The organism is Streptomyces sp. NPDC052016 (assembly GCF_044548445.1).
Lineage (GTDB): Bacteria > Actinomycetota > Actinomycetes > Streptomycetales > Streptomycetaceae > Streptomyces.
Window position 1 is genome coordinate 115,344 of sequence record NZ_JBIUBX010000007.1, and the last position, 113,127, is coordinate 228,470.

At 71.4% G+C, this 113,127-nt stretch carries 105 protein-coding genes, 5 tRNA genes and 2 pseudogenes (2 of these 112 running past the window's edge); 80 read left to right on the forward strand and 32 right to left on the reverse strand.

Annotated elements, in window-relative coordinates:
• Positions 1 to 127, reverse strand: partial view of a PucR family transcriptional regulator gene (locus ACIHAR_RS11245; protein ID WP_400018862.1) — the 5' end (the start) only. It extends 1,064 nt beyond the left edge of the window; the window shows 127 of its 1,191 coding nt (coding positions 1-127); it begins with the start codon at positions 125 to 127; its stop codon lies beyond the left edge, outside the window.
• Between the two features lie 163 nt (positions 128 to 290).
• Here ACIHAR_RS11245 and ACIHAR_RS11250 point away from each other — a divergent pair, with 163 nt between their 5' ends.
• The 3 genes from ACIHAR_RS11250 to ACIHAR_RS11260 all read left to right on the forward strand — a co-directional run bounded on the left by ACIHAR_RS11250 (position 291) and on the right by ACIHAR_RS11260 (position 3,831).
• Positions 291 to 1,217 (forward strand): proline dehydrogenase family protein, encoded by a 927-nt coding sequence (locus ACIHAR_RS11250; RefSeq protein ID WP_365460330.1) that lies wholly within the window; start codon positions 291 to 293, stop codon positions 1,215 to 1,217.
• Positions 1,218 to 1,255: 38 nt separating this feature from the next.
• On the forward strand, positions 1,256 to 2,887 hold the full coding sequence (pruA, locus tag ACIHAR_RS11255) for an L-glutamate gamma-semialdehyde dehydrogenase (protein ID WP_365460333.1): 1,632 nt from the start codon (positions 1,256 to 1,258) through the stop codon (positions 2,885 to 2,887).
• An 83-nt stretch (positions 2,888 to 2,970) separates the two neighbouring features.
• Complete coding sequence (locus ACIHAR_RS11260) at positions 2,971 to 3,831, forward strand: alpha/beta fold hydrolase (protein WP_400018720.1); 861 nt, start codon at positions 2,971 to 2,973, stop codon at positions 3,829 to 3,831.
• Between the two features lie 31 nt (positions 3,832 to 3,862).
• On the opposite strand, the gene ACIHAR_RS11265 is transcribed toward ACIHAR_RS11260, so the two are convergent.
• Complete coding sequence (locus ACIHAR_RS11265) at positions 3,863 to 4,069, reverse strand: DUF5988 family protein (RefSeq protein WP_365460339.1); 207 nt, start codon at positions 4,067 to 4,069, stop codon at positions 3,863 to 3,865.
• Positions 4,070 to 4,494: 425 nt separating this feature from the next.
• On the opposite strand from ACIHAR_RS11265, the gene ACIHAR_RS11270 reads away from it, so the two are divergent.
• From ACIHAR_RS11270 to ACIHAR_RS11280, 3 genes are all read left to right on the forward strand, one after another.
• Positions 4,495 to 4,629 carry a hypothetical protein gene (locus ACIHAR_RS11270; protein WP_365460342.1) on the forward strand — a complete coding sequence of 45 codons (135 nt, stop codon included), beginning with the start codon at positions 4,495 to 4,497 and terminating at the stop codon, positions 4,627 to 4,629.
• A 188-nt stretch (positions 4,630 to 4,817) separates the two neighbouring features.
• Complete coding sequence (locus tag ACIHAR_RS11275) at positions 4,818 to 5,861, forward strand: 3-isopropylmalate dehydrogenase (RefSeq protein WP_365460345.1); 1,044 nt, start codon at positions 4,818 to 4,820, stop codon at positions 5,859 to 5,861.
• Positions 5,862 to 6,239: 378 nt separating this feature from the next.
• Positions 6,240 to 7,328 (forward strand): branched-chain amino acid aminotransferase, encoded by a 1,089-nt coding sequence (locus tag ACIHAR_RS11280; protein WP_400018723.1) that lies wholly within the window; start codon positions 6,240 to 6,242, stop codon positions 7,326 to 7,328.
• Positions 7,329 to 7,509: 181 nt separating this feature from the next.
• Here the strand turns inward: ACIHAR_RS11280 and ACIHAR_RS11285 are convergent, their stop codons facing one another.
• Positions 7,510 to 8,949 carry a cytosine permease gene (locus ACIHAR_RS11285; protein ID WP_365460350.1) on the reverse strand — a complete coding sequence of 480 codons (1,440 nt, stop codon included), beginning with the start codon at positions 8,947 to 8,949 and terminating at the stop codon, positions 7,510 to 7,512.
• A gap of 160 nt (positions 8,950 to 9,109) precedes the next feature.
• On the opposite strand from ACIHAR_RS11285, the gene ureA reads away from it, so the two are divergent.
• The 7 genes from ureA (at position 9,110) to ACIHAR_RS11320 (ending at position 16,807) form a co-directional block, all read left to right on the forward strand.
• The gene (gene ureA, locus ACIHAR_RS11290; protein ID WP_400018726.1) at positions 9,110 to 9,820 is read left to right on the forward strand and encodes an urease subunit gamma; all 711 of its coding nucleotides are present in this window, start codon (positions 9,110 to 9,112) and stop codon (positions 9,818 to 9,820) included.
• Complete coding sequence (locus ACIHAR_RS11295; protein WP_365460356.1) at positions 9,817 to 11,487, forward strand: urease subunit alpha; 1,671 nt, start codon at positions 9,817 to 9,819, stop codon at positions 11,485 to 11,487. The genes ureA and ACIHAR_RS11295 overlap by 4 nt, the downstream gene beginning before the upstream one ends.
• Positions 11,488 to 11,498: 11 nt before the next feature.
• Complete coding sequence (locus ACIHAR_RS11300; RefSeq protein ID WP_365460359.1) at positions 11,499 to 12,548, forward strand: agmatine deiminase family protein; 1,050 nt, start codon at positions 11,499 to 11,501, stop codon at positions 12,546 to 12,548.
• A 9-nt stretch (positions 12,549 to 12,557) separates the two neighbouring features.
• Positions 12,558 to 12,788, forward strand: a complete 231-nt coding sequence (locus tag ACIHAR_RS11305; protein ID WP_400018728.1) for a hypothetical protein — start codon at positions 12,558 to 12,560, stop codon at positions 12,786 to 12,788.
• Positions 12,785 to 13,384, forward strand: coding sequence for a TetR/AcrR family transcriptional regulator (locus ACIHAR_RS11310; protein WP_365460364.1), 600 nt, complete (start codon positions 12,785 to 12,787; stop codon positions 13,382 to 13,384). Before ACIHAR_RS11305 ends, ACIHAR_RS11310 begins: the two co-directional genes overlap by 4 nt.
• Before the next feature lie 286 nt (positions 13,385 to 13,670).
• The gene (gene cimA, locus ACIHAR_RS11315; RefSeq protein ID WP_365460367.1) at positions 13,671 to 15,284 is read left to right on the forward strand and encodes a citramalate synthase; all 1,614 of its coding nucleotides are present in this window, start codon (positions 13,671 to 13,673) and stop codon (positions 15,282 to 15,284) included.
• A 152-nt stretch (positions 15,285 to 15,436) separates the two neighbouring features.
• A complete protein-coding gene (locus tag ACIHAR_RS11320) occupies positions 15,437 to 16,807 on the forward strand; it encodes a hypothetical protein (RefSeq protein ID WP_365460370.1) in 1,371 nt (456 codons plus the stop codon).
• A gap of 122 nt (positions 16,808 to 16,929) precedes the next feature.
• On the opposite strand, the gene ACIHAR_RS11325 is transcribed toward ACIHAR_RS11320, so the two are convergent.
• Both ACIHAR_RS11325 and ACIHAR_RS11330 read right to left on the reverse strand, forming a co-directional pair.
• Positions 16,930 to 17,712, reverse strand: coding sequence for a serine protease (locus tag ACIHAR_RS11325; protein WP_400018732.1), 783 nt, complete (start codon positions 17,710 to 17,712; stop codon positions 16,930 to 16,932).
• 223 nt (positions 17,713 to 17,935) lie between these two features.
• Positions 17,936 to 18,466, reverse strand: coding sequence for a GNAT family N-acetyltransferase (locus ACIHAR_RS11330; RefSeq protein ID WP_400018734.1), 531 nt, complete (start codon positions 18,464 to 18,466; stop codon positions 17,936 to 17,938).
• Between the two features lie 114 nt (positions 18,467 to 18,580).
• On the opposite strand from ACIHAR_RS11330, the gene ACIHAR_RS11335 reads away from it, so the two are divergent.
• On the forward strand, positions 18,581 to 19,165 hold the full coding sequence (locus tag ACIHAR_RS11335) for a YdeI family protein (RefSeq protein WP_400018736.1): 585 nt from the start codon (positions 18,581 to 18,583) through the stop codon (positions 19,163 to 19,165).
• Positions 19,166 to 19,172: 7 nt separating this feature from the next.
• On the opposite strand, the gene ACIHAR_RS11340 is transcribed toward ACIHAR_RS11335, so the two are convergent.
• Positions 19,173 to 19,799: a hypothetical protein gene (locus ACIHAR_RS11340; RefSeq protein ID WP_365460382.1), complete on the reverse strand. Its 627-nt coding sequence runs from the start codon at positions 19,797 to 19,799 to the stop codon at positions 19,173 to 19,175.
• Between the two features lie 205 nt (positions 19,800 to 20,004).
• Positions 20,005 to 20,616 (reverse strand): YceI family protein, encoded by a 612-nt coding sequence (locus ACIHAR_RS11345; protein WP_400018738.1) that lies wholly within the window; start codon positions 20,614 to 20,616, stop codon positions 20,005 to 20,007.
• Between the two features lie 386 nt (positions 20,617 to 21,002).
• Here ACIHAR_RS11345 and ACIHAR_RS11350 point away from each other — a divergent pair, with 386 nt between their 5' ends.
• Complete coding sequence (locus ACIHAR_RS11350; protein ID WP_400018741.1) at positions 21,003 to 22,607, forward strand: acyl-CoA carboxylase subunit beta; 1,605 nt, start codon at positions 21,003 to 21,005, stop codon at positions 22,605 to 22,607.
• A gap of 57 nt (positions 22,608 to 22,664) precedes the next feature.
• Positions 22,665 to 22,859, forward strand: coding sequence for an acyl-CoA carboxylase subunit epsilon (locus ACIHAR_RS11355; RefSeq protein ID WP_365460388.1), 195 nt, complete (start codon positions 22,665 to 22,667; stop codon positions 22,857 to 22,859).
• 209 nt (positions 22,860 to 23,068) lie between these two features.
• Here the strand turns inward: ACIHAR_RS11355 and ACIHAR_RS11360 are convergent, their stop codons facing one another.
• From ACIHAR_RS11360 to ACIHAR_RS11395, 8 genes are all read right to left on the reverse strand, one after another.
• Positions 23,069 to 23,650 (reverse strand): ATP/GTP-binding protein, encoded by a 582-nt coding sequence (locus tag ACIHAR_RS11360; RefSeq protein WP_071369867.1) that lies wholly within the window; start codon positions 23,648 to 23,650, stop codon positions 23,069 to 23,071.
• Entirely contained in the window at positions 23,631 to 24,218 is a 588-nt protein-coding gene (locus ACIHAR_RS11365; protein ID WP_365460391.1) for a DUF742 domain-containing protein, read from the reverse strand. The genes ACIHAR_RS11360 and ACIHAR_RS11365 overlap by 20 nt, the downstream gene beginning before the upstream one ends.
• A 96-nt stretch (positions 24,219 to 24,314) precedes the next feature.
• The gene (locus ACIHAR_RS11370; protein ID WP_004983065.1) at positions 24,315 to 24,728 is read right to left on the reverse strand and encodes a roadblock/LC7 domain-containing protein; all 414 of its coding nucleotides are present in this window, start codon (positions 24,726 to 24,728) and stop codon (positions 24,315 to 24,317) included.
• Between the two features lie 10 nt (positions 24,729 to 24,738).
• On the reverse strand, positions 24,739 to 28,002 hold the full coding sequence (locus ACIHAR_RS11375) for a nitrate- and nitrite sensing domain-containing protein (RefSeq protein WP_365460393.1): 3,264 nt from the start codon (positions 28,000 to 28,002) through the stop codon (positions 24,739 to 24,741).
• A 376-nt stretch (positions 28,003 to 28,378) separates the two neighbouring features.
• A complete protein-coding gene (locus ACIHAR_RS11380) occupies positions 28,379 to 28,954 on the reverse strand; it encodes an ATP/GTP-binding protein (protein WP_132855910.1) in 576 nt (191 codons plus the stop codon).
• Positions 28,935 to 29,333, reverse strand: coding sequence for a DUF742 domain-containing protein (locus tag ACIHAR_RS11385; protein ID WP_019058642.1), 399 nt, complete (start codon positions 29,331 to 29,333; stop codon positions 28,935 to 28,937). Before ACIHAR_RS11385 ends, ACIHAR_RS11380 begins: the two co-directional genes overlap by 20 nt.
• A 114-nt stretch (positions 29,334 to 29,447) precedes the next feature.
• Complete coding sequence (locus ACIHAR_RS11390) at positions 29,448 to 29,861, reverse strand: roadblock/LC7 domain-containing protein (RefSeq protein ID WP_365460581.1); 414 nt, start codon at positions 29,859 to 29,861, stop codon at positions 29,448 to 29,450.
• 9 nt (positions 29,862 to 29,870) lie between these two features.
• Positions 29,871 to 33,611 carry a nitrate- and nitrite sensing domain-containing protein gene (locus ACIHAR_RS11395; protein ID WP_400018745.1) on the reverse strand — a complete coding sequence of 1,247 codons (3,741 nt, stop codon included), beginning with the start codon at positions 33,609 to 33,611 and terminating at the stop codon, positions 29,871 to 29,873.
• Positions 33,612 to 34,212: 601 nt separating this feature from the next.
• Between ACIHAR_RS11395 and ACIHAR_RS11400 the strand changes: the two genes are divergently transcribed.
• The 9 genes from ACIHAR_RS11400 (at position 34,213) to ACIHAR_RS11440 (ending at position 38,309) form a co-directional block, all read left to right on the forward strand.
• Positions 34,213 to 34,407 (forward strand): hypothetical protein, encoded by a 195-nt coding sequence (locus ACIHAR_RS11400; RefSeq protein WP_365460399.1) that lies wholly within the window; start codon positions 34,213 to 34,215, stop codon positions 34,405 to 34,407.
• Between the two features lie 130 nt (positions 34,408 to 34,537).
• Entirely contained in the window at positions 34,538 to 35,314 is a 777-nt protein-coding gene (locus ACIHAR_RS11405) for a fumarylacetoacetate hydrolase family protein (protein WP_365460402.1), read from the forward strand.
• Positions 35,307 to 36,791: a glutamate--tRNA ligase gene (gene gltX / locus ACIHAR_RS11410; protein WP_365460405.1), complete on the forward strand. Its 1,485-nt coding sequence runs from the start codon at positions 35,307 to 35,309 to the stop codon at positions 36,789 to 36,791. Before ACIHAR_RS11405 ends, gltX begins: the two co-directional genes overlap by 8 nt.
• A 212-nt stretch (positions 36,792 to 37,003) precedes the next feature.
• Complete coding sequence (locus tag ACIHAR_RS11415) at positions 37,004 to 37,738, forward strand: HAD family hydrolase (protein ID WP_400018748.1); 735 nt, start codon at positions 37,004 to 37,006, stop codon at positions 37,736 to 37,738.
• A gap of 92 nt (positions 37,739 to 37,830) precedes the next feature.
• Positions 37,831 to 37,902: transfer RNA gene (locus ACIHAR_RS11420), tRNA-Gln, on the forward strand.
• Positions 37,903 to 37,941: 39 nt separating this feature from the next.
• Positions 37,942 to 38,014, forward strand: a tRNA-Glu gene (locus ACIHAR_RS11425).
• A 29-nt stretch (positions 38,015 to 38,043) separates the two neighbouring features.
• Positions 38,044 to 38,116: transfer RNA gene (locus ACIHAR_RS11430), tRNA-Glu, on the forward strand.
• Positions 38,117 to 38,136: 20 nt separating this feature from the next.
• Positions 38,137 to 38,208 (forward strand) — tRNA-Gln (locus tag ACIHAR_RS11435).
• A gap of 28 nt (positions 38,209 to 38,236) precedes the next feature.
• A tRNA-Glu gene (locus ACIHAR_RS11440) sits at positions 38,237 to 38,309 on the forward strand.
• Between the two features lie 77 nt (positions 38,310 to 38,386).
• Here ACIHAR_RS11440 and ACIHAR_RS11445 read toward each other — a convergent pair.
• Positions 38,387 to 39,031 carry a MerR family transcriptional regulator gene (locus tag ACIHAR_RS11445; RefSeq protein WP_400018750.1) on the reverse strand — a complete coding sequence of 215 codons (645 nt, stop codon included), beginning with the start codon at positions 39,029 to 39,031 and terminating at the stop codon, positions 38,387 to 38,389.
• Between the two features lie 83 nt (positions 39,032 to 39,114).
• Between ACIHAR_RS11445 and ACIHAR_RS11450 the strand changes: the two are divergent.
• Positions 39,115 to 39,624, forward strand: a pseudogene (locus ACIHAR_RS11450) (DUF4188 domain-containing protein); the annotation flags it as partial.
• A gap of 206 nt (positions 39,625 to 39,830) precedes the next feature.
• Here the strand turns inward: ACIHAR_RS11450 and ndgR are convergent.
• The gene (gene ndgR, locus ACIHAR_RS11455; RefSeq protein ID WP_015036427.1) at positions 39,831 to 40,547 is read right to left on the reverse strand and encodes an IclR family transcriptional regulator NdgR; all 717 of its coding nucleotides are present in this window, start codon (positions 40,545 to 40,547) and stop codon (positions 39,831 to 39,833) included.
• Positions 40,548 to 40,733: 186 nt separating this feature from the next.
• On the opposite strand from ndgR, the gene leuC reads away from it, so the two are divergent.
• From leuC to ACIHAR_RS11475, 4 genes are all read left to right on the forward strand, one after another.
• Positions 40,734 to 42,164: a 3-isopropylmalate dehydratase large subunit gene (gene leuC, locus ACIHAR_RS11460; protein ID WP_400018752.1), complete on the forward strand. Its 1,431-nt coding sequence runs from the start codon at positions 40,734 to 40,736 to the stop codon at positions 42,162 to 42,164.
• Between the two features lie 6 nt (positions 42,165 to 42,170).
• Positions 42,171 to 42,764 (forward strand): 3-isopropylmalate dehydratase small subunit, encoded by a 594-nt coding sequence (leuD, locus tag ACIHAR_RS11465; protein WP_400018753.1) that lies wholly within the window; start codon positions 42,171 to 42,173, stop codon positions 42,762 to 42,764.
• A 305-nt stretch (positions 42,765 to 43,069) separates the two neighbouring features.
• Entirely contained in the window at positions 43,070 to 43,300 is a 231-nt protein-coding gene (locus tag ACIHAR_RS11470) for a hypothetical protein (protein ID WP_365460421.1), read from the forward strand.
• A gap of 137 nt (positions 43,301 to 43,437) precedes the next feature.
• Positions 43,438 to 44,088, forward strand: coding sequence for an HU family DNA-binding protein (locus ACIHAR_RS11475; RefSeq protein ID WP_365460424.1), 651 nt, complete (start codon positions 43,438 to 43,440; stop codon positions 44,086 to 44,088).
• 86 nt (positions 44,089 to 44,174) lie between these two features.
• On the opposite strand, the gene ACIHAR_RS11480 is transcribed toward ACIHAR_RS11475, so the two are convergent.
• Both ACIHAR_RS11480 and cofC read right to left on the reverse strand, forming a co-directional pair.
• Entirely contained in the window at positions 44,175 to 44,378 is a 204-nt protein-coding gene (locus tag ACIHAR_RS11480; RefSeq protein WP_365460427.1) for a hypothetical protein, read from the reverse strand.
• Positions 44,379 to 44,388: 10 nt separating this feature from the next.
• Positions 44,389 to 45,027 (reverse strand): 2-phospho-L-lactate guanylyltransferase, encoded by a 639-nt coding sequence (cofC, locus tag ACIHAR_RS11485; protein WP_400018757.1) that lies wholly within the window; start codon positions 45,025 to 45,027, stop codon positions 44,389 to 44,391.
• 155 nt (positions 45,028 to 45,182) lie between these two features.
• On the opposite strand from cofC, the gene ACIHAR_RS11490 reads away from it, so the two are divergent.
• From ACIHAR_RS11490 to ACIHAR_RS11500, 3 genes are read left to right on the forward strand one after another with little or no spacing between them, the layout of a single operon-like run.
• Positions 45,183 to 45,989 carry a lysophospholipid acyltransferase family protein gene (locus tag ACIHAR_RS11490; protein WP_365460433.1) on the forward strand — a complete coding sequence of 269 codons (807 nt, stop codon included), beginning with the start codon at positions 45,183 to 45,185 and terminating at the stop codon, positions 45,987 to 45,989.
• Positions 45,986 to 46,996, forward strand: a complete 1,011-nt coding sequence (locus tag ACIHAR_RS11495) for an NAD(P)H-dependent glycerol-3-phosphate dehydrogenase (protein ID WP_365460436.1) — start codon at positions 45,986 to 45,988, stop codon at positions 46,994 to 46,996. The genes ACIHAR_RS11490 and ACIHAR_RS11495 overlap by 4 nt, the downstream gene beginning before the upstream one ends.
• A 58-nt stretch (positions 46,997 to 47,054) precedes the next feature.
• A complete protein-coding gene (locus tag ACIHAR_RS11500) occupies positions 47,055 to 48,212 on the forward strand; it encodes a D-alanine--D-alanine ligase family protein (protein WP_400018760.1) in 1,158 nt (385 codons plus the stop codon).
• A 190-nt stretch (positions 48,213 to 48,402) separates the two neighbouring features.
• Here the strand turns inward: ACIHAR_RS11500 and ACIHAR_RS11505 are convergent, their stop codons facing one another.
• Positions 48,403 to 48,885: a DUF3515 domain-containing protein gene (locus ACIHAR_RS11505; RefSeq protein WP_365460442.1), complete on the reverse strand. Its 483-nt coding sequence runs from the start codon at positions 48,883 to 48,885 to the stop codon at positions 48,403 to 48,405.
• Positions 48,886 to 48,905: 20 nt separating this feature from the next.
• Positions 48,906 to 49,139: an Lrp/AsnC family transcriptional regulator gene (locus ACIHAR_RS11510; RefSeq protein WP_037677600.1), complete on the reverse strand. Its 234-nt coding sequence runs from the start codon at positions 49,137 to 49,139 to the stop codon at positions 48,906 to 48,908.
• 206 nt (positions 49,140 to 49,345) lie between these two features.
• Between ACIHAR_RS11510 and ACIHAR_RS11515 the strand changes: the two genes are divergently transcribed.
• Together ACIHAR_RS11515 and thiD are read left to right on the forward strand one after the other, a co-directional pair.
• Entirely contained in the window at positions 49,346 to 50,311 is a 966-nt protein-coding gene (locus tag ACIHAR_RS11515; RefSeq protein WP_365460445.1) for a thiamine-phosphate kinase, read from the forward strand.
• Positions 50,308 to 51,117 (forward strand): bifunctional hydroxymethylpyrimidine kinase/phosphomethylpyrimidine kinase, encoded by an 810-nt coding sequence (thiD, locus tag ACIHAR_RS11520; protein WP_365460448.1) that lies wholly within the window; start codon positions 50,308 to 50,310, stop codon positions 51,115 to 51,117. The genes ACIHAR_RS11515 and thiD overlap by 4 nt, the downstream gene beginning before the upstream one ends.
• A 135-nt stretch (positions 51,118 to 51,252) precedes the next feature.
• Here thiD and rpmB read toward each other — a convergent pair whose 3' ends face one another.
• Complete coding sequence (gene rpmB, locus ACIHAR_RS11525) at positions 51,253 to 51,438, reverse strand: 50S ribosomal protein L28 (RefSeq protein WP_003993230.1); 186 nt, start codon at positions 51,436 to 51,438, stop codon at positions 51,253 to 51,255.
• Positions 51,439 to 51,694: 256 nt separating this feature from the next.
• Between rpmB and ACIHAR_RS11530 the strand changes: the two genes are divergently transcribed.
• Positions 51,695 to 53,392, forward strand: coding sequence for a DAK2 domain-containing protein (locus tag ACIHAR_RS11530; protein ID WP_400018765.1), 1,698 nt, complete (start codon positions 51,695 to 51,697; stop codon positions 53,390 to 53,392).
• A gap of 8 nt (positions 53,393 to 53,400) precedes the next feature.
• On the opposite strand, the gene ACIHAR_RS11535 is transcribed toward ACIHAR_RS11530, so the two are convergent.
• On the reverse strand, positions 53,401 to 56,340 hold the full coding sequence (locus ACIHAR_RS11535) for a tetratricopeptide repeat protein (RefSeq protein WP_400018767.1): 2,940 nt from the start codon (positions 56,338 to 56,340) through the stop codon (positions 53,401 to 53,403).
• Positions 56,340 to 58,211, reverse strand: a complete 1,872-nt coding sequence (locus tag ACIHAR_RS11540) for an HSP90 family protein (protein ID WP_400018769.1) — start codon at positions 58,209 to 58,211, stop codon at positions 56,340 to 56,342. Before ACIHAR_RS11540 ends, ACIHAR_RS11535 begins: the two co-directional genes overlap by 1 nt.
• A 166-nt stretch (positions 58,212 to 58,377) precedes the next feature.
• On the opposite strand from ACIHAR_RS11540, the gene recG reads away from it, so the two are divergent.
• From recG to mutM, 8 genes are all read left to right on the forward strand, one after another.
• Positions 58,378 to 60,594 carry an ATP-dependent DNA helicase RecG gene (gene recG / locus ACIHAR_RS11545; RefSeq protein ID WP_365460460.1) on the forward strand — a complete coding sequence of 739 codons (2,217 nt, stop codon included), beginning with the start codon at positions 58,378 to 58,380 and terminating at the stop codon, positions 60,592 to 60,594.
• Between the two features lie 175 nt (positions 60,595 to 60,769).
• On the forward strand, positions 60,770 to 61,399 hold the full coding sequence (gene rsmD, locus ACIHAR_RS11550) for a 16S rRNA (guanine(966)-N(2))-methyltransferase RsmD (RefSeq protein ID WP_365460584.1): 630 nt from the start codon (positions 60,770 to 60,772) through the stop codon (positions 61,397 to 61,399).
• 26 nt (positions 61,400 to 61,425) lie between these two features.
• Positions 61,426 to 61,905, forward strand: a complete 480-nt coding sequence (coaD, locus tag ACIHAR_RS11555; protein WP_365460587.1) for a pantetheine-phosphate adenylyltransferase — start codon at positions 61,426 to 61,428, stop codon at positions 61,903 to 61,905.
• Positions 61,906 to 62,004: 99 nt separating this feature from the next.
• Positions 62,005 to 63,096 carry a cell division initiation protein gene (locus tag ACIHAR_RS11560; protein WP_365460463.1) on the forward strand — a complete coding sequence of 364 codons (1,092 nt, stop codon included), beginning with the start codon at positions 62,005 to 62,007 and terminating at the stop codon, positions 63,094 to 63,096.
• 149 nt (positions 63,097 to 63,245) lie between these two features.
• Positions 63,246 to 63,890: a YceD family protein gene (locus tag ACIHAR_RS11565; protein WP_365460466.1), complete on the forward strand. Its 645-nt coding sequence runs from the start codon at positions 63,246 to 63,248 to the stop codon at positions 63,888 to 63,890.
• Positions 63,891 to 63,892: 2 nt separating this feature from the next.
• The gene (rpmF, locus tag ACIHAR_RS11570; protein ID WP_003951102.1) at positions 63,893 to 64,066 is read left to right on the forward strand and encodes a 50S ribosomal protein L32; all 174 of its coding nucleotides are present in this window, start codon (positions 63,893 to 63,895) and stop codon (positions 64,064 to 64,066) included.
• Positions 64,067 to 64,085: 19 nt separating this feature from the next.
• Positions 64,086 to 64,895, forward strand: coding sequence for a ribonuclease III (rnc, locus tag ACIHAR_RS11575; protein WP_400018773.1), 810 nt, complete (start codon positions 64,086 to 64,088; stop codon positions 64,893 to 64,895).
• Positions 64,896 to 64,974: 79 nt separating this feature from the next.
• Positions 64,975 to 65,835: a bifunctional DNA-formamidopyrimidine glycosylase/DNA-(apurinic or apyrimidinic site) lyase gene (gene mutM, locus ACIHAR_RS11580; RefSeq protein WP_365460472.1), complete on the forward strand. Its 861-nt coding sequence runs from the start codon at positions 64,975 to 64,977 to the stop codon at positions 65,833 to 65,835.
• Here mutM and ACIHAR_RS11585 read toward each other — a convergent pair.
• Positions 65,808 to 66,206 carry a winged helix-turn-helix transcriptional regulator gene (locus ACIHAR_RS11585; RefSeq protein WP_400018865.1) on the reverse strand — a complete coding sequence of 133 codons (399 nt, stop codon included), beginning with the start codon at positions 66,204 to 66,206 and terminating at the stop codon, positions 65,808 to 65,810. The genes mutM and ACIHAR_RS11585 overlap by 28 nt on opposite strands.
• A 146-nt stretch (positions 66,207 to 66,352) precedes the next feature.
• Between ACIHAR_RS11585 and ACIHAR_RS11590 the strand changes: the two genes are divergently transcribed.
• A complete protein-coding gene (locus ACIHAR_RS11590; RefSeq protein ID WP_400018776.1) occupies positions 66,353 to 66,940 on the forward strand; it encodes a flavodoxin family protein in 588 nt (195 codons plus the stop codon).
• A 941-nt stretch (positions 66,941 to 67,881) separates the two neighbouring features.
• On the opposite strand, the gene ACIHAR_RS11595 is transcribed toward ACIHAR_RS11590, so the two are convergent.
• Positions 67,882 to 68,070 carry a hypothetical protein gene (locus ACIHAR_RS11595; protein WP_400018778.1) on the reverse strand — a complete coding sequence of 63 codons (189 nt, stop codon included), beginning with the start codon at positions 68,068 to 68,070 and terminating at the stop codon, positions 67,882 to 67,884.
• Between the two features lie 233 nt (positions 68,071 to 68,303).
• Complete coding sequence (locus ACIHAR_RS11600; RefSeq protein ID WP_400018780.1) at positions 68,304 to 68,600, reverse strand: hypothetical protein; 297 nt, start codon at positions 68,598 to 68,600, stop codon at positions 68,304 to 68,306.
• Between the two features lie 511 nt (positions 68,601 to 69,111).
• Here ACIHAR_RS11600 and repSA point away from each other — a divergent pair.
• From repSA to ACIHAR_RS11615, 3 genes and pseudogenes are all read left to right on the forward strand, one after another.
• Positions 69,112 to 70,433: pseudogene (gene repSA / locus ACIHAR_RS11605) on the forward strand (replication initiator protein RepSA).
• Complete coding sequence (locus ACIHAR_RS11610; protein WP_109202797.1) at positions 70,430 to 70,624, forward strand: AlpA family transcriptional regulator; 195 nt, start codon at positions 70,430 to 70,432, stop codon at positions 70,622 to 70,624. The pseudogene repSA and the gene ACIHAR_RS11610 overlap by 4 nt, the downstream one beginning before the upstream one ends.
• A 58-nt stretch (positions 70,625 to 70,682) precedes the next feature.
• A complete protein-coding gene (locus ACIHAR_RS11615; RefSeq protein ID WP_400018782.1) occupies positions 70,683 to 71,837 on the forward strand; it encodes a tyrosine-type recombinase/integrase in 1,155 nt (384 codons plus the stop codon).
• A gap of 20 nt (positions 71,838 to 71,857) precedes the next feature.
• Here the strand turns inward: ACIHAR_RS11615 and ACIHAR_RS11620 are convergent, their stop codons facing one another.
• Positions 71,858 to 73,000, reverse strand: a complete 1,143-nt coding sequence (locus tag ACIHAR_RS11620) for a CAP domain-containing protein (protein ID WP_400018784.1) — start codon at positions 72,998 to 73,000, stop codon at positions 71,858 to 71,860.
• A 331-nt stretch (positions 73,001 to 73,331) separates the two neighbouring features.
• On the opposite strand from ACIHAR_RS11620, the gene ACIHAR_RS11625 reads away from it, so the two are divergent.
• The 4 genes from ACIHAR_RS11625 (at position 73,332) to ACIHAR_RS11640 (ending at position 79,624) form a co-directional block, all read left to right on the forward strand.
• Complete coding sequence (locus tag ACIHAR_RS11625; protein ID WP_365460484.1) at positions 73,332 to 73,613, forward strand: acylphosphatase; 282 nt, start codon at positions 73,332 to 73,334, stop codon at positions 73,611 to 73,613.
• A gap of 381 nt (positions 73,614 to 73,994) precedes the next feature.
• Positions 73,995 to 74,198 carry a hypothetical protein gene (locus tag ACIHAR_RS11630; RefSeq protein ID WP_058922942.1) on the forward strand — a complete coding sequence of 68 codons (204 nt, stop codon included), beginning with the start codon at positions 73,995 to 73,997 and terminating at the stop codon, positions 74,196 to 74,198.
• Positions 74,199 to 74,439: 241 nt separating this feature from the next.
• Positions 74,440 to 77,997: a chromosome segregation protein SMC gene (gene smc / locus ACIHAR_RS11635; RefSeq protein WP_365460487.1), complete on the forward strand. Its 3,558-nt coding sequence runs from the start codon at positions 74,440 to 74,442 to the stop codon at positions 77,995 to 77,997.
• A 208-nt stretch (positions 77,998 to 78,205) separates the two neighbouring features.
• Positions 78,206 to 79,624: a sugar porter family MFS transporter gene (locus tag ACIHAR_RS11640; protein WP_400018787.1), complete on the forward strand. Its 1,419-nt coding sequence runs from the start codon at positions 78,206 to 78,208 to the stop codon at positions 79,622 to 79,624.
• 79 nt (positions 79,625 to 79,703) lie between these two features.
• On the opposite strand, the gene ACIHAR_RS11645 is transcribed toward ACIHAR_RS11640, so the two are convergent.
• The gene (locus ACIHAR_RS11645) at positions 79,704 to 80,675 is read right to left on the reverse strand and encodes an LLM class flavin-dependent oxidoreductase (protein ID WP_365460493.1); all 972 of its coding nucleotides are present in this window, start codon (positions 80,673 to 80,675) and stop codon (positions 79,704 to 79,706) included.
• 260 nt (positions 80,676 to 80,935) lie between these two features.
• Between ACIHAR_RS11645 and ftsY the strand changes: the two genes are divergently transcribed.
• Positions 80,936 to 82,138: a signal recognition particle-docking protein FtsY gene (gene ftsY, locus ACIHAR_RS11650; RefSeq protein ID WP_365460496.1), complete on the forward strand. Its 1,203-nt coding sequence runs from the start codon at positions 80,936 to 80,938 to the stop codon at positions 82,136 to 82,138.
• A 97-nt stretch (positions 82,139 to 82,235) separates the two neighbouring features.
• Here ftsY and ACIHAR_RS11655 read toward each other — a convergent pair whose 3' ends face one another.
• A complete protein-coding gene (locus ACIHAR_RS11655; RefSeq protein WP_365460499.1) occupies positions 82,236 to 82,898 on the reverse strand; it encodes a bifunctional DNA primase/polymerase in 663 nt (220 codons plus the stop codon).
• Positions 82,899 to 83,345: 447 nt separating this feature from the next.
• Here ACIHAR_RS11655 and ACIHAR_RS11660 point away from each other — a divergent pair, with 447 nt between their 5' ends.
• The 6 genes from ACIHAR_RS11660 (at position 83,346) to ftsH (ending at position 93,477) form a co-directional block, all read left to right on the forward strand.
• Entirely contained in the window at positions 83,346 to 84,839 is a 1,494-nt protein-coding gene (locus ACIHAR_RS11660; RefSeq protein ID WP_400018790.1) for a hypothetical protein, read from the forward strand.
• A 324-nt stretch (positions 84,840 to 85,163) separates the two neighbouring features.
• Complete coding sequence (locus ACIHAR_RS11665) at positions 85,164 to 86,507, forward strand: ammonium transporter (RefSeq protein ID WP_365460505.1); 1,344 nt, start codon at positions 85,164 to 85,166, stop codon at positions 86,505 to 86,507.
• Positions 86,504 to 86,842 (forward strand): P-II family nitrogen regulator, encoded by a 339-nt coding sequence (locus ACIHAR_RS11670; RefSeq protein WP_003997576.1) that lies wholly within the window; start codon positions 86,504 to 86,506, stop codon positions 86,840 to 86,842. The genes ACIHAR_RS11665 and ACIHAR_RS11670 overlap by 4 nt, the downstream gene beginning before the upstream one ends.
• A gap of 26 nt (positions 86,843 to 86,868) precedes the next feature.
• Positions 86,869 to 89,325, forward strand: coding sequence for a [protein-PII] uridylyltransferase (locus ACIHAR_RS11675; RefSeq protein ID WP_400018793.1), 2,457 nt, complete (start codon positions 86,869 to 86,871; stop codon positions 89,323 to 89,325).
• A 553-nt stretch (positions 89,326 to 89,878) separates the two neighbouring features.
• Complete coding sequence (ffh, locus tag ACIHAR_RS11680; RefSeq protein ID WP_365460511.1) at positions 89,879 to 91,441, forward strand: signal recognition particle protein; 1,563 nt, start codon at positions 89,879 to 89,881, stop codon at positions 91,439 to 91,441.
• A 95-nt stretch (positions 91,442 to 91,536) separates the two neighbouring features.
• On the forward strand, positions 91,537 to 93,477 hold the full coding sequence (ftsH, locus tag ACIHAR_RS11685) for an ATP-dependent zinc metalloprotease FtsH (protein WP_365460514.1): 1,941 nt from the start codon (positions 91,537 to 91,539) through the stop codon (positions 93,475 to 93,477).
• A gap of 10 nt (positions 93,478 to 93,487) precedes the next feature.
• Here the strand turns inward: ftsH and ACIHAR_RS11690 are convergent, their stop codons facing one another.
• Positions 93,488 to 94,345 (reverse strand): SAM-dependent methyltransferase, encoded by an 858-nt coding sequence (locus ACIHAR_RS11690; protein WP_400018795.1) that lies wholly within the window; start codon positions 94,343 to 94,345, stop codon positions 93,488 to 93,490.
• 197 nt (positions 94,346 to 94,542) lie between these two features.
• On the opposite strand from ACIHAR_RS11690, the gene proS reads away from it, so the two are divergent.
• The 18 genes from proS to ACIHAR_RS11780 all read left to right on the forward strand — a co-directional run bounded on the left by proS (position 94,543) and on the right by ACIHAR_RS11780 (position 109,858).
• Complete coding sequence (proS, locus tag ACIHAR_RS11695; protein ID WP_400018797.1) at positions 94,543 to 95,958, forward strand: proline--tRNA ligase; 1,416 nt, start codon at positions 94,543 to 94,545, stop codon at positions 95,956 to 95,958.
• 312 nt (positions 95,959 to 96,270) lie between these two features.
• Positions 96,271 to 96,867, forward strand: a complete 597-nt coding sequence (locus ACIHAR_RS11700; RefSeq protein WP_365460523.1) for a hypothetical protein — start codon at positions 96,271 to 96,273, stop codon at positions 96,865 to 96,867.
• Positions 96,868 to 97,648: 781 nt separating this feature from the next.
• A complete protein-coding gene (gene rpsP / locus ACIHAR_RS11705; protein ID WP_365460526.1) occupies positions 97,649 to 98,071 on the forward strand; it encodes a 30S ribosomal protein S16 in 423 nt (140 codons plus the stop codon).
• Positions 98,072 to 98,076: 5 nt separating this feature from the next.
• On the forward strand, positions 98,077 to 98,316 hold the full coding sequence (locus tag ACIHAR_RS11710) for an RNA-binding protein (RefSeq protein WP_003973401.1): 240 nt from the start codon (positions 98,077 to 98,079) through the stop codon (positions 98,314 to 98,316).
• A gap of 103 nt (positions 98,317 to 98,419) precedes the next feature.
• Positions 98,420 to 98,965: a ribosome maturation factor RimM gene (rimM, locus tag ACIHAR_RS11715; RefSeq protein WP_400018800.1), complete on the forward strand. Its 546-nt coding sequence runs from the start codon at positions 98,420 to 98,422 to the stop codon at positions 98,963 to 98,965.
• Positions 98,962 to 99,795: a tRNA (guanosine(37)-N1)-methyltransferase TrmD gene (gene trmD, locus ACIHAR_RS11720; RefSeq protein ID WP_388753272.1), complete on the forward strand. Its 834-nt coding sequence runs from the start codon at positions 98,962 to 98,964 to the stop codon at positions 99,793 to 99,795. The genes rimM and trmD overlap by 4 nt, the downstream gene beginning before the upstream one ends.
• 133 nt (positions 99,796 to 99,928) lie before the next feature.
• Positions 99,929 to 100,279 (forward strand): 50S ribosomal protein L19, encoded by a 351-nt coding sequence (gene rplS / locus ACIHAR_RS11725; protein ID WP_020128707.1) that lies wholly within the window; start codon positions 99,929 to 99,931, stop codon positions 100,277 to 100,279.
• A 45-nt stretch (positions 100,280 to 100,324) separates the two neighbouring features.
• Positions 100,325 to 101,080 (forward strand): signal peptidase I, encoded by a 756-nt coding sequence (gene lepB, locus ACIHAR_RS11730; protein ID WP_400018803.1) that lies wholly within the window; start codon positions 100,325 to 100,327, stop codon positions 101,078 to 101,080.
• Entirely contained in the window at positions 101,073 to 102,167 is a 1,095-nt protein-coding gene (gene lepB / locus ACIHAR_RS11735; RefSeq protein ID WP_365460541.1) for a signal peptidase I, read from the forward strand. Before lepB (ACIHAR_RS11730) ends, lepB (ACIHAR_RS11735) begins: the two co-directional genes overlap by 8 nt.
• Complete coding sequence (lepB, locus tag ACIHAR_RS11740; protein ID WP_365460544.1) at positions 102,055 to 103,035, forward strand: signal peptidase I; 981 nt, start codon at positions 102,055 to 102,057, stop codon at positions 103,033 to 103,035. The genes lepB (ACIHAR_RS11735) and lepB (ACIHAR_RS11740) overlap by 113 nt, the downstream gene beginning before the upstream one ends.
• 97 nt (positions 103,036 to 103,132) lie before the next feature.
• On the forward strand, positions 103,133 to 103,903 hold the full coding sequence (gene lepB, locus ACIHAR_RS11745) for a signal peptidase I (RefSeq protein ID WP_365460547.1): 771 nt from the start codon (positions 103,133 to 103,135) through the stop codon (positions 103,901 to 103,903).
• Positions 103,893 to 104,417, forward strand: a complete 525-nt coding sequence (locus ACIHAR_RS11750; RefSeq protein ID WP_365460550.1) for an NUDIX hydrolase — start codon at positions 103,893 to 103,895, stop codon at positions 104,415 to 104,417. The genes lepB (ACIHAR_RS11745) and ACIHAR_RS11750 overlap by 11 nt, the downstream gene beginning before the upstream one ends.
• A 56-nt stretch (positions 104,418 to 104,473) precedes the next feature.
• On the forward strand, positions 104,474 to 104,782 hold the full coding sequence (locus ACIHAR_RS11755) for a DUF2469 domain-containing protein (protein WP_003965949.1): 309 nt from the start codon (positions 104,474 to 104,476) through the stop codon (positions 104,780 to 104,782).
• 77 nt (positions 104,783 to 104,859) lie between these two features.
• The gene (locus ACIHAR_RS11760) at positions 104,860 to 105,261 is read left to right on the forward strand and encodes a YraN family protein (RefSeq protein WP_365460553.1); all 402 of its coding nucleotides are present in this window, start codon (positions 104,860 to 104,862) and stop codon (positions 105,259 to 105,261) included.
• Between the two features lies 1 nt (position 105,262).
• Complete coding sequence (locus ACIHAR_RS11765; RefSeq protein WP_365460556.1) at positions 105,263 to 106,888, forward strand: YifB family Mg chelatase-like AAA ATPase; 1,626 nt, start codon at positions 105,263 to 105,265, stop codon at positions 106,886 to 106,888.
• Positions 106,885 to 108,045 (forward strand): DNA-processing protein DprA, encoded by a 1,161-nt coding sequence (dprA, locus tag ACIHAR_RS11770; RefSeq protein ID WP_365460559.1) that lies wholly within the window; start codon positions 106,885 to 106,887, stop codon positions 108,043 to 108,045. The genes ACIHAR_RS11765 and dprA overlap by 4 nt, the downstream gene beginning before the upstream one ends.
• Before the next feature lie 321 nt (positions 108,046 to 108,366).
• On the forward strand, positions 108,367 to 109,209 hold the full coding sequence (gene whiG, locus ACIHAR_RS11775; RefSeq protein WP_365460562.1) for an RNA polymerase sigma factor WhiG: 843 nt from the start codon (positions 108,367 to 108,369) through the stop codon (positions 109,207 to 109,209).
• A 94-nt stretch (positions 109,210 to 109,303) separates the two neighbouring features.
• Positions 109,304 to 109,858: a helix-turn-helix domain-containing protein gene (locus ACIHAR_RS11780; RefSeq protein ID WP_365460590.1), complete on the forward strand. Its 555-nt coding sequence runs from the start codon at positions 109,304 to 109,306 to the stop codon at positions 109,856 to 109,858.
• 289 nt (positions 109,859 to 110,147) lie between these two features.
• On the opposite strand, the gene ACIHAR_RS11785 is transcribed toward ACIHAR_RS11780, so the two are convergent.
• The gene (locus ACIHAR_RS11785; protein ID WP_400018809.1) at positions 110,148 to 110,714 is read right to left on the reverse strand and encodes a murein hydrolase activator EnvC family protein; all 567 of its coding nucleotides are present in this window, start codon (positions 110,712 to 110,714) and stop codon (positions 110,148 to 110,150) included.
• Between the two features lie 278 nt (positions 110,715 to 110,992).
• Here ACIHAR_RS11785 and rpsB point away from each other — a divergent pair, with 278 nt between their 5' ends.
• The 3 genes from rpsB to pyrH all read left to right on the forward strand — a co-directional run.
• Positions 110,993 to 111,865 (forward strand): 30S ribosomal protein S2, encoded by an 873-nt coding sequence (rpsB, locus tag ACIHAR_RS11790; RefSeq protein ID WP_365460567.1) that lies wholly within the window; start codon positions 110,993 to 110,995, stop codon positions 111,863 to 111,865.
• Positions 111,866 to 112,022: 157 nt separating this feature from the next.
• Entirely contained in the window at positions 112,023 to 112,859 is an 837-nt protein-coding gene (gene tsf / locus ACIHAR_RS11795) for a translation elongation factor Ts (RefSeq protein WP_400018812.1), read from the forward strand.
• A gap of 190 nt (positions 112,860 to 113,049) precedes the next feature.
• Positions 113,050 to 113,127 carry the 5' portion of a UMP kinase gene (gene pyrH, locus ACIHAR_RS11800; protein ID WP_264936854.1) on the forward strand. 681 nt of this gene lie beyond the right edge of the window, so only the first 78 of its 759 coding nucleotides appear in the window; it begins with the start codon at positions 113,050 to 113,052; the stop codon falls past the right edge of the window.

Here is a 113,127-nt window from a genome sequence, read left to right on the forward strand (position 1 = left end):
CGAAGGCAATCAGCTCGAAGTCGCGGTTCTCCAGGGTCGCGGGGGCGCCGAGCAGCTCCGAGATCTCGTCGACGAGCTCCTGGTAGTCACCCGCGTGTTCCGTTGCCACCTGGGCATTGTCCCGCAGTCCGGGCTCCCTTCATACATCTGTCTGAGATCTTCGGCACGGATGCGTGACAGCTGTCGATGGCCGCCGAACGGAGGGATCCTTAGGTTTCACGGTGGTTCCCCGTGCCGTTCCCGGATCGCCGGGCAGCGGCCTTGTATGGGTTGGTATATGGAGGTGCCCCGTGCTGGGTCCCGTGATTCTCGCCGCGTCACGCAGCGACCGGATGCGACGTCTGATCTCGGCGGCCCCGGTGACCAAGCAGGTCGTCGACCGCTTCATCCCCGGTGAGACCGTCGACGACATCGTGCCGATCATCCGGGACCTCACCGCCAGGGGCCTGGAGCTGACGATGGACGTCGTCGGCGAGGACATCACCCGGCCTGAGCAGGCCGCCGCCGCCCGGGACGCCTACCTGGAGCTCGTCGACCGGCTGAAGGACCTGCGGCTCGGCCCCCGGGTCGAGATGTCCGTCAAGCTGTCGATGTTCGGCCAGGCGCTGGAGGGCGGCCACGAGCTGGCCCTCGCCAACGTCCGCCCGGTCGTCGAGGCCGCCGCCGCCATCGGCACCACCGTCACCCTCGACGCCGAGGACCACACCACCCTCGACTCGATGTTCGCCATCCACGACGAACTGCGGAAGGACTTCCCGCAGACCGGCTGCGTCATCCAGGCCTACCTCTTCCGCACCGAGGCCGACGCCCGCCGCCTCGCCGCGAACGGCAGCCGCGTACGGCTCGTGAAGGGCGCCTACAAGGAGCCCGCCGAGGTCGCGTACCAGCAGAAGCACGAGATCGACAAGGCGTACGTCCGCGTCCTGCGGACGCTGATGGAGGGCGAGGGTTACCCGATGATCGGGTCGCACGACCCGCGCCTGATCTCCGTCGCCCAGGAGCTGGCCCGGCGCGCCGGGCGCAAGCTCGACGAGTACGAGTTCCAGATGCTGTACGGCATCCGCGGCGAGGAGCACCTGCGGCTGGCCGCCGAGGGCCACCGCATGCGCGTCTACACCGCCTACGGCACCGACTGGTACGGCTATTTCATGCGCCGTCTCGCGGAGAAGCCGGCGAACCTGCGCTTCTTCCTGCGCTCGATGGTCAGCAAGGGCTGAGCCCGAACACCCGCTCAAGTCAAGGAGTCACGGAACCCATGGACGCTGTCACCCAGGTCCCCACCCCCGTCAACGAGCCGGTGCACGGCTACGCCCCCGGCTCGCCCGAGCGCGCCCGCCTGGAGGTCAAGCTCAAGGAGCTGGCCGAGAACCCCATCGACCTGCCCTGCACCATCGGCGGCGAGAAGCGGATGGGCGGCGGCGAGCGGTTCGACGTCGTGCAGCCGCACAACCACAAGGCCCGCCTCGGCACCTACGCCAACGCCACCCGGCAGGACGCCCAGGACGCCATCGACGCGGCTCTCGCCGCCGCGCCCGCCTGGCGCGCGATGTCCTTCGACGACCGCGCCGCGATCATCCTGCGCGCCGCGGAGCTGCTGGCCGGCCCCTGGCGCGAGACCCTGGCCGCCTCCACCATGCTCGGCCAGTCCAAGACCGCCCAGCAGGCCGAGATCGACACCCCCTGCGAGCTGGTCGACTTCTGGCGGTTCAACGTCCACTACGCCCGCCAGATCCTGGCCGAGCAGCCCCCGGCCAACTCCCCGGGCGTCTGGAACCGTCTGGACCACCGCCCGCTGGAGGGCTTCGTCTACGCGATCACGCCGTTCAACTTCACGGCGATCGCGGGCAACCTGCCGACCGCTCCGGCGCTGATGGGCAACGTCGTGGTGTGGAAGCCGTCCCCGACGCAGACCCACGCCGCCGTGCTGCTCATGCAGCTCCTGGAGGAGGCCGGCCTGCCCAAGGGCGTCATCAACCTCGTCACCGGCGACGGCCTGGAGGTCTCCGAGGTCGCCCTGACCCACCGCGACCTCGCCGGCATCCACTTCACCGGCTCGACCAAGACCTTCCAGTACCTGTGGAAGACGGTCGGCGCCAACATCGAGAACTACCGCGCCTACCCGCGCCTGGTCGGCGAGACCGGCGGCAAGGACTTCGTCGTCGCCCACCCGAGCGCGGACCGCGCGGTCCTGAAGACCGCCCTGACCCGCGGTGCCTTCGAGTACCAGGGCCAGAAGTGCTCCGCGACCTCCCGCGCGTACATCCCGGCGTCCATCTGGAACGACGGCTTCCGTGAGGAGTTCGCCGCCGAGGTCGACTACATCACCATGGGTGACGTCACCGACCTGTCCAACTTCATCGGCGCCGTCATCGACGAGCGCTCCTTCGCCAAGAACAAGGCCGCGATCGACCGCGCCAAGTCGGACCCGTCCTGCACGATCGTCGCGGGCGGTTCCTACGACGACTCGGTCGGCTGGTTCGTCCGCCCGACCGTCATCGAGTGCACCGACCCGGAGAACGAGGTCTTCACCACCGAGTACTTCGGCCCGATCCTCGCCGTGCACGTCTACGAGGACGACAAGTACGACGAGATGCTGACCCAGATGGAGTCGGTGTCCGACTACGCGCTCACCGGCTCGGTCATCGCGGGCGACCGCGCGGCGGCCGCGTACACGATGGAGAAGCTGCGCTACGCGGCCGGCAACTTCTACATCAACGACAAGTCGACCGGCGCCGTCGTCGGCCAGCAGCCCTTCGGCGGCGGCCGTGCCTCCGGCACCAACGACAAGGCCGGCGCCCCGCAGAACCTGACGCGCTGGACCCTGACCCGCGCCATCAAGGAGACGCTGGTCCCGCCGACCGACTACACCTACCCGCACATGGGCTGACCTCCGGTCACCGGACGGGCCAGGTCGTCGCCGACCTGGCCCGTCCGCCTTTGTGGGCCCGGGCGGGCGGGCAGACTGCCCCCATGACGTGGACCGAGGAGTGGGCGACCGCCGACGACGGCGTGCGGCTGTGGACGGCGCGATCGGGCGAGGGCGAGCCGCTGGTGCTGTGCCACGGCGGGCCGGGACTGTGGGACATGTTCGAGGACATGGCCGAGCCGCTGACCGGCCGGGCCACGGTCGTCCGCTGGGACCAGCGCGGCTGCGGGCGCTCGCAGCCCTGCGCCGGCCCGTGGACCGGCGAGCGGTTCACGGCCGACCTGGACGCCGTGCGCGAGCACTTCGGGTTCCACCGGATCGCCCTGCTCGGACACTCCTGGGGCGCCCAACTGGCGTTGAGCTACGCGCTCTCCCGTCCCGAGCGGGTGAGCGCGCTGATCTACGTGAGCGGTACGGGCATCGGACCGGACGCCGACTGGCACCCCGCGCACCGCGAGAACTTCCTCGCCCGGCTCGGCGAGCGGCCCGAACTCCTCGCCCGGTGGCGGTACTTGGGCGCTCGTCAGCACCCGACGCCCGAGGAGGAGCGGGAGCGGGCGGTGCTCCAGTGGTCGGCCGAGTTCGAGGACCGTGCGCGGGCCCTGGAGCACGCCGGGCGCATGGCGGACCCCTGGTTCCCGGTCAACGACGCGTGCAACAAGGCCCTCGACGAGGAGCGGAGACGCGGGTGGGCCACTCCTGAGCGGTACGCCGCCTGCCAGGCCCTCGAGGTGCCCGTCCTGATCGTCGACGGCGCCCGGGACATCCGCCCGCGCTCGGCGGTGGACTCCCTGGAGCGCGCCCTGCCGAAGGTGCGCCGGGTGATCCTGCCGGGGGCCGGGCACATGCCGTGGACGGAGGACCCCGACGGGTTCCGGGTCGCGGTGGTGCCGGCGCTGCCGTGAACCGCCGTCACCGGCGCCCCCGGACCGGGCGCTAGCCGGGCATCTCCGTCCGCTCCCACCACTCGTACACCGGCAGCTTGCCCTCCGGCGTGTCCGAGTGGCGGTCGGTCGGCCTGAAGTGCTCGTAGCCGTTCCGGAGTTCGATCTTCACGTCGTCTCCCGGGGCCGGGACCGGGACGATCCGTTCGGGCAGATCCTGCGGGCCGCCCTCGAGAAGTGCCTTGGCCGTGTCGCTCATGACCTCACCGTTCCCTGCGCCGGAACCCGATGCCACAGGCCGCGTGGAGGATCAGTCGTGTGGACGATCACGGCGGGACCGACCGCCGCACCCTTCGCGGTGTTCCCGCCCGGTCCCCGTGGTGGCCGACCAAGGTGTCCTTCGACGCGCACCCTTGTCCAAGAGGTGTGCGCCTCGGCGAAACCGCAGCTCAGCACCGTGTGACCCGGTGCACCGTCTCAGATAGTAGGAAGTCCGAGTAATTGTGGAGACAGGCGCGTGCTCCTCGCTTAGCTTTGTAGGAGCCGAACGTCTCGCTCGATCCAGCGAATGGCGGTCGTGAGCCGGGCCCTGTGCAGGCAACCCCTGCGGCACCGCGCTCCCCGCCCCTCCGGCGTCTCGCAACCCCATCCGCGCTCCCTGGTTCTCGAAGGAGTCGATTTCCCATGGCCGAGACGACCGTCCGCCGCCGAGTCCGTCACGTTTCCCGTACGAGCGAGTCCGACCGCAGGAACGCCGCAGCCGCTCTCCAGCGCGCCCTCGACCGCCGCGACAACGGCGGCGAGACCGGCCACCTGTAGGCCGCGCCACAGTCCGGGAGCCGCACCCGCACGGGGTGCGGCGCGGACCCCGAACGGGACTTCGGGCTCCGCGCCGTACCTCGAACCCCCTTACCCGCGCTCCGGAACACCTCTCCCCGCGGGACTCGCCCTGTCCGTATGCCGGACGGTCCGTGTCATTCCATGGGACGAGGAGTAGGGTGCCGGGCATGTCTCGCAGCCTCAATCTCGCAGTGATCCCCGGTGACGGCATCGGCCAGGAGGTCGTGGCCGAAGGCCTGAAGGTCCTCTCCGCCGTCCTTCCGCAGGATGTGAAGCTGGAGACCAAGGAGTACGACTTCGGCGCAAAGCGCTACCACGCCACCGGTGAGACCCTCACCGACGCCGACCTCGAGGCGCTGAAGCAGCACGACGCCATCCTGCTCGGCGCGATCGGCGACCCGAGCGTGCCCTCCGGCGTCCTGGAGCGCGGCTTCCTGCTCAAGCTCCGCTTCGCCTTCGACCACCACGTCAACCTGCGCCCGTCGAAGCTGCTCCCGGGTGTCGCCACCCCGCTCGCCGGCGAGCCGCAGATCGACTTCGTCGTCGTCCGCGAGGGCACCGAGGGCCCGTACACCGGCAACGGCGGCACCATCCGCAAGGGCACCGAGCACGAGGTCGCCACCGAGGTCTCCGTCAACACGGCCTTCGGTGTCGAGCGCGTGGTCCGTGACGCCTTCGCCCGCGCCCAGGCCCGCCCGCGCAAGAAGCTCGCGCTGATCCACAAGAACAACGTGCTGACCTTCGCCGGTCATCTGTGGACGAACGTCTTCAACAAGGTGGCTCAGGAGTTCCCCGAGGTCACCACCGAGTACATGCACGTGGACGCGGCGACCATCTACCTGGTCACCCAGCCCGAGCGCTTCGACGTGATCGTCACCGACAACCTCTTCGGCGACATCATCACCGACCTCGCCGCGGCCGTCTCCGGCGGCATCGGCGTCGCCGCGAGCGGCAACATCAACCCCTCCGGCGAGTTCCCGTCCATGTTCGAGCCGGTCCACGGCTCGGCCCCGGACATCGCCGGCCAGGGCAAGGCCGACCCCACCGCCACCGTCCTGTCCGTCGCCCTGCTCCTGCGCCACCTCGGCTTCGACGCCGAGGCCACGCGCATCGAGGACGCCGTCTCCGCCGACCTCGGCGAGCGCACCGGCAAGCCCGCCCGCTCCACCTCGGAGATCGGCGACGCGCTCGCCGTACGAGTAGCCGGCTGAGCCTCCCCCACAGCCCGGAAGGCCTGGGGGTCACCCCGGAGCCCGAAAGGTCTGGGTGACCCTCAGCCGTGCGCAGGATTCGAAGCCGCCGGGCCGCATTCGCACCCGGCGGCTTCTCGTATGCGGTCGGCGGGTGCCACCATCGAGCCTGGGCCGCATTCACCCCGTTTTCTTCCGCCGTACGCCCCGCGAGATAATCGAACGCGGAGCCGCGGATTGAGGGAATGCTCGGACGTCCTAGCACTGGCCGCCAGCCGTGCGGGGTGAGCGCGGCCCGTCACCACCACCGGTGCTGCATCTTCCGGGGACACCCCCGGACCCCCGGCCGAAGGCCGGACGCCGCCCAGACGTTCGCCAGGAAGCGAAGGACCCCTACCGATGACGACGCCCACGATCGAGCTCAAGCCATCCGCCAGCCCGCTCTCCGACGCCGAGCGCGAGGCGATCCTGGCCGACCCCGGGTTCGGCCGGCACTTCACCGACCACATGGTGACGATCAAGTGGACGGAAGGCCGCGGCTGGCATGACGGACAGCTCGTTCCGTACGCGCCGATCCCCCTCGACCCGGCGACGAACGTCCTGCACTACGCACAGGAGATCTTCGAGGGCCTGAAGGCCTACCGCCGCCCCGACGGGTCCGTCGCCACCTTCCGCCCGGACCAGAACGCCAAGCGCTTCCAGCGGTCCGCCCGCCGCCTCGCCATGCCCGAGCTTCCGGTCGAGACGTTCGTCGAGGCGTGCGACGTGCTGGTGCAGCAGGACAAGGCGTGGGTGCCGGCCCACGGCGGCGAGGAGTCCCTCTACCTTCGCCCCTTCATGATCGCGACCGAGGTCGGCCTGGGCGTGAAGCCCGCCAACGAGTACCTCTTCATCGTGATCGCCTCCCCGGCGGGCGCGTACTTCGCCGGTGGCGTGAAGCCGGTCTCCATCTGGGTGTCCGAGGACCGCGTCCGCGCCGTCCCCGGCGGCATGGGCGACGCCAAGACGGGCGGCAACTACGCGGCTTCCCTCCTCGCCCAGGCCGAGGCCGCCGCCAAGGGCTGCGACCAGGTCTGCTACCTCGACGCGGTCGAGCACCAGTGGGTCGAGGAACTCGGCGGCATGAACCTCTACTTCGTGTACGGCAACCGGATCGTCACGCCGTCCCTCACCGGCTCCATCCTCGAGGGCGTCACCCGCGACTCCCTCCTCACCGTCGCCCGCGACCTCGGCTACGAGGCCGAGGAGGGCCGCGTCTCCGTCGAGCAGTGGCAGCGCGACTCCGAGAACGGCACGCTGACGGAGGTCTTCGCCTGCGGCACCGCCGCCGTCATCACCCCGGTCGGCACGGTCAAGCGCGCCGACGCCGAATGGAAGCAGTCGGACGGCGAGCCCGGCGAGGTCACCCTGAGGCTGCGCCAGGCCCTGCTGGACCTCCAGCGCGGCACGGCCGAGGACAAGCACGGCTGGATGCACGAGCTGGGCTGACCCCCGAGCCGACGACGAAGCCCGCCCCGGAGACGGGGCGGGCTTCGTCGTGGTCCATGGGTTTCGGCCGCGGGGCGGGGAAGCGGCCCGGCGCACAGACCTCCGCCGGGAGAGCGGCACCGGCAGGGGGACGGCGACCGTGCGGCCGCCGTCGCGTGTGCCGTGCGGGGCGGCCGCCCGGCTACGGCACCGTCGAGGCTCGCCGGGTCTCCACCGTGGGCGATGTGACGTCCCGCCGGGAGGCCGTGCCCCGGCTCAGACCGAGGTACACCGCACCCCCGACCGCGCCCGACAGCAGGAAGCTGCAGTCCACCCCGCCGGTCAGGGACAGCAGCGGCCCCTCGTACGACGGCAGGGAGACGGCGAGCACGCCCACGACCGCGCCCGCCGCCCAGGCCACGGTGGCCGGCACGTTCCAGCCGCCCCGGTACCAGTAGCTCCCGCCCCGGGAGCGGCGGTTGAAGACCTGCAGGGCCTCGGCGTCGTAGACCCCGCCGCACCGGGCGAAACCGATGAGCGTGATGACCGCCCAGGGCGTCCCGACTGCCGTCAGCAGCAGGACGAATGAGGTCATCGCGTCCTGCGCGGTGGAGGCGTAGTGACCGGCGAAGACGCAGGCCGTGGCGACGACCGCGACCGCGTAGGTGGCCGTCGCGCGGGAGGCCCGGGGCAGGATCGCGTCGAGGTCGAGGCCCATGGAGTAGAGCATCAGGCCCGCGTTGCCCACCGAGCCCGCCGAGGCGGCGAGCAGCAGGGGCACCAGGTACCAGGTGGGGGAGGCCTCCACCAGCGGCCCCGCGTAGTCCAGGGCGGCGCCGGCGGCGTACGCGGTGAAGGTGCCGAACAGCTGGGGGACGAGCAGGCCCAGCAGCAGACCGAGCCAGGTGGCGCGCAGGACGCGGCCGCCGGAGTGGCGGGCGGGGGAGATGTAGCGGGTGTAGTCGCCCAGGAGGGTGATGAAGGCGATCGGGCCGGACAGGCCGGCGGCCACCGCCGCCAGCAGCCAGGTCGGCCAGAACCCGCCCAGCAGGTAGCCGCCGGCCTCCGGCAGCGCCTCCGTGGTGAAGTGCGGGGCGTACGCGGCCACGCCCAGGACGAGCAGGGCCGTCATGCCGATCGCCAGCACCCGGGACATCGCCAGCAGCACCCGGTAGCCGTACACGGCGCCCGCGACCGTCGCCGCGGCGAGCAGCGCGTAGACCACGCCGTACGTCGGCCCGTCGGCCTGAAACCCGAACAGCCGGCCCAGCACGCCGACCATCACGTCACCGCCGATCCACACGGTCAGGGCGGTGTAGCCGAGGGCGAGGAGCAGGCCGACCACCGAGCCGACCAGCCGGCCGCGGACACCGAACTGGGCGCCCGAGGAGGTGGACAGGTTCGTCGCCGTGCGCAGGGAGATCAGGGCCAGCGGGGCGGTGAGGGCCGTGCCCACCACGGTGCCCGCCACGACCGAGCTCACCGAGCCCCACCAGTCCAGTCCGAAGGACGGGGGCAGCCAGCCGAAGACGATGACGCCCAGGCAGAGGTTGGAGCCGAGCAGGATCGTGACGAGGTCCCGGGGGCCGCTGGTGCGTTCCTCGTCGGGGATGGTGTCGACTCCGCGCTGTTCCATCGGCATGGCTGGTCTCCTTCGACGGCCGCCTGGTCCCGGTGTGGGCGCATGTTTGAGCGGCGTTCAATGTGACGTAGGCAAAGCTCTTCCGTCAACGTTTCGATCGCGTGAATCTTGCGTTTAGAGTGAAGCTCTAAGTCGAGGGAAGGCAAGGAGGCGCCGCGACATGAGACTCACCCCCACGGAACGTGACCGGCTGCTGCTCTTCGGGGCGGCCGAGCTGGCCCGCGCGCGGCGGGCGCGCGGGCTGCGGCTGAACGTGCCGGAGGCGACCGCGCTGATCGCGGACACCGTCTGCGAGGCCGCCCGCGACGGCGCCCGGCTCGCCGAGGCGATCGAGCGCGCCCGCTCGGTCCTGGGCCCCGACGACGTGCTGCCGGGCGTCGCCGATGTCGTCACCGAGGTGCACGTCGAGGCCGTCTTCGACGACGGCTCACGGCTCGCGGTCGTCAGCGACCCGATCGCCGGCGGGCTGGGGGAGCGGGCGCCGGGCGCGCTGCTGCCGGGGCCCGGACACACCGAGCCCGAGGCGGTCCTTCGGCTGACGGTCACCAACACCGCCACCGTGCCCGTCTCCGTGACCTCCCACTTCCACTTCTTCGAGGCCAACCCGCGCCTGGACTTCGTCCGTGAGAGGGCCTACGGGATGCGGCTCGCCGTCCCCGCCGGGTCGTCGGTGCGCTTCGGGCCCGGGGAGACGAGCGAGGTCGGGCTGGTGCCGATCGGCGGCGACCGCATCGCGATCGGCTTCGCCGGGCTGGTCGACGGGGCGCTGGACGCGCCGGGGGCGAAGGAGGAGGCCCTGCGCCGGGCCGCCGCCTGCGGATATCTGGGAGCGACGGTCCCAGGAGGCGAAGGTCAGGGAGCAGAGCTGTGAATCCGTACGAGTACGCCGCCACCCACGGTCCGCGCGCGGGCGACCGCGTCCGCCTCGGTGACTCGGGGCTGGTGATCCGCGTGGAGTCCGACTCCCAGCGCCACGGCGACGAGTTCCTCGCCGGCTTCGGCAAGACGGCCCGCGACGGGCTGCACCTCAAGGCCGCCGCCGTGCGCGAGACCTGCGACGTCGTCATCAGCAACGTCGTCGTGATCGACGCCGTGCAGGGCATCCGCAAGGTGTCCGTCGGGATCCGCGAGGGGCGGATCTGCTCCATCGGGCGCGCCGGGAACCCGGACACCCTCGACGGGGTCGACGTCGTCGTCGGCACCGGCACGTCCATCGTGTCCGGCGAGGGACTGATCGCCACCGCCGGTGCCGTGGACACGCACGTCCACCTGCTGTCGCCGCGCATCATGGAGGCCTCGCTGGCCTCCGGGGTCACGACGGTCATCGGGCAGGAGTTCGGGCCGGTGTGGGGCGTGGGCGTCAACTCGCCCTGGGCGCTGCGGCACGCGTTCAACGCCTTCGACGCCTGGCCGGTCAACATCGGCTTCCTGGGCCGGGGTTCCTCCTCCCACGAGGCGCCGCTGATCGAGGCGCTCGCGGAGGGCGGCGCGTCGGGCTTCAAGGTGCACGAGGACATGGGCGCCCACACCCGCGCGCTCGACACGGCCCTGCGCGTCGCCGAGGAGCACGACGTCCAGGTCGCCCTGCACAGCGACGGGCTGAACGAGTGTCTGTCCGTCGAGGACACCCTGCGCGTGCTGGAGGGCCGCACCATCCACGCCTTCCACATCGAGGGCTGCGGCGGCGGACACGTGCCCAACGTCCTGAAGATGGCCGGAGTCCCCCACGTCATCGGCTCCTCCACCAACCCCACCCTGCCCTTCGGCCGGGACGCCGTCGCCGAGCACTACGGCATGATCGTCTCCGTCCACGACCTCAAGACCGACCTGCCCGGCGACGCCGCCATGGCCCGCGACCGCATCCGCGCCGGGACCATGGGCGCCGAGGACGTCCTGCACGACCTGGGCGCCATCGGCATCACCTCCTCGGACGCGCAGGGCATGGGCCGGGCGGGCGAGACGGTCCGCCGTACGTTCGCCATGGCCGGGAAGATGAAGGCCGAGTTCGGCGCGCCCGACGACCACGACAACGAGCGGGTCCTGCGCTACATGGCCAAGCTGACCATCAACCCCGCGATCGCCCACGGCCTCGCGCACGAGGTCGGCTCGATCGAGGTGGGCAAGCTCGCCGACATCGTGCTGTGGCGGCCGGAGTACTTCGGCGCCAAACCGCAGCTCGTCCTCAAGGCCGGCTTCCCGGCCTACGGCGTGGTCGGCGACCCCAACGCGGCGACGGACACCTGCGAACCCCTCGTGCTGGGACCCCAGTTCGGGGCGTACGGGGCCACCCCCGCCGACATCTCGGTCGCCTTCGTCGCCGGGGCCGCCCTCGACCAGGGCAACGACACGATGCCGACCCGCCGCCGACGGGTCGCCGTCCGCGGCACCCGCGGCATCGGCCCGGCCGACCTGCGCCTCAACTCCCGTACTGGAGCGGTCGACGTCGACCAGCGCACCGGTCTGGTCACCCTCGACGGCGAGCCGCTGCGCTCCGAGCCGGCCGAGACCGTCTCCCTCAACCGCCTCTACTTCCTGTGAGGACCCCGCCCATGAACAAGGCCGCCGCCGACGGCTTCCGCATGCCCGCCGAGTGGGCTCCGCACGAACGCACCTGGATGGCGTGGCCGGGCCCCAACCCCACCTTCGACGACGGCGACGACCTGGCCGCCGCCCGCGCCGCCTGGGCCGGGGTCGCCCGGACGGTCCGCCGCTTCGAACCGGTGACGGTGGTGTGCGGGCCGGGGCAGTCGGCGCACGCCGCCGCACTCCTCGGCCCGGAGGTGGACGTCGTCGAGCGCGACCTGGACGACGCCTGGATGCGCGACATCGGCCCCACCTTCCTGACCAACGGCGACGGTGAACTCGCCGCCGTCGACTGGACGTTCAACGGCTGGGGCTCCCAGGGATGGGCCCGCTGGGAGCACGACGCGAAGATCGCCGCGTACGTCGCCGACCTCGCGGGGGCGCGGACGTACGCCTCGGAACTGGTCAACGAGGGCGGCGCGATCCATGTCGACGGCGAGGGGACGGTGTTGCTGACGGAGACGGTCCAGCTCGGCCCGGAGCGCAACCCCGGCTGGACACGGGAGGAGGTCGAGGCCGAGATCCACGCCATGCTCGGCACCCGCAAGGCGATCTGGCTGCCGCGCGGGCTCACCGGCGACTACCCCCCGTACGGCTTCGGCACCCTCGGCCATGTCGACATCGTCGCCGCGTTCGCCCGCCCGGGGGTGGTCGTGGCCCATGTGCAGCCGGACCCGGCGCACCCGGACCACGAGGTGACCAAGGAGGTCGTCGGCCTGCTGAGGTCGCAGACGGACGCGCGGGGCCGCCGCCTGGAGGTCGTCGAAGTCCCCGCCCCCACCGTCCTGGAGGCCGACGGCCACTGGGCCGACTACTCCTACATCAACCACTACCTCTGCAACGGCGGAGTCGTCCTCTGCGGCTTCGACGACCCGCGCGACGAGATCGCGGCCGGCATCTTCCGCCGGCTGTTCCCGCGGCGGACGGTCACCCTGGTGGACGCCCGGGCGATCTTCGCGGGCGGGGGCGGGATCCACTGCATCACCCAGCAGCAGCCGAGGGCGAAGGTCGGGTAGAACGTACGGGTGAACGTGACTCTGCCGTGCACGGCCCGAGGCCGCCGTCTCGGCGAACCGCTGCGCCCGCTGCCCGCACGTCCTCGGCGCGACGGGCGGAAGAACCCCGACGGCTCGCGGCACGCGCCGTCCACCGTGCCGCGGTGCTCGTGCGCCGTGGACTCCGAGCCGTCGGGGGCGCCGTTCGTGCCGCACCCGGACCGGGAGCGGCCCGACGCGGTGAGCGTGACCGCCGTATGAGCACGACCCGGCGCACCCCCGCCCCGCCCCGTGAGCGGATCCTCGCCGCGGCCATGGAGATGATCGCCGAACGCGGTCTGGAGAAGCTGACGATGGCGGCGCTCGGCCGTGAGGTCGGCATGAGCAGCGGGCATCTCCTCTATTACTTCCGCTCCAAGGACGAGCTCCTCCTGCAGACCCTGGAGTGGAGCGAGGGCCGGCTGGGCGGCGAGCGGGCCCGGTTGCTGACCAGCCCCGCGAGTGCCCGGGAGCGCCTCGACGCGTATGTCGACCTGTACGTCCCCGACGGCCACCGCGACCCGCACTGGACGCTCTGGCTGGAGGTCTGGAACCGTTCGCAGAACGCCGACGACGCGGCCCGCGACCGGCAGGCCGCCATCGAGGGCGCCTGGCACCGCGACCTGGTGGCCCTGCTGGCGGAAGGGGGCTCACGGGGCGAGTTCCGCCGCGTGGACGCCGACCGTTTCGCAGCCCGGCTTCGGGCCCTGCTGGACGGCTTCTCCATCCACGTGGCGATCGGACTGCGCGGCACGGACCGGGAGCAGGTGCTGGCGCACGTCCGCGAGTTCCTGGACGCGTCACTGCTCGCATCCTGAGACGCCGCGTTCACGCGCGGGCGGTTTGTGCCAGACTGCCGCCGTGCTCTCGTTCGCCATGATTATGGGCAGCAGGCGCGCCGGTCCGCAGTGACCGCCACGTACGACCAGGTACGGGCGGCCACCGTCGTCCTCGACCCGCGCGCAGACCTCTCGCACCCGCGAGAGGTTTTTCGTTTTCCTGGCCCACCATCAGCCGGGAGCGAGAGTGCGAGGGACCATTGGGGGGACGGTGGAGCCGGTCATTCCGGTAAGACCGTAGATCCACAACAGGAGCCTTGAGACCATGACCGAGACGGCAACCAGCGAGCTCGACGACTCGTTCCACGTCTTCGACACCACCCTGCGGGACGGCGCCCAGCGCGAGGGCATCAACCTCACCGTCGCCGACAAGCTCGCGATCGCACGGCACCTGGACGACTTCGGCGTCGGCTTCATCGAGGGCGGCTGGCCCGGCGCCAACCCGCGCGACACCGAGTTCTTCGCCCGGGCGCGCGAGGAGATCGACTTCAAGCACGCCCAGCTCGTCGCCTTCGGCGCGACGCGCCGGGCCGGCGCGACGGCGGCGGAGGACCCGCAGGTCAAGGCGCTCCTGGACTCGGGGGCCGAGGTCATCACGCTGGTGGCGAAGTCCCACGACCGCCATGTGGAACTCGCGCTGCGCACCACCCTCGACGAGAACCTGGAGATGGTGAGGGACACGGTCTCGTACCTGACGTCCCAGGGCCGCCGCGTCTTCGTCGACTGCGAGCACTTCTTCGACGGTTACCGCGCCGACCCGGAGTACGCCAAGTCCGTCGTCCGGGCGGCCTCGGAGGCCGGCGCCGACGTCGTCATCCTCTGCGACACCAACGGCGGCATGCTCCCGGCGCAGGTGCAGGCGGTCGTCTCCACGGTCCTCGCCGACACCGGCGCCCGCCTCGGCATCCACGCCCAGGACGACACCGGCTGCGCGGTGGCGAACACCCTGGCCGCGGTGGACGCGGGCGCGACCCACGTGCAGTGCACGGCGAACGGCTACGGCGAACGCGTCGGCAACGCGAACCTGTTCCCGGTGGTGGCCGCCCTGGAGCTCAAGTACGGCAAGAAGGTGCTGCCGGAGGGCCGCCTGCGCGAGATGACGCGCATCTCGCACGCCATCGCCGAGGTCGTGAACCTCACGCCCTCCACGCACCAGCCCTATGTCGGCGTCTCCGCCTTCGCGCACAAGGCGGGACTGCACGCCTCCGCGATCAAGGTCGACCCGGACCTGTACCAGCACATCGACCCCGAGCTGGTCGGCAACACCATGCGGATGCTGGTCTCCGACATGGCGGGCCGCGCCTCGGTGGAGCTCAAGGGCAAGGAACTGGGCATCGACCTGGGCGGCGACCGCGAGCTGGTCGGCCGGGTCGTGGAGCGCGTCAAGGAGCGCGAACTCAAGGGCTACACCTACGAGGCGGCGGACGCGAGCTTCGAACTCCTGCTGCGCACGGAGGTCCAGGGCGGCAAGCCCCTGCGCTACTTCGAGGTCGAGTCCTGGCGCGCGATCGTCGAGGACCGCCCCGACGGCACCCACGCCAACGAGGCCACGGTGAAGCTCTGGGCCAAGGGTGAGCGCATCGTCGCCACCGCCGAGGGCAACGGCCCGGTCAACGCCCTGGACCGCGCCCTGCGCGTCGCCCTGGAGAAGATCTACCCCCAGCTCGCCAAGCTCGACCTCGTCGACTACAAGGTCCGCATCCTCGAGGGCGTTCACGGCACCCAGTCCACCACCCGCGTCCTCATCTCCACGTCCGACGGCACCGGCGAGTGGTCCACGGTCGGCGTCGCCGACAACGTCATCGCCGCCTCCTGGCAGGCTCTGGAGGACGCCTACACCTACGGGCTGCTGCGGGCCGGGGTGGAACCGGCGGAGTAGGCCTCCGGCGGCGGGAGCGCCGGGGCGGGGTGACCGCCACCCGCGCTCCCGCCGGTCGGCACCGGCCGCGCGAAGGGGGCGGTCAGCGCCCGCTGCCCAGCCCACTTACACCCATATGTCCTAAATGGCGCAAATTCGGGTAGCGTCGACATATGAAGGTCGCATCATCGGTCCGAGGACTCGCCGGCCTGCTGATCGCGCTGGCGCTCGCCACCCTGACCCTGCTCGCCGCGGGCGCCCCACGGGCGGCCACGGCCCCGAGCGACACGAGCGTCTCGACCATCGCCGAGGCCCTGCGCGAGAGCCCCGTCTACGTCGACCCGGAGGCCTCCGCGCTCCTCTCGCAGGCCGACGCCAACGCACTGCAGAAGAAGATCGAGAGCGCCGACAAGCCCATTTTCGTCGCCGTCCTCCCGGCCGGTTATCCGACCGAGAACCTCTTCACCGACCTCCGCACCGCCACCGGCGTGACCGGTCTGTACGCCATCCGCCTCGGCGACCGCTTCGACGCCCGCGCCGATCCGGCCGTCCTGCCGAACACGGCCGTCCGCAACCTCGTCACCGGGGTCCAGGGCGAGACCGACGCCGCCACCCAGCTCGACGACTTCACCGACCGCGCCCTGGCCAACATGGGCGGATCGGCCCCCGCCGGCTGGAGCGGGTCGGGCGGTGGTGACGGACCCTCGACGACCGCGCTGATCACCGCGGGCGCCGTCCTGGTCGTCAGCGGAGCGGGCGCGTACACGCTCGTGCGCCGCAACCGGCGGCGGCACACGGAGGAACAGCGTGCCTCCCTCGAACGGCTCCGGGTCGTCGTCGACGAGGACATCACCGCCTTCGGCGAGGAACTCGACCGCCTGGACTTCCACCCGGCCGAGCCGGGCGCGGACGACGCCATGCGCGCCGACTACGAGCACGCCCTCGACGCCTACGAGAAGGCCAAGTCGTCCATGGCGGCGGCGACGAGACCGGAGGACGTGCGCGCCGTCACCGAGGCGGTGGAGGACGGCCGGTTCTCCCTGGCCCGGCTCGCCGCGCGCAGGGCGGGCAGTGCGCTGCCCGAGCGCCGCCCGCCCTGCTTCTTCGACCCGCGCCACGGTCCCTCCGTCGCCGACGCCACCTGGACCCCGCCCGGCGGCGCGCCACGCGAGGTCCCGGTCTGCGCGGCGGACGGCACCCGTCTCGCCGACGGGCGCGATCCGGTCGTCCGCGAGGTCGACACGGACTACGGCCGCCGCCCGTACTGGGAGGCGGGCCCTGCCTACGGCCCCTGGGCGGGCGGCTACTTCGGCGGCGGCATCCTGCCCGGCCTCCTCGTCGGCACGCTGCTCGGCAGCATGATGGCCACCCCGTCCTACGCCGCCGACTACGGCAGCGGCTACGGCGACTTCGGCGGCGGCTACGAGGGCGGCGACGTGTCCGGCGCGGACTTCGACACCGGGAGCTTCGGCGACTTCGGCGGCGGTGGCTTCGGCGGCGGGGGAGGGGACTTCGGCGGCGGCGGGGACTTCGGCGGTTTCTGACCGTCCCTCCTGCGCGGAGGTGACCCGGGCCCCGCACGGACGTGACCCGCGGGTCGGCCGCGCCGGGGACGACGGGAACGGGCCCGGCGCACCACGCGCCGGGCCCGCGGACGTGGTACGGGTCAGAGGGAGGCCGCAGCCGAGGCGATGGCCGAGGCGAACGTGGAGACCTCGGTGTAGACGCCGGGCGCGTTGGGCCGGGCGCAGCCGATGCCCCAGCTGACGATGCCGACCTGGATCCAGGCGTTGGTGGCGTCACGGCGGAACATCGGGCCGCCGGAGTCCCCCTGGCAGGTGTCGACGCCGCCGGCCGTGTAGCCGGCGCAGATCTCCTCGCTGGCGATGAGCCCGCTGTAGCCGCTGTACGAACGGCAGGTCGCGTCACTCACGAACGGCACGGTGGCCTTGAGCAGGTAGCGCTGCTGGGCGCCGCCCTCACGTGCCGCGCCCCACCCGGCGACCGTGAAGGTGCCGGTGTTGTACTGCGTGGTGGTGGCGATCTTCAGCGTCGGCAGGTTGACGGGCTGCGCGAGCCTGATCAGCGCCCAGTCCTTGCCGTCGCCGTTGTAGCCGGGCGCCCGGTACACGTAGGTGGAGCGGACCTGGACCCGGCCGGAGGTGGACTGCAGGTCCACGACGCCGGCGGTGGCCGTGATGCTGGTGTTGGGGCCGGTCGAGCCCACACAGTGGGCGGCCGTGAGCACGATCTGCTGGGTGTAGAGCGCACCGCCGCAGCCCATGGAGAGCCGGACCATGAACGGGAACTCGCCCTGCGCGGCACGGGTTCCGCCGACGACGGGCGAGGGGGCGGCCTGCGCGGCCGAGACGGGCTGAAGGCTGACGATCGCGAGGGCGGCGGCGGCGAGCACCGCGCATCTCTTGAGCGCCGTGAGGAGTCTGTTCAAGGTGATGCCTTCCGTGGGGGGTTGACCTGGGACGTGGAGCAGGTGGAACCGGAACACGGAATTGACGCGCGCATGACAACGGCGGCACGAAGAAAAGGCCCATTTGCTGGCATGGGCAGGTCAAATCTGTTGCTGGATTATGAGAACGCCGCAAGCCTTCACACAAGGGGTGCGATTCGGCCACGCCGGGCCTCGGCCCCCCGGCCCGGCGCCGCGGTCACCGTCACCGGGGATCGTCAGGAACACGCGGCGAACCGGTCCCCTCCCGGACGGCCGGCGCCGCGGCGGCGAGTTCCTCGAGAGGTCCGCCGCTCAGCCGGCACACCTTCCACTCGTCCAGGAACTCCACGCCGAGGGACTTGTAGAACGCGATCGTCGGCTCGTTCCACGCCAGCACCCACCACTCGAACCGCTCGTATCCGCTGCGCGTGCAGATCGCGGCGAGCGCGGCGAGCAACGCCCTGCCGTGGCCGCCGCCACGGGCCTGCGGCCGCACGTACAGGTCCTCCAGGTGCATGCCCCGCGTGCCCGTCCAGGTCGAGAACCGCGGGAACCACAGCGCGAAGCCGACGGTCTGACCGCTCCCGTCGTCCTCCGCGATCAGCACGTAGGCCGCGGGCCGCTCCCCGAACAACGCCTCCCGCAGCTGCTCCTCGGTGGCCCGCGCCTGCTCCACGGCCCGTTCGTAGTCGGCGAGTTCGCGGATCATCGCGCGGATCTCGGGGATGTCGTCGTGGGTCGCGGCTCGGATCATGCACAAGATCATGGGACAGGGACCCGAACGGTGTCCACGGCGTTCCGGCACGGCCGTCGGACAACATGGCCCTCTAGGCCGGAACCTGACCTATACCGTTCGTACCGTGTCCTCATGACCACAGCAGCCGACCCCCCGCCCCACCGCACCTTCCCGTCCGCCGCCGCCCTCGACGCCTGGCTCACCGCCCACCCGGCCCCCCGCCCCGGTCTCTGGCTGAGGGTCGCCAGGAAGGGGTCCGGCCTGACCGCAGTCTCCGCCGCCGAGGTCAACGACGTGGCGCTGTGCCACGGCTGGATCACCGATCGGCGCAGGGGGCTCGACGAGTCGTCGTTCCTGCAGCGGATCACACCGCGCAGGCCGGGCAGCCTCTGGTCGGCGGTCAACGTGCGACGGGTCGGAGAGCTCACCGCCGCCGGGCGGATGCGGCCGGCGGGCCTCGCGCAGGTGGCGGCGGCGCGGGCCGAGGGGCGGTGGGCGGCGGCGTACGCGTCGCAGCAGGACGCCACGGTCCCCGAGGACCTCGCCGAGGCGCTGGAGCGCAACCCGCGGGCCAGGGCGGTCTTCGACGGCCTCGGCCGCACCGACCGGTACCTCGCCGTGCTGGGCGTGCTCCGCGCCCGCTCCGCGCGCCGACGGCCGGCTCAGGTCGCCGCCGCGGTGGCGAAGCTGGCGGCCGCCGCCTCCGACCCGCGGTGAGGCGCCGTCAGCCCTTCGCCAGCTCCATCAGCTTCGCGAAGTCGATCGCGCCCGGGTCCCCGTGCGAGTTCTCGGGCACGTGCATGTGCCCGCACACCCCCTTGAAGGCGTTCCACCGCGTCCCGCTCATCCGCTGACCGCCCCCGTTCCCGGCGGACTTCGGATACGCGGGCCACAGGGCCGGGCCGCGCAGCGGGACGTCGTGGTGGGCGTGCATCCACGCCAGGAAGCGGGCGACGCCGGCCAGGGCCCACTCCGGGGCCTTCGGCCAGTAGACGTGCGCCTTGCCGTTCGTCCGCCAGTTGGCGTGGAGCTCGGGGTCGCAGGTGCCGACGAGCTCCACCTGGCAGACGTTCAGCGTGTTGGTCTCGACGCCGCCGGGCCTGTTGACCAGGGCACGCGAGGAGATGTCGATGTCGAAGTGCTGGTACCACTTGAGTTTCTTGGCGGCGAGGTCCGGCACCGCCGTCAGGTTGGGCGCCGACGCGCCGCCTCCGTAGCCGGGCAGCGAACGCCCTTCCGTGGTGTGCAGGACGACGACGTTGACCTCCATGCGGGCACCGCCGAAGTCGTCCTGGTACCAGTGGTCGCGGTTGGCGCCCGGGTAGTGCTGCGGGCCTGTCCTGGTGCTCATGGCGCCTCCTGGTTCGGGAGTCCCCGTGCCGGACCGGCACGGGCGGCGCTCTGATGAACGAGCGATTCCGGCAACCGTGTCGGCGTGGGGGAGGCGCGCGGGAAGCACGGCCCGGACATGCCGAGCGCCCGCCCTGCCACGGGGGAGTGGAGGGCGGGCGCGCTCAGGGGTGCGGCGTCGGCGGTGCGGCCTCGGCGGTGCGGCGTCAGGCGTTCTTGATCGCCGAGATGTCGAAGTTCAGCTTGATCTTGTCGGAGACGAGGACGCCGCCCGTCTCCAGCGCCGCGTTCCAGGTCAGGCCCCACTCGGAACGCAGGATCTCGGCCTTGCCCTCGAAGCCGACGCGCTCGTTGCCGAACGGGTCCTTCGCGGAGCCGTTGAACTCCAGGTTGATGGTGAGGGGCTTGGTGACACCGAGGATGGTCAGGTCGCCGGTGATGCGGTAGTCGTCGCCGCCGAGGGCCTCCGCCTTGGTGGAGCGGAAGGTCATCGTCGGGAACTCCTCCGCCCTGAAGAAGTCCGCGCTCTTCAGGTGCCCGTCGCGGTCGGCGGACCCGGTGTCGATGCTGTCCATCTTGACGTCGATGGTGGCGGTCGACCGCGACGGGTCGGTGCCGTCCAGGTGCAGCGCACCGGTGAAGTCGTTGAACTTGCCCTTGACGTTGGTGACCATCGCGTGCCGGGCGACGAAGCCGATCGTCGAGTGCGCCGGGTCGATCGAGTAGTCGCCGGTCAGTGCGGCCAGCTCCGGGTTCACAGCGGCGGCGGACTGAGCCGACTCGGTGGACTCGTTGTTCTTGCGGCCGAAGATGCCCATGACGTGCTCCTTGGGGGACGGATCGGTGATGAGACCGATGATGTTGAACGTTCAACGAGGTCAACAGGGACGACGGTAGACCTATTCCGTTCGACTTTCAACCTTTTCCGCGATGTGGTGTCGGGACCACGCGGGGTCACCGGCTCGCGCGCCAAAGGCAGGGGCTAGGCTCGGGGCGTCACCCGACTGGACGGTGCGCCACGCCGGTGTGTGTGAAGCGGATCTCATGCGGTGTCTTTGTGCGACCCTGACAACCGTCACGCCCTCTGAGCAGTCGGAACGGCTCAAGGCCCGCCCGGTTCTGTTCAGGGGTACCAGGAAAACGGGCCGGAGACTGTACGGAGTCGACGTCTCGGTTTCCTTGGCGGGCTTCGTAAGGTCACTACATGACCGTTTTGGAAGAGACGACGGGTGAGTCGACCTCGGAGCCCGCAGAGCCCGCGGACGCGCGCGGGCGTGTGGCGGAGCTGCACGAGATCCGTGCGCGGGCGCTGGCCGGGCCGAGTGAGAAGGCGACCCAGGCGCAGCACGCCAAGGGCAAGCTGACGGCCCGGGAGCGTATCGAGCTGCTCGTGGACCCGGGGTCCTTCCAGGAGGTCGAGCAGTTGCGCCGGCACCGGGCGACCGGGTTCGGCCTGGAGGCCAAGAAGCCGTACACCGACGGTGTGATCACCGGCTGGGGCACGGTGGAGGGGCGGACGGTCTTCGTCTACGCCCACGACTTCCGCATCTTCGGCGGCGCGCTGGGCGAGGCCCATGCGACGAAGATCCACAAGATCATGGACATGGCCATCGCGGCCGGTGCCCCGCTGGTGTCGCTGAACGACGGCGCGGGTGCCCGCATCCAGGAGGGCGTCAGCGCCCTGGCCGGCTACGGCGGCATCTTCCAGCGCAACACCAAGGCCTCCGGTGTCATCCCGCAGATCTCGGTGATGCTCGGCCCGTGCGCGGGCGGCGCCGCCTACAGCCCGGCCCTGACGGACTTCGTGTTCATGGTCCGTGAGACCTCGCAGATGTTCATCACCGGGCCGGACGTGGTCAAGGCGGTCACCGGTGAGGAGATCACCCAGAACGGTCTGGGCGGTGCGGACGTGCACGCCGAGACCAGCGGTGTGTGTCACTTCGCCTACGACGACGAGGAGACGTGCATCGCGGAGGTGCGCTACCTGCTGTCGCTGCTGCCGCAGAACAACCGGGAGAACCCGCCGCGGGTGGAGTGCGCCGACCCCGCCGGGCGCCGCAGCGACGTGCTGCTGGACATGGTCCCGGCGGACGGCAACCGCCCGTACGACATGACCAAGGTGATCGAGGAGATCGTCGACGACGGCGAGTACCTCGAGGTCCACGAGCGGTGGGCGCGCAACATCATCTGCGCGCTGGCCCGACTGGACGGTCAGGTGGTGGGCATCATCGCCAACCAGCCGCAGACGCTGGCGGGTGTGCTGGACATCGAGGCGTCGGAGAAGGCCGCCCGCTTCGTGCAGATGTGCGACGCCTTCAACATCCCGATCATCACTCTTCTGGACGTCCCCGGCTTCCTGCCGGGCGTCGACCAGGAGCACGGTGGAATCATCCGCCACGGCGCGAAGCTGCTCTACGCCTACTGCAACGCGACCGTGCCCCGGATCTCCCTGATCCTGCGCAAGGCGTACGGAGGCGCCTACATCGTGATGGACAGCCAGTCCATCGGTGCGGACCTCACCTATGCCTGGCCGACGAACGAGATCGCCGTGATGGGCGCGGAAGGTGCCGCCAACGTCATCTTCCGCCGGCAGATCGCCGAGGCGGAGGACCCCGAGGCCATGCGGGCCCGCATGGTCAAGGAGTACAAGTCCGAGCTCATGCACCCGTACTACGCGGCCGAACGCGGTCTGGTCGACGACGTCATCGACCCGGCCGAGACCCGCGAGGTGCTGATCAGGTCCCTGGCGATGCTGCACACCAAGCACGCCGACCTCCCCTCCCGCAAGCACGGCAACCCCCCGCAGTAACCCAGCGGACTTTCCGCGACACCCCCGCGGAAACCTCTCTCACGGAGACTGACATCCATGAACCCGCCTGACATCCGCGTCGAGAAGGGCCACGCCGAGCCCGAGGAAGTCGCCGCCATCACGGCGATCCTGCTGGCCCGCGCCGCCGCCCGCAGTTCCGAGCCCACCCCGGCCCACCGCGGCCGCGCCAGGGCGGGCTGGCGCCGCCTGGAGCGCGAGCCCGGCTTCCGCGCCCCGCACAGCTGGCGCTGAGCGCACACGCCGTACGACGAAGGCCCCGACGCCCCCTGGGCGCCGGGGCCTTCGCGTTCCCGGGCGCAGGGGACTCCGTGCGCCGGCTGCGACCGCCGGCCGGCACGGGACGGCGTCCCTGCGCCGGCGGGGACGGCACGGGGGCATGGCAAAAGGGCGCCCTCTCCGTCTCGGAGAGGGCGCCCTTTGTCGTTCACCGCGCGGCAGCGCTACCGCAGTCGCGCCATCAGCGCGTGTTCCACCAGCGTGATCAGCGCACTCTTGGCGTCCGCGCGGTGGCGGGCGTCGGTCGTGATGATCGGGGTGTCGGGGCCGATCTGCAGCGCCTCGCGCACCTCGTCCGGCTGGTACGGCTGGTTGCCGTCGAAGCCGTTGAGGGCGATCACGAACGGCAGGCCGCTGTTCTCGAAGTAGTCGACCGCCGGGAAGCAGTCGGCGAGTCGGCGGGTGTCCACCAGGACGATCGCGCCGATGGCGCCGCGCACCAGGTCGTCCCACATGAACCAGAAGCGGTCCTGGCCGGGCGTGCCGAACAGGTACAGGATCAGGTCCTGGTCCAGGGTGATACGGCCGAAGTCCATGGCCACCGTGGTGGTGGTCTTGTCTCCGGTGTGGGTGAGGTCGTCGATGCCCGCCGAAGCGGACGTCATCACGGCCTCTGTGCGCAGCGGGTTGATCTCCGAGACGGCGCCGACGAACGTGGTCTTGCCCACGCCGAAGCCGCCCGCCACCACGATCTTCGCGGAGGTGGTGGAGCGGGAAGGACCGCCGCTAGAGCTTGCGAAGTCCACTGAGCACCCTTTCGAGCAGTGTCACGTCTGGCTGGCCGCCGGCGTTCTCGTCGCCGCCGGGCTGATGGATGGCGACCAGGCCCGCCTCCGCCAAGTCGGCGACGAGGATCCTGGCCACGCCGAGAGGGATTGTCAGGAGCGCCGAGATCTCGGCCACCGACTTGATCTCGCGGCACAGGTTGCAGATCCGCTGATGCTCGGGCAGCTGGCCCTGCATCTGGTGCGGAGCCGCGGTGGTGTGCACCAGTGCCTCGATGGCGAGCTGGTACCGCGGGCGGGTCCGGCCACCGGTCATGGCGTACGGACGCACCAGGGGGTTGTTGGACGCCCCGGCGGGCGCCGGCTCGGGGGTGCGGCGCTGCGGCTGCACGGGCTGGATGCGCGGCGCCTGCGGCTGGTCGTACGGCGACGGCCCAGGACCCTGCGGGACCTGCGGCGCGTACGGCTGACGCTGGCTCGGAGTGGAGGGGAAGTTGTAACGGTTCGCGTTCTGGGAACCGTCGCCCTGACCCTGGGCAGGGCCGTACGACCAGTTACCCGAATTGGAACCGCCTGGGGGTGTTGCCACTTTCTCTCCTCCTCCGACTGTGCCTGGCACCCATCACGTGGAAGCCGCGTCCCGAAACCCTACGGCCTCGGGACGCCAATACGCACCGTCCGTCCTTTAGTTGAGAAGGCTCCCTTGGAGCTCCGCACGAAGGTCGGGCGTCAGGACCGTACCCGCGCGGTCCACCAGAAGGGCCATCTCGTACCCAATGAGGCCGATGTCCGCCTCCGGGTGGGCGAGGACCGCGAGCGACGAACCGTCGGAGATGGACATGATGAAGAGGAATCCCCGCTCCATCTCCACAACCGTCTGGTTCACGCTGCCGCCCTCGAAGATCCGGGAGGCGCCTGCCGTCAGTGACGTCAGACCGGAGGCGACGGCCGCGAGCTGGTCGGCGCGGTCGCGGGGGAAGCCTTCGGACATCGCCAGAAGGAGTCCGTCGGCGGAGACCACCACCGTGTGGGACACCCCCGGGGTGTTGTCCACGAAGTTGGTGATCAACCAGTTCAGGTTCTGTGCCGCCTGGCTCATCGGGCTCACACTAACGCTCCTGGTTGTAGGTGCTGTCAGGACCGAAGCCCTGGCCGTTCGTTTCACTGCCTGCGTTGCGTCCGCGCTGGACGCCTCGACGCAGGTTGCTCAGCCTGCCTCGGACGTCCTCCGGGGCGCGGGAGACCTGGGGGCCTCCCTGGGGGGTGCTTTCGGCGGCGCCCTCGACCAGGTTGGCCTTGGGTACCCGCCGCGGCAGGCCGGAGGCGGTGACCCCGCCCGCCTTCGGCTTCCGGAGCTGCGAGGCCTGCTGCCAACGCTCGTCGTTCGCCGAACGCCAGCCGCTGTCGCCGTTGCTCTCCGAAGTGGGGGCCTGCGCTTCGCGGTTCACGGGCCGCGCGGCGCCGTTCGAACCACTCGCCGGGACGGATCCGCGGCGCGGCAGTCCGGCGTCGGTCAGCGCGTGGGCGGCGGAGGAGGCCGTTCCCGGACGGTCGAAGCCTACGCGGTCCCGCTCACTCGCGTCACCGGCCTGCGCGGATTCCGCTTCCGGAGCGTACTGGTCCGCGTAGCCGTTCTGGTAACCGTTCTGCTGCGGCCAGTCGTCCTGGTAGGACTGCTCCTCGTACGACGGGAAGCTCTCCTGCGCGGACGCCTGGGCGGGCGCGCGCTCCTCCTGGCCCGGCTCCGCATACGCGGGGTCCGGGTAGCCGCCGTTCGACGCGAAGGCGCCGTTCTGCGCGGCGGTGCCGTTGGACGCGAGGTACGGGTCCTCGTACGCCCGACGCTGCTGCTCCTCGTACGACGTCTGCTGGTCGTACGCCGCGGGCTGTTCGGCGTAGCCGGTGGTCCCGGTCGCACTCGCGTCGTAGCCGTTCTGCGCGGCCGCGTAGCCGTTCTGGGAGGCGTCGTACGCCGGTTGCTGCTGCGTCTGGTCGAAGCCCTCGCCGTAGGCGGGCGCCTCGGCGGAGTCGTGCTCCGGCTGGCCGTGCGTCTGGGCCTCCAGGGCCGCCCGGCGCTCCTCGCGCATCAGGGAGCGGCCCACCGGGTCCAGGTCGCGGAGGTCGTCCGGGACCTCGGTGTAGCGGCTGTCGTCGAAGCCGAGTTCGGCCGCCGTGCGCATCGGCTGCTGGTTGAAGTCCTCACCCTGGAACCGCTGCTCCGGGATGATCTGCGAGACGGTGAACTCGTCGCGTTCCGCGGGCTGTTCGCCGCCGCCGCCGTGCGTGATCGCGTCCGGCAGCATGACCAGCGAGGTGGTGCCGGCCTGCTCGCCCGAGGGGCGCAGCTGGACGCGGATGCCGTGCCGGTCGGACAGCCGGCCGACCACGAAGAGGCCCATGCGCTGGGAGATCGCGGCGTCCACGGTCGGGGGGTTGGCCAGCTTGTGGTTGATGTCCGCGAAGTCCTCGGCGGTGAGGCCGATGCCCTTGTCGTGGATCTCGATCATGACGCGGCCGTCGGGGAGACGGGTCGCGGTGACGCGGACCTTGGTCTGCGGGGAGGAGAACGTGGTGGCGTTCTCCAGCAGCTCGGCGAGCAGGTGCACGAGGTCCGTCACGGCGCGGCCGTGGATCTCGGCCTCCGGCACGCCCGACAGCTCGATGCGCTCGTACTGCTCCACCTCGGAGGAGGCGGCGCGCAGGACGTCGACCAGCGGGACCGGCTGGTCCCAGCGGCGGCCGGGTTCCTCGCCGGCGAGGACGAGGAGGTTCTCGCCGTTGCGGCGCATACGGGTCGCGAGGTGGTCCAGGCGGAAGAGGTTCTCCAGCTGGTCCGGGTCAGCCTCGTTGTTCTCCAGGTCGGTGATGAGGGTCAGCTGGCCCTCGATCAGCGACTGGTTGCGGCGCGAGAGGTTGGTGAAGATCGCGTTGATGTTGCCCCGCAGCAGGGCCTGCTCGGCGGCGAGCCGGACGGCCTCGCGGTGGACCTGGTCGAAGGCGCGGGCGACCTCGCCGATCTCGTCGGTGGTGGTGATCGGGATCGGGGCGACCCGGGTGTCGACACGGCCGGGGTCGGTGCGCGAGAGCTGGTCGACCAGCATCGGCAGCCGCTGCTCGGCGATGCCGAAGGCGGCGTTGCGCAGCTGGCGCATCGAGCGGCTCATCTGCCGCGCCACGGCGCCGGCCAGGATGAACGCCAGGAGCAGGGCGACCACGACGGCGGCACCGGTGATGATCGCGGCGGTCTTGGCGTCGGCGGCGATGTCCGAGGCCTCGGTCACCGCCTTGTCGGCCATGTCCGACTCGATGTCGCGGTAGGCGTCGTACTTGAGCGTGGTGAGCGCCCACCAGTTCTCCGGCGTGATGCCGTCCTCGGCGAGGTCGGCACGCTCGGAGCCGGCGGTGCTCGACAGCGACGTCAGGGCGGCGACCACCTTGGTCGGGTCGGAGGGCGGCGGGACGTAGTCCGGGTCCTTCTGCTTGGCCGCGGCCGCCTGCGCCGCCGCGTCCGTCTTGATCCTGGCCTCGGCGTCCTCCAGCTTCTGCGCGTCGGCCTCGGTGCCACCGCCGATGTACTCCTCGACGGCGATGCCCTCGAGGTAGGCGTACGAGGAGAGGGCGACGCGCTGCTTGGCCAGGTCGGTCTTGGTGGGGCCGGGGTTGACCAGCAGGTGCATGCCGATCGAGCGCTCGAGCGACAGGGCGGCCTTGGTCAGCGAGATGGCGTAGACGGTACGGCCGTAGGAGGTGATGTTTCCGGTGCCCAGGCCGAGCTCGTTGGCGAACTCCATCAGCGGGTGGGCGACCGCGACATAACCCTCTTCGGTCTGCACGCCCGTGAGCTGGGAGGTGTAGGCAGCCGCGCGCAGCGCCGTCAGCTTGGTCTCCGCCTTGCGGAACAGCTCCAGGCGGCGCTCCAGGCCGGCCTTCTGCGGCATGTCCTGCGCGGCCACGTTGAAGGCGTCGGCGGCGCTGTCGGTGTTCTTGCGGGCGTCGGTGACGCTCGAGTCGTCCTTCTTGCCGGCGAGGAGCGGAGCGGCGGTGGTGTCCCGCTCGTTGTAGAGCGCGTCCGCGTAGGTGAGGGAGGCGCGCACCAGGCGGGCCGTGGCCTGCGCGTCCTCGGCCTCCTGCCAGGTGTCGATCGAGCTCTTCACCTGGAAGCCGCCCATGACCAGGCCGACCAGCACGGGTATGAGCAGGATCGCGTTCAGCCGGGTGGGCACGCGCCAGTTGCGCGGGGAGAGACGGCCACCGCTCTTCGCGGGTGCGGCCGGCGGCTCCGAGCCGGGCACAGGGGCGGGCGCCGCTCCGCGCGGCGGCGGGGTGAAGTTGCCCCGCGCCGCCGGCTCGGGACTTTTCTTGCTTCGCCTCACTCGACCAACAACCTCTCGGCGGTCGGCACCTACGTCGTGCCGCAGTGTCTCAGAGCCCGGTCAGCCATCGACCATGAGTACGTCATTGACTATTGGGCAGTTCAGGCATTCCAGCACGACGACCTGCGCTCTTCCAAACAGTGAGAAGGGCCCATTCCTTGTGATGTAAGCCCCAGATAAAACGGTCATAAAGAGCGAGCCCCGTCAAAAGACGGGGCCTTCGTACGCGCAGCGAGACCGAGTGACCGCGACGCGTGGCGGTACCACCCGATTCCTCTGCCGAAACGTTATGAACACCGGAGCCGACCGTGTCAAAAGCCACAGCCGGCTCCAGGAGGCCTACGGCAACTGCCGTACGGCACAGTGTCTTTGAAAGTTACCGCAGTCGCGCCATCAGCGCGTGTTCCACCAGCGTGATCAGCGCACTCTTGGCGTCCGCGCGGTGGCGCGCGTCCGTCGTGATGATCGGGGTGTCGGGGCCGATCTGCAGTGCCTCGCGCACCTCTTCGGGCTGGTAGGGCTGCTGACCGTCGAAGCCGTTGAGGGCGACGACGAACGGCAGGCCGCTGTTCTCGAAGTAGTCGACCGCCGGGAAGCAGTCGGCCAGACGGCGGGTGTCCACCAGGACCACCGCGCCGATGGCGCCGCGCACCAGGTCGTCCCACATGAACCAGAAGCGGTCCTGCCCCGGCGTGCCGAACAGGTACAGGATCAGGTCCTGGTCCAGGGTGATACGGCCGAAGTCCATGGCCACCGTGGTGGTGGTTTTGTCCCCGGTGTGGGTGAGGTCGTCGATGCCCGCCGAAGCGGACGTCATCACGGCCTCCGTGCGCAGCGGGTTGATCTCGGAGACGGCGCCGACGAACGTGGTCTTGCCCACGCCGAAGCCGCCCGCCACCACGATCTTCGCGGAGGTGGTCGCCCGGCCCCCGTCAGAGCTTGCGAAGTCCACTGAGCACCCTTTCGAGCAGCGTCACGTCCGGAGCGCCGCCGTTGTTCTCGTCGCCGCCCGGCTGGTGGATGGCCACCAGACCGGCCTCGGCCAGGTCCGCGACGAGGATCCGCGCCACGCCGAGCGGCATGGCCAGGAGCGCCGAGACCTCCGCGACCGACTTCACCTCGCGGCACAGGTGGCAGATGCGCTGGTGCTCGGGAAGCAGCCCCATGAGCGCTGCCGGGTCGGCCGTCGTGCTGATCAGTGCCTCGATGGCGAGCTGGTAGCGCGGCCGGGTCCGGCCACCGGTCATCGCGTACGGACGCACCAGCGGCTGGTCGCCCTCGTCCCCGTACGGCTCCGCGTACGGATCATGAGAGGCGGTGGGCGGGGTCATGAATCCTCCGGGCGGGACAGCATGTCTCGGTCAGTCGTGCCGTCCGTCCGTGACCGGTGGGGGGATTGTGTCGGCCGGACGGTGATTTCGTGAGGTGGGTGGTACCGGGGCCGGTCAGTGGAGCAGACTGCCTTGGAGTTCGGCGCGCAGGTCGGGCGTGAGTACCGCGCCCGCGCGGTCGACCAGCAACGCCATCTCGTAGCCGACGAGGCCGATGTCGCACTCGGGGTGTGCCAGAACGGCCAGGGACGAGCCGTCCGAGACGGACATGAGGAAGAGGAAGCCTCGTTCCATCTCGACGACCGTCTGGGCGACCTGGCCTCCCTCGAAGATCCGCGAGGCTCCGGCCGTCAGTGAGGTGAGCCCCGACGCGACCGCCGCCAACTGGTCGGCACGATCGCGCGGGAAGCCCTCGGACATCGCGAGCAGGAGGCCGTCGGCGGACACGACGACGGTGTGGGACACCCCGGGGGTGTTGTCCACGAAGTTGGTGATCAACCAGTTCAGGTTCTGTGCCGCCTGGCTCATCTGGCTCAACTAACGCTCCTGCTGGTGAGTGGGGCTCGGGAAACTGCCGGTCTGACCGTTGCCGGCCTGGCGACCCTGCGCGATGCCCCGACGGAGATTGGTCAGCCGGCCGCGCACGTCGTCAGGCGCGCGCGAGACCTGCGGACCGCTTTGGTGCTGTTGCTGCTGAGCCGTGCCCGGGACGAGGTTCGCCCGGGGCACCCGGCGCGGCAGGCCGGACGTGGTGACGCCGCCCGCGGCAGGCTGCCGGACGCGCTCGGCCTGCCGGACGAGCTCGTCGTTCGGCGAGGTGCGCCACGAGGGACCCGTGGCGCCGGCCGACGCGGGACGCTGGGGAGCAGCCGGAGCCTGCGGCTGCTGTTGCTGCGGCGCCGGAGCGGAGCCGTTGCCGTCGCCGTGCTGTCCACCGCGGAACCAGTTGGTCTCCAGGGTGTCGTACAGCGGGGTGCGGCCGTCGCCGGGACCCGGGGCCGGCGGCAGCGCCTCCGGCTCACGGGCGGCGGGCCGCGGCGGGGCCGGCTGCTGCCGCGGGGAGCCGTAGCCGTTCATGCCGCCGTTGGCCTGGGGACGGTCGAACCGGCCCGTGGACTGCGGGTCCTGGCGGTCGGGCAGGAAGTGCTGCCCGGTACCGGAAGCGTCGTAGCCGGGGGCGGCGAACTGACCGGTGGAGCCGTTGTCGTAGGCCTGCGGAGCGGCGAACCGACCCGGGTCCGCCGGGGCGTTCTGGCCGCTGTTCTGGCCGCCCGGGGTACCGAAGACGTCCGAGCGGACGAAACCGTCCTGCTGGCCGCCCGCGCCGGGCGCGGGGAACTGGCCCGTGTCCTGGCCGCCGTCGGCACCCGGGAACCGGCCGGTGCCCTGGGCGCCGTTGAGACCGGGACGTCCGAAGTCGGCCGGGCCGGCGTGGCCCTGGCGTTCGTCGGCCCGCGGGATCACCGGTATCTCCGCCGTCGAGCCGGGACCCTGGCGGTCGTCGACGCGCGGCATGCGGGAGGTCTGGGCGACGTCCGGCTCCTCGTGGCCGCGCGGGGCGTCCAGCGGGGTGCGCTGCACCGGCGGCTGGGCGTTGTCGTCGCCCCAGCTCGCGGCGCGCTGCTGCGGGTTGCCGCCGGGCAGCTCGGCACGCGGGCCACCGCGCGGCGGCAGCTGCGGCTGGCGCCCGCGACCGCCCTGCTCGGCCCGGTGGTTGTCGTTCTGGCGCTGCGGCGTGGCCGGCGGACGTCCGCCGAACATGTCCTGGCCCTGGCCGGTCGCGCCGGCGCCGGTCGTCTGCGAACCCTGCGACTGCCCGCCGAAGCCGGCACCGGCCGGGGCCGGGCGGCCCTGCTGCGGGGAGGCCGGACCCTGCGGCCCACGCGGCGCACCGGGACGGCCACCGCCGTCACGGCCGGGCAGCGCGGCCCGGGGACCCTGGCCGGCGGCGAGCCGGCCGCCCGCGCCGGGGCCGGCGCCGAGGGCGCCGCCGGCCGGCGCACCGGCGCCGAGGGCACCGCCCTGCTGGCCGCTCTGGCGGCGGGCCGCGGCCGCACCGGCGGCGGCCTGCGCGGCGGCGGGACCGCCGGACGCACCGCCCTGACCGGGCTTGGGCTGCGGCTTCTTGCCGCCTTGGGCGACGTCGACGGGCAGCATGACCAGCGCGGTCGTACCACCGGAGTCGGACGGGCGGAGCTGGATGCGGATGCCGTGCCGCTGCGACAGACGACCGACCACGAAGAGGCCCATGCGGCGGGAGACGGAGACGTCCACGGTGGGCGGCGAGGCGAGCCGCTCGTTGATCGCGGCCAGGTCCTCGGGGGAGAGGCCGATGCCGGTGTCGTGGATCTCGATCAGCACCCGGCCGTCGGGCAGCGCGTGACCGGTGACCTTGACCTTGGTCTGCGGGGAGGAGAACGAGGTCGCGTTCTCCAGCAGCTCGGCGAGCAGGTGCACGAGGTCGTTGACGACCCGGCCGGCCACTTCGGTGCCCGGCACGGAGGCCAGCTCGATGCGCTCGTACTGCTCCACCTCGGACGCGGCGGCACGGAGCACGTCGACCAGCGGGACCGGGCGGGTCCAGCGACGGCCGGGCTCCTCACCCGCGAGGACGAGGAGGTTCTCACCGTTACGGCGCATGCGCGTGGCGAGGTGGTCGAGCTTGAACAGCGAGGACAGCTGGTCCGGGTCGGCCTCGCGGGACTCCAGCTCGGAGATGAGCGACAGCTGGCGCTGGATCAGACCCTGGGAGCGGCGCGAGAGGTTGGTGAACATCGCGTTGACGTTGCCCCGGAGGAGGGCCTGCTCGGCGGCGAGGCGGACCGCCTCGCGGTGCACGTCGTCGAAGGCCGCGGCCACCTGGCCGATCTCGTCCCGGGAGTGCACACCGACCGACTCCACGGACGTGTCGACGTCCTGCGGGTCGGACTCGGACAGCTGCTTGACCAGCTCGGGCAGACGGTCCTGGGCGACCTTGGTGGCGGTCTCCTGCAGACGGCGCAGCGAGCGGATCATGGACCGGGCGACGACGAACGCGCCCACCAGCGACACACCGAGCACGAGCAGGATCAGCGCACCGGAGATGATCGCCTCGCGCTCCGACTCGGCGCGCAGCTCACGGGCCTTCTGCTCCATGTCCTCGAGCAGCGTGGTCTCGATGTTGGACATCTGCCGGATCTTGGTCGTGCTGGCGTCGAACCAGTCCTGGTACGACCGCTTGTCCAGCGACTCGAGACCGGTGGCCGAGCTCAACGCACGGGTGGCGTAGGTTTCGGCGTCCTCGATGGTCGGGCTGCCCTTGTCGATGGGCTCCAGCAGCTTCTCGCCGTCCTCCTCGCCGTAGATGCTGCGGAAGCTGGAGATCTCGGATTGCTCGTTCTCCAGCGCGGCCTCGGCGTACTGCCGGTCGTTCTCGGAGAGCTGGCCGTAGACCTCGTCGTTCACCGGCAGCGCGGCCGAGAGGGTGGCGCGCTGGACGGAGGCGTACTCCTTGGCGGAGGAGAAGGCGGCCAGCGCACGCGTGCGCTGGATCATCTCCGGGTTGCTGGTGGCCTGCGCCATGTCCTGCGAGAGGTCGAGCAGGCTGGTGATGAGGCGGTGGTAGGCCTCCACCGACTGGGTGGAGTTGTTCGGCTCCGCGAAGGCGGTCTTACGGATCTTGGCGAGGTTGCCGAGGTCGCCCAGGAGACCCACGAGGCTGTCACGGACGCCCTGGAGGTTGCCCTCCTTGGCCGAGGCGTCGATCTCCTCGGAGGCGTCGCTGAAGGCGGTGAGGGTCCGGTCGGTCTTCTCGCGGGCGCCCTTGACGGTGAAGTCGGTCGCCTTCGCGTTGTGCGCCAGCGGACCGGCGGACTTGTCGCGCTCGTCCTGGAGCGCGGCGGCCAGGTCGGTCGCCTGCTTGGTCATGTCCGTCAGCAGCTTCATGTTGTCGAGCTGCTGGATGTCGTCCATCGACTGGTTGATGCGCAGCGTGCCCAGCGTGGTGGCCGCGACCACGGGCAGCGTCAGCAGCGCCACCAGGCGCGTGGAGATGCGCCAGTTGCGCAGGGCCACGCGGGAGCCGGTACCGGGCGGGCCGGCCGGCGGCTTGATCGTCGGCGTCGGGGAAAGGGCGCTCGACGACGCGGAGGCGCCGGGGCGCCCGGGGCGCTCACCGCCGTCGCCGGACGGCGCCGGACCCGGGTTCTGGGCGTGCTGGGGCGAGGAACCGCGGTCGGTCCCGCCGTGCGGCTCCGGCTCCGCCGAAGCACTGCCATCCCTCTTGAAACGTCCCTGCACTAGCGTCGCAACCTCTGGACCAGGCGCCCTTCCGGGTGAACGGAAGGACGGTGTCGGCGTCTTGAAGGGCGTCCTGAATACGCCCTCCGAGTCGTGAGTGACCGGCGCTGGCTCCCCCTTCTCACCGCCACTCGGCGCTGCTGTGCGCCCCGTGCGCGCCGGTTCGATCCCGCGGCGGTCCGTGGAATTCCAGCACAGTGCAGGATCTCCAACAAGGTGTGTTGGCCGGGCTGTGACATCCGTGACACCGCGTGAGGGGCGGGTTACGGGTCGTAGAAACCGATCCGGAGTAAAAGGGGCATAAGTGCGCCAAGCGGGGAAGCGGGGTGGGTGTCCCAGTCGCCATGATCAGGAGCGGAATGAGGGCTTCAGGGGGTCAATGTCCGTTTCCGAGGGGCCGGTTGGCAGCCTGAATTGCCCGGTTTGAGCAATGATCCGTGAGCAAACTCACACGCTGATCATGAGACCTTCACGCGTTCACCGGGAATCGCGTGTTTAGCCTGACGCTTTACAGAAATGGCAAATCCGACAAGCCGCGCCCTCCGCGGTGGGCCGCACCCGGCCCGCCGGGCGCCCGGACAGGACAGGGCTCAGTACAACAGTGAAGACGACGACGATGTTCCACAAGATCGCCAACCCGCGGCGCACGACGCTGGCGCACCTCAAGGACGCCGACGAACTGCAGCTTCCGGAGCAGCAGGAGCACTCCGTCGACCTGCCGGCCCAGACTGCCAACCCCAAGCGCACCGTCCTCATCGAGGTTCCCGTGGCCGCCGCCACCGCCTCCGCCGAGTAGTACGCGCACCGGCCGCCGCATACTCAAGGCGGCCGCCACGGATGTCAAGGGCGTCCCCGGCCGGGGGCGCCCTTCCGCGTTAGCCTGGAGCGTCAGACTCCAGCCAGCTCAGCAAGGGGCCAACCAACCCGTGCGCATCGCCAGGTTCTCCATCGACGGGAACGTCGCCTTCGGCGCGGTCGAGGGCGACAAGCCGGACGAGCTCGTCCTCGACATCATCAAGGGCATCCCGTTCGCGGAACACCAGCTCTCCGGCACGAAGGTGCCGCTGAGCAAGGTCCGGCTGCTCCCGCCCGTGCTCCCCAACAAGGTCGTGGCCTTCGGCCGCAACTACGCCGAGCACGCGCGCGAGCTCGGCAACGAGGTGCCCGACGCCCCGTTCGCCTTCTTCAAGCCGTCGACCTCCGTGATCGGCCCCGGGGACGACATCCAGTACCCGCCGTTCTCCGAGGAGCTCCACCACGAGGCGGAGCTGGCCGTGGTGATCGGCCGCATGTGCCGCGAGGTCCCGCGCGAGCGCGTCAAGGACGTCGTCTTCGGCTACACCTGCGCGAACGACATCACCGCGCGGGACGTCCAGAAGCGCGAGAAGCAGTGGGCCAGGGCCAAGGGCTTCGACTCCTCCTGCCCGCTCGGCCCGTGGGTGGAGACGGACCTGGACCCCTCCGACCTGACCATCCAGCTCACGGTCAACGGCCTGCAGCGCCAGCTCGGCCGCACCAGCGAGATGATCCACTCGATCGAGGATCTGATCGTCAACATCACCGAGGCCATGACGCTGCTCCCCGGCGACGTGATCCTCACGGGCACCCCGGCAGGGGTCGGCCCCCTGGCTGTCGGCGACGAGGTCGCCGTCACCATCGAAGGCATCGGCACTCTCACCAACAAGGTTGTCAAGCGTGGCTAGCGCACCCGGCTCCCCCGTACGCGTCCGTTTCTGCCCCTCGCCCACCGGTAACCCCCACGTGGGCCTGGTCCGCACCGCCCTGTTCAACTGGGCGTTCGCCCGGCACCACGGCGGCACCCTGGTCTTCCGCATCGAGGACACCGACGCGGCCCGCGACTCCGAGGAGTCCTACGAGCAGCTCCTGGAGGCGATGCGCTGGCTGGGCTTCGACTGGGACGAGGGCCCCGAGGTCGGCGGCCCGCACGCGCCGTACCGCCAGTCGCAGCGCATGGACATCTACAAGGACGTCGCGACCAAGCTCCTGGACGCCGGCCACGCCTACCACTGCTACTGCTCCCAGGAGGAGCTCGACACCCGCCGCGAGGCCGCCCGCGCCGCCGGCAAGCCCTCCGGCTACGACGGCCACTGCCGTGACCTGACCGCCGAGCAGGTAGCGGAGTACCAGGCCCAGGGCCGCACCCCGATCGTCCGCTTCCGGATGCCCGACGAGACGATCACCTTCACCGACCTCGTCCGCGGCGAGCTGACCTTCACCCCGGAGAACGTCCCGGACTACGGCATCGTCCGCGCCAACGGCGCCCCCCTGTACACGCTCGTCAACCCGGTCGACGACGCCCTGATGGAGATCACCCACGTCCTGCGCGGCGAGGACCTGCTCTCCTCCACCCCGCGCCAGATCGCCCTCTACAAGGCACTGATCGAGCTGGGCATCGCGAAGTCCGTGCCCGAGTTCGGCCACCTGCCGTACGTGATGGGCGAGGGCAACAAGAAGCTGTCCAAGCGCGACCCCCAGTCGTCCCTCAACCTCTACCGCGAGCGCGGCTTCCTTCCCGAGGGCCTGCTCAACTACCTCTCGCTCCTTGGCTGGTCGCTCTCGGCCGACCAGGACATCTTCACGATGGACGAGATGGTCGCGGCCTTCGACATCAAGGACGTCAACCCGAACCCGGCCCGCTTCGACCTGAAGAAGTGCGAGGCGATCAACGCCGACCACATCCGCCTGCTCGAGGTGAAGGAGTTCACCGAGCGCTGCCGCCCCTGGCTGAAGGCCCCGTTCGCCGCCTGGGCGCCGGAGGACTTCGACGAGGCCAAGTGGCAGGCCGTCGCCCCGCACGCCCAGACCCGCCTGAAGGTCCTGTCGGAGATCACGGAGAACGTCGACTTCCTCTTCCTCCCCGAGCCGGTCCTCGACGAGGCGAGCTGGACGAAGGCCATGAAGGAGGGCAGCGACGCCCTGCTGCGCACGGCCCGCGAGAAGCTCGAGACGGCCGACTGGGCCTCCCCCGAGTCCCTCAAGGAGGCCGTCCTGGCGGCCGGCGAGGCCCACGGCCTCAAGCTCGGCAAGGCCCAGGCCCCGGTCCGTGTGGCCGTCACCGGCCGCACCGTCGGCCTGCCCCTCTTCGAGTCCCTGGAGGTCCTGGGCAGGGAGAAGTCGCTGGCACGCATCGACGCGGCGCTGGCGAGGCTGGCGGCGTAACGCCGGACCCGCGTGAGGGGCGGCCCCGGATCTCCGGGTGCCGCCCCTCACGCGTACCGCCGGACGGCGACCACCCCGCCGACCGGGCCATGGCTCTCTTCGAGGATGCGTCACCGAATCCCCGGTGGCGCCCCGCCCGGACGCAGCCGCCCGGTGGCCCGCGCGGCGGCAATCGGCGGACAGGCCCCCGCACCCCGCGTTACCGTCGGATCATGAGCATTCGCGCCGTGGTCTGGGACGTGGACGACACCCTCTTCGACTACACGACCGCCGACCGCGAGGGCATGCGGGCCCATCTGGTGGCCGAGGGGCTGATGGAGGGGTACGGGACCGCGGAGCAGGCGCTCGACCGCTGGCGGGAGGTCACCGACCGGCAGTGGGCGCGGTTCGCGGCGGGTGAGCTCACCTTCGAGGGGCAGCGGAGGGACCGGGTGCGGGTGTTCCTGAGCCGGCCGGAGCTGACCGACGCGCAGGTCGACGAGTGGTTCCAGCGGTACATCAGGCACTACGAGGCCGCCTGGGCGCTCTTCCCGGACGTCCTGCCCGTGCTGGACGCCCTCGCCGCGAGCCACCGGCACGCGGTCCTCTCCAACTCCAGCCTCACCGTCCAGGACCGCAAGCTGCGCGTCCTCGGAGTCCACGACCGCTTCGAGACGATCCTGTGCGCCGCCGAGCTCGGCGTCTCCAAACCGGAGGCCGCCGCCTTCCTCGCGGCCTGCGAGGCCCTCTCCCTGCCGCCGGAGCAGGTGGCGTACGTCGGCGACCACCCGGAGATCGACGGACAGGGCGCCGCGGACGCCGGACTGCTCTCCGTGTGGATCGACCGCTACGGCGGTACGGCCACCGTCGAGCTCCCGTCCGGACGGCACCGGATCGCCACCCTCGCCGAACTGCCCGCGATCCTCGGCGCGGATACCCGTTTTGGAGCGCAGTCCACCTTCGGGTAATGTTCTTTCTGCGCCGCCGGGGAGCGGGCCGAAAGGCCGGAATCCCGGGGAGCAAAGCTAGAACAAGATCCCCTCAGGGGCTTGCGTTCCAGTGGCCTATGGTGTAATTGGCAGCACGACTGATTCTGGTTCAGTTAGTCTTGGTTCGAGTCCAGGTAGGCCAGCTCGCAGAGCTCATCTGCACCCGCGGATCACATCCGCAAGCCCCCGTTGTGTAGCGGCCTAGCACGCTGCCCTCTCAAGGCAGTAGCGCCGGTTCGAATCCGGTCGGGGGTACTGGTTCCGATCGACTCGGAACCGCTAGGGCCCCCGTTGTGTAGCGGCCTAGCACGCCGCCCTCTCAAGGCGGTAGCGCCGGTTCGAATCCGGTCGGGGGTACTGACTGGTCTAAACCACATTGGTCTATGGTGTAATTGGCAGCACGACTGATTCTGGTTCAGTTAGTCTTGGTTCGAGTCCAGGTAGACCAGCTCGGACCTGCGGAAACGCAGAGTCCACGCCCCCGTTGTGTAGCGGCCTAGCACGCCGCCCTCTCAAGGCGGTAGCGCCGGTTCGAATCCGGTCGGGGGTACTTGACAGAAGGCCCTCCACTTCCGTGGGGGGCCTTCGTCGTTCCCCGCGCACACGGCCCTGTCGAAGCCGCACCCCTCACTCGAAGCCGTACCGCCGCGCCGACTCCTCCTCCTGGGCCAGCCGGTGCAGCGCCTGCAGCATCGGCTCGACGAGGATCGCGCCGAGCACGGCCGTCTCGATCCGCTCCGCCTCCGACGCCCGCGTCTCCACGAAGTCCAGGTCGAGGACGGCCGCCTGGTGCATCAACCGGGCGTAGGACACGAGGAGTTCGGGACCCCAGTCGTAGCCCAGCCGGCGCAGGGCGGCCACCGCCACCACCAGCGAGCGGTAGGCCGGCGAGATGGTGGTCAGCAGGCGGGCGCTCTGCCACCCCAGCGTGCGCAGGAGCTCCTCCGCCTCGCGGTGGGCGGCCCGGACGTGCTCGTCGTCCGCGTCCGGCTCCGGCACCTGCGGCAGGGCCCACAGCGCCGCGCCGAGGCGGATCGTGCGGCCCAGGGAGTCGTCGTCGACGTGCCCGAGCACCTCACGGACCGTGGCCACCGGCACCCGGCCCACCTGGATCATCGCGCGCACCAGCCGCAGCCGGCGGAGATGTCCCTCGTCGTACTCGGCGGTCGTCGCGTTGACCTGGCGGCCGGGCGGCAGCAGTCCCTCGCGCAGGTAGTACTTGATCGTCGCCGTGGACACACCACTGCGCTCGCTCAGTTCGGCCAGCCGCATCACTTGCGTCCCTTCTTGGTCAGCGGCACTATCCAAGCATGGGCGCTTGGGTAGTGCCGCTGACCAACGAGGGGAGGACGGGCATGTCCGGGAAGCCGGTCGCATCCAGCCGTACCACCGCGGACGCCCGCGGGGACGTGGTCGTCCTGCTGATCGGGATGCGCGTCAACCACTTCTGGGCGGTGCACCAGTGGCTGCCGGTCATGCTGGCGATGTTCCGCATGCTGGCCGAACTGAAGAAGGACCCCGGCCGCGGTCTGCTCTCCCGCGTCCTGCTGACGGCGTCCCCGCGCACGTACTACGTCGTCCAGTACTGGGAGTCCCAGGAGAAGCTGTACACGTACGCGAGCGCCCCCGACGCCTTCCACCGCAGGGTGTGGACCAGGATCAACCGCATGGAGCGCGGCGGGAAGGTGCGCGGGCACGTGGGGATCTGGCACGAGGCGTACGTCGTGCCGGAGGGACGCTACGAGGCGGTCTACGGGGACATGCCGCCGTTCGGACTGGCCGCCGCGCACGGACAGGTGCCGCTGGAGCGACGGGGGCGGTATGCGAAGGACCGGTACGCGTACCGGTCCGGGACCAGCGAGGCGGCGGAGGCCCGCGAGGTGCTGGGGAACGGTGAGGCGTCGAGGGTCCGCGAGGCGTCGGCGACCGTCGGTGCCTCCGGGAAGGCCGACGCTTCCGCGGGGGGCGACGAGAAGACCGGGTGACAGGGGGATCCGGGGGACCGGGGAGAGCCTGCCGCGGCGTTGGGGCCGGCTCTCCCCGGTGATGCCCGGGACGTCCTGTGACGGGCTCAGCCCGTGCGGCGCAGGGCCTCGGAGAGGCGGGCGGCGGCGTCGATGACCGCCTGGGCGTGCATCCGGCCCGGGTGGCGGGTCAGGCGCTCGATGGGGCCGGACACCGAGACGGCGGCCACGACGCGGTTGGAGGGGCCGCGGACCGGCGCGGAGACCGAGGCGACACCCGGCTCCCGCTCGCCGATGGACTGGGCCCAGCCCCGGCGCCGTACGCCCGACAGGGCCGTCGCCGTGAAACGGGCGCCCTGCAGGCCGCGGTGGAGGCGCTCGGGCTCCTCCCAGGCCATGAGGATCTGGGCCGAGGAACCGGCCTTCATCGTGAGCGTCGAGCCGACCGGGACCGTGTCCCTGAGGCCGGACAGGCGTTCCGCCGCGGCGACGCAGATGCGCATGTCGCCCTGGCGACGGTAGAGCTGCGCGCTCTCGCCCGTGACGTCACGGAGGTGGGTGAGCACCGGGCCGGCGGTCGCGAGGAGACGGTCCTCGCCGGCGGCCGCGGCCAGTTCCGCGAGCCGCGGGCCGAGGATGAACCGGCCCTGCATGTCACGCGCCACCATCCGGTGGTGTTCCAGGGCCACGGCCAGTCGGTGGGCCGTGGGTCGTGCCAGTCCGGTCGCCGCGACCAAGCCCGCGAGGGTGGCCGGACCGGACTCCAGAGCGCTCAGGACAAGGGCTGCCTTGTCCAGAACGCCGACGCCGCTACTGTTGTCCATGAAACGATATTCCCGTCTCACTCTGTGAAACGCAAGTTCATTTTTCCGTGAGACGCGCAACCCTTGGATGCACAGCGGCCCGCGGACCAACGGGCCCGGCGGCGGACGCCCGGATACAGGGGCGCGGGCGCCGCTCCCCAAGATCTCTAGTTGGGCCGGCGCACCTTGCCGGCCGGAGGGAAAGCGATGGGTAGGACACTCGCGGAGAAGGTCTGGGACGACCACGTCGTCCGGCGCGCCGAGGGCGAGCCCGACCTCCTCTACATCGATCTGCACCTGCTGCACGAGGTGACCAGCCCGCAGGCCTTCGACGGCCTCCGCAAGAGCGGCCGGCAGGTGCGCCGCCTCGACCTCACCATCGCGACCGAGGACCACAACACCCCCACCCTCGACATCGACAAGCCCATCGCGGACCCCGTCTCCCGCGCGCAGCTGGAGACCCTGCGCAAGAACTGCGCCGAGTTCGGCGTCCGGCTGCACCCGCTGGGCGACGTCGAGCAGGGCGTCGTGCACGTCGTCGGCCCGCAGCTGGGTCTGACCCAGCCGGGCATGACCGTCGTCTGCGGCGACTCGCACACCTCCACCCACGGCGCTTTCGGCGGTCTGGCCTTCGGCATCGGCACCTCCCAGGTCGAGCACGTGCTGGCCACCCAGACGCTGCCGATGGCCCGCCCGAAGACCATGGCGATCACCGTCAACGGCGAACTGCCCGAGGGCGTCACGGCCAAGGACCTGATCCTGGCGATCATCGCGAAGATCGGCACCGGCGGCGGCCAGGGCTACGTCCTGGAGTACCGCGGTTCCGCCATCGAGAAGCTCTCGATGGAGGCCCGGATGACCATCTGCAACATGTCGATCGAGGCCGGCGCCCGCGCGGGCATGATCGCCCCCGACGAGACGACCTTCGAGTACCTCAAGGGCCGCGTCCACGCCCCCCAGGGCGAGGACTGGGACGCCGCCGTCGCGTACTGGAAGACGCTGAAGACGGACGAGGACGCCGAGTTCGACGTCGAGGTCGTCATCGAGGCCGCCGAACTGTCGCCGTTCGTCACCTGGGGAACCAACCCCGGCCAGGGCGCGCCGCTTTCGGCGTCCGTCCCCGACCCGGCTTCGTACGAAGACGCTTCGGAGCGCCTCGCCGCCGAAAAGGCCCTGGAGTACATGGGGTTGGAGGCCGGCCAGCCGCTGCGCTCCATCAAGGTGGACACCGTCTTCGTAGGCTCCTGCACCAACGGGCGGATCGAGGACCTCCGGGCCGCCGCCGACCTGCTGCGGGGCCGCAAAGTCGCCGACGGCGTACGGATGCTGGTCGTCCCGGGCTCCGCGCGCGTGGGTCTGCAGGCCGTCTCCGAGGGCCTGGACGTCGTCTTCAAGGAGGCCGGCGCCGAATGGCGGCACGCGGGCTGCTCGATGTGCCTGGGCATGAACCCCGACCAGCTGGCCCCCGGTGAGCGTTCCGCGTCCACCTCCAACCGCAACTTCGAGGGCCGACAGGGCAAGGGCGGCCGTACGCACCTGGTGTCGCCGCAGGTCGCGGCGGCCACCGCGGTCCTGGGCCACCTGGCCTCCCCGGCCGACCTGTCCGACGCCGAGACCCGTACGCCCGCTGGAGTCTGATCAGTCATGGAAGCATTCACCACGCACACCGGCCGGGCCGTCCCGCTGCGCCGCTCGAACGTCGACACCGACCAGATCATCCCTGCTCACTGGCTCAAGAAGGTGACGCGGGACGGGTTCGAGGACGGGCTGTTCGAGGCCTGGCGCAAGGACCCGGAGTTCGTGCTCAACCGCCCCGAGCGGCAGGGCGCGACCGTCCTGGTCGCCGGCCCCGACTTCGGCACCGGCTCCTCCCGTGAGCACGCCGTCTGGGCGCTGCAGAACTACGGCTTCAAGGCCGTGATCTCCTCCCGCTTCGCCGACATCTTCCGCGGCAACTCGCTGAAGAACGGCCTGCTCACGGTGGTCCTCGAGCAGAAGATCGTGGACGCGCTGTGGGAACTCACGGAGAAGAACCCCACTGCTGAGGTCACTGTGGACCTTGAGGCGCGTGAGGTGCGCGCCGAGGGCATCACCGCCTCCTTCGAGCTGGACGAGAACTCCCGCTGGCGGCTGCTGAACGGGCTGGACGACATCTCCATCACCCTCCAGAACGAGGCCGACATCGCCACCTACGAGGCCGAGCGCCCGTCGTTCAAGCCGCGGACGCTCCAGGTCTGATCCGTGCTCCATCCGGCCTGATCCGCGCATGATCCGCACCTGATCCGCATGGCGGGCGGTCGAGTTTCGGCCACCACGACACCCCCTCCGTACCCCCGATCGGTCCGATCGGGGGTACGGCCGTGTCCGGGCCCGTCCGGACCCGCCGGTCCTCACGCGTCCTCCCAACTTCCCACGTTACGAGGGTGGTTGCCGGGGTACGCGCCCTCTCGGGGCGCTGCTTCCGCGGGCGCCGGGACGACCGTTCGAGGCGGCAGTTGCCCCCTGGGCGGGCGACAACTCGCCCCAGATGGCACAATCTGTGCATGGAACACGACGGCCAACTCGAGCTCTATACGGCGGTCGCGAACCAGCTCAAGGAAGCGCACTCAAGGGTGCGCGCACTGCAAGTCCCGGAGGGCGTACGGATGGCGCTGACCCGGAAGCTGCTGGTCATTACGGCCGCGGCCAAGCACGATCTCGCCGATGCGACAAGGCGGCTGGAGCGGTTCATGGCGGACCTCGACGAGGGGCGAATGCCCGAAGTGGAGCGCTGATCGCCTCCGGAGCAGCCGAGTTCGTTGCGGCACAAGGGTGATTAGCCCGTTTCGTGTTTGATTTGCGGTATATATCTGCCTAACGTGCGAAAAAGCTTGAACACTTTCGTTCTGGCGATGTCTCCGAAGGGGAAGACGTGAACAAGGCGCAGCTCGTAGAAGCGATTGCCGACAAGCTGGGCGGCCGCCAGCAGGCCGCCGACGCGGTCGACGCGGTCCTGGACGCCATCGTCCGCGCGACCGTCGCGGGGGAGAGGGTCTCGGTCACCGGCTTCGGTTCGTTCGAGAAGGTCGACCGTCCGGCGCGTTACGCCCGGAACCCCCAGACGGGCGAGCGGGTTCGGGTCAAGAAGACGTCCGTGCCGCGCTTCCGCGCCGGTCAGGGCTTCAAGGACCTGGTGAGCGGCTCGAAGAAGCTGCCGCGCGGCGGCGAGGTCGCCGTCAAGAAGGCTCCGAAGGGCAGCCTGTCCGGTGGCGCCACCGCGACGGTCAAGAAGGCCGCCGCGAAGAAGGCCACCACCAAGGCGGCGGCGAAGAAGACCACCCCCGCGAAGAAGACGACGGCGGCCGCGAAGAAGACCACGGCCACCGCCAAGAAGACGACCGCCAAGAAGTCGACCACCAAGACGGCGGCGGCCGCGAAGAAGACCTCCACCGCGAAGACGGCCACGGCCAAGAAGACCACGGCCAAGAAGGCCCCGGCGGCGAAGAAGGCGACGGCCACCAAGGCCCCCGCCAAGAAGTCGACCGCACGCAAGACCACCGCCAAGAAGACCACCGCCCGCTGAGGCGTCGGAGGTCAGGGGCACTCACGCGCCGGGCCGGACTCCCTCTCGGAGTCCGGCCCGCGGCGTGTCCGGAGGATCTTCGGGGTTCAGAACGTGTGCAGGGTCACCAGGGTGATGCGGCGGGCGTCCCCCTCGCCCTCGGTCTCGATCCGCACCCGCTGTCCGGGCCGCAGCAGCCTGAGCCCACCCGCGTCGAAGGCCGGCGCGTCGAAGGGCACCGGGGTGCCGTCGTCCAGCAGCACCTGCCCGCTGCGGGTGTCGGGGTCGTAGGTGTACGCGGTGGCCTGCATGGTCGGCAGCCTACTGCCCCGCGGTCAGCAGGTGCGCGGCCGCCGCGGCCGTCCGGGGGCCCACGCCCAGTGCCAGCGCCGCCCGCAGATCCTCGCCGGTGTCCACGTCCTGGCGTACGGAATCGACCGCCTCGACGCGGAGTTCCGCGGCTCCGGACGCGCGATGGCGGGCGCGGGAATCGATGCCGAATGCGGGGAGCAATTCCTGTCCCGGGGCCACCGCGAGCAGGGTCGTGCCGATTGCGGCCGCGTCGGGAAGAAAAGCGCGGGGGAATTCAGCGGCCGCTTCCAGGACACGCGCCAATTCCCCCGGGCGAAGGGCTGGGAGATCGGCGTTCAGCGCGGCGAGCGCGCTGTCGGGGCGCGTGGCGCGTACGACGGCCGCCGCGTGCGCGAGGGCGGCGTTGAGGCCGTCGCGCGGTTCGTCGGCGACGATGCGGGCGCCCAGGGCCGCGAGCTCACGGCCGGCCACCACGTCGTCCGTGACCACTGCCACATCCAGAACCGCCGGGCAGGCCAGCGCGGCCGCCACCGTGTCCTGGGCGAAGGCGAGGGCGAGTCCCGGACGCAGCCCGTCGGCCGCGGTGTCCGCGAGCCTGCTCTTGGCCAGCGCCAAGGGCTTCAGGGGTATGACCAAGCTCCACTGCACCGGTGTACCGTCCCTCTCTCGTCGCCGCCATTGTCACCCTGACCCTCCGGCGGTACCTCGATCGGGGCGTACGGTGTCCTCGACAGACCGGCGACCCGGGGCGACACTTGTGCGGCCCCCAGGCGCCGGAGGAAGTCCTAGAGGAAGGTGTCCGCGTGCCCCGCCGCAGAATCGGCTTCTGGTACCGCTTCGCTGCGGTCCTCTGCAAACCGCCACTGGTCGTTCTGATCAAGCGGGACTGGCGAGGAATGGAGCACATTCCGGCCGAGGGCGGATTTATCACCGCGGTGAACCACAATTCGCACATCGACCCCTTCGCCTACGCGCACTATCAGTACAACACCGGACGAGTGCCGCGTTTCCTCGCGAAGAGCGGGCTTTTCAAGAAGGGATTCGTCGGCGCCGCGATGCGCGGCACCGGGCAGATCCCCGTCTACCGCGAGTCCACCGACGCGCTCAGCGCCTTCCGGGCCGCCATCGACGCCGTGGAACGCGGCGAGTGCGTCGCCTTCTACCCCGAGGGCACCCTCACCCGCGACCCGGACGGCTGGCCGATGACCGCCAAGACCGGTGCCGCACGGGTCGCCCTGCAGACCAAGTGCCCGGTGATCCCGGTCGCGCAGTGGGGCGCCAACGAACTGCTGCCGCCCTACGCCAAGAAGCCCAACCTCCTTCCGCGCAAGACCCACCGCGTCCTCGCCGGCCCGCCCGTGGACCTCGCGCGCTTCTACGACAAGGAGATGACCCCCGAGCTGCTGAAGGAGGCGACGGAGGTCATCATGGCCGCCATCACCCGCCAGCTCGAGGAGATCCGCGGCGAGAAGGCGCCCGACACGCCCTACGACCCGCGCCGTGAGCGGATCGAGCAGCGGCGCCGGACCCAGGCGCAGACCCGGGCACGGACCCAGGCACATGCGCAGGCCGACCGACCGACCGTCCGAGAAGGGGAGAACGGCACGTGAGCGAGCCCGTCAAGGCGGCCGTCTTCGGCACCGGATCCTGGGGCACCGCCTTCGGCGCGGTCCTCGCCGACGCGGGCTGCGAGGTGACGCTCTGGGCGCGCCGCGCCGAGCTCGCCGACGCGGTCAACTCCACGCGGACCAACCCCGACTACCTCCCCGGCGTCGAACTCCCCGAGAACCTGCGGGCCACCGCCGACCCCGCCGAGGCGGCGCGCGGCGCCGACTTCACCGTGCTCGCCGTCCCCTCCCAGACCCTGCGCGACAACCTCGCCGAGTGGAGCCCGCTGCTCGCCCCCCACACCGTCCTCGTCTCGCTGATGAAGGGCGTGGAGCTCGGGACCACCATGCGGATGAGCGAGGTCGTCGAGGACGTCGCCAAGGTGGGCCGGGACCGTGTCGCCGTCGTCACCGGGCCCAACCTCGCGCGGGAGATCGCCTCGCGCATGCCGGCCGCGGCCGTGGTCGCCTGCACCGACGAGACCGTCGCCCAGCGCCTCCAGGCCGCCTGCCACACCCCGTACTTCCGCCCGTACACCAACACCGACGTGGTGGGCTGCGAGCTGGGCGGGGCGGTGAAGAACGTCATCGGGCTCGCCGTCGGCATCGCGGACGGCATGGGCCTCGGCGACAACGCCAAGGGCTCGCTGATCACCCGCGGCCTCGCCGAGACCACCCGCCTCGGCCTGGCGATGGGCGCCGACCCGCTCACCTTCTCCGGACTCGCGGGTCTCGGCGACCTGGTGGCCACCTGCTCCTCGCCCCTGTCCCGCAACCACACCTTCGGCACCAACCTCGGCAAGGGCATGACCCTGCAGGAGACGATCGCCGTCACCAAGCAGACCGCGGAGGGCGTCAAGTCCTGCGAGTCGGTGCTGGATCTGGCGCGCCGGCACGGCGTCGACATGCCGATCACCGAAACGGTCGTCGGCATCGTGCACGAAGGCAAGCCGCCGGTGGTGGCGTTGAAGGAGCTGATGTCGCGCAGCGCGAAGCCCGAACGACGCTGAGCAACCCCTTGAGTCGACGCTGTCTCCGGGCACTGCCACCGGGTACTCTCGTCGCGATATGAGCACCGAGAACCTCCCCCAGAGCCCTGAGCAGCCCGCCCGCAAGCCGCGCGTGGCCGTCGTGTTCGGCGGGCGCAGCTCCGAACACGGGATCTCCGTGGTCACCGCCGGAGCCGTCCTCAAGGCGATCGACCGGACCAAGTACGAGGTCCTGCCGATCGGCATCACCCAGGACGGCCGCTGGGCGCTCACCGCCGACGCGCCGGAGCGTATGGCGATCACCGACCGCCGCACGCCCAGCGTCGAGGAGCTCGCCGAGTCGCAGGAGGGCGGCGTGGTGCTCCCCGTCGACCCCGCCAACCGCGAAGTCGTCTACAGCGAGCCCGGGTCGGTGCCCAAGGCGCTCGGCGAGGTCGACGTCGTCTTCCCGGTGCTCCACGGCCCGTACGGCGAGGACGGGACCCTCCAGGGCCTGCTGGAGCTCTCCGGCGTCCCGTACGTGGGTTCGGGTGTGCTCGCCTCGGCCGTCGGCCAGGACAAGGAGTACATGAAGCGGGTGTTCACCTCCTTCGGGCTGAAGGTCGGCCCGTACGTGGTGATCCGGCCGCGCGAGTGGCAGCAGGACGAGTCGGCCGCCCGCAAGAAGATCATCGACTTCGCCGGCGAGCACGGCTGGCCGCTCTTCGTGAAGCCCGCGCGCGCGGGTTCCTCGATCGGCATCACCAAGGTCGACGACCTGTCGGGGCTCGACGAGGCGATCGCCGAGGCCCAGCGCCACGACCCGAAGATCCTCGTCGAGGCGGCGCTGCGGGGCCGCGAGATCGAGTGCGGGGTGCTGGAGTTCGAGGACGGCCCGCGGGCCTCGGCCCCGGCCGAGATCCCGCCGCCGGACACCCACGCGTACTACGACTTCGAGGCCAAGTACATCGACTCGACCCCCGGCATCGTCCCGGCCCCGCTGACGCCCGAGGAGACCGCCGAGGTGCAGCGTCTCGCGGTGGACGCCTTCGAGGCCGCCTCCTGCGAGGGCCTGGTCCGGGCGGACTTCTTCCTCACGGAGGACGGCGAGTTCGTGATCAACGAGATCAACACGATGCCCGGCTTCACCCCGATCTCGATGTACCCGCAGATGTGGCAGGCGAGCGGCATCAGCTACCCGGAGCTGGTGGACAGGCTCGTGCAGGCGGCACTGCGCAGGTCGACCGGCCTGCGCTGACCCGGCCCGGGGGCGGCGGGACCGCGAACGGGGGCGGGCTCCGTCCCGTGGGCGGGACCGGGCACGCGGCGGCCCGCAGCCGGACGACGGCCCGGACCCGCGCGGCGATGCGGAGCGTCGGCGACCGGCGACGACGCCGCAGACGTACGTGCCGGACCCCGCGTCCGCGGCGTGATCCGAACGACGGGCCCTAGTCGGCGATCCCCTCGGGGATCGCCTTCTTGATGGGCGCGGCCAGGTCGACGAGCGGTGCCAGTCCGTCCGCCGTACGGTCCTCGGGGATCGTGACCTCGACGTACGCCCTGCGCAGCGCGGTGGTGAGGCGGAAGGAGCCGTTCGACTGCTTCTCCAGCAGCCACCCCACCCCGTTCACCTCGACCCCGTCGGCCTCCGCGTCGTTCATCCTGTCGGGTCGTTCGACACCGCAGCGCAGTATGATCGCCGGGTTCCCCCAGCCCGCGGTCAGCGCGGACGCGGGTGAGGGATCCCGGCGGCCGAGGTCGTCCACCGTGGACGGCAGCGCCCGGTCCAGGTTGCGGCACAGTTCTGTGACCGCCGCCGAGGCACTGGGAACCGCCGCCGACGCGTCACCGTCTGCTGAGGAGCAGCCCACCGCAGCGAGCAGGAGGGCGAGCGGGGGCAGAACGACCGGCCGGTGACGGAAAAGGTTCACCGGCCAAGGGTAGACGGGGGCTACAGATGCACGACCGGGCAGGTCAGGGTACGCGTGATCCCGTCCACCTGCTGGACCTTGGCGACCACCATGCGGCCGAGGTCGTCCACCGTGTCGGCCTGGGCCCGCACGATCACGTCGTAGGGACCCGTCACGTCCTCGGCCTGGACGACCCCAGGGATCTTGCTGATCGTTTCGGCGACGGTCGACGCCTTGCCGACCTCCGTCTGGATCAGGATGTACGCCTGTACCACGGAACCTCCAGGGCGGCCACGAGGATCATGTGGGGAAAAGGAACGCCACGGTATCGCGTCGCCGCTCGCCGCGGGGAGACCTGCGGGTGCCGCGGCTCGCGCGCCGGGGTGCAGGCAGGACAGAAGTTGACGTTCACCTCGACCGTATCGAGGACACTGGTGACGCGCGACCGGGCACGGACAGGGACAGAAGGGGAGCAAGGGCGATGAAGGGCACTGTTGGTGAGCTAGGGGAGTTCGGGCTCATCAGGGAGCTCACCTCCCGTCTCACCACCACCCCGGCGGTCCGGGTCGGCCCCGGCGACGACGCCGCGGTGGTCGCCGCGCCCGACCGCCGGGTCGTGGCCAGCACCGACATCCTGCTGGAGGGCCGGCACTTCCGCCGGGACTGGTCCACCGCCTACGACGTCGGCCGCAAGGCCGCCGCCCAGAACCTCGCCGACATCGCCGCGATGGGCGCCGTGCCGACCGCGCTGCTGCTCGGCCTTGTCGTGCCCGCCGAACTGCCGGTGACCTGGCCGACCGAGCTGATGGACGGCCTGCGCGACGAGTGCCAGGTCGCCGGTGCCTCGGTCGTCGGCGGAGACGTCGTACGCGGCGACACGATCATGGTGTCGATCACCGCGCTCGGCGACCTGCGCAACCAGGAGCCGATCACCCGGGCCGGCGCGCAGCCCGGCGACCTCGTGGCGGTGACCGGATGGCTGGGCTGGTCCGCCGCCGGGTACGCCGTCCTCTCCCGGGGTTTCCGCTCGCCGCGCGCCTTCGTCGAGGCCCACCGTCGCCCCGAGCCGCCGTACCACGCCGGTCCGGCGGCCGCCGCGCTGGGCGCGACCGCGATGTGCGACGTGAGCGACGGGCTGATCGCCGACCTGGGGCACATCGCGGAGGCCAGCAAGGTCCGCATCGACATCCGCTCCGGGGCGGTCGACATCCCCACGCAGATGAACGACATCGGGCAGGCCGTCGGCGTCGACCCCATGCAGTGGGTGCTGACCGGGGGAGAGGACCACGCGATCGTGGCGACCTTCCCGCCGGACGTGAAACTGCCGGCCCGCTGGAAGGTGATCGGCGAGGTACTCAACCCCTCCGCCCTGCCCCAGGTGACGGTCGACGGCGCGCCGTGGACCAGCAAGGGCGGCTGGGACCACTTCGGGGACATCGAGTCATGAGCGCGCCTGTCCGGGTGCTGACGGTCGCCGGCTCCGACTCCGGTGGCGGCGCCGGTATTCAGGCCGACCTGAAGACGATGCTCGCGCTCGGCGTCCACGGCATGAGTGTGGTGACCGCGGTCACCGCGCAGAACTCCCTCGGCGTGCAGGGCGCTTGGGAGCTGCCCGTGGACGCGGTGCGGGCCCAGTACCGCAGTGTCGTCGACGACATCGGCGTCCAGGCCGTGAAGACCGGCATGCTCGCCTCCGCCGAACTCGTCGAGGCGGTGGCCGAGTTGCTCGCCGCTACGGACGCACCGATCGTCGTCGACCCCGTCGGCGTCTCCAAGCACGGGGACCCGCTGCTGGCGGCCTCGGCGCTGGACTCCGTACGGACCGAACTGCTGCCCGTCGCGACCGTCGCCACCCCGAACCTCGACGAGGTGGCCCAACTCACGGGTGTGCGGGTCGAGTCCGAGGAGCATCTGCGGGAGGCGGCGGCCGCCGTGCTGTCGTACGGGCCGCGCTGGGTGCTCATCAAGGGCGGGCATCTTCCCGGTGAGGCCGTCGACCTGCTCAGCGACGGCACCGCCGAGCACTGGCTGCGTGCCCCCCGGCTCGACAACCGGCACACGCACGGCACCGGCTGCACCCTCGCGTCGGCGATCGCCTCGGAGCTCGCCAAGGGGCGGGCCGTTCCGGAGGCGGTGGCCGCGGCGAAGGAGTACGTCACCGGGGCGATCGCGGCCGGGTTCGCACTGGGCGGGGGCATCGGTCCGGTGGACCACGGCTGGGACCTCACGCGTCCCGGTAGGCCCGGGGCCTGACGTCCGCCGCCGCGTGCCGGGCGAGGCACGGCGCGAGCCACGGCGTACGGCGCGAGACGCAGCAAAAAGCCGGTCCACCAGAGGTGGACCGGCTCAGTGCAGCGAACCGGCAGTGGCCGCGCGCTCAGCTGAGCGTCAGCGCGAGACCTTGCCGGCCTTGATGCACGAGGTGCAAGCGTTCACGCGCTTCGGCGTCCCGCCGACCACGGTACGCACACGCTGGATGTTCGGGTTCCAGCGGCGGGACGTACGGCGGTGCGAGTGCGAGATGTTGTTGCCGAAGCCCGGCCCCTTGCCGCAGACGTCGCAGTTGGCAGCCACGGGTCACTCCAAAGACTTCAGATGCACTTACGGTTGATCCCGGCATGCCGGGATCAAGATCATGGGATCAAGGATCTGAGTGGCGGTGCCAGGGGGATGGCCCGATCTGGATCGGGCAACCGGAGCAGCATACAACGGCTGCGCCAGTACAACGAAACTACCATGGCTGCTCAGGGCCCGGCCCCCGGCCCTCTTCCGGTGGGCACCCACCCACGGTCTACGCTGCGTCCCAGTCCAGCAGCTCAAGGAGGCCCAGGTGCCGCAGGTGCCGCAGACATTCCTCGATGCTCTCGCGGTGCGCACCTGGTGCGGTCTCGCCCTGCGCGCGCTGGGGCGGGCGCGCGAGGAGATCGACGCGATCAACGTCTATCCCGTCGCGGACGGGGACACCGGCACCAACCTGTACCTGACCGTCGAGTCGGCGGCGACCGCCGTCGAGGCCGTGTTCGCCGGGTACGAGGCCGGCTCGGCGCCCGCCGGGAGCCCCTCTCTCGCCGACGCCGCGCACGCGATGGCGCACGGCGCGCTCATCGGCGCCCGCGGCAACTCCGGGACGATCCTCGCGCAGCTGCTGCGCGGCATGGCCCAGGTGCTCGCCGCCGGGAGTGACGCCTCTCACGCCGACGCGGAGGGGCTGCGCCTGGCCCTGCGGCACGCGGCCGACTCCGCCCGGCAGGCCGTGGCCCATCCGGTCGAGGGCACCGTCCTGTCGGTCGCCTCGGCCGCCGCCGACGCGGCCGGAGGGGCCGAGGGCGACTGCGGGACGATCGCACGGGCGGCCTATCAGGGGGCGTGCGTGGCGCTCGCCGAGACGCCGGGCCAGCTGGCCGTCCTCAAGCGCGCCGGAGTGGTCGACGCGGGCGGGCGGGGGCTGGTGGCGGTGCTCGCGGCGCTGGTGGAGACGTTCACGGGGGAGGTGCCGGGGGCCCCGGCCCGCTCCGGAAGCGGGACGCACCCGCGGGGGGAGCCCCAGGAGTGCGTGCCGGCGCAGCCCGCCCCGGCGGACACCTGCGAGGACGGCGGGGACGGCGGACCCGCCTTCGAGGTCGTCTACCTCCTGGAGGCCGAGGACGCGGCCGTGGCCCGACTGCGGGAGCGGCTCGACGCGCTCGGGGACTCGCTGGTCGTGGTCGGCGGCGACGGGCTGTGGAACGTCCACGTCCACGTCGACGACGCCGGCGCCGCCGTGGAGGCGGGCGTCGAGGCCGGCCGGCCGTACCGGATCCGCATCACGCACTTCGGCGCCGACGACGTGCACGCGCGCGGGGGCGAACGGCCGCCCCGCGAGCGCGCCCAGCGTGCGGTGGTCGCCGTCGTGCCCGGCGAGGGGCTGGCCGGACTGTACGCCGAGGCCGGCGCGACCACGGTCCTCGCGCGCCCCGGGGAGCCGCCCGCCAGCGGCGAGCTCGTCGAGGCCGTACGGCGCGCCCACGCGCGCGAGGTCGTGCTGCTGCCCAACGACGCCGACCTGCGCCACACCGCGGCCGCGGCCGCCGAACAGGCCCGCTCGGAGGGCATCCGGGTGGCCCTGATCCCCACCCGGTCCGCGGTCCAGGGGATCGCCGCGCTCGCCGTGCACGAGCCGGACCGCCGCTTCGACGAGGACGTCGTCTCGATGACCTCGGCGGCCGGCGCGACCCGCTACGCCGAGGTCGCCGTCGCCGAGCGCCAGTCGTGGACCATGGCCGGCATCTGCCAGGCCGGCGACGTCCTCGGCCTCATCGACGGCGACGTCGCCGTCATCGGCGCCGACGTCACCGCCACCGCCGAGACCGTGCTCGACCGCATGCTGGCGGCGGGCGGGGAGCTCGTCACCCTGGTGCTCGGCGACGAGGCTCCCGAAGGCGTCGCCGAGCGGCTGGAGGCGCGGGTGCGGGAGGGGTACCTGGCGGTCGACACGGTGGTGTACCGGGGCGGGCGCCAGGGGGCGCTGCTGCTGATCGGCGTGGAGTAGCCCGGACGTCAGTCCGCCGCCTGTTCCGCGACGACCTGCAGCAACTGCTCCGCCTCCGTCCGCCGTGCCCGCACGGCCTCGTCACCCCCGCCCTCGGCGTCGGCCTCCGCGTACACCCGGAGCACCGCCCGCGCGCGTGCCGCCGCCTGCTCGGGACGTCCCAGGTCGGTCTCCAGCCAGCCCGCGGCCAGTTCGGCCCCGGTGCGGGCGTGCAGCGGCGCGTCGTCGCCCAGGGAGACGAACACCGCGACCGCCTCGGCCATCTGGCACAGGGCCTCCTCCAGCGCGGCCCGGATGGAGTCGTCGTCGGCGTCCTCCGGGACCGAGCGGGCGAGCAGGTCCCCGAACTGGCGGTGGGTGTGGCCGAGCTCGACGACCAGCCGCAGGCGCGTCTCGTCGTCCTCCGCCGCGTCCAGCGCGTCCGCGCACTCCTCCACGGCGCTCGTCATCAGCCTGCGCGCCCCGTCCGTGCCGTCCTCCGTGCGCAGCGCCAGCCACGCGCGGGCACGCAGGGACCGGACCAGCCCGTGGACGTTGCCGAGGGAGCGCCACAGCTCACCCGCGAGCGCGTAGGCCCGGTCCGCCTCATCCGGCAGGCCCGCCTGGCCGAGCGACTCGGCGGCCAGGTGCGCCAGCGTCGCGTGGTCGTGCTGCTCGGGCCAGTGCCGGGCGATCTCGGCGGCCTGAAGCCGGCGTTCGGCGGCGGCCCGGTGCTCGCCGAGCTCGCTCAGGCAGTCGCCGAGCCACCACTGCGTCTGGACGACCACCCCGTCGCCGTGCGTCTCGGCGTCCAGGTCCGTCAGCGCCGACTCCAGCACCTCCGCGGCCTCGGCCCAACGGCCCTGGCGCACCAGGAACCCGCCCAGCTGGTGGCGGGCCCACGCGCCGAACGTCGGGCCCTCGCCCGCCTCGTCGGCCCAGTGCGCCGCCTCCAGGGCGTGCTCCGCGGCCTCGTCCGCCTCCCCCCGGCCCCCGACGACCTCGGCGAGCTGGAGGTGCAACTGGGCCCGCCCGACCGGCTCCAGGTACGCCCCGCCGTGCTCCAGGGCGGCCCGCAGCGCACGCTCCGCCTCCACCAGGTCGCCCAGGTGGTGCGCGAGCCCGGCCAGCCGGGCCTCGTACTCCACGGCGAACCACGGCAGACCCGCCGCCACGAACTCCGCCGCCGCCCGCGCGAACAACCGAGCACCCTTCTCGGGGCTCCCCGAGCGCGCCGCCAGCTCCGCGAGCATCGCGCGCCCCTCGGCGACCCGCGCGGCGAGCCGTACGTCGTCCCCGGCCCGCCCCTCGACCAGCGCCAGCACCTCCCGCACGGCCGCCTCGGCCTCCGCGAGGACCGCCTCCGCCACGGGCCCGTCGGCCTCGTGGACGCGCCGCATCAGGATCCGCGCGCGGCCCATCAGGACGCCCGCCGTCTGCCGGACCTCCGTGCCGCCCTCGGCGTACAGCGCGAGCACCCGGTCGTAGGGTTCGGCGACCGCCGCGAGCGCCTCGTCCACGTCCCCGGCGAGCGCGCGGACGTACGCGGCACGCGCGCGGGCCGCCAGGGCCTCTCCGGGATCGCCCGCCTCCGCGTACAGCTGCGCCGCGCGCTCGAACGTTTCGGCACCCTCGGGGCCGCGCCCCATCGCCTCGTGGTCGGCGATCTCCGCCCGGTCGCGCGCGTCCAGTTCGACGCCCTCGGCGGCCCGCGCCACCGCCGCCCACGCCTCCACGGCGTGCGGCTGCAGGGTGTCCGACAGCCGCCGTGCCTCGGCGAGCAGGGCGGACGGCTCGACCTCGCCGGCGGGCGCGGCGGGAGACGGCGGCACCGGCACGCTCGGCGCCGGCGTCCGTACCGCCCGCACGCCCAGCGGCAGCCGCTCCACCAGCGGACGCTGCGCCATCCGCGCGCGTGCCCGTTCGCTCACGTACGACGTGCCGTTGCGTTCGTCGAACCGCGCGGCCAGCGCGAGCGCCTCACCGCGCGCGTGGGCGGCGAGATCGTGCGCCGTCCACGTCCGCCCGGCCGGTCCGGGCACCTGCTGCCCGCCCAGGCCCCGTTCGGCCAGCCGCTCCATGAGCAGCACGACCACGCTCAGGTACTCCAGCCTGCTGCGCGGATGACCGTCGTCGGTGAAGTACGCCGGCCGCTCCGCGAGCAGCTCCAGGCCCCGCGCCTCGTTGCCGGTCAGCGCGCAGAACTCCACGTGGTCGGCGTACGCGCCCCGCATGCTCTCCATGGTCCGCACCAGCCGGAAGCCGCGCAGGTGATGGGCGCGGGCCTCGTCCAGGCGGCCCAGCCGCAGCAGCGGCACCAAGGACGACGCGAGCACGGTGTGCGGCTCGTGCGCGCACGTGTACGTGCCCTCCAGGACGGGCGCCCACAGCTCCAGCGCCTCGGCGTCCCGGCCCCGCTCCGCCTGCCACCAGCCCTGACCGTGCAGCTCGCAGGCGTGGCAGTCGGCCATGCTGTCGCGGTCCGCGGCCAGCCAGGCGGCGAACGCCCGCTCGGCCCGTGCCACGTCCCCGACGTGCGCGGCCACGCTGAACTCGGCGCTGCGCACGGCCCGCTCGGAGTGCCCGGCGAGCCGGTAGCGGTGCTCCATCTCGCCCAGCCACTTCTCCACGGACGCCAGCGGGATGTGCGGCTGGTCGAGCATCCCGGCCGACATCCACTTGAAGACCCAGTGCAGCGAGTGCGTCTCGTACTCGTCGAAGTCCTCGGGCCGCTCGTCCCACATGCGCAGCAGCCGCGCGAACGGGACGAACATCTTGGCCTTCTCGGAGCTGTAGTTGTAGACCTTCAGCTGGTGCCCGAGCGCCTCTATCACGGCGAGCGGGATGTTCAGCCTCTCGGCCTCCACGAGCAGCTGCTCCGCGCGCGCGTTGCGGGCCGGGCCCTCGGGCTGCTCGGAGTTCTCCGCCATCGCCCGGCGGAGGGAGTCGAAGTCCGTGATCTCGGTCATCAGTGGCCGTCCTCCCCCTGCGCCGGCTCCCCGTGAGCGGCGTCCCCGCGTGTGGTGTCCCCGTGCGTGGCCCATTCCAGAAGGCCGATGAACGAGCGGTTCAGCAGCGCGGAGTCAGCGGGCCGCAGGGGCCGCTGCGCCATCAGCAGCGCCTGCCCGTACAGCGACTCGGTGGCGGTGCCGACCAGCTCGGCGTCGCGCAGGGAACTGATCCGCCGGATCAACGGGTTGAGGTGGTTGAGCACCAGACGCGCGCGCGGGGCGCTGCCGCGCAGGGAGCCCAGGATGCCCGCCCACAGGTCGTCCGCCTGCGCCTCGGCCTCCGCCCGCGCCTGCTCGTGCCGGGCCGCCCGGTCGTCCAGGTGCAGCGCGGGCACGGACAGGGGGTGGAAGGACCGCAGCACCACGTCGCAGCCCAGCGGGTCGAGCTTCGCCCGCGCGGCCGCCAGGAACCCCGACAGCGCCAGCTCCTCGGCCGGGTCGACCGCGTCCAGGTGCGCGGTCACGGTGTCCGCGTCCAGCTCGGCGACCACCGTCCCCGGCCGCACCGACGGCAGCGCCTCGACGAGCTCGCTGTCGTAGGTGTAACCGCCGTTGATCACCCCGACGCCCTGCGCGGAGGCGATCGGGGCGACCTGCCGGTACTCCTCCACGGTGCGCGTGAAGTGGACCACCGGGTGCCGCTGCGCGAACTCCTCCAGGGACAGCCGTCCGTCCGTCGTCTCGAAGGGCAGCCACGGCAGCATCGTGCGCAGCATCTCCCTGTCGTGCCGCGCCAGGGACTTCACGCCCAGGTGGTGCACGGTCAGGAACGCCGCGAGCCGCTCCGGGTCACCGGCGGCGAGGCCCGTCAGCCAGGAGCGGATCCGTTCCCCCAGCGCCTCCCGCACGGCCGCCAGTGTCTCGTCCTCGTACAGGGACTCGCGCGAGGCCGTGGGCCGCAGACTGTCCGTGTCCAGCACGCATCGCACGAAGAACGCCCAGTCGGGCAGCAGCTGTTCGGCCCGCTCGGTCAGCAGCATGCCCTTCAGGTGCACGCGATGGCCCGCCCGCTGGGCCGGACTGACCGCCGAGGGCAGCACGTACGCCACCCCGCGGATGCCCGCCAGCGGCACGTTCAGCTCGATCGAGTCCAGCGGTGTGAAACCGAACAGCTCGTGGCAGTGCCGGGCCAGCGCCACCCGTCGGTTGGCGGGGGAGGGGTACGGCCGGTCCCAGGGCGCCGGCAGGTCGGTGACCGCCTCGTCGCCGACCCGGACGTCGTACGGCAGCAGCGAGCCGAAGTCCCGCGCCAGTTGCAGGACCCGCTGGTCGCCGAGCCACTCGCCGGCCCCCGCCCGCGCCACCAGGTGCACGGTCGTGCCCGGCTCTGGACGCTCGTCGTCGGGCAGCGTCCGCACGGTGTACGAGCCGTCGTCACGGGCCGTCCACTCCACGGGCGGCGCGCCGGGCGTACGGGCGCTGCGGCTGACCACCCGGATCCGCTCGGCGACCACGAAACAGGCGAGCAGCCCGATGCCGAACTGCCCGAGGAAGTCGGACCGGGCCTCCTGCAGGCCGTCCGCCCGCTTGGAGCTGCGCCCGATGGTGGCCAGCAGGCTGTGCACATCGGCCTCGGTGAGGCCGATGCCGGAGTCCTCCACCCGCAGCCCGCCGTCCGAGGCGAACAGCCGCACCCGCGCCGGTGCGTCGGGCTCCTCGGCCCGCCGGGCGGTGACGGCGTCCACCGCGTTCTGCAGCAGCTCGCGCAGATAGACCCTGGGACTGGAATAGAGGTGATGGGACAGCAGGTCCACCAGACCACGCAGGTCGACCTGGAACGTATGAGGTGACGGTGATGCGGGAGACGGCTGTGAGGTCTGGGAGTCCATCGCTGCGGCGCCGCGGACGGGGGGAGGCCGACGGCGCGGGGTCGGGCGGTCCCGGTGGGGCGGTGACCGCGGGGATGGCCGGAGCGCGCCATCCTAGGCCCCGAACGAGCCGTCTGACCAGGGGTTTCAAGACACGTATACGGCAATGTCAGTGGCGTGGTGTGCAATGGATCTCGTGCCCGCACTCGAAGAACCACTGAAAAAGGTGCTCGGCCCACCGACCGCGAAGGTGATGGCCGAGCACCTCGGCCTGCACACCGTCGGCGATCTCCTGCACCACTACCCGCGCAGATACGAGGAGCGCGGCCAGCTCACGCACCTCGCCGACCTCCCCATGGACGAACACGTCACGGTGGTCGCCCAGGTCGCCGACGCCCGCCTGCACACCTTCGCCTCCGCCAAGGCGCCCCGCGGCAAGGGCCAGCGCCTGGAGGTCACCATCACGGACGGCAGCGGCCGCATCCAGCTGGTCTTCTTCGGCAACGGCGTCCACAAACCCCACAAGGAGCTCCTGCCGGGCACCCGCGCGATGTTCGCGGGCAAGGTCTCCGTCTTCAACCGCCGCCTCCAACTCGCCCACCCCGCCTACGAACTGCTGCGCGGTGACGCCGACGACCCCGGCGAGACGGTCGAGACCTGGGCGGGCGCCCTCATCCCGATCTACCCCGCCACCGCCAAGCTGGAGTCCTGGAAGATCGGCAAGGCGATCCAGACAGTCCTGCCCAGCGCCCAGGAGGCCCTCGACCCCCTTCCCGACAGCCTCCGCGAGGGCCGCGGCCTGGTCTCCCTCCCCGAGGCCCTCCTCAAGATCCACCGCCCGCACACCAAGGCCGACATCGCCGACGCCCGCGCCCGCCTGAAGTGGGACGAGGCCTTCGTCCTCCAGGTGGCCCTCGCCCGCCGCCGCCACGCCGACGCCCAACTCCCCGCCGTCCCGCGCAGACCACGCCCCGACGGCCTCCTCGCCGCCTTCGACGACCGCCTCCCCTTCACCCTCACCGAGGGCCAGCGCAAGGTGTCCCAGGAGATCTTCGACGACCTGGCGACGGACCACCCGATGCACCGGCTGCTCCAGGGAGAGGTCGGATCGGGGAAGACGATGGTCGCCCTGCGCGCCATGCTCGCCGTCGTCGACGCCGGCGGGCAGGCCGCGATGCTCGCCCCCACCGAGGTCCTCGCGCAGCAGCACCACCGTTCCGTCGTCGAGATGATGGGCGAGCTCGCCGAGGGCGGGATGCTGGGCGGGGCCGAGGACGCCACCAAGGTGGTGCTGCTCACCGGGTCGATGGGGGCCGCCGCGCGCCGTCAGGCGCTGCTCGACCTGGTCACCGGAGAGGCCGGGATCGTCATCGGCACCCACGCGCTGATCGAGGACAAGGTCCAGTTCCACGATCTGGGGCTGGTCGTGGTCGACGAACAGCACCGCTTCGGCGTCGAACAGCGCGACGCCCTGCGCGGCAAGGGCAAACAGCCGCCCCACCTGCTCGTCATGACCGCCACCCCCATCCCGCGCACGGTCGCCATGACCGTCTTCGGCGACCTGGAGACCTCCGTCCTCGACCAGCTCCCGGCCGGCCGCTCACCGATCGCCAGCCATGTGGTCCCCGCCGCCGACAAGCCCCACTTCCTCTCCCGCGCGTGGGAGAGGGTCCGCGAGGAGGTGGCGGGCGGCCACCAGGCCTACGTCGTCTGCCCGCGCATCGGCGACGAGGAGGACGACCCGAAGAAGGCCGGCAAGAAGAAGTCCCCGGAGGACGAGGCGGACAAGCGCCCGCCGCTCGCCGTGCTCGACGTGGCCGACCAGCTCGCCAAGGGCCCTCTCCAGGGCCTCGGGGTCGAGGTGCTCCACGGCCGCATGCCCCCGGACGACAAGGACGCGGTCATGCGCCGCTTCGCCGCCGGAGACACCGACGTCCTGGTCGCCACCACCGTCATCGAGGTCGGGGTCAACGTGCCGAACGCCACGGCGATGGTGATCATGGACGCCGACCGCTTCGGCGTGTCCCAGCTCCACCAGCTGCGCGGACGCGTCGGCCGGGGTTCCGCTCCCGGCCTCTGCCTCCTCGTCACCGAGATGCCGGAGGCGAGCGCCGCCCGCCAGCGCCTCGACGCCGTCGCCTCCACCCTCGACGGCTTCGAGCTCTCCCGCATCGACCTGGAACAGCGCCGCGAGGGCGACGTGCTGGGCCAGGCACAGTCCGGGGCCCGTTCCAGCCTGCGGGTGCTCGCCGTCATCGAGGACGAGGAGGTCATCGCCGAGGCCAGGAAGGAGGCCACGGCGGTCGTGGCGGCGGACCCGGAGCTGGCCGCACTCCCTGGCCTGCGGACGGCCCTGGACGCCCTCCTGGACGAGGAGAGGGAGCAGTACCTGGAGAAGGGGTGAGCCGGCCCGCGCCAGGGGGCGCGGAGCCGTGCCAGCACGCCTCCGGGCAGGGCCTGGCCTGCGCGGATGAGCATGGGGACGGCGACGTCGGTGCCGTCGGCGCTCCACCGCGTGGCCGCGATCGGCCACGACGGCCCCGCGGCCGGCCACGCGCCGGAGCACCCCTCATCCGACCCTGCCAGACTGGACCTGTAGTCACCCCACGACCAAGGACCCGAAAATGACCCGCGTGATCGCCGGCGCAGCCGGCGGACGCCGCCTGGCCGTCCCGCCGGGCACCGGCACTCGCCCCACCTCCGACCGCGCACGCGAAGGTCTCTTCTCCACCTGGCAGTCCCTGCTCGGCGGCCCCCTCGACGGCGAACGCGTCCTCGACCTCTACGCCGGTTCCGGCGCGGTGGGCCTGGAGGCCCTCTCCCGCGGCGCCGGGCACGTGCTGCTCGTCGAGGCCGACGCCCGCGCCGTCCGCACCGTCCGGGAGAACGTGAAGAACCTCGGCCTCCCCGGCGCCGAGGTCCGGGCGGGCAAGGCCCGGCCGATCATCCAGACGCCCCCGGCGGAGCCGTACGACCTGGTCTTCCTCGACCCCCCGTACGCCGTCTCCGACGACGATCTTCGGGAGATTCTGCTCACACTCCGCTCGGAAGGGTGGCTCGCGCCGGAAGCCCTCGTCACCGTGGAGCGCAGCACCAGAGGCGGAACGTTCGACTGGCCGGAGGGCTTCGAGGCGATCAGGTCCCGTCGCTACGGCGAGGGAACGTTTTGGTACGGTCGCGCCGCCTCTACGTGCGAAGACGCACGATGACCGGACCGGAGAGCGAGGGATCACAAGTGCGCCGCGCCGTCTGTCCCGGGTCGTTCGACCCGATCACCAACGGACACCTCGACATCATCTCCCGCGCCTCCCGCCTCTACGACGAGGTCTACGTCGCGGTGATGATCAACAAGTCCAAGAAGGGCCTGTTCGAGATCGACGAGCGGATCGACCTGATCCGCCGGGTCACCGCCGAGTACGCGAACGTGCGGGTCGAGGCCTTCCACGGCCTCCTCGTCGACTTCTGCAAGCAGCGCGAGATCCCGGCCATCGTCAAGGGCCTGCGGGCGGTCAGCGACTTCGACTACGAGCTGCAGATGGCCCAGATGAACAACGGCCTCTCGGGCGTCGAGACGCTCTTCGTGCCCACCAACCCCACCTACAGCTTCCTCTCATCCTCACTGGTCAAGGAGGTCGCGACCTGGGGCGGAGACGTCTCCCACCTGGTCCCGCCGATCGTCCTGGAAGCGCTGACCGAGCGCCTGCGGCAGGACTGAGCGACTGACGGCCCGTCACCCGGTGTCCGCCGGACACCTCGTGGCCGTACAGTCGTCCCGTCCGTCTCCAACACAGCTGTAGAGAGTGGCGAGCAACCGGTGGACGTGCAGAAGAAGCTCGACGAGATCGTCACGGCGGTCTCCAGCGCCCGATCCATGCCGATGTCGGCCTCGTGCGTGGTCAACCGCGCGGACCTGCTCGCCCTGCTGGAAGAGGTGCGCGCGGCCCTGCCCGACTCCCTCGCCCAGGCCCAGGAGCTGATCGGCGGCCGGGAGCAGATGGTCGAGCAGGCCCGCCAGGAGGCCGAGCGGATCATCGAGACGGCACACGCCGAACGGGGCTCGCTGATCTCCGACACCGAGATCGCCCGCCGTTCCCAGGCGGAGGCCGACCGCATCCTCGCCGAGGCCCGCAAGGAGGCCGAGGACATCCGCGCCGAGGCCGACGACTACGTCGACTCCAAGCTCGCCAACTTCGAGGTCGTCCTCACCAAGACCCTCGGTTCGGTCGGCCGCGGCCGCGAGAAGCTCCTCGGTACCGGCCCGGGCACCGACGAGAACGGCTACGAGGACGAGGACGCCCCCGAGCGCAGCCACGACCCGGAGACCCTGCGCCGCGACGCCGACGCCTACGTGGACGCCAAGCTGGGCGCCTTCGAGGCGGTGCTGGCCAAGACCCTGGAGGCGGTCGGCCGCGGCCGGCAGAAGCTGCACGGCCGGATCGCCACCGACGACCTCGGCGCCCTCGCCGACGACACCACGACCTTCCAGCACTCCTCGGACGCCGACTACCTCGCCGACCTCGCCGCCCTGGCGGACCAGGAGGCCCCGGCCGAGCAGCCCGCGCAGCACCAGCGTCAGTACGACCAGCAGCCCGCCCAGCCCGCCTACGGCTACCAGCAGCAGGACCCCTACGCCGGCGGCTACCAGCACCAGACCTACGGCGGCCAGCAGGATCCGTACGGCTACCAGCAGGCCGATCCGTACTCCCCCGCCTTCGACTACGCGCAAGGGGGAGGGGCTCCCGTCCAGGCGTACGACGCCCAGCAGGCCCCGTACGACCCGAACGGGGCCGCGGAGCAGCCCCAGCAGGACCCGCGGGGGTACGCCCTCGACGAGACCAGCCTCTTCGACACGAGCATGATCAGTGCCGAGCAGTTGCGCGCCTACGAACAGGGCCGCGGCCTGTAGCGGCCGGTGCGGCAGCGGGCCGGGGTACCGGATTGGGCTGTGAGCGAAAGCTCCAGTATCCTGGCTCTTCGGTCGCATGCACATCCGCGATCACCGCTGCCCGGAACACCGGGGCAGCGCCCTCAGAGCTCGGAAGATCGAAAGCAGGAATGGCTTCTAACGCCCGCCTCGACCACCGCAACCCCCTCGTGTTCGACACGCACGAGCTGGGTCGGCGTCCTGGCGCGCTGCAGCGCCTGACCCGCACGATCGACGCCCCCAAGGACCTCGGTATCCAAGGGGTCATCGGAGTGCCGGAAGGCGCACCGGTGGAGCTGGAGCTCCGCCTCGAGTCGGTCATGGAAGGGGTGCTCGTCACAGGCACCGCCCGTGCACGGGCCGAGGGGGAGTGCGTAAGGTGTCTGGAGCCGGTCGAGCTGCAGCTCGAAGCGGACTTCCAGGAGATGTTCTCGTACCCTGACGCCGATGACCGGGGCCGCGTGAAGGCGGAACCGGCCGACGACGCCGAGGAAGACGAGGACAGGCTCTTTCTCGAGGACGGCCTGTTCGACCTCGAACCCGTGCTGCGCGATGCGGTGGTGCTCGCACTGCCGATGCAGCCGGTGTGCCAGGACGACTGCCCCGGCCTGTGCTCCGAGTGCGGAGAGCGGCTGGCGGACGACCCGGACCACCACCACGACGCCGTCGACATCCGTTGGGCGGCATTGCAGGGACTCGCCGGTTCACTCGAAGACGGCGAGAAGGACGAGATGAGCGGCGCCGAAGCGGGCGTCGACGAGAAGCAGGAGAAGTAGCCGTGGCTGTTCCGAAGCGGAAGATGTCGCGCAGCAACACGCGCCACCGCCGGTCGCAGTGGAAGGCTGCGGTCCCCACCCTGGTTGCGTGCGAGCGCTGCCACGAGCCCAAGCAGCAGCACATCGCGTGCCCGTCTTGCGGCACCTACAACAAGCGCCAGGTCCTCGAGGTCTGAGCGGCTGGTGAGAGGCTTCATGTCTGACGCCAAGGCGGATTCAGTCGCCAAGAAAAAGGCGGACAACACGGCCTCGTCCCACACGCTTCTGGAAGGGCGGCTCGGCTACCAGGTCGAGTCCGCCCTTCTGGTGCGCGCGCTGACCCACCGTTCCTTCGCGTACGAGAACGGCGGTCTGCCGACGAACGAGCGGCTGGAGTTCCTCGGGGACTCCGTGCTCGGCCTCGTCGTCACGGACACGCTGTACCGCACCCACCCCGACCTGCCCGAGGGCCAGCTGGCCAAGCTGCGGGCCGCGGTGGTCAACTCGCGCGCGCTGGCGGAGGTCGGTCGCGGCCTCGACCTGGGCTCCTTCATCCGGCTGGGCCGCGGTGAAGAGGGCACGGGCGGCCGGGACAAGGCGTCCATCCTCGCCGACACCCTGGAAGCGGTGATCGGCGCGGTCTATCTCGACCAGGGCCTCGACGCGGCCTCCGAACTGGTGCACCGCCTGTTCGACCCGCTGATCGAGAAGTCCTCGAACCTCGGTGCCGGCCTGGACTGGAAGACGTCCCTCCAGGAGCTCACCGCGACCGAAGGGCTCGGCGTGCCCGAGTACCTGGTCACGGAGACCGGCCCCGACCACGAGAAGACCTTCACTGCTGCCGCCCGCGTCGGAGGCGTCTCGTACGGCACCGGCACCGGCCGCAGCAAGAAGGAGGCGGAGCAGCAGGCCGCCGAGTCCGCGTGGCGGTCCATCCGGGCCGCGGCGGACGAGCGTGCCAAGGCGGCGAAGACCGTCCGGGCCGTCGACGGCAGCGCGGACGCCGAGTCCGCCGCCTCCGCCTGACCCACCAGCGCGAACCCAGCGCCCGCCCCCTCGCCGGGGCGGGCGCTCGGCTCGTCCACCGGTTCTACGGGAGTTCCTCATGCCCGAGTTGCCCGAGGTCGAGGTCGTCCGGCGCGGCCTGGAGCGCTGGGTCGCCCATCGCACGGTCGCCGAGGCCGAGGTGCTGCACCCGCGTGCCGTACGCCGTCATGTGGCCGGCTCCGACGACTTCGCGCACCGCCTCAAGGGCCACCGGGTCGGGGTGCCGAGCCGCAGGGGCAAGTACCTCTGGCTGCCCCTGGAGGACACGGCTCAGGCGATCCTGGCCCACCTCGGCATGAGCGGCCAGCTCCTGGTGCAGCCGCAGGGATCGCCCGACGAGAAGCACCTGCGCATCCGCGTCCGCTTCGCCGACGCCCTCGCCACCGAACTCCGCTTCGTCGACCAGCGCACCTTCGGCGGGCTGTCCCTGCACGACACCGGCCCGGACGGTCTGCCCGACGTCATCGCGCACATAGCCCGCGACCCCCTCGACCCGCTCTTCGACAGCGAGGCCTTCCACCAGGCACTCCGGCGCAAGCGCACGACCATCAAGCGGGCCCTGCTCGACCAGTCGCTGATCAGCGGCGTCGGCAACATCTACGCGGACGAGGCTCTGTGGCGCTCCCGTCTGCACTACGACCGCCCGACGGGCACCTTCACCCGCCCCCGCACCCTCGAACTCCTCGGCCACGTCCGGGACGTGATGAACGCGGCGCTCGCCGTCGGCGGCACCAGCTTCGACAGCCTGTACGTCAACGTCAACGGCGAGTCGGGTTACTTCGACCGGTCCCTGGACGCCTACGGGCGCGAGGGGATGCCCTGCAAGCGCTGCGGCACACCGATGCGCCGGCGTCCGTGGATGAACCGGTCCAGCTACTTCTGCCCGAGGTGTCAGAGGCCGCCGCGCGTCTCGTCGTAACGTGCGCGGGCCGCGAGGACGTCGTCCATCCGGCCCTCCAGCAGACGGATCAGGCCCAGGAGCCGCTCGGCCACCTGGCGGCCCAGCGGTGTGAGCTCGTAGTCGACGCGGGGCGGATTGGTCGGCTGGGCGTCGCGGAGCACCAGGCCGTCGCGCTCCAGCGCGTGCAGCGTCTGGGACAGCATCTTCTCGCTCACGCCGTCGATCCGGCGGCGCAACTGGTTGAAGCGGAGCGAGCCCTCGTACAGCGCTCCGAGCGTGAGCGCACCCCAGCGTCCCGTGACGTGCTCCAGCGTGCCGCGCGAGGGGCAGGCCTTGGCGAACACGTTGTACGGGAGGTCCAGGTCCTGCTCCGCGGTGCCCTCGTGCATGCCGTTCATGTCCCCAGCGTACTCGAGTAAAGCGCTAACCGGCAGGTTGCACTAACCAGAAGTTAGTGCTTTCCTTTGGTTACCGCTGACGGGCAGCTTCTTCTCTCACGGCTGCCCGTTTCTCTCACTCGTCGAGGAGTCCGCACGTGACGACCCCCGTTGTCTCCATCGCCTACCACTCCGGCTACGGCCACACCGCAGTCCTCGCGGAAGCCGTCCGCTCCGGTGCCGTCGAGGCCGGCGCCGAGGTGCACCTGATCAAGGTCGACGACATCACCGAGGAGCAGTGGTCGCTGCTCGACGACTCCGACGCGATCGTGTTCGGTTCGCCGACTTACATGGGCACCGCGTCCGGCGCCTTCCACGTGTTCGCCGAGGCGACCTCCCAGCGCTGGGCCACCCAGGCGTGGAAGGACAAGCTGGCCGCCGGGTTCACCAACTCCGGTTCCAAGAGCGGCGACAAGCTGCACACCCTGCAGTTCTTCCAGATCCTCGCGGCGCAGCTCGGCATGCACTGGGTCAGCCTCGGTCTGCTCCCCGGCTGGAACAGCACCACGGCGTCCGAGAGCGACCTCAACCGCCTCGGCGTCTTCCTGGGCGCGGCCGCGCAGACCAACGTCGACGAGGGCCCCGACGGCGTCCACAAGGCGGACGTGGCCACGGCGGAGCACCTGGGTCGCCGGGTCGCCGAAAACGCGAAGGCCTTCGCCACGGGACGGGCACAGGCGGCCTGAGCCGACCCGCACAGGCCGGGACGGCCGAGGCTCCGTAACGTGCTGGACCGGCTGGTGGGGGCGGGGCCGACCGGCAGCGGTGGGCGGGTCCGACCGGGGCACCGCAGCGAGGCGCCCTCGTGCCCGACGGTCTTCGCGGCTCCCCCGGACTCCGGATTCGGCCCTGCCGGACTGACCGGCGGGGCCCTGCCCCGGTTTGCCGACGCTTGCGCCGGGCTGGGGCTCGCCCAGTGATCGCACCTGAGCCGGCTATGACTCGCCCCGGTCACGTGCCCCGCGGCTGGGCTCGGGCCCGCCCCCAGTGTGTGCCGGTGCCCGCAGGGCTGGGGTGTGCACCGTCCCGTATCCGCGCCGAGGTCGGCTTCGACCGAGACTCGCGGGTGCGCGCGCCGGACTCACCCCCATCCCGCACTCGTCGGCACCCTGCGCCGTCACGCCCGTGCTGCGGGGCAGCCCACGAGGCACCCAGGGCAACGGCGCCGAAGGCGGGAGCAACTGCCCGGGCTGCCCGGGCGCCGGCCCGCGCGCGAGCGGGAACACCGGCTGGGCCGATCGTGAGGAAGCCGGAAGCGGGGCTGACCGGGCGAGCGGCTGCCTGCCTCATGTCCTCCTCGAGCCCTCGGTCGCCGGCCCCTGGCAAGGGGCCTCCGCGCGCACGGCTCGCCCGCCCGCAGGCACACCCACCCGCGGCAACCCCGCCCCGGCGGAGTCGTCAGCCGGCGTACGTGCCGCAGATCGGTGGTGTCAGAAGGCGCCGGCGGCGCTAGTAGCCGAAGAAGTGAAGGGTCGGCTCTCTGACCTGCGACCGTGTAATCGATCAACGCTGCGACCTGCTGGTTGGCTGTCGACGGTTGTCAGCGTTGGTTATCGCTGAGCACCCCCGCACGGCCCAGAGACGGCCCGAACGGGGGGCTGGGGTGCGCTTCTCGATGTGCAGACTGCTACTTCAGTTGATCGACGATGTACCCCGATCTGTCATCTCCGCGCGAGACGGCAGCAGCAAGGGCGAGCAGTGCTTCAACCTGAGCGCTCGCTATGAGCTGATCGGCGTTGAGCCGGCCCTTCGCCCACTTCTCACTCGCGTCCAGCAGCTCCTGTGCCTTCTGTGCATGAGCGGCATAGTCGGCCACGTGAGCCCCCTCATCTCTGTTGGAGCTCCCACGCTAGCGATCAGCCGAGCCCTTGGAGCTCCAGTTTGGAAGATCGCGTATGCGGATGGCGCCTGATCTTGCGAGATGCTGACCTGTGCGTTCCTGTGCCGCTCGCTGACGGTCCCCGTTGCTCCCCGCCGGTCGCCGCTCGATCGGGCACGCAGAGGGCACGTATGGCTTTCTGCCGCGTTCTCAGCCCGCTCCAGGGGTGGTTACTCGGTCACTACGTTGAAGGCCGGGTACACCTTCAGCTCGAACTCCGGCATCCCGACCTCTTGCGCGTACGGCACCAGAATGTCCGCGAACCGTTGCCACGCCTCCTCGGATTCCCAGACGTCGCACACGAACCAGCCGGTTGGGGTGGGCCCGGCGGCGTGCGAGATAAGGCCGGGTACTGGCCAGTCCGAACGGCCCCTGACTAGTCCGCGCCCACCGGTCACCTTGTCGGCGATCTGCTCGTACTGGGCCTGAGTGCCCCCGGGGATGTCGTTCACCGTGATGACCGCCATAGCTGGTCCTTCCGTTGCCTTGCCTGTCTGTCTCAGTCGACCAGCGTGAGGAGCGTGCCGCACGTGCGGTGCGGCCGTGCGGGGTAATGGGCACAAGCACCCGAGGCCGAACAGAGCCGTGGGCGATTACTCGATGCCAGGTGCTGGATCTTGTGCCGCCCACGCGAGGTCGGCGTAGCGACTTTGGCCGGGAGCTGCTTTGGCGCGAGTGATCATGGCCCCGTAAGCTTCCGGCGCGTCGGGCAGTCTGTTGACCTGCCCGTTAAAGCACGACGTTGGGGCCGTGATCTTCGAGGCTCGCGCCAAAGTGGCTGGCTAAAGTCGCGGAGCCGACCGCCCCGGCCACAGAGGGTTTTTCTCCTTGCCCGCATGCACGTAGCGCGCCGCCGGGCGCGGCCAGCCGGGGCGGAGACAGGAGGCAGGCCGCGCAGCAGAGGCGGCGCGCGCCCGCGCCGTGCGCGGGCCTGGTGCTGCGGCCTCCCTGGGCACCGACCCTCTGACCCTGGCCGACATGCTTCGGGTGGCGAACTCACCGGGCTTCGATCGATGGCAGGAACAGGTGCGCCGTACCGGCGGCTGCGCCCATCCGATCCGGCTCCGGGGCCAGACCATCACCCGCGAGGCGAAAACCGGTGACGTCCTGTACTCCTACAGCACCGAGCACGAGCCGGGCGGCATGCTCCGGGTCGCCTGCGGCAACCGGCGTGCCTCCCGCTGCCCGGCCTGCGCCTGGACCTACGCCGGGGACACCTACCACCTGATCCGGGCCGGGATCACCGGTGACGAACGCAAGGACGTGCCCGCCACGGTTCGCGAGCACCCCCGCGTCTTCGCGACCCTGACCGCCCCCTCGTTCGGGCCCGTGCACAACCGGCCGGACTCTGGGCGCTGCCGCTGCGGGAGCTCCCACGCCGACGGCGACCCGGCTCTGGGCACGGCGCTCGATCCCGCCTCGTACGACTACGCGGGCGCGGTGCTGTTTAACAACTTCGCCGGGGACCTGTGGCGGCGCTTCACCATCTACCTCCGCCGGGAGATCGCCGCCCGTGCGGGCCTGACCCAATCGGCCCTGAAAGAGGTGTGCCGGGTCTCCTTCGGCAAGGTACGGGGCGCCGTGCACTTCCATGCCGTGGTGCGCCTCGACGGTCCCGGCGGGCCCGACTCGGCTCCGCCGGCGTGGGCCACGACCGCGCTTCTGGACGACTCGATCCGGGCTGCTGCCGGGCGCGTCTCCGTGCCGGTGCCCGCGTCCGGCGACTTCCCCGCCCGCACACTGCGGTGGGGTTCACAGGTCGACGTGCAGCCGATCGGCGCCTTGGGGCACGAGGAACTGACCGAACAGGCCGTGGCCTCCTACGTGGCCAAGTACGCCACCAAGGCGGCCGAGACCACCGGCACGGTCGACCACCGGATCGGGGAACTCTCCGAGCTGGACAAGCTCCCGCTGCCCGCCCATACGCGGCGGCTGATCGAGGCGTGCTGGGACTTGGACGACGCCTACCCGGACCGGCTTCTGGCGCGCTGGGCTCACATGCTCGGCTTCCGCGGCCACTTCTCCACCAAGTCCCGCCGCTACTCCACCACCCTCGGCACCCTCCGCCAGGTCCGAGCCGACTACCGCGCCCGGCAGGAACGCCGCGAACGCGGGCTCTCCGAGACCTCGACGTCACGGAGGGCTCCACGCTCGTGCTCGCCCACTGGACCTACGCCGGGCAGGGCCACACCCCGGGTGAGTCCTGGCTGGCGGCCTCGATCGCCCGGGACATCCGACTAAACCGCGAGGCAGCACGCGAAGCCTTGGCAGATTTGGACGACTGGGAGGTGTCCGCATGAGGCGCCCGCTGCCTTCCCGCTACCTGACTCCGATCGACGTCGCTGACCTGCTCGGTGTGCCGGTCGAGACCGTCTACCAGTGGCGGCGCAAGGGCACCGGCCCTCGGGGCTTCCGCGTCGGCCGGCATCTCCGTTTCGACCCCGAAGACGTCCGCGCCTGGGTCGAGTCTCTGATGGAAGGGGCCGCCTGATGGCCGACACATCCAGGACCGCTGGTACAGGACTGAACCGGGACCGGACGGCAAGCCCGTGAGGGTCAAGACCGACCGCTTCGGCGTCGGCCTCCGCTACCGCGCCCGCTACATCGGGCCGGACGGCTCAGAGAAGTCCAAGAGCTTCCCGGACAAGCAGAAGCGCAAGGCGGAACAGTGGCTCGCCAACATCGAGGCGGACATGTCGCGCGGCGACTACGTCAGCCCGGACGCTGGCAAGGTCACGTTCGAGCAGTACGCCACGGAGTGGATGACCACGCAGATCACGGACCCCCTGACGCGGGAATCGGTCGAGAGCCGGTTGCGGCTCCACGCGATCCCTCACCTGGGCACGCGGCCGATGAGCTCCTTCACCCCCTCTCATCTCCGGTTGTGGCTGCGCACTCTGGAGGACCGTGGGCTGTCGGCCGGATACCGGCGCGGGATCTTTGCGCACGTCTCTACGGTCTTCACGGCTGCGGTAGAGGACCGGATCATCCGTACGAACCCGTGCAGTGCCCGGTCCGTGCGGGCTCCTCGGCTCGAGCCTCGCAAGGTCAAGCCCTGGCCTGCCGAACGGGTCGTGGCGGTTCGAGCGGCCTTACCGGAGAGCTATCAGGCTCTCGTGAACGTCGCCGCCGGGTGCGGTCTGCGACAGGGTGAGGTCTTCGGCCTGGCCGTGGAAGACGTGAACTTCCTCGGTGGGGTGATGCACGTGGTCCGGCAGGTCAAGCTGCTGCAACGTCATCGGCCGGTGTTCGCTCCTCCCAAGGGTGGCAAGGAGCGTGACGTGCCTCTGCCCGAGTCTGTGGCCTTCGCGTTGGCTGCGCACCTGAAGCGCCACCCGGCCGTGCAGGTCACCTTGCCGTGGAAGACGCTCGACGGTCCTCCGGTCACGGCATCGCTGATCTTCACCGGCTCCATGGGCCTGGCCCTCGATCGGAACCGCTTCAACGATCGGGTGTGGCGGCCGGCACTTCGGGCCGCGGGCGTGGAGACCGGGCGGGACTACGCCTCGGTGCTCCTGGACGCGGGGGAGAGCATCAAAGCTCTCAGCGAGTACTTGGGCCACCATGACCCCGGCTTCACACTGCGCACGTACACGCACCTGATGCCGTCCAGCGAGACCCGGACCCGGGCCGCCGTGGACCGCGTCTTCCAGGACGAGGAACCTACGGAAGACGGCCCCGGGACGGCCCAGGAGCAGAATTAGGTCTCTGACCTGCGATTATCTCAGTAGCCGAAGTCCTGCGTCCACCAGGGTCCGCCGGACCCGAAGTGGACGCCCACGCCCAGAGTCTTGAAGTCGCAGTTCAGTATGTTCGCGCGGTGGCCGGGGCTGTTCATCCAGGCCTCCATCACCGCCGCGGCGTCGGTCTGGCCCCGGGCTATGTTCTCGCCGCCGAGGTCGGATATGCCGGCCTTCGTGGCCCGGTCCCACGGGGTCGCCCCGTCGGGGTCGGTGTGGTCGAAGAAGCCCCGTGCGGCCATGTCCTCGCTGAACTCCTGAGCGAGCTCCGCCAGCGAGCTGTTGGCGGAGAGGGCGCTGCAGCCGACCTTGGACCGCTCCTCGTTGACGAGCTTCAGCACCTCCGCCGCTGCCTGGGCCTCCTCGGAGACCGTCACCGGAACGCTGGTCTTCTCCGGCGCCTTCGTGGCCGTCTTCGACGGGGGCCTCTTCGGCTCCTTCGTCGGCGTGGCCTTCGGCTTCTCGGTGGTCGGCGACGCGCTGGGTGACGCCGTGGACGCCGAGGGGGAGGGAGACGCCGAGGTGGGGGCCGATGCGGAGGGCGACGTGGACCGGCCGGCGTCGCGGCTGCCCGACGTACTGCTGCGGCCGGTGTCGAGGGAGCCGGACGTGCCGCCCTGCTCCGACGCGGAGTTGGTGGGCGAGTCGGCGGCCTGCACCTTGTCGCCGGCGCCGCCGCCACCGCCGAGCTGGTAGTTGTCGAGGCCGGGCACCACGCCCGTGGCCACCGCCACCGTGCCGATGGCGACCGCCGCGGACACGCCGAGCAGACCCGTCCTGACCGGGGTCACCGCCTTCTTCTTGCGGCGGCGGCCGGAACCGCCCTGCCCGGATCCGGGCCGGTGCGGGCCGTCGTCCGGCGAGAAGCCCTCCGCCGGGAGGACGGCGGTGTCGGCCGACGCCCGTGCGTACTGGTCGTCCGTCGCGAACAGGTACTCCTGGCTCCTGGCCACGGAGTCGGCGTACGCCTCCGGGTTCAGGTACGGAGCGATGCCCATCGTGGGGCCGTCGCCCGCGTACCAGTCCCGTCCGGCGTGCCCCTGCGGGGACGAGCCGTCGGTGTGGGTGGCCCCCGTGGCGCGGCCCGTGGCGGCGCGGCCGGCGGCGGAGCGTCGGTGGCGTCCCATGTCCTGGCCTTCCTCGTCCAACTCGTCTGAGCGGAGTCCCCTTGGTCGGAGGGGGTCCCTCTGGTCGGAGGGAGTCGCTCTGGTCTGAGGGAGTCGCTCTGGTCCGAGCGGGTCCCTCCGGTCTGAATGGGTCCCTCTGCTCTGAGCGGGTCCCTCTGCTCTCGGTGCGGTCCCTGCGGCCGACCGGCGCCCTGTGGCGCATGGCTCCTGATGGTCGACCTGACTCACTCGATCGAGTGAGTTTCATATGAGATGCATTGGGTGGGGACGGTACCGCATGGCGCTGGGGGAGGAAGTGTCCCCAGGGACATTGCCTGGTTAGGTTGCACCCATGAGTGAGGATGTAAGGCTGGTCGCCTGGGTGCGCGGACAGGTCCAGGGCGTGGGTTTCCGCTGGTTCACGCGGGCGAAAGCGCTTGAGATCGGCGGGCTGAGTGGCTTTGCTCTCAATTTGGCCGACGGACGGGTCCAGGTGGTCGCCGAGGGGGCCCGGGACGGCTGCGAAGGCCTGCTGGACTGGCTCCAGGGTGACGACACGCCCGGGCGCGTGGACGGAGTCACAGAGATATGGGACACACCGCGCGGCGGCTACGACGGATTCGCGATCCGCTGACGAGACGGGCCCCGGGAAGCCGGCCGAAAGCGGAGGGACATGCCACCGGCATCTGCCCGAAGCAGAAAGGAGCAGGTGGTTGCCAAGAACCGCTTGCGATGGCAGGCTCCGCACGTAAGGATGATCGCCACGCCCTGAGGGTCCCGCAGGAGTCGCAGCGCCGCCGTTCCAGGCCGCGCGCCCCGGGGTTACCCGCCAATACGGGGCGTGATCGTGTTGACCGTCAAACTTTTTGGTGAGACGCTGAAAGCACCCCGCGCACCTAGCTGTTTGGCATGGATGAACGGCAGCAGGAACAAGATCCTGCCAAGCACCGCGGGTGCGAATCCCTCACGACCCACACCGCTTCGGTCGGTCACTCAGTGTGGAGGACCATCCATCATGGCAAAGGCGCTTCTCGGTTACGTCGGCGGCTCCGACCCGCGACTCCTCGCCGAGATGCGACGGCTCCAGCAGCGCGTCCAGGACCTCGAATCCGAGCTCGTACGGATTCAGGCGGAGAACGACGCGCTGACGGCTGCCGCTTCTCACGACAGGATCATGGAGAGCATCGACGCACACCAGGCGGAGCCTGCGCTCACCTGATCGCTGCACTGCTCCACAACAGCACACGCAGCGGCTGGGCGAAACCGTTCCACCGCGTCGGACCGCTTAGTTGTCAGAAGTTGCAAGGGACGCTTCGGCGTCCCTTCTTTCTGTCCCCCGCGCCGCTTTCTTTACCCGCGCATCCTTTCAGTCTCTTTAACGAGTGGTGTGCCCTGCGCGTTCATGGGTGAAACCGCGGGTTCATGGAGTGAGACATTCGCGGAAGGTAGAGTCCAGCGCCGTGCACCTCAAGGCCCTGACCCTCCGCGGGTTCAAGTCGTTCGCCTCGGCGACCACACTCCGGTTCGAGCCGGGGATCACGTGCGTCGTCGGCCCGAACGGCTCGGGCAAGTCCAATGTCGTGGACGCGCTCAGCTGGGTCATGGGAGAGCAGGGCGCCAAGTCGCTGCGCGGCGGCAAGATGGAGGACGTCATCTTCGCCGGCACCACCGGCCGCCCCCCGCTGGGCCGCGCCGAGGTGTCCCTGACCATCGACAACTCCGACGGGGCGCTGCCCATCGAGTACGCCGAGGTCACCATCACGCGGATCATGTTCCGCAACGGCGGCAGCGAGTACCAGATCAACGGCGACACGTGCCGTCTGCTGGACATCCAGGACCTGCTGAGCGACTCCGGCATCGGCCGCGAGATGCACGTCATCGTCGGCCAGGGCCAGCTCGACTCCGTGCTGCACGCCGACCCCATGGGCCGCCGCGCCTTCATCGAGGAGGCCGCGGGCGTCCTCAAGCACCGCAAGCGCAAGGAGAAGGCGCTCAGGAAACTGGACGCGATGCAGGCCAACCTCGCGCGCGTGCAGGACCTGACCGACGAGCTGCGCCGCCAGCTCAAGCCCCTCGGCCGGCAGGCGGCGGTCGCGAGACGTGCCGCCGTCATCCAGGCCGACCTGCGCGACGCACGCCTCCGCCTCCTCGCCGACGATCTCGTACGGCTGCGGGAGGCCCTCCAGGCCGAGGTCGCCGACGAGGCCGCACTGAAGGAACGCAAGGAGGCCGCCGAGCAGGAGCTGAGGAAGGCGCTCCAGCGGGAGGCGCTCCTCGAGGACGAGGTCCGCCGGCTCACGCCCCGCCTCCAGCGCGCCCAACAGACCTGGTACGAGCTGTCCCAGCTCGCCGAACGGGTCCGCGGCACCATCTCCCTGGCCGACGCGCGGGTGAAGAGCGCCACCTCCGCGCCGCCCGAGGAGCGGCGCGGCCGGGACCCCGAGGACATGGAGCGCGAGGCCGCCCGCATCCGCGAGCAGGAGGCCGAGCTGGAGGCCGCCCTGGAGGCGGCGCAGCGGGCCCTCGAGGACACCGTCTCCCACCGCGCCGACCTGGAGCGGGAGCTCGCCGTCGAGGAACGGCGCCTGAAGGACCTCGCCCGCGCCATCGCCGACCGCCGCGAGGGCCTCGCCCGGCTGCACGGTCAGGTCAACGCGGCCCGCTCCCGCGCCGCCTCCGCCCAGGCCGAGATCGACCGCCTGGCCGCAGCCCGGGACGAAGCCCAGGAGAGGGCCGTCACCGCGCAGGAGGAGTACGAGGCCCTGAAGGCGGAGGTCGACGGCCTGGACGCCGGTGACGCGGAACTCGCCGAGCGGCACGAGGCGGCGAAACGGCAGCTCGCCGAGGCGGAGAGCGCGCTGAGCGCGGCCCGCGAGGCGGCCACCGCCGCCGAGCGCAGGCGTGCCGCGACCCAGGCCCGCCACGAGGCCCTGGCCCTGGGCCTGCGCCGCAAGGACGGCACGGGCGCGCTGCTCGGTGCGCGGGACCGCCTCACCGGCCTGCTCGGTCCGGCCGCCGAACTCCTCACCCTCACCCCCGGCTACGAGGTCCCCCTCGCCGCCGCCTTCGGCGCCGCCGCCGACGCCCTCGCCGTGACCACCCCGTCCGCCGCCGCCGACGCCATCCGCCTGCTCCGCAAGCAGGACGGGGGGCGGGCGGCCCTGCTGCTCGCGGGGGCCGTGGAGGAGCCGGCGTCCGACGCCCCCCGCCCGGCCGGCGTTCCCTTCGCCGCCGACCTCGTCCGCGCCCCCCTCGAGCTCATGCCCGCCGTACGGCGGCTGCTGCGCGGGATCGTCGTCGTCGGGACCCTCGAGGACGCCGAGGACCTCGTGCACGCCCGGCCCGATCTCACCGCCGTGACCGCCGAAGGGGACCTGCTGGGCGCGCACTTCGCGCACGGCGGCTCTGCCGGAGCGCCCAGTCTGCTCGAGGTGCAGGCGTCCGTGGACGAGGCCGCCGCCGAGCTGGAGGAGCTGGCGGTGCGGTGCGAGGAGCTCACCGAGGCGCAGCGGGCGGCGGGGGAGCGGCGCGGGGAAGCCGCCGGGCTCGTCGAGGAGCTGGGGGAGCGGCGGCGGGCCGCCGAGCGGGAGAAGTCCGCCGTCGCGCAGCAGCTCGGGCGGCTCGCCGGACAGGCCCGCGGTGCCGCGGGCGAGGCCGAGCGGTCCACCGCCGCGGCCGCCCGGGCCCAGGAGGCGCTCGACAAGGCCGTGCAGGAGGCCGAGGAACTGGCCGAACGGCTCGCCGTCGCCGAGGAGATGCCGGTCGAGGAGGAGCCCGACACCTTCGTGCGGGACCGGCTCGCCGCCGACGGGGCCAACGCGCGGCAGACCGAGATGGAGGCGCGGCTCCAGGTCCGTACGCACGAGGAGCGGGTCAAGGGGCTGGCCGGGCGGGCCGACGCGCTGGACCGGGCGGCGCGGGCGGAACGCGAGGCACGCGCGCGTGCCGAGCAGCGGCGGGCGAGGCTGCGGCACGAGGCCGCCGTCGCGGAGGCCGTCGCCTCCGGCGCGCGGCAGCTGCTCGCGCACGTCGAGGTCTCCCTGGGGCGGGCGGACGCGGAACGCGTCGCCGCCGAGGCCGCCAAGGCCCGCCGTGAGCAGGAGCTGGCCGCCGCCCGCACCGCCGGGCGCGATCTCAAGGCCGAGCTCGACAAGTTGACGGATTCAGTCCACCGGGGCGAGGTACTCGGCGCCGAGAAGCGGCTGCGGATCGAGCAGCTGGAGACCAAGGCGCTGGAGGAGCTGGGTGTCGAACCGGCGGGGCTCGTGTCCGAGTACGGACCGCATCAACCGGTGCCGCCCTCGCCCCCCGCCGAGGGGGAAGAGCTGCCGGAGGACCCCGAGCATCCGCGCAACCGGCCGAGGCCTTTCGTGCGGGCCGAGCAGGAGAAGCGGCTGAAGGCGGCGGAACGCGCCTACCAGCAGCTCGGCAAGGTGAACCCGCTCGCCCTGGAGGAGTTCGCCGCGCTGGAGGAGCGCCACAAGTTCCTCAGCGAGCAGCTGGAGGACCTGAAGAAGACCCGCGCCGACCTGCTGCAGGTGGTGAAGGAGGTCGACGAGCGCGTCGAACAGGTCTTCACCGAGGCCTTCCGGGACACCGCCCGTGAGTTCGAGGGCGTGTTCAGTCGGCTGTTCCCGGGTGGGGAGGGGCGGCTGATCCTGACCGACCCCGACAACATGCTCACCACGGGCGTCGACGTCGAGGCGCGGCCGCCGGGGAAGAAGGTCAAGCGGCTCAGCCTGCTCTCGGGCGGCGAGCGGTCGCTGACGGCCGTCGCGATGCTGGTGTCGATCTTCAAGGCGCGGCCCAGCCCGTTCTACGTCATGGACGAGGTCGAGGCCGCCCTCGACGACACCAACCTGCAGCGGCTGATCCGCATCATGCAGGAGCTGCAGGAGTCCTCGCAGCTGATCGTGATCACGCACCAGAAGCGCACGATGGAGGTCGCCGACGCGCTCTACGGCGTCTCCATGCAGGGTGACGGCGTGTCGAAGGTGATCTCCCAGCGGCTTCGCTAGCCGCTGCGTCTTCCCGGTGCGGGCCCCTTCAATCCTTCAAAGCTTGAACACGCAGCTCTCACACTTGCCTCTTATCTCACACGTGCGCGGTATTGACTTCGAAAGTTGAAGGCATAGTCTCCTCTACGTTGCTTTTACCTTCAGGTACCACCTACCTAGAAGGGCAGACCCCACACCGGCGGCGTTGCCGGTGGCCCGAGGAGTTCACGTGACCAGCACAGCGCAGGCACCCACGTCAGGAGCCGGGACGGCTCACCCCGATCATCTCGGGCACGTCATCTTCATCGCGGCGGCCGCCGCGATGGGCGGTTTCCTGTTCGGCTACGACAGCTCCGTGATCAACGGCGCCGTCGAGGCCATCCGCGACCGCTACGACATCGGCTCCGCGGCCCTCGCCCAGGTCATCGCCATCGCCCTGATCGGCTGCGCCGTCGGCGCCGCGACCGCCGGCCGCATAGCCGACCGCATCGGCCGCATCCGGTGCATGCAGATCGCCGCCGTCCTCTTCACGGTCAGCGCCGTCGGCTCCGCGGTGCCCTTCTCGCTGTGGGACCTCGCCTTCTGGCGCGTCGTCGGCGGCTTCGCCATCGGCATGGCCTCGGTCATCGGCCCGGCCTACATCGCCGAGGTCGCCCCGCCCGCCTACCGCGGCCGTCTCGGCTCCTTCCAGCAGGCCGCGATCGTCGTCGGCATCGCGGTATCGCAGCTGGTCAATTGGGGTCTGCTGAACGCCGCCGGCGGCGACCAGCGCGGAGAGATCATGGGCCTGGAGGCCTGGCAGGTCATGCTCGGCGTCATGGTGATCCCGGCCGTGCTGTACGGGCTGCTCTCCTTCGCCATCCCCGAGTCCCCCCGCTTCCTGATCTCCGTGGGCCGGCATGAGCGGGCCCGCGAGATCCTCGCCGAGGTCGAGGGCAAGGACGTCGACTTCGACGCCCGTATCGCCGAGATCGAGCAGGGCATGAAGAGCGAGCACAAGTCGAGCTTCAGGGACCTGCTCGGCGGCTCCTTCTTCTTCAAGCCGATCGTCTGGATCGGTATCGGCCTGTCGGTCTTCCAGCAGTTCGTCGGCATCAACGTCGCGTTCTACTACTCCTCGACGCTGTGGCAGTCGGTCGGCGTCGACCCGACGGACTCGTTCTTCTACTCGTTCACGACGTCGATCATCAACATCGTCGGCACCGTGATCGCGATGATCTTCGTGGACCGCGTCGGCCGCAAGCCGCTGGCCCTCATCGGCTCCGTCGGCATGGTGATCGGCCTCGCGCTGGAGGCCTGGGCCTTCTCCTACGACCTGGTCGACGGCAAGCTGCCCGCCACCCAGGGCTGGATCGCCCTGATCGCCGCCCACGTCTTCGTCCTCTTCTTCGCCCTCTCCTGGGGTGTGGTCGTCTGGGTCTTCCTCGGCGAGATGTTCCCGAACAAGATCCGCGCCGCCGCCCTGGGCGTGGCCGCCTCCGCGCAGTGGATCGCCAACTGGGCCATCACCGCGAGCTTCCCGTCGCTGGCCGACTGGAACCTCTCCGTCACCTACGTGATCTACACGGCCTTCGCCGCGCTCTCCATCCCGTTCGTCCTGAAGTACGTCAAGGAGACGAAGGGCAAGGCGCTGGAGGAGATGGGCTGACCCGCCCCTCTGGACCCGAGGAGAAGGGCCGAGTCCCCGCTGCCCCTCTCCTCGCATCCGTGAGAGGTACTGCCCCGGCTCACCCGTCGAGCCGGGGCAGTACCTCTTCGCAGAACAGCCGCAGACTCCGCCACCCCTCCTCCACCGGCATCCCGCCCGCCAGCGGATGCAGCACGAGGCTGTCCAGGCCCTGCGCCACGCACTCCCGCGGGGTGAGGATCCGGTACACGCCCTCCGCGCGAAGCTCCTCCACCGTCGTCGCCGCCGACCGCACCGCCGAGCGGATCCCGGCCGACTGCCAGGAGGCGTAGGTGCGGGCCTCGTGCAGGAAGTGGCCGCCGTACTCGGCCCACGCCCGGTCCGGGTCCTCGGCGAGATGCAGCAGCGAGGTCTCGGCGGCCGGCATCATCACCCACCCCTCGGTGCCGTACTCCGCCAGCCGCTCCTTGTAGTGGGCCTCCAGCTCCGGCAGGTGGGCGCTGGGGAAGAAGGGCAGGCCGAGCCGGGCGGCCCGGCGCGCGGCGGCCCGGGAGGAACCGCCGACCAGCAGCGGGGGGTGCGGTTCGGTGCCCGGGCGCGGGGTGACCCGTACCGTACGGCCCCGGTAGGCGAACTCCTCGCCGGTCCAGGCCTTGAGCAGGGTCTCCAGGAGCTCGTCCTGCAGCCGCCCGCGCTGCTTCCAGTCCACGCCGGCCCGGACGTACTCCTGCGGCCGGTATCCGATCCCGGCGACGGTGACCAGGCGCCCGCCGCTCAGCAGATCCAGTACGGCGATGTCCTCGGCCAGCCGCAGCGGGTCGTGCAGCGGCCCGATGACCGCGGAGACCGTGACCGCCAGCCGGCGGGTCGCCCCGAGGACGGCGCCCGCGAACACGAACGGCGACGGCATCCAGTTGTTCTCGGCGCCGTGGTGCTCCTCCGTCTGGACGAAGGAGATCCCGTGCTCGTCGGCGTACGCGGCCATCTCCAGGGCCGCCCGGTAGCGGGCACCGAGCTCGGCGGGGGCGGCGCCGGGGGCGACGAGGTTGAAGCGGACGACGGTGACGGGCATGGGGGGTCTCCCTTCCGTGGGGGAGGACCGTAGCTGACGGGGCATCAGATCGCCATGGGAGGAGAGGGCCGGTCGCGGGCACGGGCCGGCGCCTCCTCCCGGTCAGGCCGCCTCGGAGCGCGCCGCTCCCCCCGCCCCGTGTGCCGGCGCCTCATCGGTCCCGCGCCCCCAGGTGCTCCTCGCGACACGCCCCGACCGGCCGGAGACACCTCCCCGGGGAGCCGGGCCCGCCGCGGGGAGGGATGGATACTGGACGCGTTATGGAAACCGTCATCCTTGTTGTAGTCATCGCCGTGGTCGTGCTCGCGGCGCTCGGCGGGCTCGTCGTCGGCAGCCGGCGGAAGAAGCCGCTGCCCCCGCCGCCCCCCGCCGCGCCCGACATCACCGCGCCTCCGGCCGAGCCGCACGTCGGCGACGAGGCCGAGACGCCACGCGACGAACCGCGCCGCACGATCGAGGAGGTGGACCTCCCGGGCGGTGGTGCTCCCACCACCGCCGAGGAACCTCCCGTCGTCGAGGCTCCCGCGATCGAGATCCCGGAGCCCACCGCCGGGCGGCTGGTCCGCCTGCGCGCCCGCCTCTCCCGCTCCCAGAACGCCCTCGGCAAGGGCCTGCTCACGCTGCTGTCGCGCGAGCACCTCGACGAGGACACCTGGGAGGAGATCGAGGACACCCTCCTCACCGCCGACGTCGGCGTCCAGCCCACCCAGGAGCTGGTCGAACGGCTGCGCGAGCGCGTGAGGGTGCTCGGTACCCGCACCCCGGAGGAGCTGCGCGGCCTGCTGCGCGAGGAGCTGCTCCAGCTGGTCGGCACCGACGCCGACCGCACGGTGAGGACCGAGCCGGAGGACCGCAAGCCCGGCATCGTCATGGTCGTCGGCGTCAACGGCACCGGCAAGACCACCACCACCGGCAAGCTCGCCCGCGTGCTCGTGGCGGACGGCCGCACGGTCGTCCTGGGCGCCGCCGACACCTTCCGGGCCGCCGCCGCCGACCAGCTGCAGACCTGGGGCGAACGGGTCGGCGCCTACACCGTGCGCGGCCCGGAGGCCGGCGACCCCGCCTCCGTCGCCTTCGACGCGGTCAAGGAGGGCAAGGAGATGGGGGTCGACGTGGTCCTCATCGACACCGCCGGCCGCCTGCACACCAAGACCGGCCTGATGGACGAGCTCGGCAAGGTCAAGCGCGTCGTCGAGAAGCACGCCCCGCTCGACGAGGTGCTGCTCGTCCTCGACGCCACCACCGGGCAGAACGGCCTCGTCCAGGCCCGCGTCTTCGCCGAGGTCGTCGACATCACCGGCATCGTGCTGACCAAGCTCGACGGCACGGCCAAGGGCGGCATCGTCGTCGCGGTCCAGCGCGAGCTGGGCGTGCCGGTCAAGCTGATCGGACTCGGCGAGGGCGCGGACGACCTGGCGCCGTTCGAGCCGGAGGCGTTCGTTGACGCCCTTATCGGGGAGTGACCCGCACTCCCCTGATCGGTGCGTGACGAGAAGCGCCCGCCCCCGAGGTGCAGTCGGGGACGGGCGCTTCGTCGTGCGGGCCGGCCGGCCCGGCGGACTAGTACGACGCCCGCGAACGGTGCGCCACGTACGCCAGCGTGCCGAGCACCAGCCGGGCCTCCGGCGGGCGGGTCGCCGAGTCCAGGGCGGGCGGGCGCAGCCAGCGCACCGGGCCGAGGCCGCCCCGGTCGGAGGGGGGCGCCGTGATGTACGCCCCCGCGCCGAGGCCGCGCAGGTCGAGGGCGGTCGGGTCGTCCCAGCCCATGCGGTAGAGGAGGCCGTCGAGGTCGGCCGCGGCGCCGGGTGCGACGAGGAACTGGGCGCGGCCCTCGGGGGTGGCGGTCACCGGGCCGAGGGGGAGGCCCATCCGCTCCAGACGGACCAGCGCGCGGCACCCGGCCGGCTCGGCCACCTCGATCACGTCGAAGGCCTGCCCGACCGTCAGCATCACCGCGGCGCCGGGGAACTCCGCCCAGGCCCTGGTCACGTCGTCGAGCGTGGCGCCGGCCGGCACACGTGGCGCGAAGTCCAGGGGATGCGCGCCCGGTGCGCCGCAGTCGGGGCGTCCGCACGAGCAGGCGCCTGCGGCGGCGCGAGCGCCCGGCACCACCTCCCAGCCCCACAGGCCGGTGAACTCGGCGACGGCGGTGCACTCGGACGAGCGACCGCGCCTGCGCGTGCCTGAGCGGATCTCGCGAATGCCGCCGATCGTGAAGCCCATGCCCCCTCCAACGGTCCGGCGCACCGATGGTTACGCAACGGACGTATACCGTGACTCTGCGTACTGTCGCCTTCCCCGTGCCGCCCGATTCAGGCAGCGCCTGGAAGTGCCCCGGGTGGTGTGGTCGGCCACGCGCGCCCCTGAGTGCCTCGCTCCGCCCACTCCCGGCCGTCCTGTGTCAAGTGAATCGCGGACGGGTCGTCGTGAGTTCATTCGAAGGGGTGGCGAATGGTGGCGATTCCGTAATCGCCATGGCTGGACGCGTGATCGTGGGATTACGTTGAGTGTGCGAGGCCCGGGGGCACATGCACCCGTGGGTATGCCGGGGGCAAGTCGGCTTTCCGTTCGAAGGGTGACAACCGCCGGACGGCGGGCGGCACGTACCGGCATTCTGATAAGGCTTGGCGCACTCAAGCGACAAGTGGTCTCAGGGATGGGGGCGTTCCAGTGAGCGGCAACGGCGGAAGCGGGACGGGTGCTGGGAGCGCTGCGCGCGCTGACAAGCGCCCCAACGGGCTGCTCACTTCCTGGTTCGTGCGCAGCGGCTGGTCCAAGGGCGAACTCGCCCGTCAAGTCAACCGCCGGGCACGCCAGTTGGGTGCCAACCACATCTCCACGGACACCTCGCGCGTGCGCCGCTGGCTGGACGGCGAGAACCCGCGCGAACCCATCCCCAGGATCCTGTCCGAGCTGTTCTCCGAGCGGTTCGGCTGTGTCGTCTCCGTCGAGGACCTCGGTCTGCGCACCGCGCGGCAGACACCCGCCGCGACCGGTGTCGACCTGCCCTGGACGGGCCCGCAGACGGTGGCGCAGCTCAGCGAGTTCTCGCGCAGCGACCTCATGCTGGCGCGGCGCGGCTTCCTCGGAACCTCGCTGGCCCTGTCCGCGGGCCCGTCCCTCATCGAGCCCATGCAGCGCTGGCTCGTCCCCTCACCGCCCAGCCCGCAGGAGGACGCGGCGTCCGTGCCGACCAGCCGCGCCCGCGGCCGGCTCTCCCGGCCCGAGCTGGAGCTGCTGGAGTCCACCACCGTGATGTTCCGGCAGTGGGACGCCCAGTGCGGGGGCGGTCTGCGCCGCAAGGCGGTCGTCGGTCAGCTCCACGAGGTGACGGACCTCCTCCAGGAACCCCAGCCCGAGGCCACCGCGCGCAAGCTCTTCAAGGTCGCCGCCGAGCTGGCCCAGCTGGCCGGCTGGATGTCGTACGACGTGGGGCTCCAGCCCACCGCGCAGAAGTACTTCGTCCTCGCGCTGCACGCCGCCAAGGAGGCCGGGGACCGGCCGCTCGGCTCGTACGTCCTGTCCAGCATGAGCCGCCAGATGATCCACCTGGGGCGGCCCGAGGACGCCCTGGAACTGATCCACCTCGCGCAGTACGGCAGCCGCGACTGCGCGGGCCCGCGCACGCAGTCCATGCTGTATGCGATGGAGGCCCGCGCCTACGCCAACATGGGCCAGCCCGGCCGGTGCAAGCGGGCGGTCCGGATGGCCGAGGACACCTTCGCCGACGCGCAGGAGTGGGACGAGCCGGATCCCGACTGGATCCGCTTCTTCTCCGAGGCCGAGCTCCATGCCGAGAACTCCCACTCCTACCGCGACCTGGCCTACGTCGCCGGCCGCAGCCCCACGTACGCCTCACTGGCCGAGCCCCTGATGCAGAAGGCCGTCGACCTGTTCGCCAAGGACTCCGGCCACCAGCGTTCGTACGTGCTGAACCTGATCGGCCTGGCCACCGTCCACCTGCTGCGGCGCGAGCCCGAGCAGAGCGCGGTCCTCGCCGCGCAGGCGATGAAGGAGGCCAAGAAGGTCCGCTCCGAGCGCGTCAACACTCGTATCCGAAAGACCGTCGACACCGCCGTACGCGACTACGGGGACCTCTCCGCGGTCGTCGACCTCACCGACCGGCTCGCCGTCGAGCTGCCGGAGACCGCCGAAGCGGTCTGAACCAGAGAGAACCTCCTGAACCCCGGCCGCGGCCGGCCCTCCCGAACTGCCCGACTCGGCTCCCCCTATGCCAGGTCATCGGAAGGCCGACCGCGGCCGGTTCTCTTCCTTCAGTGAAGGTTGCGCCACGATAACGATCGCCGCGGGCGATATCCGCCAGTTCATCGAGGCGTAACACGCACGGCGCCTTCGTCACGGCCGCGAAACAACGAGGGGCTTCCACCGAAACCGCGCTGCGCCAATCTCGTGGCGCATAACCGGCCCACCCCTCAATCCGCTCAGGCTTCGCCCGCACGGGGCCGTACCTACGACGAGGAGACGCCGATGGCAGCAGCCATCACGCTTGCGGCGGACGCACCCACGCTGTCGTCCGCCAACACAGGCTTCATGCTCATCTGTTCCGCCCTGGTGATGCTCATGACACCGGGCCTGGCCTTCTTCTACGGAGGCATGGTCCGCGTCAAGAGCACCCTCAACATGCTGATGATGAGCTTCATCAGCTTGGGCATCGTCACCATCCTGTGGGTGCTGTACGGCTTCTCCCTCGCCTTCGGCACGGACTCCGGCAGCCTCATCGGCTGGAACTCCGACTGGGTCGGCCTCAGCAACATCGGCCTGACCGAGCTCTGGGACGGCTACACCATCCCGATCTTCGTCTTCCTGGTCTTCCAGCTGATGTTCGCGATCATCACGCCCGCCCTGATCAGCGGTGCGCTCGCGGACCGCGTGAAGTTCAGCGCCTGGGCGCTGTTCGTCGCCCTGTGGGCCACGGTCGTCTACTTCCCGGTCGCCCACTGGGTCTGGGGCGCCGGCGGCTGGGCCTTCGAGCTCGGCGTGATCGACTTCGCCGGCGGTACGGCGGTCCACATCAACGCCGGTGCCGCCGCCCTCGGCGTGATCCTGGTCATCGGCAAGCGCGTCGGCTTCAAGAAGGACCCGATGCGCCCGCACAGCCTGCCGCTGGTCATGCTCGGCGCCGGTCTGCTGTGGTTCGGCTGGTTCGGCTTCAACGCCGGCTCGTGGCTCGGCAACGACGACGGCGTCGGCGCGCTGATGTTCGTCAACACGCAGGTCGCCACCGCCGCCGCCATGCTGGCCTGGCTCATCTACGAGAAGATCCGCCACGGCGCGTTCACCACGCTGGGCGCCGCCTCCGGCGCGGTCGCGGGTCTCGTCGCCATCACCCCGGCGGGTGGTGCGGTCTCCCCGCTCGGCGCGATCGCCGTCGGCGCCATCGCCGGTCTGCTCTGCGCCATGGCCGTCGGCCTGAAGTACAAGTTCGGCTACGACGACTCGCTCGACGTGGTCGGCGTCCACCTGGTCGGCGGTATCGTCGGCTCCCTGCTGATCGGCTTCTTCGCCTCCGGCAAGGGCCAGTCCGAGGTCCAGGGCCTCTTCTACGGCGGCGGCCTCGAGCAGTTCTGGAAGCAGTGCGCCGGCGTCTTCGCGGTCCTCGCCTACTCCCTGGTCGTCTCCGCGATCCTCGCCTTCCTCCTCGACAAGACCATCGGCATGCGGGTCTCCGAGGACGACGAGGTGGCCGGCATCGACCAGGCCGAGCACGCCGAGACCGCATACGACTTCAGCGGTGCCGGTGGCGGCGCCGCCCGCACGACCGCCGTCCCGGCCCCGGTGGCCGACACCGCGAGCAAGAAGGTGGACGCATGAAGCTCATCACCGCCGTCGTGAAGCCCCACCGGCTCGACGAGATCAAGGAAGCCCTCCAGGCGTTCGGCGTGCACGGCCTGACGGTCACGGAGGCCAGCGGTTACGGTCGTCAGCGGGGACACACCGAGGTCTACCGCGGCGCCGAGTACACGGTCGACCTGGTCCCCAAGATCCGCATCGAGGTGCTGGCCGAGGACGACGACGCCGAGCAGCTGATCGACGTCATCGTCAAGGCGGCCCGCACCGGCAAGATCGGTGACGGCAAGGTCTGGTCCCTCCCGGTCGAGACCGCCGTACGGGTCCGCACCGGCGAGCGCGGCCCGGACGCGCTCTGACCGCAGAACAGAACAGGAGTCGCTGGGTGACGAGTACGGACGTGCGGAAAGATGCAGAGGACTCCGGACCCAGCGGCTACGCGGCGGCCCGGCTGCGCCTTCTCACCGAGGGGGCGCGGTCCGGGCCGCCGCGCCGTGCGGCCCTCGCCGAACTCACCGACGGCTGGCTCGCGGAGCTGTTCACCGCGGGCGCCGAGCAGCTGCGGGGCGTGTCCCTGGTCGCCGTCGGCGGCTACGGCCGGGGCGAGCTGTCCCCGCGCAGCGACCTCGACCTGCTCCTGCTGCACGACGGCAACGACCCCAAGGGGGTGGCCGCCCTCGCCGACCGCCTGTGGTACCCGGTGTGGGACCTCGGCCTCGCCCTCGACCACTCCGTGCGCACCCCGGCGGAGGCCCGCAGGACCGCGGGGGAGGACCTGAAGGTCCAGCTCGGTCTGCTCGACGCCCGCCACCTCGCCGGCGACCTCGGCCTCACCGCCGGACTGCGCACGGCCGTCCTCGCCGACTGGCGCAACCAGGCGCCCAAGCGCCTGCCCGAACTCCAGGAACTGTGCGCCGAGCGCGCCGAGCGCCAGGGCGAGCTGCAGTACCTGCTGGAACCGGACCTGAAGGAGGCCCGCGGCGGCCTCCGGGACGCGACCGCGCTGCGGGCCGTGGCGGCCTCCTGGCTCGCCGACGCCCCGCGCGAGGGCCTCGACGACGCGCGCCGCCGGCTCCTCGACGTCCGGGACGCCCTGCATCTGACGACCGGCCGCGCGACCGACCGGCTCGCGCTCCAGGAACAGGACCAGGTCGCCGCCGAACTGGGCCTCCTGGACGCGGACACGCTCCTGCGCCAGGTCTACGAGGCGGCCCGGGTCATCTCGTACGCCAGTGACGTCACCTGGCGTGAAGTGGGGCGCGTCCTCAGGTCGCGCGCCGTGCGACCGCGGCTGCGCGCCATGCTTGGCGGCGGGAAGCCTGTCGCCGAGCGCTCTCCGCTGGCCGAAGGGGTGGTGGAGCAGGACGGCGAGGTGGTGCTCGCCCGCGCCGCGCGCCCCGAACGCGACCCCGTGCTCCCGCTGCGCGCCGCGGCCGCCGCGGCCCAGGCCGGTCTCCCGCTCTCCCTGCACGCCGTACGCCGCCTCGCTGCCACCGTGCGCCCGCTGCCCACGCCCTGGCCCGCCGAGGCGCGCGAGCAGCTGGTCACCCTGCTCGGCTCGGGCCGGCCCACCATCGAGGTCTGGGAGGCGCTGGAGGCCGAGGGTCTGATCACCCGGCTGCTGCCCGACTGGGAGCGGGTGCGCTGCCGGCCGCAGCGCAACGCCGTGCACATCTGGACCGTCGACCGGCACCTCATCGAGACCGCCGTGCGCGCCTCCGAGTTCACCCGCCGCGTCAGCCGCCCCGATCTCCTCCTGGTCGCCGCGCTGCTGCACGACATCGGCAAGGGCTGGCCCGGTGACCACTCCGTGGCCGGCGAGATCATCGCCAGGGACGTGGCGGCCCGCATCGGCTTCGACCGCGCGGACGTCGCCGTCCTCTCCGCCCTCGTACGCCACCACCTGCTGCTGGTCGAGACCGCCACCCGGCGCGACCTGGAGGACCCTGCCACCGTGCGGTCGGTCGCCGAGGCGGTCGGCTCACAGGGCACGCTCGAACTGCTGCACGCCCTGACCGAGGCGGACGCCCTGGCCACCGGCCCGGCCGCCTGGTCGTCCTGGCGGGGCTCGCTCGTCGCCGACCTGGTCAAACGGGTCTCGGCGGTGCTCGCCGGGGACGCCCCCGAGGAGCCCGAGGCCGCCACGGCCACCGCCGAGCAGGAGCGGCTCGCCATCGAGGCGATCGCCACGGGCAGCCCGGTGCTGGCGCTGCGCGCGCAGACCGAGCCGCCGGGCGACCCCGCCGGGGACCAGCCCTCCGGCGACCCCGAACCGCTCGGCGTGGAGCTCCTCATCGCCGTACCCGACCAGGAGGGCGTGCTCCCCGCTGTCGCCGGGGTTCTCGCCATGCACCGGCTCACCGTCCGCACGGCCGAACTGCGCGCCCTGGACCTGCCCTCCGGCGTCGAGGGCTCCGTCCTGCTGCTGGACTGGCGGGTCGCCGCCGAGTACGGCTCGCTGCCCCAGGCGGCCCGGCTCCGCGCCGACCTCGTCCGCGCCCTGGACGGCTCCCTGGACATCGCGACCCGGCTGGCGGAGCGCGACGCGGCCTATCCGAGGCGGCGCGGTGTGGTCGCGCCCCCGCCCCGCGTGACGGTGGCCTCGGCGGCCTCCCGCCTGGCCACCGTCATCGAGGTCCGCGCCCAGGACGCGCCGGGGCTGCTGTTCCGGATCGGGCGCGCGCTGGAGGACGCCGGGGTGCGGGTGCGCAGCGCTCACGTCAGCACGCTCGGTGCCAACGCCGTCGACGCCTTCTACGTCACCGGCCCGGAGGGAGCGCCCCTGCCGGGCGACGAGGCCGCGTCGGTGGCGCGGAAACTGGAGGAGACGCTGCGGGCGTGACCCCGCGGTGACGCCCGTGCCCGCGCCGAGGCATCGCGCGGGTGCGGGGCGCTCCGCCGCGCCGGCAGAGGACGGTTTCCCCGGGGCGGGATGCTCCCCGCCGCCGTGGGGGAGGAGGCCTCCGGTGCCGCTGTGGCGGGTGTGGTCTGTTCGTGTGGCGGGAGGCCGGTGCTTCCGGGGCGCGGCGGTGTTCGCCGGCGTGGGCGTTGTCACGTTCCGCCGGAGCGGGCCGGTGTGTGTGGCCGAGGGTGGGCTGCGTCGGTCTCGTCGACGTGGGGGCGCCGTCCGCCGCCGATGGAGCGGTGTGGTCTGTTGAGTGCCGGAGGCCGGTGTTTCGGCTGTGGCGGGTTTCGCCGACGCGAGGGCTGTCCGGTTTCGGCGGGGGCCGGAGTGCGGCGGGAGGCCGGTGTTTCCGGGCCGTGCCCGTCCTTCCGCCGCGGGTGTGTCGGCCGTCGCCGCCCGGTGAATGCGGCAGGCGGGGACGAATGTCTTGCGCGGCCCGATACCCTGGAAGACGCTCAGACTGCTCCCGACCCCGAGGACCGACGCCGCCGTGTTCGATACTCTCTCCGATCGCCTCTCAGCGACTTTCAAGAACCTGCGCGGCAAGGGACGGCTCTCCGAGGCGGACATCGACGCCACCGCGCGCGAGATCCGCATCGCCCTCCTCGAGGCGGACGTCGCCCTGCCGGTCGTGCGGACGTTCATCAAGAACGTCAAGGAGCGCGCCCTCGGCGCCGAGGTCTCCAAGGCGCTGAACCCGGCCCAGCAGGTCCTCAAGATCGTGAACGACGAGCTCGTCACGATCCTGGGCGGCGAGACCCGGCGCCTGCGCTTCGCCAAGCAGCCGCCGACCGTGATCATGCTGGCCGGTCTGCAGGGTGCCGGTAAGACCACCCTCGCGGGCAAGCTCGGCCGTCACCTGAAGGAGCAGGGCCACTCGCCGCTGCTCGTCGCCTGTGACCTCCAGCGGCCCAACGCCGTCAACCAGCTGAGCGTCGTCGCCGAGCGCGCCGGCGTGGCCGTGTACGCGCCGCAGCCGGGCAACGGCGTGGGCGACCCGGTCCAGGTCGCCAAGGACTCCATCGACTTCGCGAAGTCCAAGGTCCACGACATCGTGATCGTGGACACCGCCGGCCGCCTCGGCATCGACCAGGAGATGATGCAGCAGGCCGCCGACATCCGGGACGCGGTCTCACCCGACGAGATCCTGTTCGTCGTCGACGCGATGATCGGTCAGGACGCGGTCAACACCGCCGAGGCCTTCCGCGACGGCGTCGGCTTCGACGGTGTGGTGCTCTCCAAGCTCGACGGTGACGCCCGCGGTGGTGCGGCCCTGTCCATCCGGCAGATCACCGGCAAGCCGATCATGTTCGCGTCGAACGGCGAGAAGCTCGACGACTTCGACGCGTTCCACCCGGACCGGATGGCCTCCCGCATCCTCGACATGGGTGATCTGCTCACCCTGATCGAGCAGGCGGAGAAGACGTTCAGCCAGGAAGAGGCCGAGAAGATGGCCTCCAAGCTGGCGTCCAAGAAGGGCCAGGACTTCACCCTGGACGACTTCCTGTCCCAGATGGAGCAGGTCAGGAAGATGGGCAGCATCTCCAAGCTGCTCGGGATGCTGCCGGGCATGGGGCAGATCAAGGACCAGATCAACAACCTCGACGAGCGGGACGTCGACCGCACGGCCGCGATCATCAAGTCGATGACCCCGGCCGAGCGCCAGGACCCGACGATCATCAACGGCTCGCGCCGCGCCCGTATCGCCAAGGGTTCCGGTGTCGAGGTCAGCGCGGTCAAGGGGCTGGTCGAGCGGTTCTTCGAGGCCCGCAAGATGATGTCCCGCATGGCCCAGGGCGGCGGCATGCCCGGCATGCCGGGGATGCCGGGCATGGGCGGCGGTCCCGGCCGCGCCAAGAAGCAGCCGAAGAAGGCCAAGGGCAAGCAGCGCTCCGGCAACCCGATGAAGCGCAAGCAGCAGGAGCAGGAGGAGGCCGCCCGTCGCGCGGCGGCCGCCCAGGGCGGTGCTCCCGGCGGCGCCTTCGGCCTGCCGGGCCAGCAGGCCGGCCAGGACTTCGAGCTTCCGGACGAGTTCAAGAAGTTCATGGGCTGACCCGCACCGCGGGAGCGAGCTGCCGAGGGCGCCTTCCTCCGGGGAGGGCGCCCTCAGCGCGTGCCGGGGGCCGGGATGTGTCGTAACGTCCACATATGAGCAATGCGGCGCCGCCACGCAGGGCTCCCGATCAGCCGTGGCGCACCGAAGGCACACCGGACGAGGCGTCGCGGCAGCCCGGTGGCAGAAGAACGCGCGGACGATGGTGGGGGCTGGCCCTCACCGCCGTGATCGTCTTCCTGCTGGCCTACCTGGGGCTGCACTACTTCGGCCGCGGCGACGAGCCGACGATCTCGTACACCGAGTTCAGCCGACAGGTCGACGCCGGGAACGTGGAGAAGATCTACTCCAAGGGCGATGCGATCCAGGGCCAGCTCAAGGAGGCCCGGGACGACCCCGACGGTGGCGGCACGTACACCAGGTTCATGACGCAGCGCCCGGCCTTCGCGGAAGACGACCTCTGGCAGGACCTCAGCCGCAACCGGGTGACGGTGACCGCGCAGCCGGTCGTGCAGGAGCGCGGCCTTGTGGCCAACCTGCTGATCTCCCTGATCCCGCTCGTGCTCCTGGTCGCGGTGTGGATCTTCCTCGCCCGCCGGATCGGCGGGGGACTGGGCGGCGCGGGCGGCATGCTCGGTCGCAAGGCCCCGCCCAAGCCGGTCGAACTCCGGCCGGGCAGGCAGCGTACGACCTTCGCCGACGTGGCCGGCATCGACGAGGTCAAGGGCGAGCTGGACGACGTCGTCGACTTCCTGGAGCATCCGGACGTCTACCGCCGGATGGGCGCCAAGATGCCACGTGGCGTCCTGCTCGCGGGCTCGCCCGGCACCGGCAAGACGCTCCTGGCGCGCGCGGTGGCCGGCGAGGCGGGCGTGCCGTTCTTCTCCGCCTCCGCGTCCGAGTTCATCGAGATGATCGTGGGCGTCGGCGCGTCCCGCGTCCGCGAGCTGTTCGCCGAGGCCCGGAAGGTGGCGCCGTCGATCATCTTCATCGACGAGATCGACACCATCGGACGTGCCCGCAGCGGCGGCGCCTCGGTGAGCGGTCACGACGAACGCGAGCAGACGCTGAACCAGATCCTCACCGAGATGGACGGGTTCTCGGGGACGGAGGGCGTGATCGTCATAGCGGCGACCAACCGGGCCGACATCCTGGACCCCGCGCTGACTCGGCCCGGACGCTTCGACCGCGTGGTCAACGTCTCGCCGCCGGACCGGAACGGGCGCGAGGCGATCCTGCGCATCCACACCCGGGAGATCCCGCTCGCACCGGACGTGGACCTGGCCCAGGTGGCCGGCGTGACACCGGGCATGACAGGTGCGGATCTGGCCAATCTCGCCAACGAGGCCGCCCTCTTCGCCGTGAAGCGCAAACAGGATCAGGTGACCCGCAACGACCTGTCCGAGGCGCTGGAGAAGGTCCAGCTGGGCGCCGAACGCACCCTCGTGATGCCGGAGGAGGACCGTCGGCGCACCGCGTACCACGAGAGCGGACACGCCCTGCTCGGCATGCTCCAGCCCGGCGCCGACCCCGTCCGCAAGATCACCATCGTGCCGCGCGGCCGGGCCCTGGGAGTGACCATGTCGACCCCCGAGGTGGAGCGGTACGCGCACTCGGAGGAGTACCTGCGCGGCCGCATCATCGGCGCCCTCGGCGGCATGGCGGCGGAACAGGTCGTCTACGGGGTCGTCACCACGGGCGCCGAGAGCGACCTCGAGCAGGTCACCGCCATCGCGCGCGGGATGGTGGCCCGCTGGGGCATGAGCGAGCGCGTCGGCCGGCTCTCCGCCCTCCCGAGCGACGCCCAGCAGGCGTACGGACTCGCGGCCGCCCCGCAGACCCTCGACGTCATCGACAGCGAGATGCGCCGCATCGTCGACGCGTGCTACGAGGAGGCGTGCCGCAAACTCCGCGACCACCGCGACCAGCTCGACGCCCTGGCCACGGCGCTGCTGGAGAACGAGACGCTGGAGGAGGCGGACGCGTACCGCATCGCGGGCGTCACGCGGCTGACGAAGGAGGAGGCCCCGCGGTGAGCGGGGGCGCCTAGAGCGTACGGGCGATCAGGTACCGGAACACGTTCGGCATCCAGACCGTGCCGTCCTCGCGCCGGTACGGGTGCAGCGCCTCGGTCACCTCCTTGTCCACCTGCGCCTGGTCCGTCGCGGAGATCGCCGCGTCGAACAGACCGGTGGACAGCAGGCCCCTGAGGGCGCTGTCGACGTCGGCGTACCCGAACGGGCAGGCCACGCGCCCGGATCCGTCCGGCCTGAGCCCGGCCCGCTGGGCGACCTCCTCCAGGTCGTCGCGCAGGGCGGGGCGCCAACTCGCCCCGGAGCGCATCGGTTCGGCCAGTTTGGTGGCGACCCGCAGCACCGACGAGGTGGCACAGCGCTCCGGCGGACCCCAGCCGACGAGCACCACGGGCGTGCTCCGCTCGGTCAGCGCAGTGGCGGCCGTCAGCAACTCGCCGAGTCCTTCGGAGTCCCCCGCGAGACAGCCGATGGGCTCGAAGGCGGTCACCAGGTTGTAGGAGCGCCTCTCGACGCCGGCCGCGTCCTCGGGCGACCCCTCGACGAGCCGGGTGTCCGCACGCGTGCCCGTGTCCGGGGGCTCCGGCAGAAGTCGCCGGCGGGCGAGCGCCAGCCGTTCGGGCGAGGAGGCCTCGACACCGGTCAGGGCGGCGCCTCTGGAGGCGGCCATCAGCAGGGCCAGTCCGGAGCCGCAGCCGAGGCCCAACAACCGCGTGCCCGGGCCCACTTCCAGTCGCTCGTAGACGGCCTCGTAGAGCGGAACCAGCATCCGTTCCTGGATCTCCGACCAGTCACGCGCGCGTGCACCCGGATCCGCGCGGGTCACGGCGCCCGCGTGAGGTAGGTGCTGCCGCACGAGCGTAGGTGTCATGAAAAAGCGCCCCAATCAGCCGAGAGTTGCCGCTGTCGTCGTTCGGGTGGCCCCGTCAGTGCGCCCGCACTCCCCCCGTATGTCAGGTAACTCCCCACTCGACCCTGCGTCCAGGGGTTGCGGAGCGTTGCTTGCGCACATCCCGCGCGTGTGGCGAGATTTCACATCCCGGCAACCTGGAGCCGTACCATCGCGCCATGGCAAAGGCACCCGTTCTCACCCCGCGGGGGGACGACTTCCCGCGCTGGTACCAGGATCTGATCGCCAAGGCCGAGCTGGCCGACAACGGGCCGGTGCGCGGCACCATGGTGATCCGACCGTACGGCTACGGGCTGTGGGAGCGGATGCAGGCGGAGATGGACGCCCGCATCAAGGAGACCGGCACCCAGAACGCGTACTTCCCCCTCCTGATCCCGCAGTCGTACCTCACGCGCGAGGCCGACCACGTCGAGGGCTTCGCGCCCGAACTCGCGGTGGTCACGCACGGCGGCGGCAAGGAACTGGAGGAGCCCGCGGTCGTCCGGCCCACCTCCGAGATGATCATCAACGACTACTTCTCGAAGTGGGTGCAGAGCTACCGCGACCTGCCGCTGCTGATCAACCAGTGGGCGAACGTGGTCCGTTGGGAGCTGCGGCCCCGCCTCTTCCTCCGGACGACGGAGTTCCTGTGGCAGGAGGGCCACACCGCGCACGCCACTTACGAGGACGCCCGCGACTTCGCCTCCCACATCCACCGCGAGGTCTACGAGGACTTCATGGTGAACGTCCTCGCCATGGACGTCGTCCCCGGCCGCAAGACCGCCAGGGAGCGGTTCGCGGGCGCCGTCAACACGCTCACCCTCGAGGGCATGATGGGCGACGGCAAGGCCCTGCAGATGGCCACGAGCCACGAACTGGGCCAGAACTTCGCCAGGGCCTTCAACACCTCGTACCTGTCGAAGGACGGCACGCAGGAACTCGTCTGGCAGACCTCCTGGGGCTCGACGACCCGCATGATCGGCGCCCTGGTGATGATGCACGGCGACGACGACGGGCTGCGCGTCCCGCCGCGCCTGGCGCAGGTCCAGGCCGTCGTCCTGGCGATCAAGGGCGACGACGCGGTTCTGGCCACGGTCCGCGAGCTGGGCGACCGGCTCAAGGCGGCCGGCGTCCGGGTCCAGGTCGACGACCGCACCGATACGCCCTTCGGGCGGCGCGCGGTCGACTGGGAGCTCAAGGGCGTGCCCGTACGGATCGAGATCGGTCCGCGCGACCTGGAGAACGGCACGGCGATGCTGGCGCGCCGCATCCCCGGCGGCAAGGAGCCGGTGGCGCTGGACGCGCTGCCCGGCCTGCTCCCCACGATCCTCGAGGAGGACCAGGCGCTGCTGCTGCGGCAGTCCCGAGAGCGCCGCGAGTCCCGTACGACGGACGTGTCCACGATCGAGGAGGCCGTCGAGACGGCCACCGCCGGCGGCTGGGCGCGCATCCCCTGGGCCACCCTCGGCGAGGAGGGCGAGGCCAAGCTGGCCGACCACGCGGTGACCGTACGCTGTCTGGTCGCGGAGGACGGGTCGGTGCCGGAGGACGGCGACGCGCCCGGTAACGTCGCGATCGTCGCGCGCGCCTACTGAGACGGCGCCCGTCGGCCCGAGAGCGACCGAAACACCTCTTGCGCCCTCGCGGAACATCCGTACCCCGGCGCGCGGACCTCGTCCACGCGCCGGGCACGGGGGTGGGCCGAAAGGCCTCGGTTGCGGATGGCGGTGGGAGACGGGGGGCGTACGGCGAACTACGCACCACCTTGGGCGGAGCTGTGAGGCTTCTCCGCAGATCAGCGCACCCGCCCTCGTCAGGACGCATCAGCGGCAACTGACGGGTACGTGCAAATTATTTGGGATGCCCCGGAATCGGAACACAGCGGCACCCCCGCTCGTTGTCATTACGTGAGCACGACACAGACACCACCTGTTCTCGCCGCAGAGCTGGCACAGGCGTGGGCCGACATTCAGCGGTACCACCCCGAGCTGCCGGACCTTGCCGCGCCAGAGTCCCTGATCGGGGAGTCGTCGTCCGCCTGCGGTCACGAGCTCTCCTTCGAGCGACTGCTCCATGAGGCAGTCCACGGGATCGCCGCCGCCCGCGGCGTCCGCGACACCTCCCGCGCCGGCCGCTACCACAACCGCAGATTCCTCGCGATCGCCGAGGAGCTGGGCCTGGACCACCCCGAGGAACCGCACCCCAGCAGCGGCTTCTCGCTGGTCACGCTCAACCCCGAGGCGAAGCGGCGCTACCGTCCGACGATTGACCGCCTCCAGCGGGCCCTCAAGGCCCACATGGCGGCCACCTCCGCCGAAACCACCCGCGCCTTCCGCGGCCCGGCCGCCCGCCACGGCTCCTCCGGAGGCGGCGTCCGCGTCAAGGCCGTCTGCGACTGCGGCCGCAACGTCCGGGTGGTGCCGTCCGTCCTGGCCCAGGCCCCGATCGTGTGCGGGGGCTGCGGGAAGCCGTTCCGGATCCCCGAGGTCATGGGCGCGGCGTAACGTCATCCGCCCGCACACCGGCATCTCGTGGCTGCCGGTTCGGGGTCCTTCCGGACCGTCGCGGGGACGTTGCGCGTGACACGAACGGGGCGCCTGCCGAGGCGGCTCGCACGGCCCGAGCACCGCGCGCCCACTGGGGGCGCGCGCGGTGCTCGGTCGTCATGCCCGCACGCGTGGGCTGGGCGCGGCGGGCGCGTTGCTCGCGGCCACCGTCCGGCCGCGGCGTGCCGCCCTGGTGGACGCGGTAGTCGCCGACGCCCTTGCCCTGCGCGTGCTCGGCGGTGCGGTCCCGCTGCGGGGCGCCGCGGCCTGTCGGCGCCCGCCGTGGGGGCGTGCGGCCGTGCTTCCGTGGCGTGCGTGCGGCAGGGGCGCAGTCGGGCGCGGCTGCTGTGCGCGTGTGCCGGGGTGGCCGGGTGTTTCCCGGTGGCTTGGCGCTTCGTGGTGGCCTGGCGCTCAGTGGTGGCGGGTGCTTCACGGTGCCGCCGTGGCGCTGCGTTCCCCAGGCTCGGTCGCGGTACCGGCCGCGCGGGGCGCCGTGTCGTTCGGTGGTGTCCGCGGCCCTCGTGCGTGTGGAGGCGCCCTCGTATGTCCGCCCGGGGACTGCTCACCCCCTCGGCCGAAGGCGCTCCGCAGGGTGTGGCACAATGGCTAGCTGTACTCGACAGCCGCACAGGACCCCTCTCTCCTCCGGCTGACGCGTCCATCGGGCACTCGGGTACCGCAACCCCACGCGGCATGCTCGCCGTGCCCAACCACGTCAAATCCAGGAGAACCCACTCCCGTGGCAGTCAAGATCAAGCTGAAGCGTCTGGGCAAGATCCGTTCGCCTCACTACCGCATCGTCGTCGCCGACTCCCGCACCCGTCGTGACGGCCGTGCGATCGAGGAGATCGGCAAGTACCACCCGACGTACAACCCGTCGGTCATCGAGGTCGACGCGGAGCGCGTGGCGTACTGGCTCGGTGTCGGCGCCCAGCCGACCGAGCCCGTGCTCGCCATCCTGAAGAAGACCGGCGACTGGCAGAAGTTCAAGGGCGAGCCCGCCCCGGCTCCGCTGCTGGTCGCCGAGCCGAAGAAGGCGCGCCCGTCGTTCGAGGCCCTGGGTGGCGAGGACGAGGGCAAGGGTGAGGCGATCACCCAGAAGAAGAAGGCCGAGAAGAAGGACGAGGCGGCCGCCGAGTCCTCCGAGTCGACCGAGGCCTGAGCAGCATGCTCGAAGAGGCGCTTGAGCACCTCGTGAAGGGCATCGTCGACAACCCTGACGATGTGCAGGTCGCCTCGCGCAACCTGCGCCGCGGACGCGTGCTCGAGGTCCGGGTCCACCCGGACGACCTCGGCAAGGTGATCGGCCGCAACGGCCGCACCGCACGCGCCCTGCGCACCGTCGTGGGCGCCATCGGCGGCCGCGGTGTCCGCGTCGACCTCGTCGACGTCGACCACGTCCGCTGACGCTTATCGCAACCGGCTCGGGCCGGGGAGGGCCACTGGGCCGTCCCCGGCCCGCAGTCGTTGAGACAGTCACGACGACAGTACGACAGGAGATCTTCGAACAGTGCAGCTCGTAGTCGCACGGATCGGCCGCGCCCACGGCGTCAAGGGCGAGGTCACCGTCGAGGTCCGCACCGACGAGCCGGAACTGAGGCTCGCCCCCGGCGCCGTACTGTCCACGGACCCCGCTTCGGCCGGTCCGCTCACGATCGAGACCGGCCGGGTGCACAGCGGCCGTCTCCTCCTGCGCTTCGAGGGCGTCGCCGACCGCAACGCGGCCGAGGCCCTGCGCAACACGCTCCTGATCGCCGAGGTGGACCCCGAGGAACTCCCCGAGGGCGAGGACGAGTACTACGACCACCAGCTGATCGACCTCGACGTGGTGACCGAGGACGGCGTGGAGGTCGGCCGGATCACCGAGATCTCGCACCTGCCCTCGCAGGACCTCTTCATCGTCGAACGGCCGGACGGCACCGAGGTGCTGATCCCGTTCGTCGAGGAGATCGTCACCGACGTCGACCTGGAGGAGCAGCGGGCGGTCATCGACCCGCCGCCCGGCCTCATCGACGACCGCGCCGTGATCGACTCCTCCCGGGACGAGGACGCATGAGGCTCGACGTCGTCACGATCTTCCCCGAGTACCTCGACCCGCTGAACGTCTCCCTGGTCGGCAAGGCACGCGCGCGTGGACAGCTCAACGTCCATGTGCACGACCTGCGGCAGTGGACGTACGACCGCCACAACACCGTCGACGACACCCCGTACGGCGGGGGCCCCGGCATGGTCATGAAGACCGAGCCGTGGGGCGACGCCCTGGACTCCGTCCTCGCCGACGGTTATGAGACCGGCGCGCACGCTCCCGCGCTCGTGGTCCCGACCCCCAGCGGCCGTCCCTTCACCCAGGAACTCGCCGTCGAACTCTCCGAGCGCCCCTGGCTGATCTTCACGCCGGCCCGCTACGAGGGCATCGACCGGCGCGTCGTCGACGAGTACGCCACCCGCATACCGGTCTACGAGGTGTCCATCGGCGACTACGTCCTCGCCGGCGGCGAGGCGGCCGTGCTCGTCGTCACCGAGGCCGTGGCCCGGCTGCTGCCCGGGGTGCTCGGCAACGCCGAGTCCCACCGCGACGACTCCTTCGCCCCCGGCGCCATGGCCAACCTCCTGGAGGGCCCCGTCTACACCAAGCCGCCCGCCTGGCGCGGCCGGGAGATACCCGAGGTGCTGCTCAGCGGCCACCACGGGAAGATCGCCCGCTGGCGCCGCGACGAGGCCCTGAGGCGTACGACGGCCAACCGGCCGGACCTGATCGAGCGCTGCGACCCCAAGGCCTTCGACAAGAAGGACCGTGAGATGCTCTCCATCCTGGGCTGGGAGCCCGACCCCGAGGGGGAGCCGCACGGGCGATTTTGGCGCAGGACCGAGGGCGTGGAAGAATAGGCCGCTGTTGTGCGCCGTCCGGTGTGCGCCCCTGCCACAGGGGGAAACGACGCCCGCCCCGACGCGCACGACTCTCACCCAGAACCTCTAGTTCCGTTGATGACCTGTGGCATCAGCGAAGAAAGCAGACGAAATGTCTCACCTGCTCGACTCCGTCGACGCCGCGTCGCTGCGCAGCGACGTCCCGGCCTTCCGCCCGGGTGACACCGTCAACGTCCACGTCCGCGTCATCGAGGGCAACCGCTCCCGTGTGCAGCAGTTCAAGGGCGTTGTGATCCGCCGCCAGGGCGCCGGTGTCCGCGAGACCTTCACGGTCCGCAAGGTCTCCTTCTCCGTCGGCGTCGAGCGCACCTTCCCGGTGCACACCCCGATCGTGGAGAAGATCGAGCTCGTCACCCGCGGTGACGTGCGTCGCGCCAAGCTGTACTACCTGCGCGAGCTGCGCGGCAAGGCCGCGAAGATCAAGGAGAAGCGCGACAACTGAGCGCGCTCAGGGGTTCAGAGCGGGGCCGGATAGCATCGGGCCCCGATGGACACCGAAGCACAGCCGACGGAGCGCGACCGCTCCTCCCACCCTTCCGACTCCGGGGACGCCCCGGCCGCGGAGGGAGCGGAGGAACGGTCGCGTTTCGCGTTGGTGGCAGGGATCACGAACTGGCTCCCAGGCGGCCGGTTCAGCCTCACCCTGTTGATCTGCCTGCTGTTTCTGCTGCTCCTCAACGCTTTCGTGGCCAAACCGTTCCAGATTCCCAGCGGATCGATGGAGAACGGATTGAGGATCGGTGACCGCGTTCTCGTAAATAAGTTGGCGTACCGTTTCGGTGCCGAGCCGCGGCGCGGCGAGGTGGTTGTGTTCGACGGCACCGGGTATTTCGGGGACGCCGACTACATCAAGCGCGTTGTGGGTGTAGGCGGAGACCACGTGGTCTGCTGCGACGAGGAAGGGAGGCTCCAGGTGAACGGCCGGCCGGTCGACGAGTCGACGTTCCTGTTTCCGGGTGACAGCCCGTCCACGGTGACCTTCGACGTGGAGGTGCCCGAGGGCGCCCTGTTCGTCCTCGGCGACCACCGCAGTGCCTCCAGCGACTCCCGCGACCACCTCGGCTCACCCGGCGGCGGCATGATCCCCGTCGGCCGGGTGATCGGCCGCGCCGACTGGATCGTCTGGCCCTACGCCCATCTCACCCGCCTGCACCGCCCGAGCGCCTACGCGCGCGTGCCCGCGGCGGACGCCTCGCCGGAAGCGGCGCGGCCCGCGAAGAACGCGGCGGGCGCCCATGGGTAACCGCGGCAAGCCCCGCGGCGTGCCCAGCAGTGCCGCGGACAACCTCCTGCCCACCGGTGTGCGGCGGGCCGCCGGCCCCTCCGGCGGCCGCACGCGCGCTGAACGGCGCAAGCTCCAGCGCAAGGTCAAGCGCAAGCGCAGGCGCAGCGCCGTCCGGGAGATCCCGCTCCTCGTCGGCGTCGCCGTCCTCATAGCACTGGTCCTGAAGACCTTTCTCGTGCAGGCCTTCGTGATCCCGTCCGGCTCCATGGAGCAGACGATCCAGATCGGCGACCGTGTCCTGGTGGACAAGTTCACCCCCTGGTTCGGCTCCAAGCCCGAGCGCGGGGACGTCGTCGTCTTCAAGGACCCCGGCGGCTGGCTGCAGGACGAGCAGACCACCGTGAAGAAGGACGACCCCGTCGTCGTCAAGCAGGTCAAGGAAACGCTCACCTTCATCGGTCTGCTGCCGTCCGACGACGAGAAGGACCTCATCAAGCGGGTCGTCGGCGTGGGTGGCGACCGCGTCCAGTGCTGTGACACGCAAGGGCGGGTCACGGTCAACGGCGTTCCGCTGAACGAGGCCGACTACCTCTACCCGGGGAACGCCCCCTCCAGCACCCCGTTCGACGTCACCGTCCCCCAGGGGCGGTTGTGGGTGATGGGCGACCACCGGGACAACTCGGCGGACTCCCGCGCCCACCAGGACACCGACTACGGCGGAACCGTCTCCGAGGACGAGGTGGTGGGACGCGCCATGGTCATCGCCTGGCCCCTGGGCCACTGGAACACCCTCAAGGAACCGCAAACCTTTTCTTCCGTGGCCGACTCGGCGGTCGGCGCGGCCGCGTCCCACGAGACGTCGCATAGGGTTGCTTCCGACGATCCGAACGGAACGATCCGACTCCCGAGCCCTGCGGAACTCCCGCTCGTTATGGGAGTGGTGGGCCTGCGTCGTACCTGGGGCAGGCAGCGGCACAGAGTAAGGAGTTGGCGTGGGGGATGTGGCGGTTGGCGCACGGTCCGGGCACGGCGGCGAGGAGCACCGCGGACGTCCCGTGGATGCGGCCGGCCCGGGTACGGACGACGCCGTGACCTCCGGGAGTGACTCCCCGGTGGCCGGGGGCGACGGCCCCGGTGACGGGCAGCCCCCCGGGACGGGGCCGGGGCCGGACGACGGGACCCCTGGTGCGAAGAAGCAGCGCTCCTTCTGGAAGGAGCTGCCGATCCTGATCGGCATCGCGCTCGTTCTCGCGCTGCTGATCAAGACGTTCCTGGTGCAGGCGTTCTCGATCCCCTCCGACTCGATGCAGAACACCCTGCAGGAGGGTGACCGCGTCCTCGTCGACAAGCTGACCCCGTGGTTCGGCTCCGAGCCCGAGCGCGGTGAGGTCGTCGTCTTCCACGACCCGGACAACTGGCTCGCGGGGGAGCCCACCGCCGACCCGAACGCCATCCAGACCTTCCTCAGCTGGATCGGCCTGATGCCGTCCGCGGAGGAGAAGGACCTGATCAAGCGCGTGGTCGGCGTTGGCGGCGACACCGTCTCCTGCAAGAAGACGGGCCCTCTGACGGTCAACGGCAAGGCGCTGAACGAACCGTACGTGTACCCGGGCAACACCCCGTGCAGCATGGACGACTCGGGCGGCCAGTTCACGGTAAAGATCCCCGAGGGCTACATCTGGGTCATGGGCGACCACCGCCAGAACTCGCGCGACTCCCGCTACAACCAGTCCGACAAGAACCACGGCATGGTCCCCGTCGACAAGGTCGTCGGCCGTGCCATCGTCAAGGCCTGGCCCATCAACCGCTGGGGCACGCTGCCGGTGCCGGACACCTTCGACCAGGACGGGCTGAACACCGGGGCCGCCGCCTCCACCGCCCTCACGGTCGCCCCGGAGGGTCTCGCCCTCGCCGGCGTCCTCCCGGTGGCCCTGTGGCGCCGCCGGCGCGCGCAGGCGGCCCAGGCGCGCTGACCCCGGCCACCCGCTCGGCAAACCCTTTCCCATTTGCGGCCACGGCCGGGGAGGAAGGGCTGACCCGGCTCGGTACCGCCGGGTAGGGTGCGGATCCATGGGTGGCGAGAGCACGACGCGTACGGCCCCGCGAAGCGGTGGCACCAGCGGTGGCCCGGCGGGCAGCCGGACCGGACAGCGCCTGTCCGGTGCGGCCGTCGCGCTGGGCCTCGTGCTGTTCCTGGGCGGCTTCGGCTGGGCCGCGCTGATCTACCGGCCGTACACCGTGCCCACCAGCTCCATGGCCCCGACGATCGACGCCGGCGAGCGGGTGCTGGCCCAGGTGGTGGACGGCGACGAGGTGCGCCGCGGGGACGTCGTGGTCTTCACGGACAAGACCTGGGCGAGCAACGCCCCCGTGGTCAAGCGGGTCGTCGCGGTCGGCGGCGACACGGTCTCCTGCTGCACGGACGGCAAGCTGACCGTCAACGGCAAGCGGATCGAGGAACCGTATCTGCCCGAGGGCACCCTCGCCGAGATCAAGAACTTCCCGACCGTGAAGGTCCCCGAGGGCCGGCTGTTCCTGCTCGGTGACGAACGCCAGGGCTCCCTGGACTCCACCGCCCACCTCACGGACGCGGCCGGCGGCACCGTCGCGCGCACCGCCGTCAAGGCCCGCGTCGACGCCGTCGTCTGGCCCATGAGCGGCATGCTGAAGCGTCCCACCGGCTTCGAGACGCTCGGCACCCTCTCCCGGCCGGGGCCGCTGCCGACGATCGGCTGGCTGATCGTCGCCGGCGCGGTCCTCGTCCTCGGCGGCGGCGCGTACGGCCCGATCGCCAAGCGTGCCTCCCGCCGTCCCCGCCCGGAGCCCGCCGGTGTCCGCTGAGACGACGGACGTGAGCGCCGACCTCTCCGAGGGCGCGCTGCGCAAGGTGGCCCGGGTGGTCCTCCTCGATCCCGAGGACCGCGTTCTGCTGCTGCACGGCCACGAGCCGGACGATCCGGCCGACGACTGGTGGTTCACGCCCGGCGGCGGTGTGGAGGGCGACGAGACCCGTGAAGAGGCCGCGCTGAGGGAACTCGCCGAGGAGACGGGCATCACCGACGTCGCACTCGGCCCGGTGGTGTGGCGGCGGACGTGCTCCTTCCCGTTCGCGGGCCGCCGCTGGAACCAGGACGAGTGGTACTACCTGGCCCGTACGAGCGTGACGGCGACCGGGGCCACCGCCCTGACCGAGCTGGAGCGGCGCAGTGTCGCCGGAGCGCGCTGGTGGACGTGTCAGGAACTCGCCCGGGCACATGAGACGGTGTATCCGACCAGACTCGCCGAGCTGCTGAGCAGGCTGCTCGACGAAGGTCCCCCGGCCGGCCCCGTAACCCTTGACACGGAAATCGTCTAGCGGCTCACGGGACTGGCGCACAATGGGGGGATCGCACGGCTGAAGGGGAACATGCCATGAGCGCCGAGGACCTCGAGAAGTACGAGACCGAGATGGAGCTGAAGCTCTACCGGGAGTACCGCGATGTCGTCGGTCTGTTCAAATACGTGATCGAGACCGAGCGGCGTTTCTACCTGACCAACGACTACGAGATGCAGGTGCACTCGGTCCAGGGCGAAGTGTTCTTCGAGGTGTCCATGGCGGACGCCTGGGTGTGGGACATGTACCGGCCGGCTCGGTTCGTGAAGCAGGTGCGGGTACTCACGTTCAAGGACGTGAACATCGAGGAGCTGAACAAGAGCGACCTGGAGCTTCCGGGCGGCTGAGCCGACCCCCTGTGGGTGACGGAGTTGTCCACAGTCGCCGAGTTGCGCACCAAGATCCTTTCCGGTGCCGTGAATGCGTGAACGTGGGCGCCGGAGGTGGTGCCGACATGAACACGGATCTGGCACGAGGCGCACTCGGCAAGTACGGCGAGGAACTGGCCGCCCGGCGGCTGGCCGAAGCCGGGATGACGCTCCTGGGGCGCAACTGGCGCTGCGGCAGGAGCGGCGAGATCGACATCGTCGCGCGGGACGGCGACGTCCTGGTCGTCTGTGAGGTCAAGACCCGCCGGGACGGTGGTTTCCAGCACCCCATGGCGGCGGTGACGCCGGAGAAGGCGCGGCGCCTGCGCGACCTCGCCGAGCGGTGGATCGAGGCGCACGGGGGCGCCCCGCCCGGCGGCGTCCGCATCGACCTGGTCGGCGTCGTGCTGCCCCGCCGCGGGGCCGCCGTGGTCGAGCACGTGCGGGGGGTGGCCTGAGATGGGGTTCGCACGGACCTGCTCGGTGGCGCTGGTCGGCGTGGAAGGGGTCGTGGTCGAGGTCCAGGCGGACCTGGAACCCGGGGTCGCGGCCTTCACCCTGGTGGGGCTGCCGGACAAGAGCCTGAGCGAGAGCCGGGACCGGGTGCGGGCCGCCGTGGTCAACTCCGGCGGCGAGTGGCCGCAGAAGAAGCTCACCGTCGGGCTCAGCCCCGCGTCGGTGCCCAAGGCGGGCAGCGGTTTCGATCTCGCCGTCGCCAGCGCGGTGCTGGGCGCGGCCGAGCGGATCGACCCCAGGGTGCTCGCGGACATCGTGATGATCGGAGAGCTGGGCCTCGACGGGCGGGTGCGGCCCGTCCGGGGCATCCTGCCCGCGGTGCTGGCCGCCGCCGACGCAGGCTACGAGCAGGTGGTCGTACCCGAGTGCGCCGCCGCCGAGGCCTCGCTGGTCCCGGGCGTCTCCGTGCTCGGCGTGCGCAGCCTGCGGCAGCTGATCGCCGTCCTCGCCGACGAGCCCGTGCCCGACGAGGACCCGGACGACGAGGGCCGGCCCGATCCGCTCATGGCCGGCCTGCGGATGCCCGGGACGGCCGCGGCCACCGGCATGCACAGCGCCGGCGCCGCCCAGCAGGACCACGGGCACGACCTCGCGGACGTCGTGGGCCAGCGCTCGGCGCGGACGGCGGTGGAGGTGGCCGCGGCCGGCGGACACCACCTCTTCCTGGAAGGGCCACCGGGAGCCGGCAAGACGATGCTCGCCGAGCGGCTCCCGGCCGTACTGCCCCGGCTCGGCCGGGAGGAGTCCCTGGAGGTCACGGCGGTGCACTCGGTGGCCGGGCTGCTGCCGCCCGGCAAGCCGCTGATCGACCTCCCGCCGTACTGCGCCCCGCACCACTCGGCCACGATGCAGGCGCTCGTCGGAGGCGGCGCCAACATCGCCCGCCCCGGCGCCGTGTCGATGGCTCACCGAGGGGTGCTCTTCCTGGACGAGACCCCGGAATTCAGCAGCCGGGCCCTGGACGCCCTGCGCCAGCCCCTGGAGGCCGGGCACGTCGTGATCGCGCGCAGCGCGGGCGTGGTGCGGTTCCCGGCGCGGTTCCTGATGGTGCTCGCGGCCAATCCCTGCCCCTGCGGTCGCTTCTCGCAGCGCGACACCCTCTGCGAGTGCCCGCCCTCGGCGATCCGCCGCTACCAGGCCCGGCTCTCCGGGCCGCTGCTGGACCGGGTCGACCTGCGCGTCGAGGTGGACCCGGTCAGCCGGACCGAACTCGCCCACCGCGGGCCCGGAGGCGAGTCCACGGCGGTCGTCGCCGACCGCGTCCGGGCCGCCCGGGAACGCGCCGCGGCCCGACTCGCCGGCACCCCCTGGCGGACCAACGGCGAAGTGCCGGGGCGGGAGCTGCGCAACCGCTGGCATCCCGCGATCGGCGCCATGGACGAGGCCGAACGGAACCTGGAGCGGGGCGTCCTCACCGCGCGTGGGCTGGACCGGGTCCTGCGCGTCGCCTGGACCGTCGCCGACCTCCTCGGCCACGACCGGCCCGACGCCTCGGACGTCGCCCTGGCGCTGCAACTGCGCACCGGAGTGCCACGCGGGGTGCCGATGGCCCTTGGAGCCCTGACATGACCGGCGCCGCCGAACCGGACGAGGAACGGCTCGCCCGGGTCTTCCTGGCCCGGGTCCTCGAACCCGGTGACACGGTCGGCGGGCAGTGGCTGCGGGAGCGCGGGATCGCCGAGGTGGTGCGGCGGCTTCAAGGCCAGGGGGAGCCGCTTCCCGGGGTGACCGCGCGGCGGTGGGCCGGACTGCGCGCCCGGGCCGAGCAGGCCGACCCGGCCCGCGACCTGGCCGACGCCCGAGCGGCCGGGGTGCGGTTCGTCTGCCCCTCGGACGCCGAGTGGCCCGGGCCGCTGGACGACCTCGGCGACGCCCGCCCCCTCGGCCTGTGGATCCGGGGCCGGCCCAGCCTGCGGATGTGGGCGCTGCGCTCGGTCGCGGTGGTCGGCGCCCGCGCCTGCACCGAGTACGGCGCCCACATGGCGGTCACCCTCGCCGCCGGCCTCGCCGAGCGCGGCTGGGTGGTGGTCTCCGGCGGTGCCTACGGCGTCGACGGCGCCGCGCACCGGGGCGCTCTCGGCGCGGGCGGCGCCACCGTCGCCGTCCTCGCCTGCGGGGTCGACCGGCCCTACCCGCGCGGCCACACGGGACTGATCAACCGGATCGCGGAACAGGGCCTGGTGGTGGGGGAACTGCCACCGGGCGACCACCCGACACAGAGCAGGTTCGTGCTGCGCAACCGGGTGATCGCCGCGCTCACCCGGGGCACGGTCGTCGTCGAGGCCGCCCACCGCAGCGGCTCGCTGGTCACCGCCCGGGCGGCGCAACGGCTGGGACGGCACACGATGGGAGTACCCGGGCCGGCCACCAGCGGCCTGTCGGCGGGGGTGCACGAGCTGTTGCGGGAGGAGGCCGTGCTGGTCACCGACGCAGCGGAGGTCGTGGAACTGGTCGGCGACATGGGGGAGCTGGCTCCGGAGCGACGCGGACCGGTGCTGCCGCGCGACCTGCTCGAACCGGGCGCCCGACGGATCCTGTCCGCCCTCCCCGGCCGCCGGGCCGCGGCCGTCGACGAGATCGCCCGCGAGGCCCGGACCACCCAGGACGACGCGATCGCCAGGCTGTACGAACTCAGGGCACTCGGTTACGTCGAACGACATGACGACGGCTGGAAGTTGACACGCCAGGCGATGGTCTCCGTTCGAGGGAGAGGACGCTCGTGTTGACCGACGGGGTTCGGCCGTCCGGGGGAACGCCGAACCCCTTGGAAACACCCGCAGTTGACGCGCTCGGCCGGGCGGCGGCGGCGAGCGTCCCGCCCCGGCGGGTCGCCCGTCGGGCCGCATCCGGGCACAGGTCTCCCCACGTCCTTCGCGCACCGCGACACTCCAGTCACGCTACGCTCACGAGGATTCCGGTACAGACCGGCAGCTCTGCACCACACGGCACCACTGCGACCGACACGGCACGACTCGAGACCGGTACGACAGCTCACTCACACACCCTCGACCCCACGTACTTCACGGCAGAACGGCACAAGGCGACGAATGCCCCAGCACACCTCCGGGTCCGACCGGGCGGCGATCCCCCCAGCCGCCCGCGACGGTGGCAGCGTGCGGCCGCCCGCTCCCTCGACGCTCGACGAGCTGTGGCGGTCGTACAAGGCGACGGGGGACGAGCGGCTGCGGGAGCAGCTGATCCTGCACTACTCGCCGCTGGTCAAGTACGTGGCCGGCCGGGTGAGCGTCGGGCTGCCGCCCAACGTGGAGCAGGCGGACTTCGTCTCGTCCGGGGTGTTCGGCCTGATCGACGCGATCGAGAAGTTCGACATCGACCGGGAGATCAAGTTCGAGACCTACGCGATCACCCGGATCCGGGGCGCGATGATCGACGAGCTGCGGGCGCTGGACTGGATCCCGCGGTCCGTGCGGCAGAAGGCGCGGAACGTGGAGCGGGCGTACGCGACGCTGGAGGCGCGCCTTCGGCGGACGCCGACGGAGTGCGAGGTCGCCGCCGAGATGGGCATCGCGGTCGACGAACTGCACGCGGTGTTCAGCCAGCTCTCGCTGGCCAACGTGGTGGCGCTGGAGGAGCTGCTGCACGTCGGCGGTGAGGGCGGGGACGGACTCAGCGTCATGGACACGCTGGAGGACACCGCCGCGGACAACCCCGTGGAGGTGGCGGAGGACCGGGAGCTGCGGCGGTTCCTGGCACGGGCGATCAACACACTGCCCGAGCGGGAGAAGACGGTCGTGACCCTGTACTACTACGAGGGCCTGACGCTGGCCGAGATCGGGAACGTGCTGGGCGTCACCGAGAGCAGGGTCAGTCAGATCCACACGAAGTCCGTACTCCAGTTGCGCGCGAAACTGGCGAGCTTCGGTCGGTGACCTGGCTGGATGTGGGCCGTGCGGGCGGCGCCACTCCCGTCGGCGGTGCGGCGTCCGTAGAGTGGTCGACGTGCCAAGGATTCGAGCGGCCTCCGTGGCCGAGCACCGGTCGATGCAGCGAGCCGCCCTGCTGGACGCGGCTCGCTCGTTGCTGTCCGAAGGCGGGACGGAGGCGCTGACCTTCCCCGCCCTCGCCGAGCGGACGGGCCTGGCGCGGTCGTCCGTGTACGAGTACTTCCGGTCGCGGGCGGCCGTGGTCGAGGAACTGTGCGAGGTCGACTTCCCCGTGTGGGCGGCGGAGGTCGAGGCGGCCATGGCCGCGGCGGACGGTCCGGAGGCCAAGGTCGACGCCTATGTGCGGCGGCAGCTGGCGCTGGTGGAGGACCGGCGCCACCGGGCCGTCGTGGCGATCTCGGCGAGCGAGCTCGACGCCGGGGCGCGGGAGAAGATCCGCGCCGCGCACGGCGGACTCGTCGCGATGATCGTCGAGGCGCTGGGGGAGATGGGCCACGGGGAGCCCCGGCTCGCGGCGATGCTGGTGCAGGGTGTCGTCGACGCGGCCGTGCGGCGGATCGAGCTGGGGGCCGAAGAGCCGTCGGCGGTGACGGAGGCGGCCGTGCGGATGGCGCTGCGAGGGGTCCGGGGCTGAGGCCCGTCGTTCGGATCGCGCCGCGGACGCGGGCTCCGGCACGCACGTCTGCGGCGTTGTCGTCGGTTGCCGATGCTCCGCATCGCCGTCTTCCTGCGGACGGTCCCCGGCATCGGTGCCGGGGCGCGTCGCCCGTCGATGCCTGAGGGGCCGCGCTGCGACCGGTGCGGGTGGCGCAGTCCGGCGCCGCCGCGCCCACCCTCCCCCACTCGGCTTCCGCCCGACCGCGGTACCCCGAAGCCCCGGGCGGCACGACCGAGCGAATCCGGCACCCGCCTCCGAAGGGCGCCTATGGCAGCGGCACTCCGAGTACGGGCAGCAGTCTCGACGGCCCCCTCCGCAGGAGCCACGGCGGAAGCAGCGACAGCGGGTCCAGGTAGGCCTCGCCCCTCAGCAGCCCCCAGTGCACACACGTGACCGCGCAGTGCGAGCCCGTGGCCTCCACCGTCCCCACCGGCTCGCCCGCCGCCACCTCGTCCCCCTTCCGCACCGACGCCGTCACCGGTTCGTACGTCGTACGCAGGTCCGTGCCCGCCAGTTCCACGGACACCACCCCCCTCCCCGCCACCCGCCCCGCGAAGGAGACCCGGCCCGCCGTCACCGCGCGGACCGGACTGCCGGCCGGGGCCGCCAGGTCCACGCCCCGGTGGCCGCGGGCGTACACGGTCGCCGGGGGTTCCCAGCCGCGCAGCACCGCAGGGCGCGTCCCCACGGGCCAGGACCGGCCGATCGCCGGGACCGGTGCCGGCGGGGGAGGGGCGGCGGGAGCCGGTGGTGCCGGAGCCGCCCGGGCGAACGAGGCCACCGCGGTGATCACAAGGCCCAGCAGCAGGGCCGCACAACGCTTCACGTCCATGCGGGAACGGTCCCGCGCAGCCGCCGATCACGGCCGGGACCTGTGGACCGACCGCGGGTTGTGGACAGCGGCGTCACCCGGCGCCCCGCGGGTCCCGTACACTTCTTCTGGCGATCCGGGTCACCGGGTCGACTTCGCACGCCCCAATACCGGGGCCGACACCGTCGGTCTCCGGTATCCGCGCCCCTCGGTCCTCAGTGGCTCGGCGCACCGCGGGCGTCAGGCGCGGGAGCCGTCCGGCTTCCGCGGCACAACCGAGAAATTCAAGGAGAGCGGCCATGGCCGTCGTCACGATGCGGGAGCTGCTGGAGAGCGGCGTCCACTTCGGTCACCAGACCCGTCGCTGGAACCCGAAGATGAAGCGCTTCATCTTCACCGAGCGCAACGGCATCTACATCATCGACCTGCTCCAGTCGCTGTCGTACATCGACCGCGCCTACGAGTTCGTCAAGGAGACCGTCGCCCACGGCGGCACGGTCATGTTCGTCGGTACGAAGAAGCAGGCGCAGGAGGCCATCGCCGAGCAGGCCACCCGCGTCGGCATGCCCTACGTCAACCAGCGCTGGCTGGGCGGCATGCTCACCAACTTCTCGACCGTCTACAAGCGTCTGCAGCGCCTCAAGGAGCTCGAGCAGATCGACTTCGAGGACGTCGCCGCGTCCGGTCTGACCAAGAAGGAGCTCCTGGTCCTCTCCCGCGAGAAGGCCAAGCTGGAGAAGACCCTCGGCGGTATCCGCGAGATGTCCAAGGTCCCCAGCGCCGTCTGGATCGTGGACACCAAGAAGGAGCACATCGCGGTCGGTGAGGCCCGGAAGCTCAACATCCCGGTGGTCGCCATCCTCGACACCAACTGCGACCCCGACGAGGTCGACTACAAGATCCCGGGCAACGACGACGCGATCCGCTCCGTCACCCTGCTCACCCGTGTGATCGCCGACGCCGTCGCCGAGGGCCTCATCGCCCGCTCCGGCGTCGCCGCCGAGGGCAAGGGCGAGAAGGCCGCGGGCGAGCCGCTCGCCGAGTGGGAGCGCGACCTGCTCGAGGGCGAGAAGAAGGCCGAGGAGGCCCCCGCCGCGGAGGCCCCGGCCGCCGCTGAGGCCCCCGCCGAGGCTCCGGCCGAGGCTCCGGCCGCCGAGGGCGAGCAGGCCTGACCGTCAGCGTCAGAGTTGACGGCGGGAGCGGTGACATGAAATCCGCTCCCGCCGTTCACCCGTTGGTCAGCGCAGAGTCGGAGATCTACATCTCCATGTAGATCGCAGACCGTGCAGATCTCCGATCTTCCAGACTTCGAGAAAGATTCACAGACTCATGGCGAACTACACCGCCGCCGACGTCAAGAAGCTCCGCGAGCTCACCGGCGCCGGCATGATGGACTGCAAGAAGGCGCTGGACGAGGCCGAGGGCAACGTCGAGAAGGCCGTCGAGGCGCTCCGCATCAAGGGCCAGAAGGGCGTCGCCAAGCGCGAGGGCCGCTCCGCCGAGAACGGCGCCGTGGTCTCGATCATCGCCGACGACAACTCCTCCGGCGTTCTGGTCGAGCTGAAGTGCGAGACGGACTTCGTCGCCAAGGGCGAGAAGTTCCAGGCTGCCGCCAACGCGATCGCGGAGCACGTCGCCAAGACCTCCCCGGCCGACCTCGAGGCCCTGCTCGCCTCCGAGATCGAGCCCGGCAAGACCGTCCAGGCGTTCGTGGACGAGGCCAACGCCAACCTCGGCGAGAAGATCGTCCTGGACCGCTTCGCGCAGTTCGCCGACGGCTTCGTCATCGCGTACATGCACCGCACGATGCCCGACCTGCCCCCGCAGATCGGTGTCCTCGTCGAGCTGGACAAGCCGAACGCCGAGGTCGCCAAGGGCGTCGCCCAGCACATCGCCGCCTTCGCGCCGAAGTACCTCTCCAAGGAGGACGTGCCGGCCGAGGTCGTCGAGTCCGAGCGCCGCATCGCCGAGGAGACCACCCGCGCCGAGGGCAAGCCCGAGGCCGCGATCGCCAAGATCGTCGAGGGTCGCCTCAACGGCTTCTTCAAGGACGCCACGCTGCTCGGCCAGCCGTACGCGCTCGACAACAAGAAGTCCGTCCAGAAGGTCCTGGACGAGGCCGGTGTCACCCTGAAGCGCTTCACGCGCATCAAGGTCGGCATCTGAGTCCGTACCGCGACGGACGCCCGGCCCCGATAGGGTCGGCAGCAGTCGTCCGGGGTACGCCGTCACTGGACGCGTGACGGACGACAGCAGATCTGACGAGGAGGCCATTGCCGCGCATGGGTTGCGAACGACACCCCACCGGCAATGGCCTTCTTCGTATGTGCACCACGTGAAAGAGGCGGGATCTCCCATGACCACCAAGGCCCAGAAGAGCGACGACGGCAAAGTACGCGGCCGGTTCCTGCTGAAGCTGTCCGGAGAGGCATTC

Bases quoted from the DNA above. Each gene is read 5' to 3' on its own strand.
- pruA (WP_365460333.1), top strand. From the start codon at position 1,256: ATGGACGCTGTCACCCAGGTCCCCACCCCCGTCAACGAGCCGGTGCAC.
- ACIHAR_RS11260 (WP_400018720.1), top strand. From the start codon at position 2,971: ATGACGTGGACCGAGGAGTGGGCGACCGCCGACGACGGCGTGCGGCTG.
- ACIHAR_RS11265 (WP_365460339.1), bottom strand. From the start codon at position 4,069: ATGAGCGACACGGCCAAGGCACTTCTCGAGGGCGGCCCGCAGGATCTG.
- ACIHAR_RS11270 (WP_365460342.1), top strand. From the start codon at position 4,495: ATGGCCGAGACGACCGTCCGCCGCCGAGTCCGTCACGTTTCCCGTACG.
- ACIHAR_RS11275 (WP_365460345.1), top strand. From the start codon at position 4,818: ATGTCTCGCAGCCTCAATCTCGCAGTGATCCCCGGTGACGGCATCGGC.
- ACIHAR_RS11280 (WP_400018723.1), top strand. From the start codon at position 6,240: ATGACGACGCCCACGATCGAGCTCAAGCCATCCGCCAGCCCGCTCTCC.
- ACIHAR_RS11285 (WP_365460350.1), bottom strand. From the start codon at position 8,949: ATGCCGATGGAACAGCGCGGAGTCGACACCATCCCCGACGAGGAACGC.
- ureA (WP_400018726.1), top strand. From the start codon at position 9,110: ATGAGACTCACCCCCACGGAACGTGACCGGCTGCTGCTCTTCGGGGCG.
- ACIHAR_RS11300 (WP_365460359.1), top strand. From the start codon at position 11,499: ATGAACAAGGCCGCCGCCGACGGCTTCCGCATGCCCGCCGAGTGGGCT.
- ACIHAR_RS11310 (WP_365460364.1), top strand. From the start codon at position 12,785: ATGAGCACGACCCGGCGCACCCCCGCCCCGCCCCGTGAGCGGATCCTC.
- cimA (WP_365460367.1), top strand. From the start codon at position 13,671: ATGACCGAGACGGCAACCAGCGAGCTCGACGACTCGTTCCACGTCTTC.
- ACIHAR_RS11320 (WP_365460370.1), top strand. From the start codon at position 15,437: ATGAAGGTCGCATCATCGGTCCGAGGACTCGCCGGCCTGCTGATCGCG.
- ACIHAR_RS11330 (WP_400018734.1), bottom strand. From the start codon at position 18,466: ATGATCCGAGCCGCGACCCACGACGACATCCCCGAGATCCGCGCGATG.
- ACIHAR_RS11335 (WP_400018736.1), top strand. From the start codon at position 18,581: ATGACCACAGCAGCCGACCCCCCGCCCCACCGCACCTTCCCGTCCGCC.
- ACIHAR_RS11340 (WP_365460382.1), bottom strand. From the start codon at position 19,799: ATGAGCACCAGGACAGGCCCGCAGCACTACCCGGGCGCCAACCGCGAC.
- ACIHAR_RS11345 (WP_400018738.1), bottom strand. From the start codon at position 20,616: ATGGGCATCTTCGGCCGCAAGAACAACGAGTCCACCGAGTCGGCTCAG.
- ACIHAR_RS11350 (WP_400018741.1), top strand. From the start codon at position 21,003: ATGACCGTTTTGGAAGAGACGACGGGTGAGTCGACCTCGGAGCCCGCA.
- ACIHAR_RS11355 (WP_365460388.1), top strand. From the start codon at position 22,665: ATGAACCCGCCTGACATCCGCGTCGAGAAGGGCCACGCCGAGCCCGAG.
- ACIHAR_RS11370 (WP_004983065.1), bottom strand. From the start codon at position 24,728: ATGAGCCAGGCGGCACAGAACCTGAACTGGTTGATCACCAACTTCGTG.
- ACIHAR_RS11385 (WP_019058642.1), bottom strand. From the start codon at position 29,333: ATGACCCCGCCCACCGCCTCTCATGATCCGTACGCGGAGCCGTACGGG.
- ACIHAR_RS11390 (WP_365460581.1), bottom strand. From the start codon at position 29,861: ATGAGCCAGGCGGCACAGAACCTGAACTGGTTGATCACCAACTTCGTG.
- ACIHAR_RS11415 (WP_400018748.1), top strand. From the start codon at position 37,004: ATGAGCATTCGCGCCGTGGTCTGGGACGTGGACGACACCCTCTTCGAC.
- ACIHAR_RS11445 (WP_400018750.1), bottom strand. From the start codon at position 39,031: ATGCGGCTGGCCGAACTGAGCGAGCGCAGTGGTGTGTCCACGGCGACG.
- ndgR (WP_015036427.1), bottom strand. From the start codon at position 40,547: ATGGACAACAGTAGCGGCGTCGGCGTTCTGGACAAGGCAGCCCTTGTC.
- leuC (WP_400018752.1), top strand. From the start codon at position 40,734: ATGGGTAGGACACTCGCGGAGAAGGTCTGGGACGACCACGTCGTCCGG.
- leuD (WP_400018753.1), top strand. From the start codon at position 42,171: ATGGAAGCATTCACCACGCACACCGGCCGGGCCGTCCCGCTGCGCCGC.
- ACIHAR_RS11470 (WP_365460421.1), top strand. From the start codon at position 43,070: ATGGAACACGACGGCCAACTCGAGCTCTATACGGCGGTCGCGAACCAG.
- ACIHAR_RS11480 (WP_365460427.1), bottom strand. From the start codon at position 44,378: ATGCAGGCCACCGCGTACACCTACGACCCCGACACCCGCAGCGGGCAG.
- ACIHAR_RS11500 (WP_400018760.1), top strand. From the start codon at position 47,055: ATGAGCACCGAGAACCTCCCCCAGAGCCCTGAGCAGCCCGCCCGCAAG.
- ACIHAR_RS11515 (WP_365460445.1), top strand. From the start codon at position 49,346: ATGAAGGGCACTGTTGGTGAGCTAGGGGAGTTCGGGCTCATCAGGGAG.
- thiD (WP_365460448.1), top strand. From the start codon at position 50,308: ATGAGCGCGCCTGTCCGGGTGCTGACGGTCGCCGGCTCCGACTCCGGT.
- ACIHAR_RS11535 (WP_400018767.1), bottom strand. From the start codon at position 56,340: ATGACCGAGATCACGGACTTCGACTCCCTCCGCCGGGCGATGGCGGAG.
- ACIHAR_RS11540 (WP_400018769.1), bottom strand. From the start codon at position 58,211: ATGGACTCCCAGACCTCACAGCCGTCTCCCGCATCACCGTCACCTCAT.
- recG (WP_365460460.1), top strand. From the start codon at position 58,378: ATGGATCTCGTGCCCGCACTCGAAGAACCACTGAAAAAGGTGCTCGGC.
- ACIHAR_RS11565 (WP_365460466.1), top strand. From the start codon at position 63,246: ATGGCTTCTAACGCCCGCCTCGACCACCGCAACCCCCTCGTGTTCGAC.
- rnc (WP_400018773.1), top strand. From the start codon at position 64,086: ATGTCTGACGCCAAGGCGGATTCAGTCGCCAAGAAAAAGGCGGACAAC.
- mutM (WP_365460472.1), top strand. From the start codon at position 64,975: ATGCCCGAGTTGCCCGAGGTCGAGGTCGTCCGGCGCGGCCTGGAGCGC.
- ACIHAR_RS11585 (WP_400018865.1), bottom strand. From the start codon at position 66,206: ATGCACGAGGGCACCGCGGAGCAGGACCTGGACCTCCCGTACAACGTG.
- ACIHAR_RS11600 (WP_400018780.1), bottom strand. From the start codon at position 68,600: ATGGCGGTCATCACGGTGAACGACATCCCCGGGGGCACTCAGGCCCAG.
- ACIHAR_RS11610 (WP_109202797.1), top strand. From the start codon at position 70,430: ATGAGGCGCCCGCTGCCTTCCCGCTACCTGACTCCGATCGACGTCGCT.
- ACIHAR_RS11620 (WP_400018784.1), bottom strand. From the start codon at position 73,000: ATGGGACGCCACCGACGCTCCGCCGCCGGCCGCGCCGCCACGGGCCGC.
- ACIHAR_RS11625 (WP_365460484.1), top strand. From the start codon at position 73,332: ATGAGTGAGGATGTAAGGCTGGTCGCCTGGGTGCGCGGACAGGTCCAG.
- ACIHAR_RS11630 (WP_058922942.1), top strand. From the start codon at position 73,995: ATGGCAAAGGCGCTTCTCGGTTACGTCGGCGGCTCCGACCCGCGACTC.
- ACIHAR_RS11645 (WP_365460493.1), bottom strand. From the start codon at position 80,675: ATGCCCGTCACCGTCGTCCGCTTCAACCTCGTCGCCCCCGGCGCCGCC.
- ftsY (WP_365460496.1), top strand. From the start codon at position 80,936: ATGGAAACCGTCATCCTTGTTGTAGTCATCGCCGTGGTCGTGCTCGCG.
- ACIHAR_RS11655 (WP_365460499.1), bottom strand. From the start codon at position 82,898: ATGGGCTTCACGATCGGCGGCATTCGCGAGATCCGCTCAGGCACGCGC.
- ACIHAR_RS11665 (WP_365460505.1), top strand. From the start codon at position 85,164: ATGGCAGCAGCCATCACGCTTGCGGCGGACGCACCCACGCTGTCGTCC.
- ACIHAR_RS11670 (WP_003997576.1), top strand. From the start codon at position 86,504: ATGAAGCTCATCACCGCCGTCGTGAAGCCCCACCGGCTCGACGAGATC.
- ftsH (WP_365460514.1), top strand. From the start codon at position 91,537: ATGAGCAATGCGGCGCCGCCACGCAGGGCTCCCGATCAGCCGTGGCGC.
- ACIHAR_RS11690 (WP_400018795.1), bottom strand. From the start codon at position 94,345: ATGACACCTACGCTCGTGCGGCAGCACCTACCTCACGCGGGCGCCGTG.
- proS (WP_400018797.1), top strand. From the start codon at position 94,543: ATGGCAAAGGCACCCGTTCTCACCCCGCGGGGGGACGACTTCCCGCGC.
- ACIHAR_RS11710 (WP_003973401.1), top strand. From the start codon at position 98,077: ATGCTCGAAGAGGCGCTTGAGCACCTCGTGAAGGGCATCGTCGACAAC.
- trmD (WP_388753272.1), top strand. From the start codon at position 98,962: ATGAGGCTCGACGTCGTCACGATCTTCCCCGAGTACCTCGACCCGCTG.
- rplS (WP_020128707.1), top strand. From the start codon at position 99,929: ATGTCTCACCTGCTCGACTCCGTCGACGCCGCGTCGCTGCGCAGCGAC.
- lepB (WP_400018803.1), top strand. From the start codon at position 100,325: ATGGACACCGAAGCACAGCCGACGGAGCGCGACCGCTCCTCCCACCCT.
- lepB (WP_365460541.1), top strand. From the start codon at position 101,073: ATGGGTAACCGCGGCAAGCCCCGCGGCGTGCCCAGCAGTGCCGCGGAC.
- lepB (WP_365460547.1), top strand. From the start codon at position 103,133: ATGGGTGGCGAGAGCACGACGCGTACGGCCCCGCGAAGCGGTGGCACC.
- ACIHAR_RS11755 (WP_003965949.1), top strand. From the start codon at position 104,474: ATGAGCGCCGAGGACCTCGAGAAGTACGAGACCGAGATGGAGCTGAAG.
- ACIHAR_RS11765 (WP_365460556.1), top strand. From the start codon at position 105,263: ATGGGGTTCGCACGGACCTGCTCGGTGGCGCTGGTCGGCGTGGAAGGG.
- dprA (WP_365460559.1), top strand. From the start codon at position 106,885: ATGACCGGCGCCGCCGAACCGGACGAGGAACGGCTCGCCCGGGTCTTC.
- whiG (WP_365460562.1), top strand. From the start codon at position 108,367: ATGCCCCAGCACACCTCCGGGTCCGACCGGGCGGCGATCCCCCCAGCC.
- ACIHAR_RS11785 (WP_400018809.1), bottom strand. From the start codon at position 110,714: ATGGACGTGAAGCGTTGTGCGGCCCTGCTGCTGGGCCTTGTGATCACC.
- rpsB (WP_365460567.1), top strand. From the start codon at position 110,993: ATGGCCGTCGTCACGATGCGGGAGCTGCTGGAGAGCGGCGTCCACTTC.
- tsf (WP_400018812.1), top strand. From the start codon at position 112,023: ATGGCGAACTACACCGCCGCCGACGTCAAGAAGCTCCGCGAGCTCACC.